This window comes from bacterium (assembly GCA_035945995.1).
In the GTDB taxonomy this organism is placed as follows: Bacteria; Sysuimicrobiota; Sysuimicrobiia; order Sysuimicrobiales; family Segetimicrobiaceae; genus DASSJF01.
Genome location: DASYZR010000044.1, coordinates 1 through 115343, shown reverse-complemented (window position 1 = coordinate 115343; position 115343 = coordinate 1). Strand labels below are relative to the sequence as shown.

The 115343-nt window shown below is 69.8% G+C and carries 102 protein-coding genes (1 of these 102 running past the window's edge); 68 read left to right on the top strand and 34 right to left on the bottom strand.

From position 1 onward, the window contains the following. Positions 1 to 698 carry the end of a thiamine pyrophosphate-binding protein gene (locus VGZ23_04145; protein HEV2356788.1) on the top strand. Its footprint begins 1018 nt before the window's first position, so only the last 698 of its 1716 coding nucleotides appear in the window; its start codon lies off the left edge, out of view; it ends in the stop codon at positions 696 to 698. Positions 699 to 869: 171 nt separating this feature from the next. Beyond that, on the top strand, positions 870 to 2456 hold the full coding sequence (locus tag VGZ23_04140; protein ID HEV2356787.1) for a hypothetical protein: 1587 nt from the start codon (positions 870 to 872) through the stop codon (positions 2454 to 2456). A gap of 50 nt (positions 2457 to 2506) precedes the next feature. Here VGZ23_04140 and VGZ23_04135 read toward each other — a convergent pair whose 3' ends face one another. The 4 genes from VGZ23_04135 to VGZ23_04120 all read right to left on the bottom strand — a co-directional run bounded on the left by VGZ23_04135 (position 2507) and on the right by VGZ23_04120 (position 4244). Beyond that, complete coding sequence (locus VGZ23_04135) at positions 2507 to 3088, bottom strand: DsrE/DsrF/DrsH-like family protein (protein HEV2356786.1); 582 nt, start codon at positions 3086 to 3088, stop codon at positions 2507 to 2509. Positions 3089 to 3101: 13 nt separating this feature from the next. Continuing rightward, entirely contained in the window at positions 3102 to 3353 is a 252-nt protein-coding gene (locus VGZ23_04130) for a sulfurtransferase TusA family protein (protein ID HEV2356785.1), read from the bottom strand. Next, positions 3350 to 3655 (bottom strand): hypothetical protein, encoded by a 306-nt coding sequence (locus VGZ23_04125; protein ID HEV2356784.1) that lies wholly within the window; start codon positions 3653 to 3655, stop codon positions 3350 to 3352. The genes VGZ23_04130 and VGZ23_04125 overlap by 4 nt, the downstream gene beginning before the upstream one ends. Before the next feature lie 115 nt (positions 3656 to 3770). Further along, the gene (locus VGZ23_04120) at positions 3771 to 4244 is read right to left on the bottom strand and encodes a hypothetical protein (GenBank protein HEV2356783.1); all 474 of its coding nucleotides are present in this window, start codon (positions 4242 to 4244) and stop codon (positions 3771 to 3773) included. A gap of 143 nt (positions 4245 to 4387) precedes the next feature. Here VGZ23_04120 and VGZ23_04115 point away from each other — a divergent pair, with 143 nt between their 5' ends. The 3 genes from VGZ23_04115 to VGZ23_04105 are packed head-to-tail and all read left to right on the top strand — an operon-like array spanning position 4388 to position 7230. Then, on the top strand, positions 4388 to 5998 hold the full coding sequence (locus VGZ23_04115) for a molybdopterin-dependent oxidoreductase (protein HEV2356782.1): 1611 nt from the start codon (positions 4388 to 4390) through the stop codon (positions 5996 to 5998). A gap of 21 nt (positions 5999 to 6019) precedes the next feature. Then, positions 6020 to 6613 (top strand): DNA-3-methyladenine glycosylase I, encoded by a 594-nt coding sequence (locus tag VGZ23_04110; protein HEV2356781.1) that lies wholly within the window; start codon positions 6020 to 6022, stop codon positions 6611 to 6613. Continuing rightward, on the top strand, positions 6610 to 7230 hold the full coding sequence (locus tag VGZ23_04105; protein HEV2356780.1) for a DUF1684 domain-containing protein: 621 nt from the start codon (positions 6610 to 6612) through the stop codon (positions 7228 to 7230). The genes VGZ23_04110 and VGZ23_04105 overlap by 4 nt, the downstream gene beginning before the upstream one ends. Here VGZ23_04105 and VGZ23_04100 read toward each other — a convergent pair. Then, positions 7227 to 8201, bottom strand: a complete 975-nt coding sequence (locus VGZ23_04100) for an LLM class flavin-dependent oxidoreductase (protein HEV2356779.1) — start codon at positions 8199 to 8201, stop codon at positions 7227 to 7229. The two genes, VGZ23_04105 and VGZ23_04100, sit on opposite strands and share 4 nt — an antisense overlap. A gap of 68 nt (positions 8202 to 8269) precedes the next feature. Beyond that, positions 8270 to 9070: a VOC family protein gene (locus tag VGZ23_04095; GenBank protein HEV2356778.1), complete on the bottom strand. Its 801-nt coding sequence runs from the start codon at positions 9068 to 9070 to the stop codon at positions 8270 to 8272. 189 nt (positions 9071 to 9259) lie between these two features. On the opposite strand from VGZ23_04095, the gene VGZ23_04090 reads away from it, so the two are divergent. After that, positions 9260 to 10252, top strand: coding sequence for a sensor domain-containing diguanylate cyclase (locus VGZ23_04090; protein HEV2356777.1), 993 nt, complete (start codon positions 9260 to 9262; stop codon positions 10250 to 10252). A 174-nt stretch (positions 10253 to 10426) separates the two neighbouring features. After that, positions 10427 to 11299, top strand: a complete 873-nt coding sequence (locus tag VGZ23_04085; GenBank protein HEV2356776.1) for a PfkB family carbohydrate kinase — start codon at positions 10427 to 10429, stop codon at positions 11297 to 11299. Here VGZ23_04085 and VGZ23_04080 read toward each other — a convergent pair. After that, complete coding sequence (locus tag VGZ23_04080; protein ID HEV2356775.1) at positions 11296 to 12504, bottom strand: aminotransferase class V-fold PLP-dependent enzyme; 1209 nt, start codon at positions 12502 to 12504, stop codon at positions 11296 to 11298. The genes VGZ23_04085 and VGZ23_04080 overlap by 4 nt on opposite strands. Positions 12505 to 12694: 190 nt before the next feature. Between VGZ23_04080 and VGZ23_04075 the strand changes: the two genes are divergently transcribed. From VGZ23_04075 to VGZ23_04030, 10 genes are all read left to right on the top strand, one after another. Beyond that, positions 12695 to 13642, top strand: coding sequence for a peptidyl-alpha-hydroxyglycine alpha-amidating lyase family protein (locus tag VGZ23_04075; protein HEV2356774.1), 948 nt, complete (start codon positions 12695 to 12697; stop codon positions 13640 to 13642). A 356-nt stretch (positions 13643 to 13998) separates the two neighbouring features. Next, positions 13999 to 15612 (top strand): ABC transporter substrate-binding protein, encoded by a 1614-nt coding sequence (locus VGZ23_04070; protein ID HEV2356773.1) that lies wholly within the window; start codon positions 13999 to 14001, stop codon positions 15610 to 15612. Positions 15613 to 15627: 15 nt separating this feature from the next. Beyond that, positions 15628 to 16569: an ABC transporter permease gene (locus VGZ23_04065; GenBank protein ID HEV2356772.1), complete on the top strand. Its 942-nt coding sequence runs from the start codon at positions 15628 to 15630 to the stop codon at positions 16567 to 16569. Between the two features lie 95 nt (positions 16570 to 16664). After that, positions 16665 to 17477 carry an ABC transporter permease gene (locus tag VGZ23_04060; protein HEV2356771.1) on the top strand — a complete coding sequence of 271 codons (813 nt, stop codon included), beginning with the start codon at positions 16665 to 16667 and terminating at the stop codon, positions 17475 to 17477. A 38-nt stretch (positions 17478 to 17515) separates the two neighbouring features. Continuing rightward, complete coding sequence (locus VGZ23_04055; protein ID HEV2356770.1) at positions 17516 to 18712, top strand: amidohydrolase family protein; 1197 nt, start codon at positions 17516 to 17518, stop codon at positions 18710 to 18712. A 95-nt stretch (positions 18713 to 18807) separates the two neighbouring features. After that, the gene (locus VGZ23_04050; GenBank protein HEV2356769.1) at positions 18808 to 20418 is read left to right on the top strand and encodes an ABC transporter substrate-binding protein; all 1611 of its coding nucleotides are present in this window, start codon (positions 18808 to 18810) and stop codon (positions 20416 to 20418) included. A 39-nt stretch (positions 20419 to 20457) separates the two neighbouring features. Beyond that, entirely contained in the window at positions 20458 to 21405 is a 948-nt protein-coding gene (locus VGZ23_04045) for an ABC transporter permease (GenBank protein ID HEV2356768.1), read from the top strand. Between the two features lie 16 nt (positions 21406 to 21421). Next, positions 21422 to 22306: an ABC transporter permease gene (locus tag VGZ23_04040; protein HEV2356767.1), complete on the top strand. Its 885-nt coding sequence runs from the start codon at positions 21422 to 21424 to the stop codon at positions 22304 to 22306. Between the two features lie 52 nt (positions 22307 to 22358). Then, positions 22359 to 23216 carry a creatininase family protein gene (locus VGZ23_04035; GenBank protein ID HEV2356766.1) on the top strand — a complete coding sequence of 286 codons (858 nt, stop codon included), beginning with the start codon at positions 22359 to 22361 and terminating at the stop codon, positions 23214 to 23216. A gap of 54 nt (positions 23217 to 23270) precedes the next feature. Next, positions 23271 to 24026: a nucleotidyltransferase domain-containing protein gene (locus VGZ23_04030; GenBank protein HEV2356765.1), complete on the top strand. Its 756-nt coding sequence runs from the start codon at positions 23271 to 23273 to the stop codon at positions 24024 to 24026. Positions 24027 to 24251: 225 nt separating this feature from the next. Here VGZ23_04030 and VGZ23_04025 read toward each other — a convergent pair whose 3' ends face one another. Together VGZ23_04025 and VGZ23_04020 are read right to left on the bottom strand one after the other, a co-directional pair. Beyond that, positions 24252 to 25139 carry a creatininase family protein gene (locus tag VGZ23_04025; GenBank protein HEV2356764.1) on the bottom strand — a complete coding sequence of 296 codons (888 nt, stop codon included), beginning with the start codon at positions 25137 to 25139 and terminating at the stop codon, positions 24252 to 24254. A gap of 21 nt (positions 25140 to 25160) precedes the next feature. After that, entirely contained in the window at positions 25161 to 25991 is an 831-nt protein-coding gene (locus VGZ23_04020; GenBank protein ID HEV2356763.1) for an alpha/beta hydrolase, read from the bottom strand. 267 nt (positions 25992 to 26258) lie between these two features. Here VGZ23_04020 and hemE point away from each other — a divergent pair, with 267 nt between their 5' ends. The 3 genes from hemE to hemG are packed head-to-tail and all read left to right on the top strand — an operon-like array spanning position 26259 to position 29717. Further along, the gene (gene hemE / locus VGZ23_04015) at positions 26259 to 27296 is read left to right on the top strand and encodes a uroporphyrinogen decarboxylase (GenBank protein HEV2356762.1); all 1038 of its coding nucleotides are present in this window, start codon (positions 26259 to 26261) and stop codon (positions 27294 to 27296) included. Further along, entirely contained in the window at positions 27293 to 28222 is a 930-nt protein-coding gene (hemH, locus tag VGZ23_04010; protein HEV2356761.1) for a ferrochelatase, read from the top strand. Before hemE ends, hemH begins: the two co-directional genes overlap by 4 nt. 7 nt (positions 28223 to 28229) lie before the next feature. Beyond that, a complete protein-coding gene (gene hemG / locus VGZ23_04005; GenBank protein HEV2356760.1) occupies positions 28230 to 29717 on the top strand; it encodes a protoporphyrinogen oxidase in 1488 nt (495 codons plus the stop codon). A gap of 77 nt (positions 29718 to 29794) precedes the next feature. Here the strand turns inward: hemG and VGZ23_04000 are convergent, their stop codons facing one another. The 5 genes from VGZ23_04000 to VGZ23_03980 form a co-directional block, all read right to left on the bottom strand. Beyond that, the gene (locus tag VGZ23_04000; protein HEV2356759.1) at positions 29795 to 30910 is read right to left on the bottom strand and encodes an aryl-sulfate sulfotransferase; all 1116 of its coding nucleotides are present in this window, start codon (positions 30908 to 30910) and stop codon (positions 29795 to 29797) included. A 27-nt stretch (positions 30911 to 30937) separates the two neighbouring features. Then, positions 30938 to 32020: a cupin domain-containing protein gene (locus VGZ23_03995; GenBank protein HEV2356758.1), complete on the bottom strand. Its 1083-nt coding sequence runs from the start codon at positions 32018 to 32020 to the stop codon at positions 30938 to 30940. A gap of 411 nt (positions 32021 to 32431) precedes the next feature. Next, positions 32432 to 33262: an ABC transporter permease gene (locus VGZ23_03990; GenBank protein HEV2356757.1), complete on the bottom strand. Its 831-nt coding sequence runs from the start codon at positions 33260 to 33262 to the stop codon at positions 32432 to 32434. 73 nt (positions 33263 to 33335) lie between these two features. Continuing rightward, complete coding sequence (locus VGZ23_03985; GenBank protein HEV2356756.1) at positions 33336 to 34340, bottom strand: ABC transporter permease; 1005 nt, start codon at positions 34338 to 34340, stop codon at positions 33336 to 33338. A 60-nt stretch (positions 34341 to 34400) separates the two neighbouring features. After that, positions 34401 to 35972, bottom strand: coding sequence for an ABC transporter substrate-binding protein (locus VGZ23_03980; protein HEV2356755.1), 1572 nt, complete (start codon positions 35970 to 35972; stop codon positions 34401 to 34403). A 501-nt stretch (positions 35973 to 36473) separates the two neighbouring features. On the opposite strand from VGZ23_03980, the gene thrS reads away from it, so the two are divergent. Then, the gene (gene thrS, locus VGZ23_03975) at positions 36474 to 38411 is read left to right on the top strand and encodes a threonine--tRNA ligase (protein ID HEV2356754.1); all 1938 of its coding nucleotides are present in this window, start codon (positions 36474 to 36476) and stop codon (positions 38409 to 38411) included. 11 nt (positions 38412 to 38422) lie between these two features. On the opposite strand, the gene VGZ23_03970 is transcribed toward thrS, so the two are convergent. Beyond that, complete coding sequence (locus VGZ23_03970) at positions 38423 to 39070, bottom strand: YceI family protein (protein ID HEV2356753.1); 648 nt, start codon at positions 39068 to 39070, stop codon at positions 38423 to 38425. An 83-nt stretch (positions 39071 to 39153) separates the two neighbouring features. Between VGZ23_03970 and holA the strand changes: the two genes are divergently transcribed. Then, the gene (gene holA / locus VGZ23_03965) at positions 39154 to 40134 is read left to right on the top strand and encodes a DNA polymerase III subunit delta (protein ID HEV2356752.1); all 981 of its coding nucleotides are present in this window, start codon (positions 39154 to 39156) and stop codon (positions 40132 to 40134) included. A 42-nt stretch (positions 40135 to 40176) separates the two neighbouring features. Here holA and rpsT read toward each other — a convergent pair whose 3' ends face one another. After that, positions 40177 to 40446, bottom strand: a complete 270-nt coding sequence (rpsT, locus tag VGZ23_03960; protein ID HEV2356751.1) for a 30S ribosomal protein S20 — start codon at positions 40444 to 40446, stop codon at positions 40177 to 40179. A gap of 115 nt (positions 40447 to 40561) precedes the next feature. Between rpsT and murJ the strand changes: the two genes are divergently transcribed. The 3 genes from murJ (at position 40562) to dnaJ (ending at position 44483) form a co-directional block, all read left to right on the top strand. Further along, positions 40562 to 42196: a murein biosynthesis integral membrane protein MurJ gene (gene murJ, locus VGZ23_03955; GenBank protein ID HEV2356750.1), complete on the top strand. Its 1635-nt coding sequence runs from the start codon at positions 40562 to 40564 to the stop codon at positions 42194 to 42196. 121 nt (positions 42197 to 42317) lie between these two features. After that, positions 42318 to 43340, top strand: coding sequence for a heat-inducible transcriptional repressor HrcA (hrcA, locus tag VGZ23_03950; GenBank protein ID HEV2356749.1), 1023 nt, complete (start codon positions 42318 to 42320; stop codon positions 43338 to 43340). Positions 43341 to 43349: 9 nt separating this feature from the next. Beyond that, positions 43350 to 44483, top strand: a complete 1134-nt coding sequence (gene dnaJ / locus VGZ23_03945) for a molecular chaperone DnaJ (protein ID HEV2356748.1) — start codon at positions 43350 to 43352, stop codon at positions 44481 to 44483. A 264-nt stretch (positions 44484 to 44747) separates the two neighbouring features. Here dnaJ and VGZ23_03940 read toward each other — a convergent pair whose 3' ends face one another. Both VGZ23_03940 and VGZ23_03935 read right to left on the bottom strand, forming a co-directional pair. After that, complete coding sequence (locus VGZ23_03940) at positions 44748 to 45236, bottom strand: hypothetical protein (GenBank protein ID HEV2356747.1); 489 nt, start codon at positions 45234 to 45236, stop codon at positions 44748 to 44750. Positions 45237 to 45403: 167 nt separating this feature from the next. Then, positions 45404 to 45679, bottom strand: a complete 276-nt coding sequence (locus tag VGZ23_03935; GenBank protein HEV2356746.1) for a hypothetical protein — start codon at positions 45677 to 45679, stop codon at positions 45404 to 45406. A gap of 311 nt (positions 45680 to 45990) precedes the next feature. On the opposite strand from VGZ23_03935, the gene carA reads away from it, so the two are divergent. The 18 genes from carA to VGZ23_03845 all read left to right on the top strand — a co-directional run bounded on the left by carA (position 45991) and on the right by VGZ23_03845 (position 66807). Next, a complete protein-coding gene (carA, locus tag VGZ23_03930; protein HEV2356745.1) occupies positions 45991 to 47079 on the top strand; it encodes a glutamine-hydrolyzing carbamoyl-phosphate synthase small subunit in 1089 nt (362 codons plus the stop codon). Next, positions 47079 to 50276, top strand: coding sequence for a carbamoyl-phosphate synthase large subunit (gene carB / locus VGZ23_03925; protein ID HEV2356744.1), 3198 nt, complete (start codon positions 47079 to 47081; stop codon positions 50274 to 50276). The genes carA and carB overlap by 1 nt, the downstream gene beginning before the upstream one ends. Positions 50277 to 50453: 177 nt before the next feature. Further along, complete coding sequence (locus VGZ23_03920; protein ID HEV2356743.1) at positions 50454 to 51716, top strand: LacI family DNA-binding transcriptional regulator; 1263 nt, start codon at positions 50454 to 50456, stop codon at positions 51714 to 51716. After that, positions 51697 to 52941, top strand: a complete 1245-nt coding sequence (locus tag VGZ23_03915; GenBank protein ID HEV2356742.1) for an ABC transporter substrate-binding protein — start codon at positions 51697 to 51699, stop codon at positions 52939 to 52941. Before VGZ23_03920 ends, VGZ23_03915 begins: the two co-directional genes overlap by 20 nt. Before the next feature lie 11 nt (positions 52942 to 52952). After that, positions 52953 to 53822, top strand: a complete 870-nt coding sequence (locus tag VGZ23_03910) for a branched-chain amino acid ABC transporter permease (GenBank protein ID HEV2356741.1) — start codon at positions 52953 to 52955, stop codon at positions 53820 to 53822. A gap of 74 nt (positions 53823 to 53896) precedes the next feature. Next, entirely contained in the window at positions 53897 to 54853 is a 957-nt protein-coding gene (locus VGZ23_03905) for a branched-chain amino acid ABC transporter permease (GenBank protein ID HEV2356740.1), read from the top strand. Beyond that, complete coding sequence (locus VGZ23_03900; GenBank protein ID HEV2356739.1) at positions 54846 to 55574, top strand: ABC transporter ATP-binding protein; 729 nt, start codon at positions 54846 to 54848, stop codon at positions 55572 to 55574. Before VGZ23_03905 ends, VGZ23_03900 begins: the two co-directional genes overlap by 8 nt. 33 nt (positions 55575 to 55607) lie before the next feature. After that, positions 55608 to 56327, top strand: a complete 720-nt coding sequence (locus VGZ23_03895) for an ABC transporter ATP-binding protein (GenBank protein ID HEV2356738.1) — start codon at positions 55608 to 55610, stop codon at positions 56325 to 56327. Between the two features lie 96 nt (positions 56328 to 56423). Continuing rightward, a complete protein-coding gene (gene argC, locus VGZ23_03890) occupies positions 56424 to 57470 on the top strand; it encodes an N-acetyl-gamma-glutamyl-phosphate reductase (protein HEV2356737.1) in 1047 nt (348 codons plus the stop codon). A gap of 32 nt (positions 57471 to 57502) precedes the next feature. Continuing rightward, positions 57503 to 58720, top strand: coding sequence for a bifunctional glutamate N-acetyltransferase/amino-acid acetyltransferase ArgJ (argJ, locus tag VGZ23_03885; GenBank protein HEV2356736.1), 1218 nt, complete (start codon positions 57503 to 57505; stop codon positions 58718 to 58720). 7 nt (positions 58721 to 58727) lie between these two features. Further along, the gene (gene argB, locus VGZ23_03880) at positions 58728 to 59645 is read left to right on the top strand and encodes an acetylglutamate kinase (protein HEV2356735.1); all 918 of its coding nucleotides are present in this window, start codon (positions 58728 to 58730) and stop codon (positions 59643 to 59645) included. Positions 59646 to 59681: 36 nt separating this feature from the next. Beyond that, complete coding sequence (locus VGZ23_03875; protein HEV2356734.1) at positions 59682 to 60902, top strand: acetylornithine transaminase; 1221 nt, start codon at positions 59682 to 59684, stop codon at positions 60900 to 60902. A gap of 31 nt (positions 60903 to 60933) precedes the next feature. After that, positions 60934 to 62202: an argininosuccinate synthase gene (locus tag VGZ23_03870; protein HEV2356733.1), complete on the top strand. Its 1269-nt coding sequence runs from the start codon at positions 60934 to 60936 to the stop codon at positions 62200 to 62202. Positions 62203 to 62218: 16 nt separating this feature from the next. After that, positions 62219 to 63718 (top strand): argininosuccinate lyase, encoded by a 1500-nt coding sequence (gene argH / locus VGZ23_03865; protein ID HEV2356732.1) that lies wholly within the window; start codon positions 62219 to 62221, stop codon positions 63716 to 63718. After that, positions 63715 to 64254 (top strand): arginine repressor, encoded by a 540-nt coding sequence (gene argR, locus VGZ23_03860; protein HEV2356731.1) that lies wholly within the window; start codon positions 63715 to 63717, stop codon positions 64252 to 64254. Before argH ends, argR begins: the two co-directional genes overlap by 4 nt. A gap of 54 nt (positions 64255 to 64308) precedes the next feature. Further along, on the top strand, positions 64309 to 64818 hold the full coding sequence (gene ybeY, locus VGZ23_03855) for an rRNA maturation RNase YbeY (protein ID HEV2356730.1): 510 nt from the start codon (positions 64309 to 64311) through the stop codon (positions 64816 to 64818). Beyond that, entirely contained in the window at positions 64818 to 65345 is a 528-nt protein-coding gene (locus VGZ23_03850; GenBank protein HEV2356729.1) for a diacylglycerol kinase family protein, read from the top strand. Before ybeY ends, VGZ23_03850 begins: the two co-directional genes overlap by 1 nt. A 139-nt stretch (positions 65346 to 65484) precedes the next feature. Then, positions 65485 to 66807 (top strand): hemolysin family protein, encoded by a 1323-nt coding sequence (locus VGZ23_03845; GenBank protein ID HEV2356728.1) that lies wholly within the window; start codon positions 65485 to 65487, stop codon positions 66805 to 66807. A gap of 22 nt (positions 66808 to 66829) precedes the next feature. On the opposite strand, the gene VGZ23_03840 is transcribed toward VGZ23_03845, so the two are convergent. Continuing rightward, the gene (locus VGZ23_03840; GenBank protein HEV2356727.1) at positions 66830 to 67966 is read right to left on the bottom strand and encodes an SIS domain-containing protein; all 1137 of its coding nucleotides are present in this window, start codon (positions 67964 to 67966) and stop codon (positions 66830 to 66832) included. Here VGZ23_03840 and VGZ23_03835 point away from each other — a divergent pair. The 8 genes from VGZ23_03835 to VGZ23_03800 all read left to right on the top strand — a co-directional run bounded on the left by VGZ23_03835 (position 67965) and on the right by VGZ23_03800 (position 80030). Further along, positions 67965 to 68414, top strand: a complete 450-nt coding sequence (locus VGZ23_03835) for a cytidine deaminase (protein ID HEV2356726.1) — start codon at positions 67965 to 67967, stop codon at positions 68412 to 68414. The genes VGZ23_03840 and VGZ23_03835 overlap by 2 nt on opposite strands. Next, complete coding sequence (recO, locus tag VGZ23_03830) at positions 68401 to 69210, top strand: DNA repair protein RecO (protein ID HEV2356725.1); 810 nt, start codon at positions 68401 to 68403, stop codon at positions 69208 to 69210. The genes VGZ23_03835 and recO overlap by 14 nt, the downstream gene beginning before the upstream one ends. Before the next feature lie 153 nt (positions 69211 to 69363). Further along, positions 69364 to 69606, top strand: a complete 243-nt coding sequence (locus VGZ23_03825; GenBank protein HEV2356724.1) for a hypothetical protein — start codon at positions 69364 to 69366, stop codon at positions 69604 to 69606. Positions 69607 to 69615: 9 nt separating this feature from the next. Continuing rightward, positions 69616 to 70500, top strand: a complete 885-nt coding sequence (locus VGZ23_03820) for a glycine--tRNA ligase subunit alpha (protein HEV2356723.1) — start codon at positions 69616 to 69618, stop codon at positions 70498 to 70500. Next, positions 70490 to 72679 (top strand): glycine--tRNA ligase subunit beta, encoded by a 2190-nt coding sequence (gene glyS / locus VGZ23_03815; GenBank protein ID HEV2356722.1) that lies wholly within the window; start codon positions 70490 to 70492, stop codon positions 72677 to 72679. Before VGZ23_03820 ends, glyS begins: the two co-directional genes overlap by 11 nt. A 132-nt stretch (positions 72680 to 72811) precedes the next feature. Then, complete coding sequence (ppdK, locus tag VGZ23_03810; GenBank protein ID HEV2356721.1) at positions 72812 to 75496, top strand: pyruvate, phosphate dikinase; 2685 nt, start codon at positions 72812 to 72814, stop codon at positions 75494 to 75496. Positions 75497 to 75621: 125 nt separating this feature from the next. Beyond that, positions 75622 to 76692, top strand: a complete 1071-nt coding sequence (locus tag VGZ23_03805; protein HEV2356720.1) for a deoxyguanosinetriphosphate triphosphohydrolase — start codon at positions 75622 to 75624, stop codon at positions 76690 to 76692. Positions 76693 to 77201: 509 nt separating this feature from the next. Further along, positions 77202 to 80030 carry a tetratricopeptide repeat protein gene (locus tag VGZ23_03800; protein HEV2356719.1) on the top strand — a complete coding sequence of 943 codons (2829 nt, stop codon included), beginning with the start codon at positions 77202 to 77204 and terminating at the stop codon, positions 80028 to 80030. Positions 80031 to 80045: 15 nt separating this feature from the next. Here VGZ23_03800 and VGZ23_03795 read toward each other — a convergent pair whose 3' ends face one another. After that, positions 80046 to 83279 carry an adenylate/guanylate cyclase domain-containing protein gene (locus tag VGZ23_03795; protein ID HEV2356718.1) on the bottom strand — a complete coding sequence of 1078 codons (3234 nt, stop codon included), beginning with the start codon at positions 83277 to 83279 and terminating at the stop codon, positions 80046 to 80048. A gap of 166 nt (positions 83280 to 83445) precedes the next feature. Here VGZ23_03795 and VGZ23_03790 point away from each other — a divergent pair, with 166 nt between their 5' ends. After that, positions 83446 to 83856: a cyclic nucleotide-binding domain-containing protein gene (locus tag VGZ23_03790; GenBank protein ID HEV2356717.1), complete on the top strand. Its 411-nt coding sequence runs from the start codon at positions 83446 to 83448 to the stop codon at positions 83854 to 83856. A 34-nt stretch (positions 83857 to 83890) separates the two neighbouring features. On the opposite strand, the gene VGZ23_03785 is transcribed toward VGZ23_03790, so the two are convergent. From VGZ23_03785 to VGZ23_03755, 7 genes are all read right to left on the bottom strand, one after another. Continuing rightward, positions 83891 to 84322 (bottom strand): cyclic nucleotide-binding domain-containing protein, encoded by a 432-nt coding sequence (locus VGZ23_03785; GenBank protein HEV2356716.1) that lies wholly within the window; start codon positions 84320 to 84322, stop codon positions 83891 to 83893. Positions 84323 to 84547: 225 nt separating this feature from the next. Further along, positions 84548 to 84898: a cytochrome C oxidase subunit IV family protein gene (locus VGZ23_03780; protein ID HEV2356715.1), complete on the bottom strand. Its 351-nt coding sequence runs from the start codon at positions 84896 to 84898 to the stop codon at positions 84548 to 84550. A gap of 37 nt (positions 84899 to 84935) precedes the next feature. Beyond that, entirely contained in the window at positions 84936 to 85559 is a 624-nt protein-coding gene (locus VGZ23_03775) for a cytochrome c oxidase subunit 3 (GenBank protein ID HEV2356714.1), read from the bottom strand. Positions 85560 to 85580: 21 nt separating this feature from the next. Beyond that, entirely contained in the window at positions 85581 to 86228 is a 648-nt protein-coding gene (locus tag VGZ23_03770; GenBank protein HEV2356713.1) for a cytochrome c oxidase subunit 3, read from the bottom strand. 9 nt (positions 86229 to 86237) lie between these two features. After that, positions 86238 to 88004, bottom strand: a complete 1767-nt coding sequence (locus tag VGZ23_03765) for a cbb3-type cytochrome c oxidase subunit I (protein ID HEV2356712.1) — start codon at positions 88002 to 88004, stop codon at positions 86238 to 86240. 67 nt (positions 88005 to 88071) lie between these two features. Further along, positions 88072 to 88905 (bottom strand): cytochrome c oxidase subunit II, encoded by an 834-nt coding sequence (locus tag VGZ23_03760; GenBank protein HEV2356711.1) that lies wholly within the window; start codon positions 88903 to 88905, stop codon positions 88072 to 88074. A gap of 109 nt (positions 88906 to 89014) precedes the next feature. Further along, a complete protein-coding gene (locus VGZ23_03755; protein ID HEV2356710.1) occupies positions 89015 to 89524 on the bottom strand; it encodes a sulfocyanin-like copper-binding protein in 510 nt (169 codons plus the stop codon). Between the two features lie 359 nt (positions 89525 to 89883). Here VGZ23_03755 and VGZ23_03750 point away from each other — a divergent pair, with 359 nt between their 5' ends. The 6 genes from VGZ23_03750 to rpoD all read left to right on the top strand — a co-directional run bounded on the left by VGZ23_03750 (position 89884) and on the right by rpoD (position 98149). Further along, positions 89884 to 91137, top strand: a complete 1254-nt coding sequence (locus tag VGZ23_03750; GenBank protein ID HEV2356709.1) for a branched-chain amino acid ABC transporter substrate-binding protein — start codon at positions 89884 to 89886, stop codon at positions 91135 to 91137. Between the two features lie 91 nt (positions 91138 to 91228). Continuing rightward, positions 91229 to 92158, top strand: a complete 930-nt coding sequence (locus VGZ23_03745) for a branched-chain amino acid ABC transporter permease (GenBank protein HEV2356708.1) — start codon at positions 91229 to 91231, stop codon at positions 92156 to 92158. 9 nt (positions 92159 to 92167) lie between these two features. Beyond that, positions 92168 to 94246: a branched-chain amino acid ABC transporter ATP-binding protein/permease gene (locus VGZ23_03740; GenBank protein HEV2356707.1), complete on the top strand. Its 2079-nt coding sequence runs from the start codon at positions 92168 to 92170 to the stop codon at positions 94244 to 94246. Further along, positions 94200 to 94949, top strand: coding sequence for an ABC transporter ATP-binding protein (locus VGZ23_03735; protein ID HEV2356706.1), 750 nt, complete (start codon positions 94200 to 94202; stop codon positions 94947 to 94949). Before VGZ23_03740 ends, VGZ23_03735 begins: the two co-directional genes overlap by 47 nt. Positions 94950 to 95184: 235 nt before the next feature. Beyond that, the gene (gene dnaG / locus VGZ23_03730) at positions 95185 to 97005 is read left to right on the top strand and encodes a DNA primase (GenBank protein HEV2356705.1); all 1821 of its coding nucleotides are present in this window, start codon (positions 95185 to 95187) and stop codon (positions 97003 to 97005) included. A gap of 55 nt (positions 97006 to 97060) precedes the next feature. After that, entirely contained in the window at positions 97061 to 98149 is a 1089-nt protein-coding gene (gene rpoD, locus VGZ23_03725; GenBank protein HEV2356704.1) for an RNA polymerase sigma factor RpoD, read from the top strand. A 39-nt stretch (positions 98150 to 98188) separates the two neighbouring features. On the opposite strand, the gene VGZ23_03720 is transcribed toward rpoD, so the two are convergent. Continuing rightward, complete coding sequence (locus VGZ23_03720) at positions 98189 to 98314, bottom strand: hypothetical protein (GenBank protein HEV2356703.1); 126 nt, start codon at positions 98312 to 98314, stop codon at positions 98189 to 98191. A gap of 63 nt (positions 98315 to 98377) precedes the next feature. Further along, positions 98378 to 98959, bottom strand: coding sequence for a DUF5666 domain-containing protein (locus tag VGZ23_03715; protein ID HEV2356702.1), 582 nt, complete (start codon positions 98957 to 98959; stop codon positions 98378 to 98380). A gap of 212 nt (positions 98960 to 99171) precedes the next feature. Here VGZ23_03715 and VGZ23_03710 point away from each other — a divergent pair, with 212 nt between their 5' ends. Then, the gene (locus VGZ23_03710) at positions 99172 to 100248 is read left to right on the top strand and encodes an Ldh family oxidoreductase (protein HEV2356701.1); all 1077 of its coding nucleotides are present in this window, start codon (positions 99172 to 99174) and stop codon (positions 100246 to 100248) included. Between the two features lie 20 nt (positions 100249 to 100268). Here the strand turns inward: VGZ23_03710 and VGZ23_03705 are convergent, their stop codons facing one another. Then, entirely contained in the window at positions 100269 to 102140 is a 1872-nt protein-coding gene (locus VGZ23_03705) for a S9 family peptidase (GenBank protein HEV2356700.1), read from the bottom strand. A gap of 51 nt (positions 102141 to 102191) precedes the next feature. Between VGZ23_03705 and VGZ23_03700 the strand changes: the two genes are divergently transcribed. The 3 genes from VGZ23_03700 to VGZ23_03690 all read left to right on the top strand — a co-directional run bounded on the left by VGZ23_03700 (position 102192) and on the right by VGZ23_03690 (position 106032). Next, positions 102192 to 103454, top strand: coding sequence for an MFS transporter (locus VGZ23_03700; protein HEV2356699.1), 1263 nt, complete (start codon positions 102192 to 102194; stop codon positions 103452 to 103454). A 76-nt stretch (positions 103455 to 103530) separates the two neighbouring features. Then, entirely contained in the window at positions 103531 to 104787 is a 1257-nt protein-coding gene (gene ahcY, locus VGZ23_03695) for an adenosylhomocysteinase (protein HEV2356698.1), read from the top strand. Positions 104788 to 104868: 81 nt separating this feature from the next. Beyond that, positions 104869 to 106032 carry a pyridoxal phosphate-dependent aminotransferase gene (locus tag VGZ23_03690; GenBank protein ID HEV2356697.1) on the top strand — a complete coding sequence of 388 codons (1164 nt, stop codon included), beginning with the start codon at positions 104869 to 104871 and terminating at the stop codon, positions 106030 to 106032. 3 nt (positions 106033 to 106035) lie between these two features. Here VGZ23_03690 and VGZ23_03685 read toward each other — a convergent pair whose 3' ends face one another. The 3 genes from VGZ23_03685 to VGZ23_03675 all read right to left on the bottom strand — a co-directional run bounded on the left by VGZ23_03685 (position 106036) and on the right by VGZ23_03675 (position 107552). Beyond that, entirely contained in the window at positions 106036 to 106374 is a 339-nt protein-coding gene (locus VGZ23_03685; protein HEV2356696.1) for a gamma-glutamylcyclotransferase family protein, read from the bottom strand. Then, complete coding sequence (locus VGZ23_03680) at positions 106371 to 107018, bottom strand: helix-turn-helix transcriptional regulator (protein ID HEV2356695.1); 648 nt, start codon at positions 107016 to 107018, stop codon at positions 106371 to 106373. The genes VGZ23_03685 and VGZ23_03680 overlap by 4 nt, the downstream gene beginning before the upstream one ends. Positions 107019 to 107090: 72 nt before the next feature. Continuing rightward, positions 107091 to 107552 carry a helix-turn-helix domain-containing protein gene (locus tag VGZ23_03675; protein ID HEV2356694.1) on the bottom strand — a complete coding sequence of 154 codons (462 nt, stop codon included), beginning with the start codon at positions 107550 to 107552 and terminating at the stop codon, positions 107091 to 107093. Here VGZ23_03675 and VGZ23_03670 point away from each other — a divergent pair. Beyond that, on the top strand, positions 107551 to 108555 hold the full coding sequence (locus VGZ23_03670; protein HEV2356693.1) for a proline racemase family protein: 1005 nt from the start codon (positions 107551 to 107553) through the stop codon (positions 108553 to 108555). The genes VGZ23_03675 and VGZ23_03670 overlap by 2 nt on opposite strands. Before the next feature lie 21 nt (positions 108556 to 108576). Here VGZ23_03670 and VGZ23_03665 read toward each other — a convergent pair whose 3' ends face one another. After that, positions 108577 to 109200: a hypothetical protein gene (locus tag VGZ23_03665; protein HEV2356692.1), complete on the bottom strand. Its 624-nt coding sequence runs from the start codon at positions 109198 to 109200 to the stop codon at positions 108577 to 108579. Between the two features lie 54 nt (positions 109201 to 109254). Here VGZ23_03665 and VGZ23_03660 point away from each other — a divergent pair, with 54 nt between their 5' ends. The 5 genes from VGZ23_03660 to VGZ23_03640 form a co-directional block, all read left to right on the top strand. Then, complete coding sequence (locus VGZ23_03660; protein ID HEV2356691.1) at positions 109255 to 110043, top strand: transporter substrate-binding domain-containing protein; 789 nt, start codon at positions 109255 to 109257, stop codon at positions 110041 to 110043. A gap of 87 nt (positions 110044 to 110130) precedes the next feature. Continuing rightward, on the top strand, positions 110131 to 110790 hold the full coding sequence (locus tag VGZ23_03655; protein ID HEV2356690.1) for a hypothetical protein: 660 nt from the start codon (positions 110131 to 110133) through the stop codon (positions 110788 to 110790). A 31-nt stretch (positions 110791 to 110821) separates the two neighbouring features. Further along, positions 110822 to 111637, top strand: a complete 816-nt coding sequence (locus VGZ23_03650; GenBank protein HEV2356689.1) for a polysaccharide deacetylase family protein — start codon at positions 110822 to 110824, stop codon at positions 111635 to 111637. A 138-nt stretch (positions 111638 to 111775) separates the two neighbouring features. Continuing rightward, the gene (secA, locus tag VGZ23_03645) at positions 111776 to 114487 is read left to right on the top strand and encodes a preprotein translocase subunit SecA (GenBank protein ID HEV2356688.1); all 2712 of its coding nucleotides are present in this window, start codon (positions 111776 to 111778) and stop codon (positions 114485 to 114487) included. Continuing rightward, the coding region (locus VGZ23_03640) for a hypothetical protein (GenBank protein HEV2356687.1) at positions 114378 to 115343 on the top strand (966 nt) is incomplete at its 3' end. The genes secA and VGZ23_03640, both read left to right, overlap by 110 nt.

Here is a 115343-nt window from a genome sequence, read left to right as displayed (position 1 = left end):
TTGCCGACGCGGCATGGGCGCTTACGGAGCTGCTCCGGCGCATCCCGCGGCACAATCGCACGCGTCCGTCCCGCCGGGACGAGTGTCTTGCGGTAAAGCGGAGAGTGGGCGAGGTGCTCGGCGTGCTCGGGCCGCAGGCGGCATTCGGACAGGCCATCCGAGACGCGCTGCCTGACGACGGCATCGTCGTGAGTGGGGTCACCCAACTCGGGTACTGGATCCAATTTGGCGCGTTTCCCGTCTACCGGCCGCGGACGCTGCTCACGCCTGGGTACCAGGGGACGCTCGGCTACGAATACGGCACGGCGCTCGGCGCGCAGGTCGGCGCGCCGGCGCAGCGCGCCGTCGCCGTCGTCGGCGACGGAGGGTTCATGTACCAGGTCCAGGAGCTGGCTACGGCGGTCCTCCACCACATCAACGCGATCGCCATCGTCTTCAACGACCGCGCGTACGGGAACGTGCGCCGCATGCAGCAGCGCCTGTACGGCGGCCGGGTGATTGCGTCGGAGCTGCACAACCCGGACTTCATGAAACTGGCCGAGGCCTTCGGCGTCAACGGACTGCGCGCCGAAGGACCTGAAGGACTCCGCGCCCAGTTGTCGGCGGCGCTCCTCGAAGATGCGCCGGCCCTGATCGAAGTTCCGGTCGGGGAGATGCCGGACCCGTGGCCCGTGATCAGACGCGGCTACCTGCCCTAGCGTTCCGGCGCGAGGGCCCCACGGATTGCGCCCACGCAAGCGGCGCGCCGTTTCGGTCGACGGGCCCTCGGGGCATACAACCGTGTGATCCCCCTGCGGAAACCTGGAGGCGTTGGATTGCATGGCTGTGTCGACGGGACGGCTCATCGACGAGTTGCTGCGGGGTATCGCGTGATGCGGCGCGCCGTGTCCCCGGCGTTGGCCCTGCTGGCGTCGTTTCTTGCGGCGGCGATTCCGCCCTCCCCACCGGCGTTTCCCGGCGAGGAAGGCGGGATCCTGACGTTCCACGGCGATCTCGGGCGAACGGGATGGAACAGCGCCGAGCGCGCTCTGACGCCGTCGACTGCGCCCTTCGTCCATAGAGTGTGGACGGCCGGGGTCGAAGGGGAGATTTACGCGGAGCCGCTCGTGGTTCCCGGCCTGGCCATGTTTGGCCGCGTGCGCACGGTCGTGTATGTCGTGACCGAGCGGAACCGCGTCTATGCGCTCGACGCGGTGGACGGCAAGATCCTGTGGGGGCCGATCTCGCTCGGGCAACCGGTGCCGCGCGCCAGCCTGCCGTGCGGAAACATCGACCCCGTGGGCATTACGAGCACGCCGGTCATCGATCGGGGCGCCGGCACGGTCTACGTTGTCGGTCTCACCACCCCCGATGGAGGACGCAGCAAGGCGTACACGATCGCGGCGCTCGACGTGAAGAGCGGCACGATGCGGCCCGGGTGGCCCGCGGAGGTCGCGCCTCGGGCCGTCTCCGGCCGCCGGTTCGACCCGGGCGTCCAGCAGCAACGGGGCGCACTGACGCTCTTCCACGGCGTGGTGTATGTGCCTTTTGGAGGCTACCGGGGCGACTGCGGAGACTACCACGGGTGGGTCGTCGCCGTCCCCCTTGCCAGCCCTACGACGCAGGACGGGTACGTGACGCCCAGCCCGCGGATGGCCGGGATCTGGGCGACCGGCGGCCTCGCCGCGGATGCGAACGGCAACCTGTATGCGGCGACCGGGAACAGCGAATCGCGCGGCCGGGTGGACCTGGGCAACAGCGTGATCCGTCTCTTCACGTCGCCCCTTCGGTTCTCGGGCGCGCCGCGTGACTACTTCACGCCAAGCAACCACGTGGCCTTGAACGAAGGCGACACCGACCTGGGATCGACGGCGCCGCTTGTCCTGCCGGGCGAGGCCGGCGCGTCTACGCCGCACCTCTTGTTCATCGCCGGCAAGCAGGGCGTGGGGTATCTGATCAATCGCGATAACCTGGGTGGGCAGAGTCGCGGCAACGGCGTGGCCGGCGAGGGTGTGTATAGCCGCTGCCTGTTCGGGTCCTGCGGGTACGGAGGAGCCGAGGTAGCCTCCGCCACCGCGTACTGGGACGGCGGGAGCGCCGGACGCCTGATCTTCGTCCCGGGGCGTGGCCGTCAACCCGGACCGTGCCGCGGCACGGGAGGCATCGCCGCGCTGCGCCTCGGCACCGCGCCGGGCTCGCGCACCGCGACCTTCGCCATCGCCTGGTGCGGTCCGTCGATGAGCGACCCGGGAGCGCCGGCCGTGTCGGGAGCCGGCCCGGACGGCGGCCTCGTGTGGATTGTGGATCACGGCGCCGGCGTGCTCTACGCGCTCCGTGCCCGCACCGGGGCCGCGGTGTACGTCTCGCGCGGCGCTGACGCGCTGCGCGAAACTCACCGGTTCATCACGCCGGCGGTGTGGGACGGCCGCGTGTACGTCGGCGCGGGCCACGACGTCGTGGCGTACGGACTCCAATAGCAAACCGCGAACCGGCCGCCGAGCGAGCGGCCGCCGCCGCCGCGTGGGGGTCAGATGAACAGGCTCGTCCGCGCCTTCAGCGAGTCGGCTAGGAAGGTGGCCACGCCGCCGTATTCGAGGCCACCCACCAGTTCGGATTCGGAAATCCCCATCACGTCGCGCGACATCTCGCAGGCGATCATGCGCACGCCCATCTCCCGCGCGAGGGAAAACAGGTCCTCCAGCGAGTTCACGTTCCTGGCCTTCATCATGGCCCGCAGCATTATCGCGCCGGCGCCGAAATAGTTCATCTTCGAGACCGGGAGGCTCCGGCTGGAGCCGGGCGCCATGACCGCCATCATCTTTTGGAAGAGCGTCTTTCCCGACAACTCGGTCCGCTTCTTGATGACGCTCAGGCCCCAAAACGTAAAGAACATGCTGACCTGCTGGCCCACGGCCGCGGCGCCCGTGGCGATGACAAACGCCGCCAGGACCCGGTCCAGGTCGCCCGAGAAAACGACGATCGCGACCCGGTCCTCTGCCGCCCGTTCCTCGAGGGCCCCGAGCCGGTGCTCGAGATCCCGCAGTTTCGCGTCAAGCGCCCCCTCGAGCGGCGGGGCCAAGTCCACTCTGGTATCGACGACGCCGTCCAATGGATTCGCCTCCTCAGGCCGTTCGCTTGACATAGTGGACGTACACTGTTGCACCGTCCACAGACTCCGTCTCCTGCGCGACCAACTCCATGCTCTTCGCGATCTTCGCCCAGGCCTGGAAATCGGCCACTGACCCGCGATCCGTCGCCACGACCTTGAGCACGCGGCCCGGGTCGAGCGTCGCGATTTCCTTGCGGGCATTCACGAGCGGCATCGGGCAGGTGAGGCCGCGTACGTCCAACATTTTGTCGAAGGGCTGGCTCATGGTGATCGTCCCACGGTAGAAGACTCGTACGCCTGCGCGAGTGCACAGACATTCCTGCCCGGCTCGAGCGCCCACGCGTCGTCCTCGCCGGGCCGGAACAGGCCGATGTTGACCCGCTTGATGTCCATGTACTCCGGAATGAACTCGGGCAGACTCGCGAAGAGGTAGCGCACGAACCCATCCTCGCTTTCGCGCTGAAGGACGCCGAGGCTCTCGTTGCGCCGCTTGAGATCATCGAGGGAGGCGGCGACGACGCCGGTCTCGCCGGCTTCCTCAAGGCCGGCGGTGTGCCCCGGCAGCACGGTCATGTCTCCCGGGAGGCTGAGGAGCTTCCGGAGCGAGCGGGCGTGCAGGCGGGCCCACGTCTCCGCCTTGCCGCCGAGGTCCGGCCGCGCGATGGAGCGGACGAAGATGCTGTCACCGTGAACATGTACCGGTCGCCGAGCCGGAGGGCAACGAGGCCGAGCGTATGGCCGGGGATATGCATGGCCTCGAGCGCGCGGCTTCCCACGGGGAGGATCTGGCGGTCGCGGATCGGCTCATATGAGATCGTAGCCGGAAGCAGATCGATCGGGTGGACGGCGTCGTAGGGATGGAGATAGTAGGTCGCGCCCGTCGCAGCCGCGAGGGACGGACCTCGGAGGTGTCACCCGTGGCGCACACGCTGAGGATCGGCACATCGCGGGGGAGCCACTCCGCGAGGTGTTGCTCCACGTAGGCGACGACGGAGTCGACCATGTTTTCCTTGCCGCCCATCTCGAGCATCTCAAAGTACGGAACGTTGATGGCCACCACGACACCGCGGCCCGCGAGCCCGAACCGTTCGCCATCGTCGCGGTTGCGCACGTCGAGAACGCCGAACGGCATGCCGCGCTCAAGGCGGTCGAGCACGTCCGCGGCGCTCCAACCGATCTGACGCCCTCCATCGCGGCGCACCCCCCGATGGGTTGCCGCCGTCAGAACTACGCTTATCTTGATCTTAGCATCTCCACCCGGTGTCCGGCGAGACGACTTTCCGGTGTACATAGCCAGTGATGCGATGGGAACCTGGACGTCACGCGGCCGGGTTCGGGAGCGGCGTCGCAGCCGGAGCCCTCGCGACGCTTGCGCTGGTTGCCTATCGGCTGGCATCCGGCACTCCGATGCCGCAAGAAGCGCTGGCCGAGCGGATGGTCCGGCTGCTCCCGTATCCGGTGTACGCGCTGCTCCTCGCGGAGCTCCAACACCTCGCGAAACCGGTCGCCTTCGGGGTGGCGGTTGCGGCCGGCCTCGCCGGTTTCGGCCTCGGGGGCGCGGCGTACGCGCGCGCAACGCGGGCCGGGCGTCGATCCCGCCTGACTCTCGGACTCGCCGCCGCCGCGGTCACGTGGGCGTTTCTTACCTGTGTCTTTCTGCCGGTCATCCAGGGAGGGATTCTGGGCGAGCCCCTCACCACGGTCGTTTCCGCGCCGGCACTTCCCCTTGCGATCGGAAGTTTGGTGTACGGACTGCTCCTGGCAGCGTTCTGCCGGCCCGCGCAACCCCGAATGCGGACAGGCCGGCCGAGCTCCGTTCCCTCATCTCTCACGCCCCGCGCGCCACGGGCCGGCGACTCCCCTGCGAGCGTTGGAGCGATCGCCCGCCGCGATCTCTTACGCCGGTCCGCGCTGATTCTGTTCGTGGCTGCCGCCACCTCCCGTCTCGGCGCCTGGGCAGACGCGGCCGGCTCCACGATCGCCGCCGGGATGTCGGGAGCGGCCGCCGCGGCTTCGGGAGCGTTTCGCTTGATCTGGGGGATGCCCGCCGAAGTCACCTCGACCGCGCGGTTCTATCAGGTGTCCAAGAATTATCCCTTCGACCCCGCCGTGGACGTCGCGGCGTGGTCGCTCGGGGTCACCGGTCTTGTCGTTCATCCTCGAAGGTTCTCCTACGCGGAGTTCGTGAGGGCCGCGCCCCCGGTGGAGCGCTACCAGACACTGGAGTGCATCAGCAACGAGGTCGGGGGCGACTTGATCGGCAACGCCCGGTGGCGAGGATTGAGAGTCCGGGACATCCTCGGGTTGGCCGGGGTCCGGCCCGAGGCGGCGACGATCATCTGGCGCAGCGCCGACGGCTACTCCGAGTCGGTGCCGCTGGCCGTGGCGATGGACCCCGGGTCGCTCCTCGCCTATGAGATGAACGGCAGACCGCTTCCCCAGGAACACGGTGCGCCCGTGCGGGTCCTCCTCCTCAACAAATACGGGACGAAGCAGCCCAAGTGGCTGACCGGCATTCAGGTGGCGGATGCCGACGCCATTGGGCGCTGGGAACGCCTGCGGCTGCATCACCCGGCGGTCGTCAAGACGCAAAGCGCTTTCCGCGCCGAGATGAAAGCCGGCACCGTCGTGCTGCTCGGAGGCTGGGCGTTTGCCGGCAGCCGCGGGATCTCCGGCGTGGACGTGAGCGCGGACGGCGGGAGGACGTGGTTCTCGGCCGTGGTCAAAGAGGCGTTGGGCGAGAACTGCTGGCAGTTCTGGTCGGCGGAGTGGACGCCGCCGGCGCCCGGCGAGTACGCGTTGAAGGTGCGGGCGGTCGACGGTGCCGGAACGGTGCAGCCCGGACGGTGGCGCCGAATGCCGGACGGCGCGGAGGGGTATCACGAGGTTCGGATTCACGTGGCCGGGTAGACGTCGTATACTGCAGTCACGGTGGCCACGAGGATCCCGGTAACACGCTGCGGGTGGGCGCTGGGTGACCCGCTGCTGACAGCCTACCACGACACCGAGTGGGGCACTCCGCTGCACGACGACCGCGCCCTGTTCGAGCTGCTGGTGCTGGAGGGCGCGCAGGCCGGCCTGAGCTGGCTGACCGTGCTCCGGAAGCGCGAGGCCTATCGGGCGGCGTTCCGAGCGTTCGATGCCGAGGCGGTCGCGCGATTCGACGCCCCGCGGCGCCGGCGGCTTCTCCAGAACCCGGGGCTGATCAGGAACCGGTTCAAAATCGACTCGGCCGTCATGAATGCGCGCGCCGTGCTCGCCGCCCGGGATGCGTTTGGAAGCTTCGACGCGTACGTCTGGCGGTTTGTCGGCGGCGAGCCGATCCGCCGGGTGCGGCGGGTGCCGAGCGACGTGCCGGCCGAGACGCCGGAGTCCCGCGCGATGAGCCGGGACATGAGATCACGCGGGTTCACGTTCGTGGGTCCCACCATCTGCTACGCGTTCATGCAGGCGGCCGGGCTCGTCGACGATCACCTGGTCAGGTGCTTCCGGCACCGGGCGGGCAGGGTGCGGGCGGCGAGGTGACCGACGCGGCTGAGCGGCTCCAGCTCCTGGACTGGAAACGGCAGCTCTCGGAGCTCTACGGGAAGATCCGGACAGCCAACGACCCATCCGCGGCCTGGACGGCCTGGCGCACCACCCGGGACACGCTGTTCCTGAATCATCCCCAGTCGCCGCTTCCGGCGGGCGATCGTGGTCTGCCTCGGAGGCCTTCATACTACCCGTATGACTCCGATGCGCGCGCCCTCGCGGACATCGTCGGCGTCGATGAAATGCCGTACGAGATCGTGGCGAACGACGGCACGACCAGCCGGTTTACGCATTTTGCCGCGGCGCGATTCACGCTGTTCGGGCAGTCATGTGAGCTGGGCCTGTTCTGGTTGGAGGGATACGGCGGCGGGTTGTTTCTGCCGTTTCGCGACGGCACGAGCGGAGCTGAGACGTACGGCGGCGGCCGCTACCTCCTGGACACGGTCAAAGGCGCGGATCTCGGCATCGACGGCGGCCGGCTGGTCCTGGACTTCAATTTCGCGTACAATCCGTCGTGCGCGTACGATCCGCGGTGGACCTGCCCGCTGGCGCCGCCGGGCAACCGGCTGCCGATGGCGCTGCGCGCCGGCGAGCGGACCGCCCCGGCTTAGTGGGCGCCCTCGACGTGCGGCAGGACCTCCTCGATGACGCGGCGGAGCTGTCCCATCTGATCCCAGCCGGTGCACCGCAGCCCGACCGTGTGAATGCCCATCCGGGCGTAGACGTTGAGGTGCTCGATGCACTGCGCCGGTGATCCCGCGGCGGTCCAGCTGGCGACCCGCTGCGGAGGAAAGTCCACCATGTAGTACGCGTCCAGGAATCGTTTCGACTCGGCCAGCGCGGCTTCCCGATCCTCGTTCACGTGGATGTTGTGATAGAGACTCGTCTCAAGCTCGTCGGGATTCCGCCCCAGCTCGCGCGCCTTCCCGCGGACATCCTCGAGCCGCCACTGCACGTCCTCGGGATCCGACAGCGACGTCTGCCATCCGTCGGCATGACGGGCGACGCGGCGGTGCGTCCGCTCGATCCGTTCGCGCGGCCCCGACGCGTTGTTCGCGATCCAGATCGGCGGCCGCGGTTTGGCCGCGGGTTTGGGCTCGATGGTGATCCCCTGCAGGCGGTAATGTTTGCCCTCGAAGCTGACCTCGTCTTCCGTCCACAGCCGCTTGAGGATCGTGATCCACTCCACGAGCCGTTCGACCCGCGCCTTATTGTCGAGGCCGTAGTGCGCGGCCTCCACGGCGCCGCCAGCCTGGGGGACGATCCCGGTGCAGGCGATCAGGAGGGTGCGGCCGCCCGCGAGCAGATCGAGGCTCGCCCACTGATAGGCCAGCAGCACCGGATCGCGAAGCGGGAAACTGGCCATGCAGGCGGGCGCGATCCGGACCCGCGTGGTGCGCGCGGCGATTCCGGCCATGAGGGTGATCGACTCCATCCGCGGCTTCCCGAGCAGACTGTCGCCGACCCACACGTCCTGGAACAGGCCCGAGCGCTCGGCCGTCTCGCTCATCCGGAGCATCTGCTCGGGTGTAGTCACGCCGAACAACACCCCGCGGTTCGGTAGCGTCAGCGCGAACCTCATGTGGCTGCTTCCCCCGTTCGGCTCACGGCGTACCCTGTGGTAACCTGGTCGTAGCGCGCGCGGGCCGCCTATGAGATGGTGAGCACGCCGTCCGGCGCGTCCAGTTCCACCGCCAGCACGCCGCTTGTGGCGGCCCGGTCCACGACCACGCTCGGGTCGTCGCCGAGGAGCGCACGAAACCGCGCCGAGGCGGCCGCGGGATCCGGATCGCCGAGGCGAACCGTCCGGATGCCCCGCGCCCGCGACGGATGATCGACCGCTGCCCGGGCGGGATGCTGTTCCGGCGGCACCTGCCATTCGATGACAAACGGCAGCACGCTCGCCTCGCCGGGCGGGACCAGGAGTTGCGTGCGCCACCGGATCGTGACGCCGTCCGGGCGTTCCCGGGCGCCGGCGACGGGCGGGGCGAGGTCCAGCCCGGCCCCGCGGAGGTGGTCGCGCAGCGCATCGAGATTCTCGGTGCGCACCGCCCACGTCGCGAAGGTCCGGCCCTCTTCGATCGCGCGGGTAATCCGCCGGGTGGTGGGCGACCGTTGGGCCTCCTCGGGATCGACGACCGCGATGAACTCAAGGTACGCGGACCCCAGCGGCACGATCATGTTGGCCGTGCCGACGCCGGGGTGGCGTCCGCCCGGCAGCGCCCGCAGACCGTACACCGTCGCAAACCGCCGGGCGGCATCGGCGAGGTCGCGGATCGCGACTAGGACGTGATCCGTGGACACGCGCGGACGGTGATCGGCCATGACGAAGCCGCGTTCTCGCCGCGCCGGCACCAGTCCTGCGCGACCGGCGGGAATCGGCAGTGCGATCGCGGGCACGCCTTCTTGCGGGCTGTAGAAGCCGGTTCCGGTCGCCCAATGATACCGCATGTCTACCGCATCCGCCGGCGGGGCATGAATAGCGGCGGGTCTTGAATCCCTACGTCATCGCCAGGTGCGCGAGCCTGCCGCCGCGTGGATGCGGCCGGCCGTCGTCGGGGGGCGAGCGTGCCACCACGGGTCCCTACTTCGCGAACTCAATGGAGGGCCGTCCGCGGGCGCCGGGCAGAGTCCGAGCGGTTGCTGGCGTTCCTCGCGGGGCTGGCCACCGACCTTGCCGCCGTGCTCGAACTGCCAGTGCTCCTCCGGCACATAATTCGGGCGCTGCACGAGGCGCTCGGCTTCGAGTCCTGCGCCGTCTCGCTGCTGGAGCAGCGCGACGGCGGGGACGTACTGGTCGTGAAGACCGCATCCGGCCTGCGCGCGGAGGCGTTGGGTATGGTGTTTCCGCGCGGGCAGGGGCTCATGTGGGAGGTCATGGACACGCAGGCCCCGGTGTTGGTCCGGGACCTCCACGCCGACCCGCGCCTCGTCCGAAGAGACCACGGCGTGCGGTCCGGGATCTATGCCCCGCTGGTGGCGCGCAATCGCTCGATCGGCGTGTTGAGCGCCTACAAGGCCACCCCGAATGCGTTCGCCGGACCCGACCTGCACCTGCTGACGGTAGTGGCCCGCTACACCGCGAGCTCGGTCGAACTCAGCCATCTGCACGATTCGCTGCGGGTCCTCGCCGATACGGACTGCCTCACCGGCATTGCGAACCGGCGGATCTTCCTGGAGCGGCTTCAGCACGAAATCACGCGGGCCGAGCGCTTGTCGCAACCGCTGAGCATCGCGCTCCTCGACCTCGACGGATTCAAGAGCATCAACGACACCTACGGGCACGGCGCCGGAGACGCGTTTCTCGTAGCCGTGGCGCGGACCCTCAGCCGCGGTGTGCGAAGGACCGATCTTGCCGCGCGCTACGGCGGGGACGAGTTCGCGCTCCTCCTGCCGCAGACGGAACAACGCGGCGTCAGCGCGGTGGCCAACGGATTCTTGGGCGTCACGATCCCGGACGCCGGATACAATGGCCAGAGCGTCGATCTGCGATTTTCCTGGGGCGGCGCGACCTGGCCGAAGGATGGTCAGACCGCGGATCAGTTGCTGCAGATGGCCGACACCCGGCTCTACCGCATGAAAGAACAGCACGGCCGGCTCGCCGACGCGCCCGCGTCGCTGCCGGGCGCGTAACCACTCCCCGGGCCTTGCGGGCAGGAGCGGCCGGTTCGGCCGCTCCTCCCCCGCAGCCGCCGGGCGCCGCGCATCCGGGCAAAGGAGCACGCCGGGCCGCGGCGTACCCAGTGTCCATCATGCGCATCGATGTCGCCGTGCCCATCCGTGCCGGGGCGGCGTAGTCGAAAAAGGATGGCGCACGTCGTAGTCTGCGGTACGGCGGTGCTGGACCACCGGGTCTGGGTGACGCACTGGCCGCCGGCCCGTGGACGCACGCCCGCCACCGCGTACGTCGAAGACTTGGGCGGCCCCGGCGCCGTGGCCGCCGTCGCCGTGGCCCGGCTCGGCGGCTCGGCGTGTCTTGTCGGCCCGCGGGGCGCCGACGCGGCCGGTGAGCGCGTGGCCGCCTTCTTGCGGGCCCACGGCGTCGCGATCGAATTTCTGCGACCGTTTGCCGGCGCGCGCACGCCCGTGTCGGCCATCGTCATCGTCCCCGGGGGCGAGCGGTTCATCTTTCCGTACGCGGGGGAAGGACTGCCGGACGATCCGGGGTGGGCCCCCCTCGCCGCGCTCCATGGGGCGGACGCCGTGCTGGTGGACAGCCATTTCCCGCGTGCGGGCCGTGCCCTGGCCGCCGCGGCGCACGCCCGGGGGCTTCCCGTCGTGCTGGACCTCGATTCCGATACCGAGGCCGCATGGTCGCTCGCCGGGGCGGCCACGCACGCGATCGCCGACGAGGAGCTGGCCGCGCGCGCCGGCGGCGTGGACGCCGTGCTTGCCCGCCTCGCCGCCCACGGCATCTGGGGCGCTGTGACGCTCGGACCCGCAGGCGTTCGCCATCGCGGCGGACACGTCCCGGGATTCCCGGTTTCCGTCCATGACAGCACCGGCGCGGGGGACGTGTTTCACGGGGCGTTTGCGCTTGCGCTGGCGGAACGGCGGGCCCCGGACGGGGCGCTCGTGTTTGCCTCCGCGGCGGCGGCCCTCCGGTGCGAAACCGGCCGGGTGCCCGAGCGGCGTGCGGTCGAGGAATTCCTGGCGGCGGCGTCCCGCCGCGGTGACTAGACGGAGGGCGGCCGTGCCCCGGCCGCTGCGGTCACGGCGGCATACTGCTCCGCAAAGAACCGCTCGCAGGCGGTGATGCCCGCGCCGAGCGGCACCGTAATGCCGGCCATCGTGCAGGCCAGCTCGACACCGGCGAGGGTGGCAAGGACTTCGAGCTCGTTGAGCGCGCCAAGATGGCCGATGCGGAAGATTTTGCCCTTCAGCCGGCCGAGGCCGACGCCGAGGGAGAGGTTGAGCCGCGCCGTGGCGGCGCGGACCACCGCGTCGGAATCCGCGCCGTCGGGGACGACGACCGCCGTCAGGCTCTGCGAGTACCATTCCCGGCGCGTGCAGAGGTTTTCGAGTCCCCAGGCGGCGACGGCGCGCCGCACCCCGTCGGCTAGCCGGCGGTGGCGCGCCAGGACGTTGGGCAGCCCTTCTTCCAAGAGCATCCGCACCGCTTCGCGAAGCCCGTACAGGGTGAGCGTGGCCGGGGTGTAGGGGAAGTAGCCGCGCCGCATCTCCCGGATCACCGGCCGCCAATCGAAGAAGTAGCGGGGCATCGTGGCCCGTTCCGCGGCCTCGAGGGCGCGCGGACCGGCGCAGAGGACCGCCATCCCGGGCGGCAGCATGAGCCCCTTCTGCGAGCCCGTCAGCGCGACGTCGATCTTCCACGCATCGAACTGCGAGTCGATGCTCCCGAGCGCGCTCACCTGGTCGACCATCAGCAGCGCCGGATGCCGGGTCGCGTCGATGGCCGCGCGGATCGCGGCGAGGTCGGAGGTGACGCCGGTCGACGTTTCGTTGTGCACCACGAGCAGCGCGCGGTACCTGTGTGCGGTGTCGCCCGCGAGGCGGTCATGCACCTGCTCTGGCGGCACGCCGTCGCCCCACGGCACGTCCACCGCGTCCACGGCCAGGCCGAGCCCACGCGCGCACTCCGCGTAGAGGTGGCTGAAGTGGCCGTTCACAAACGCCAGCACGTGATCGCCGGGGCTGAGCGTGTTCACGAGGGACGCCTCCCACGCTCCCGTGCCGGACCCCGGGTAGAGCACGATCTCGCCGCGGGTCGTGCCGAAGACCTGCTTGAGCCCGGCGACCGCTTCTGCCACGATCGCCGGCAACTCCGGACCGCGGTGGTCGATGACCGCGCGGTCCATCGCGCGCAGCACCCGCTCGGGCACGTTCGTGGGACCCGGGATCTGCAAAAAGTGCCGGCCGGCCATTGTGCGGTTCGGTTCGCAGGCGGTCCGGGCTTCCCCTGCGCCGAGGGGAAACCCGAGGTCGGCCAGCGAAAACGTCGGCCACCGTGGAACAGCAGATCCGCTTCTGCCGGGCCGCCGACGGCATCCGCATCGCCTGTGCGATGCTCGGCAGCGGTCTGCCCGCCGTCGAGGACTGAGCACGGAGGTCATGATGCGCGTTGGAGCGGGTGAATACACTTACGAGGTCCAGGACAACTGGGGCACGTTGCCCGACGGCTGGTCGTATCTCGAGGTCTCGGGCGTGGCGGTCGACCGGCGGGACCGCCTTTACGTCTTCAACCGCGGCAAGCATCCGGTGATCGTGCTCGACCGCGACGGCGTCTTCCTCGGTTCGTGGGGCGAAGGCATGTTCACGCGACCGCACGCCGCGACCATGGCGCCGGACGATACGCTCTGGCTCGTCGACGACGGCGACCATACGGTCAGGCACTGCACGCTCGACGGCAGGGTGTTGCTGACGATCGGCACGCCCAACCAGCCGGCCACGAAGTGGAGCGGCGAGCCGTTCAACCGCCCGACGCACGTCGCGATCGCCGCCGACGGCTCGCTCTACATCAGCGACGGCTACGGCAATACCCGCGTCCACCGGTTCACCGCCGACGGACGGCACCTCGGATCGTGGGGCGAGCCCGGCACCGATCCGGGTCAGTTCAACCTGCCGCACAACGTGGGCGTGGACCGCCACGGCCGGGTCTACGTCGCGGACCGCGAGAACTTTCGGGTCCAAATATTCGAGCCGGACGGCCGCTTCATCACCCAGTGGAACAACTTGTATCGTCCCTGCGGCCTCTGCGTCGACCGCCGGGGCGACGGGGACCTCGTCTACGTGGGCGAGTTGTGCTCGAGCGTCTCGGTGAGCGAGGGAATCCGCAACCTCGGCGCCCGCGTGCAGATGTTCACCACCGGCGGAGAGCGCGTGGCCCGGATCGGGGCGCCGCTGCCCGGCAGCGGGCCGGGCGAGTTCGTCGCGCCCCACGGGGTGGCCGTGGATTCGCGGGGGGATTTCTACGTCGGGGAAGTGTCCTGGACGATCCGCGGCCGGCAGCTGACGCCCCCGCGCGAGTTGCGCAGCCTGCAAAAATTCGTGCGGGTCCGGTAGCCCGCGCCCTTACCCGGCGCGACGCTGCTCGGCCGCCGCGCCCCCGGCGGAGCCCGCCCTCCGCATCCGCCGTTCCACGAGCAGGAATTCGCGGAGCAGCACTTCCCATTCTTCGAACGCCACGCCGGTATCGCGGATGGTGTGCTCGACGTCTTCGAGGGCGGGGCCAGGGGTTGACCAAGCGTCCGAGCCACCGCAACCCGAGCCCGATAAGTACCTGCATTATTGCCATGTTTTTCCCCTCGCCGGCACAGGGGGAGCGGCAGGGGTCATGGAATGAACTCGAACCGGCCCGAGGGGCGGCCGGGGGACACGCCGGTCCCGCCACGAGCGGGATCGCGCGGGGGAGGCGGGCGGTGGCGGATCCAACGGGCAGAAACACGGCGACGAGGCTCACGCGGCGCGGATTGCTGGCGGGGGCGGCGGTGGCCGGGGCGGGCCTGGCCGCGGGGTTGGACCGGGGTGCGCCGGGGTGGCTCGGCGAGGGGATCGCGGCGGCGGCGCCCCGCCGAGGCGGGACGCTCCGCATCGCGGAGATCGGCGAGCCGCTGACGCTCGACACGGTTGCGACGACCGGGGACCTCACGTCCACCATCACGCTCCCGGTCTTCGAGGAGCTGTTCATCTTCGACGCCGGCTGGCGGATCCAGCCGCTGCTCGCGTCGTCGTACACCGTGAGCAAAGACGCCCTCACGTACAGCTTCACGCTCCGCAAGAACGTGCCGTTCCACAACGGTCGCGACATGACGGCCGCGGACGTCGTCGCCTCGCTGAACCGCTGGGGCCGGGTGAGCCCGCGCGGGCCGTCCGTCTACCAGCACGTCGACAGCGTGCAGGCGTCCGGGACGGACACGGTCGTGATGAAGCTGAAGCGGCCCTACGCGCCGCTGCTGGCGTTTTTGGCGCTGCCGAACGGCGCCGCCGCGATCATGCCGCGCGAAATCGCGGACGCCGCCGGCACGAGTCCGGTCAAGCAGTTTGTCGGCACCGGCCCGTACCGCTTCGTGGAGTGGGCGCCGGACCGCTACGTCAAACTCGCGCGCTTCGATCACTACGCCGCGCGCAGCGAGCCGGCGAGCGGCTACGCCGGCAGGCGCGAGGCGCTGGCGGACGAGGTCATGTACTTCCCGGTCTCACAGGTCGCGACGCGGATTGCCGGCGTACAGAGCGGCGACTACGACGTCGCCGACGGGATTAACCAGGACGCCTATGCGTCACTCAAGAAGGACCCGCGCGTCGTGCCGGAGATCATCCGGCCCGGGTCGTTCCTGACGTTCTTCTTCAACAAGAAGCAGGGCCTCATGGCGAACGAAAAACTGCGCGAGGCCGTGCTGGTCGCGCTCGACATGCAGCCGATCATGGCCGCGACATTCGGCAACCCGGACCTGTACTCGCTCTACCCCAGCATCTACCCGAAGGGCACCCCATGGTACACGACGGCGGGCGCCGACTGGTATAACGTGCACGACGTCGCGCGGGCGAAGGCCCTGATGAAGGAGGCCGGCTACTCCGGCCAGCCGATCCGGTGGCTTACAACCCAACAGTACGATTACATGTTCAAGAGCACGGTGGTCGCCACGTCCCAGCTGCAGCACGCCGGATTCACGGTCGACATGCAGGTGCTGGAGTGGGCCGGTGTTTTGGACCACCGCAACAAACCGGCAGATTACGATCTCTTCACGACCTCGCACGGGTTCGTGCCGGATCCGGCGCTGATCACGGTGTTCAGCTCCGCCTACCCGGGGTGGTGGGACACGACGACCAAGAACCGGCTGCTCGATGAGTTCACCGGCGAAGCCGATCCGGGCGCGCGGGTGAAAACCTGGGCGAAGCTCCAGCAGCTCATGTACAAGGAGGCGGCGATCGTGCGGCCCGGCGAGTTCTACACCCTGCTGCTCCGGAGCAAGGCGCTCGAGACATTCCGGGCTTCGTACTGGATCGTGCCGTGGAACGTCTCCGCCGTGAAGTAGCCACCCGCTGACCCGGTGCTGGTCTACCTCGCCGGCCGGCTCGCGGCGCTCCTGCCGGTGCTGCTGGTCGTCGCCGTCGTCGTGTTCATGCTGATCCACGTGACGCCGGGCGACCCGGCGCGCGTGCTGCTGGGACAGGATGCGACCGGGGAGCAGGTGGCGGCCCTCCGGCACGACCTTGGCCTCGACCGGCCCCTGCCGATGCAGTTTGTGCTATGGCTTGGCCGGGCGGTGCGCGGCGACCTCGGGCTGTCGTTCTTTCTGCACCTGCCGGTCACGACCGACATTGCCGAGCACGCCGGGCCGACGACGATGCTGTCGCTGCTCGGCCTCGGCGTGGCGCTCGCGATCGGCATTCCGATCGGGATCGTGTCGGCGGTGTTCCGCAACTCATGGCTCGACCAGGCGAGCCTGGCGTTGGCGATGCTCGGGGCCGCCGTGCCGAGCTTCTGGCTTGGGCTGTCGCTCATCGTGCTCTTCGCCGTGGATCTCGGCTGGCTGCCCTCGTCCGGCTATCGTTCTCCCGTCGCGGGGCTCGGCGCGAGTCTGCACTACCTGATTCTGCCCGCGCTCGCGCTCGGGCTCCCGAATTCCTCCCTCATCATCCGCTTCACGCGCAGCAGCCTCCTCGATGTGCTCGGCAATGACTATATCCGGACCGCGAGCGCGAAGGGGTTGCCGCGGCCCCGCGTGGTCTTCCGGCATGCGCTGCGAAACGCGCTGGTCCCCATCCTCACCGTCGTCGGCCTGACCTTTGCCGCGCTCATGGGCGGCGCCGTGGTCACCGAGACGGTCTTCAGCCTGCCGGGGATCGGCCAGCTCGTCGTCTCGTCGGTCCTCCGGCGCGATTACCCGGTGATCCAGGGCGTCATTCTGCTCGTCGCGACGATCTACGTCGTCGTCAACCTGGCCGTCGACGTGCTGTACTTCGTCGTCGATCCACGGGTGCGGTATTGAAGGCGGCCGGCCAGGTGACCACCCGGCCCGATGCGGGCGCTGCGGCAGTCTCCGCCACCGGCGGCCGGCGGGGCGCATCCGCGCTGCTCTGGCGAATGGTCCGGCGCCGGCGGATCGTGGCGGCGGGCTTGGTCCTGCTGCTCGCCATCCTCGCCGCCGCGCTCTTGGCGCCGCAGCTCGCGCCGTACGATCCGCTCGCGCTTGACGTTCCCTCGCGCCTCACCGCCCCGGGCCCGGCTCATCCGTTCGGCACCGACGAGTTCGGCCGCGACATTCTCAGCCGGACGCTGTACGGCGCCCGGCTGTCGCTGGCCGTCGGCGTCCTCGTCACCGTGCTCGCCACCACCGCCGGGATCACCGTGGGGCTGATCGCCGGCACGAATCCTCGGGCCGACCGTCTGCTGATGCGGATCATGGACGGCCTGATGGCGTTTCCCGACATCCTGCTGGCGATCGCGCTCATGGCCTCGCTCGGCCCCAGCGCCAGGAATGTAGTGATCGCGCTGGGGTTTGTGTACACGCCCCGGATCGCGCGGGTCGTCCGCGCCTCGGTGCTGGTCGTCGCCTCCCAGGAGTACGTCGAGGCGGCCCGCGCGATGGGCGCGCGGATCGCGCGGATCCTGGTCCGTCACGTACTCGTCAACACCGCGTCGCCCATCATCGTGCAGGCGACGTTCATCACAGCCTACGCGATGCTGGGCGAGGCGGCGCTGAGCTTCCTCGGGGTCGGCATTCCGCCGCAGATTCCGACCTGGGGCGGCATCATCAGCGAGGGCCAGGTGTATCTGCGGCAGGCCTGGTGGATCAGTATCTTTCCGGGGGCCGCGATCGTGCTGAGTGTCTTGAGCCTGAATTTGCTCGGCGACGGGCTGCGCGATTATCTCGATCCGCGCCTGAGGTATTCGTAGCGCGGCGCGTCCGGCCGATGGGTTGAGGGGGAGTGCGTGTGGGATCGGTGCTGTTGCGAAACGGCCGGGCGATGCATCTCGACGGTTTGCGGCACGGTGCGGCGATCGATCTCGGGATCGGCGCCGACGGCCGCGTCGCGTCGGCGTCGCCCCCCGCGGCGCGGCCGGCCCCGCGTGATGCCGTCCCATTGGCGGCGGATTTCGAGCGCGTCATCGACCTGGCAGGCGCCTGGATCTCGCCGGCATGGATCGACCTGCACGTGCACTGCTACTGGGGGGCGACGTGGCTCTCGATCCGCCCGGAGCTCGTGGGTCCCGCCACCGGCGTCGGTCTCGCCGTGGACTGCGGCAGCGCGGGGGAGGCCAACTTCCAGGGGTTTCGGGAGTTCATCGTCGAGCGGTCGGACTTCCCGATCCTCGCGCACCTCAACATCAGCACGATCGGGCTCGTCGCGGCGAACCGCGTGTGCGAGCTGCCCGGGCCCGACGTCCTGGATCCGGAGCGGACCGCCGCGTGCGTCGAAGCCAACCGGGACCTCATCAAGGGCGTCAAGGTCCGCGCCAGCAAGACCGTGCTCGGCCATTGGGGGATGACGCCCGTGCACGTGGCCAAGGCGACCGCCCGCGCGCTCGGCTTGCCGCTCGTCGTCCACATCGGCGACGCGCCGCCGACGCTGGATGAGCTGCTCGACCTGCTGGAGCCCGGCGACATGATCACCCACTGCTTCACCGGCAGGATCACGAACGCGCTCGACCGGCAGCCCGGTCATCTGCGGCGCGTGCGCGCCCGTCTCGACGAGGGCCTCTGGATCGACGTCGGCCACGGCCAGGGCAGTTTCTCGTACCGCACGGCCAGGCACGCGATCGCCGCCGGGGTCTTGCCGTCCACGATCAGCACCGACCTGCACAACGGGAACATCGCCGGCCCCGTGTGGGACATGCCGACGACAATGAGCAAGATGCTCGCCGTCGGCATGACGGTGGAAGACGCCGTCGAGCGCTCGAGCGCGGCCCCGGCGCGATTCCTGCGGCTCGAGGGATGGGGCCGCGCCGCGGCCGGGGCGCCGGCCCGGTTCACCGTCTTCGACGTGGCCGGCGGCGAGGAGCGGCTGCCGGATTCCTACGGGGCCGTCGCGACGATACGGCGGCTCTTTGAGCCGCGGTACACGGTGCTCGGGGCAGAGGTGAGACCGGCCGGCCGGCGCACCGAGAGCGGAACCGCCGCCAGCGCCTAGCCACAGGGGGACCGGCGGCTCTCATAGAAACAACCGTGACCGGCCGGCGCCGCGAGGCGCCGGCCGGAGCGCCACAACGCCAAGGGGGATGGCACATGGCACGGGTTGGATTTGACGGCAGGGTGACGCGGCGTGAGCTGATCGCGGGCGGGCTCGCGGCCGGCGGCGGACTCGCGGGCTGGGGTCTTCTGTCCGGGCCCGAGCGGACGATCGCGCTCGCGGCCGCGGGGGCGCCGAAGCCCGGCGGAACGTTGGTCGCGGCCCAGGAAGTGGATCCCGTCAGCCTCGATCCGCACACCAATTCGAACTTCTCGTCCCTCCAAGGGTACGAGCACGTGTATGAGAGCCTGACGATGTACGACGAGCGGACGAACGTCGTCCCATCTCTTGCGCAAAAGTGGGAGATTACGAACGGCGGAAAGACCTACGTCTTCCACCTTCGGCCCAACGTGAAGTTTCACAACGGCCAGCCCTTGACGGCCGAGGACGTTAAGTACAGCGTGGAGCGCATTCTGAACCCGAAGACGGCGTCGCCGTGGCGGGACTGGCTCGTGTCGATCAAAGAGGTCACCGCCGTCGATCCGATGACCGTGCGCATGAACCTCGACGCGCCGTACCCCGATCTGCTCGGCGCCTTCGCGGCGATGCGGGCGTCCGGGATCATCCCCAAGGGGCTCGCGGAGAAGGAGAATCTCAAGATCAAGGCGGTGGGGACGGGACCGTTCAAGCTCGCCGAGTACGTCCCTCAAGATCACCTGACGTATGTCCGCAACCCCGACTATTGGGACAAGCCGCTGCCGTACCTCAACGGGATGACCTTCAAGATCCTGACCGAGGAGAACGCCCGGCTCGCGGCCCTGCGCGCCGGGCAGGTTCAGTACGCGACGCTCTCGGCGCAGGGGGTGGCCCAGCTCGAACACGCGCCCGGCCTGAGCGTCATGAAGGCGCCCAACGCCTGGGCGGCCCTCCACTACCTCAACGTGAGCCAAGGGCCCCTGCGGGACGCCCGCGTCCGCCGCGCGATGCGGATGGCGGTGGATACCAACGAAGTGATCCAGAAGTCGGTGTACGGCGCGGGCGTGCCGTCCGGCCCCGTGCCGACCGGCTACGGCGACTGGGCGCTCGATCCCAAGTCGCTCCCGTTCCTCCGGCCCGACATCGAGGGCGCGAAGAAGCTGCTCGCGGAGGCCGGCTACCCCAACGGCGGATTCAAAATCGAGATCAAGTGCTCGCCGCAGTACCCTGAGTTCGTCGCCGACACTCTCGTGATCCAGCAGTCGCTGCGCCGGCTCAACATCGACGCGAGCGTCGTCCAGATGGAGTGGGGGTCGTTCGTGCAGGCGCACGCGCAGGAGATCAAGACGGGCGGCAAGGAAGGCGGAGAGATCTTCGCTTCGGCCAACACGTTCCGGCCGGGTCCCGACGGGTATATCTATCCGTATTTCTTCTCCAAGGCGTCGATCAACGACGGCGGCTACAGCAACCCCAAGCTGGACCCGCTGATGGTGGAGGCCCGCTCGATCTCGAATCACGACGCGCGGCGGAGCCTGTACGTCGAGATTCAGCGGATGCTACTCGAGGACTCGCCGAACTGGTGGTGGTACGCGAAGTTCAACATCGAGGCGCTGTCATCGAAGGTCGGCGGCTACACGCAGTCGTTTACGGGCCGCCGCATCTTCCTCAAGAAGGCCTGGATCGCCGGCTGACGCCGCGGCGTCCGCCCCCCCAAGGGTACGCCCGGCACCATGCGCTACCTCATTCGGCGCGGGCTCTGGACGATCGCCGCGCTCCTCGGCGTGTCGGTCGTGATCTTTCTGCTGGTCCGGCTGCTTCCCGGCACGATCGTAGACATCCTGGCGGGGGCCGAGGGCCAGCTCAGCCCCGACCAGCAGGCGGCGGTGATGCACCAGTTCGGGCTGGACCGCCCCCTCCCGGTGCAGTACGTGTTGTGGCTCGGCAGCATGCTGCGGGGCGACTTCGGCTGGTCGTTCCGGTCCGGGCAGCCCGTCGCGGCGCTGCTCGTCTCCCGGCTGCCGATCACGATCGAGCTGGCGTTCCTCTCGGTCGTCGGCGTGACGCTCGTCGGGATCCCCCTCGGGATCCTGGCGAGCGTGTCGCCGAGCACCCGGGTGAAGACCCTCGTCCAGATCGTCGGGCTGCTCGGGCTCTCGGTGCCGAACTTCTGGATCGCGATCCTCCTCATCATCGGCGCATCGTACCTCTTCCACTGGTTGCCGGCGCTGATCTACGTGCCGCCGTGGGCGCAGCCCTGGGTCAATCTGCAGCAGATGTTCCTCCCGGTGCTGTCGCTCGCCCTCGGTCTCGCCGCGGTCGTCGTCCGCATGACGCGGTCGTCGATGCTCGAGGTGCTCGGCCAGGAGTACGTGACGGTCGCGCGGGCGAAGGGCGTACCGGCCTTGGGCGTGCTGCTGCGGCACGCGTTCCGTAACGCCCTCATCCCGATCGTCACAGTGTTGGGGCTGCAGATGGGGTATCTGCTCGGCGGCGTCGTGATCACCGAGCAGATCTTCGGGCTGCCGGGGCTCGGCTGGACGCTGCTCAACGGCGTCTACCAGCGGGACTACCCGATCGTGCAGGGAACGGTGATGCTGTTTGCCGCGACGTTCGTGCTGGTCAATCTGGCCGTGGATCTGACGTATACCTCGCTCGATCCGAGAATCCGGTACGAATGAGTCCCGTCCGGCAGCGATGAGCGAGGTACCGGTGATCGCCCCGGGGGTCGGGCGCGCCGGCGTGCGGCGCCGGGACCGGCTGTCGCGCCGGATCCGCCGCACCCCGCCCGCGGTCATCGGCGCCGTGCTCGTCGCCGGCGTCGTGGTCGTCGCGGCCGCGGCGCCGCTGCTCGCGCCGCACGACCCGGTCGCGCAGATCGCCACACCCCTCCTGCAGCCCGGCGGGTCGTTCCTCGGCGGCACGGATCAGCTCGGGCGCGACGAGATGAGCCGCATCATCTTCGGGGCGCGGGTGTCGCTGTACGTCGGCGTGCTCTCGGTCGCCGTCGCGCTCGCGCTCGGCGGCACGTCGGGCGTCCTCGCCGGCTTCTACGGCGGATGGATCGACAACGTGACGATGCGCGTGATGGACGTCCTGTTCTCCCTACCGGCGCTGATCCTGGCGATCGCGATCACGGCCGTGCTCGGGCCGAGCCTGACGAACGTGATGCTGGCGATCGGCATCGTCTACGCGCCGACGTTCGCCCGGATCGCGCGCGGTCCGACGCTCGCCGTCGTTCGCCTGCCGTACGTCGAGGCCGCCCGGGCGATCGGGGCGTCCACACCGGCGATCCTGCTGCGGCACATCGTGCCGAACGTGTCCGCGCCGCTTCTGGTGCAGACGACCGTCTCGCTGTCCACGGCCATCCTGACCGAGGCCGCGCTCAGCTTCTTGGGGCTCGGGACGCAACCGCCGACGCCGTCGTGGGGCCTGATGCTGAGCGACGCCCGCCAGTACATGCTGATCGACCCGTGGATCGCCGTGCTGCCGGGGCTCGCGATCGCCGTGACCGTGCTGGGCTTCAACCTGTTCGGAGACGGCCTCCGAGACATCCTGGATCCGCGTATCCGCACGATCTGACGCCGGCCGGACACGAACGTCCCGTGCGGCCGCACGGGCAGGAGGAGTGGGCATGCCGAAGGTGCCGTATCTCTACGAGCACATGACGTGGGAGGAGGTCAACGATGCCGTGCGCGCCGACAGGGTGGCGCTCATCCCTGTGGGCACGATCGAGGACCACGGGCCGCACCTGCCGGTGGACACGGATGTCGTCATCGCGTCCGCGTTCTGCGAGCGGGCGGCGCAGCTCGCCCCGGACGAGATTGCGCTGTTGCCGTGCATCCGGGTCGGCTACAGCCCGCACCACATGGACTTCCCGGGCACGCTCACGATCCGCTGGAACACGTTCGTCGAATACCTCGCCGACATCACGCGCAGCCTGGCGCATCACGGGTTCACAAAGATGCTGATGGTGAACGGGCACGGCAGCAACCGCCCGCTCGTCGAAATGGCGGCCCGGATCACCGTGGTCGAGCGGCCGGACGTCCACTGCGCCTATACGTCGTGGTGGGATCTCGCGGACGTGCGCGCCGCCTTCAACGCCGTGCGGGAATCGCGGGTGACGTCGCACGCCTGCGAGATCGAAACCTCCGTGTACCTGGCCGTCGACCCGTCGCGGGTCCGGATGGACCGCGCCGCGGCCGACACCACGTACCGGCAGTCGCCGCATTTCTGGGGTGATCTCGCCGGGCGCAGGCCCGACCCGGCGTTCAAGAATCCGCTGTGGATGACCGAATACTGGAGCGCGGACTCGACCAACGGGATCAAGGGGGATCCGACGCGCGCGACCGCGGAGAAGGGCGAGGCGGCGCTCGCCGCCGGCGCCGCCGAGCTCGTCGAGATCATCCGCGAGTTCCGTGCCCGGCCGATCAAGCCCCGGGTGCCGCACCAGGTCCGGCCGGCGCAGCCGCTCGGGATCGCCAAAACGTAGGGCGGCTCCACGCGCCCTGGTGTGCCGCCGCCTCGCGGCTTACGTGACCGGCTGATGTTTACGATCGAGGAGCGCGATGGTATCCGTGACCGGATCCTCGCGATCGCGCACGCGGATCCGCGTATCGTCGCAGGCGCGATGATCGGGTCCCTGACGCAGGGGCTCGGTGATCGCTGGTCGGACCTGGATCTCGGCTTCGGCGTCGGGGACGGCGCAACTCCGGCCGAGGTGCTCGCCGACTGGACGCCGCGACTCGAACGCGAGTGCCAGGCGGTGCATCTCTTCGACCTCGCCTCCGGCGCGGCGATCTATCGCGTGTTCTTGTTTCCCGGCGCCCTGCAGGTCGATCTGTCGTTCGCGCCGGCGGCCGGATTCGGCGCCCGCGGCCCGAAGTTCAGGCTGCTCTTCGGCGCCGCGGTCGAGCACCCCCGCGCGGAGCCGCCGTCCGCACCGCACCTGTTCGGCTTAGGCGTGCACCACGCGGTGCGCGCCCGGTTCTGCGTGGAGCGCGGCCGGCTGTGGCAGGCGCAGCATTGGATCAGCGAGTTGCGCGAGATTGGTCTCACCCTGGCCTGCCGCCGGCGGGAACTCGAGACGGCGCAGGGAAGGGGTTACGACGAGCTCCCCTCCGAGGCCTTGAAGCCGTTCGAAGAGACCTTGGTGCGCGCACTAGATCGGGCCGAACTCCTGCGGGCGCTCCGTGACGCGATCGACGGGCTGTTGCGGGAAGCCGGCGAAGCCCGGGCGCTGGCGGTAAAGGTCGAAGGTCAATTGCGAGAGCTGACCTCGCGTGACTTCCGGCACAGATAGGCTCGGCATTTGTCCTGCAGGCCGGCGATGCGCGCGTGAGCGAGACCCGCGCGGTTAGCGACGCAGGGACGGGGAGTCCTCGTCGAGACGCCGCACGAACGGTTCGAGTGGAGTATCCTGGGTCAGCCGCACAAGCCGGTCATCGGCCGTTCACCACCTGACATTTCCTCGGCGACCGCCGGCCGGATGTACAAACCGTCGCAAACCGGGCAGCGAAAGTGCTCCTCACCACCCGAAGGGCAGCGCGAACGTCGGGGGCGTCGCGTGGTGGTCGCGGCGCTCGGGCCGGGGCCGGGTCCGGAACCAGCGCACCATCTCGACGAGGTGCGTCACCGTATGCTCGAAGACGTGACGGCCCTTCTCCGGCGTCGCCCGCGCCGCCTCGCCGATGACGCCGCTGTCCGTGTACGTCGAGGTCCACTCCACGATCGCGGCCGGCGAGGACGCGGTCAGGTCCACCGTGTGCCAGCGTTCGGCCCCCGGCAGCGCCATGAACGCCGCCAACTCGCTCCGGATCTCCCCGGCCCGCACGCCGTCCGGATCGATCTGCTGGTACAGGGAGGTCTCGAGCTCGCAGGCGTGCGCGCAGCCGCCGGGCAGCACCGACTCGCGCCACTCCCGGTTCCACCGGTCCGCGACGAGCTGCCACCAGGAGAGCGTCAGGCACAACGCGTCGGTTTGGAGGATCGTCTGCCGCCCGACCTCTTCCACCAACGGGTGGTTCGAGCCGTGCCCGTTCAGAACAACGATGCGCTTGAAGCCGTGGTAGGCGACCGAGCGCGTGATGTCGAGCAGAAACTTGACGAACGTGCTCGGCTCGATATTGATCGTCCCGGGAAAGTCCATCACGTGATGACAGTAGCCGTAGGCGACGGGCGGCAGGACCAGCATGTCGGCGGGCGAGCGCCGGGCGGCTTCGTAGACGACCGCCGCGCTCAGCTTCGCGTCGACATCCAGCGGCAGGTGATGGCCGTGCTGCTCGGTCGAGCCGACGGGGAGGATCACCACCTTGTTCATCCCCACGGCTTCGTTGATCTCCGGCCACGTGAGGGCCTCGTACCGGTACTCCTGTTCAACCGATCTGCGGCTGCTCGACGTCCGTGCGGTCGCCACCAGCGTCCTCCTTCTCGCTCATCATGATGCGGCCAGCACGCGGCGGGTGAGGAACGCCCGGACGCTCTCCATGAACGCCGGCGTCTCCTCGGCCTGCGGCGAGTGGCCGCTGTGCTCGAAGATATGCAGCTCCGCGCCGGAGATCCGAAGGGCCAGCTCCTCGGATTCCGGAATCGGGCAGATCCAGTCGTGCCGGCCGACGCCCACCCACGTCGGGACGCGGATCCGCGAGAGGCCGTCCCGGACGTCGTAGCGATCGTAGTCGCGGATCAGCGCGCGCCGCGTCACGGGATCGAAGTCGCGGCCGGCGAGGGAGAGGGGAGCGCGGCGCGTGTCATGGTAGTACATCGGCTGGATCGTCTCGAAGGCCCGCCGGAACTCCGCGGGATCGGTGATCGAGCCGTCCCAGAGGCGGCGGTATGCCTCACGCATGGCCGGAGTGCCTTCGCGTTCCATATTGGCCGTTGCACGCGGCATGAACGCCTTGCTCGGCGCGGTCCCGACGAGGACGAGCGCCTGCAGCGCGTCCGGGTACGTCGTCGCATAGAGCAGCGAGATAAAGCCGCCGGCGGACGTGCCGAGAAGGATCGGCCGCTCGAAGCCGAGCGCCCGGCACAGCCCGCGCAGGTCCTGCGCCAGCCGATCCTGCGTGTAGGTCTCCTCCGGGGCCTTGGACGACCGGCCGTGCCCGCGATGGTCGTAGGCGACCAGGTGGACGAGATCGGCGAGCGGCGCGTACAGGGCGAGGCGGCCGGGATGCCCCACACCCGGGCCGCCGTGCACCAGCACGCAGGCCGGCCCTTCGCCTGTGGTTTCGTAGAAGAGGTCGACATCTCCGACGCGTACGTTCATGCCGATCTCCCTTCGTCGTTCACCGCGCCCGCGGGTCGAGCGCGTCTCTCAGGCCGTCGCCGACCAGAATTGATGCCGAGCACTACGAGAAAGATCGCGGTTCCCGCAGATATGACAGCCCCGATATGACAGCCCCGATATGACAGCCCCGATTCGTCAGGATCGCGTCCTAGTTTCGCGCCCCCGCCGGGGCGGTCCTGGAGCGACGTGGTGTACCCGTGGCCGGCACAGGAGCGCGTTCGGCCAGCAGAGAAGAAATAAAATTCCGTGTCTGCGCCACCAAGCAGCGCGTTCCTCCGCGCGTGCCATCGCCTTCCCATGCCCTACACGCCCGTGTGGCTGATGCGGCAGGCCGGACGCTACCTGCCGGAGTATCGGAAGGTCCGCCGGCGGCTGAGCCTCCTGGACCTGTGCAAGACGCCGGGCGCCGCGGCCGAGGTGACCCTGCAGCCGGTCGACCGGCTCGGCGTCGACGCGGCCATCCTGTTTGCGGACATCCTGCTGCTCGCGGAACCGCTCGGCGTAGGGCTCACGTATGCGAAGGGCGAGGGGCCGGTGATCGCCAGGCCTGTCCGTACGCGCGACGACGTGCGCCGGCTGCCGGACGTCGACCCGGCGGATGCCGTGCCCTTCGTCTTCGAGACCGTCCGGCTGGTGCGCCGCGCGCTCGCCGGGCGGGTTCCGCTGATCGGCTTCGCCGGCGCGCCGTTCACCGTGGCCTCGTACCTCGTCGAGGGCGGCCCGTCCCGGGATTTTCTCGATACGAAGCGCGTGATGTACGGCGATCCGGAGACGTGGACCGCCTTGATGGAGCAACTCAGCCGGCTCACCGCACGATATCTGGCGGGTCAGATCGAGGCCGGGGCCGAGGCGGTCCAATTGTTCGACAGCTGGGTGGGGTGCCTCTCGCCGGATGCATACCGCCGCTACGTGCTGCCGTTCACGCGTCGCGTCCTCGCCGCGCTCCCCCCGCAGGTGCCGCTGATCCACTTCGGGACCGGCACCGCGGGGTTGCTCGAAGCGATGCGGGAGGCCGGCGGACAGGTCATCGGCCTCGATTGGCGCGTCGATCTCGGCGCGGCCTGGGCGCGGCTCGGCCCTGACGTCGGCGTCCAGGGGAACCTCGACCCGGCGGTGCTGCTCGCCCCGCCGGCGGAGATCGAGCGCGGCGTCCGCGGCGTCCTGGACGCGGCGGCGGGGCGGCCGGGCCATATCTTCAACCTCGGGCACGGCGTCCTGCCCGACACGCCCTGGCAGCATGTGAAGGCCATGGTGGAGATGGTCCACGAGGCGAGCCGGCGATGACCGTCCCGTACGAGGCGGTGCTGTTGATCGCGTACGGCGCGCCGGAGCGGCCCGAGGACGTCCGTCCGTATCTGAGTGGCATCCTGCGCGGCCGGCGCCTGCCTCCCGGCCGGCTCGAGGAGGTGGCACATCACTACGATGCGCTGGGAGGACGGTCTCCCTTGACGCCGTTGACGCGACGGCAGGCCGCGGCCCTCCAGCGCGCCCTGGAAGGGCGCGGGCTCCCGCTGCCGGTCTACGTCGGCATGCGCAACTGGACTCCGTATCTCCATGAGACGCTCGCCGAGATGCGCGCGGCAGGCGTGCGGCGCGCGGCCGGCATCATCATGGCGCCGCATCAAAGTTACGCGAGCTGGGAGCAGTATCACGAAAACGTGGCCGAGGCCCGCTCCCGGATCGGCGAGGGCGCGCCCGCGGTCGAATACCTCGGGCCCTGGTTCGATCGGCCGGGGTTCATCGACGCGCAGGCCGATCGGGTCTCGGTCGCCCTGCGCGCTGTGCCGGACGAGGGACGGGAGGCGGTCAGATTGGTGTTCACAGGGCACAGCATTCCGGCGGCCATGGCGGAACGGGGTCCGTATCCGGCCCAGGTCGTGGCGTCGGCGGAGCTGGTCGCCGCCCGCCTTCCGCACGCGGCGTGGCAGATGGCGTATCAAAGCCGCAGCGGCGATCCGCGCGAGCCGTGGCTCGAGCCGGACGTGAACGACGCCCTGCGGGCGCTGGCCGCGCGGCACGCGGGCGCGGTCGTCGTCGTGCCGGTGGGATTTGTCTCCGACCATGTCGAGGTGCTGTACGATCTGGACATCGAAGCCCGCAAGACGGCGACGAGCCTCGGCCTCGCCTTCTATCGGGCGGGCACGGTCATGGACCATCCGTCGTTCATCGGGATGCTCGCGGACCTTGTCGTCGAGCAGGCCATCGCTTAGCCGCGGCATGGCGACCGGCGCGCTCGGGCCGTCTTCGGAGGCGCACGGGCTTGATGCCGCCCGGCGTCCACGGATCGTGATCGTCGGGGCCGGCATCACCGGGCTCGCCGCCGCGCTCCGCATTGCCGACGCCGAGGGGATCGAGTTGGTCGTGTGCGAGGTCGAACCGCGTGCCGGCGGGGTCATGCGGACCGAACGCACCGACGAGTATCTCCTCGAGGCCGGACCGGATTCGTTCCTCACCGAGAAGCCCGACGCGCTACGGTTGTGCGAGCGGCTCGGCCTCGCCGGCCGGCTGATCGGAATCCGCGAGGGGGCGGCCCGCGCCTACGTCGTGCGTCGGGGCCGTCTTGTGCCGATTCCGGACGGCTTCCGGCTGATCGCCCCGACGCGGGTGCTGCCGTGGCTCCGATCGCCCCTCTTTTCGTGGCCGGGCAAGCTGCGCATGGCCCTGGACTACGTCCTGCCCCGGGGCCGCGCCGTCCCGGATGAGAGCGTGGCGTCCTTTGTCACGCGGCGTCTCGGGCGCGAGGCGTTCGATCGCGTGGCCGAGCCGATGATCGGCACGATCTATACGGCGGACACCGCCAGGCTCAGCCTCGCCGCGACGATGCCGCGTCTGCTCGAGCTGGAACGCCGGTACGGCAGCGTGACCCGCGGTCTCCTCCGGGCCCGGGCCGCCGGCGCGGGAAAGACCGCCGCACGCGGCCGGCCCCTCGGACTGTTCGCCGCGCCCGCGGACGGCATGCAGGCGCTTGCGGACGCGGCGGCTGCCCGTCTGCCGGCGGGCGTGCTCCGGCTCGGTACGTCCATTACAAGTGTGGCGCGCCGGCGGAGCGGCACGTACTACCTCGGGCTCGCCGAGGGAGGCGGACTCGAGGCCGACGGCGTGATCATCGCGACCGGTGCCGCGGTGGCGGCGCGGCTGCTCGCCGGCCTGGACGAGGCGCTCGCGTCGCGTCTCGGCCGAATCTCCTACGCGTCCTCGGCGAGCGTGACGCTCGCGTACCGGCGCAGCGAGATCGCGCATCCCCTCGACGGTTTCGGGTTTATCATGCCGCGCCTCGAGCGCCGGCCGATTCTCGCCGCGTCCTTCTCCAGCGTCAAGTTCGCCGGTCGGGCGCCGGCAGACCGTGTGCTCATCCGCGTGTTTCTCGGCGGCGCGCTTGCCCCCGAGATCGTCGACCTGGACGACGCGCGGCTCCTCGCGACGGTCCGCGGCGAGATGACGTCGTTGTTGGGTGTTGCGGGAACGCCGCACCTGGTGCGGGTGCTCCGCCATCGCGATGCGATGCCGCAGTATCTCGTGGGGCATCTCGAGCGGGTGGCGGAGATCGAGGCGGGCGTCGCGGCCCACCCCGGCATGGCCCTGGCCGGCGCCGCCTATCGAGGCGTCGGCGTTCCGGATTGCATCCGATCAGGGGAGATGGCGGCCGAGCGTGTACTCGCCCATATTCTGAGCGGCCGGGTGGAGCGGTCGGGCGTGCCTCGCTAGACCGGCGTTCCCCCGATGACGCTCATTCCGACCGCGGTCGGGTCGCGCCCGCCGTCCCTATTGCGACTCATCCGGCCTTACCTGGTTGCCGCTTGAGCCGTCGCGATTTCCTCCGGGCCATATCGGTAAGCGCGAAAGACGGAGTTGTGGACCGGCGCGTCGGGCTGTCCGGCCGGTCTCGCGAAGTATGGATTGACGTACTCCCAAACGACCATTCCGTCGCGGGTCACCTCGAAGAGGCGTCCGAAGTTTCCCTCGCAGATCAAAGTGTTGCCGTTTGACAGGCGCTGCGCGTTCGAAATGTAGGGACTGAAGAAATCGAACAGCCGGCGCTCCTGATACGACCACACGATCTGCTTCGTGGCAGGATCGACTTCGATGACGCGGGAGTAGGGGACCGGGTGATTGATCCGGTGCGTGCCATTGTCGAAGATCAGGAGATGGCCGTTAGGCAACGGGGCAGGCGCGTGCTGCTGGGCCAGCGTCGGCGGCCCGAGCTTCCAGATGATCTCACCGGATCCGCGGTCGACGATTGCGACCGTCGAGATGTACCGAAAGCTCACCACGATGTTTCCGTCGGGCATCTCGGCGACGGTATTGCCGTGCGTCCATTCGTGCCGGTGATCCTGGAGCGTGATGCGGTCCGTCTCGGGATCAAGATGCTCCCAACTACGCCATTCCCAGACGACGTGCCCACCCGTCGTCATCTCCACGAGGTAATCGGCGTACATCTCGCCGTGGTACTCGGTACCGCGGATTCCGCCCTGGACGCGGGCGGCGAGGTCCGGACCGATCGCGGTCATGCAAAGCAGCAGAACATTCCCGTTGCGCAGCCGCACGGCATCGTGGTGATGATCGGGATGGCGCACTTCCCAGAGAATCCGTCCGCGCCAGTCGGCTTCGAGCACGGCCCCTCCCTTCCAGGGCTGCGCGCTGATGAAACGCCGGCTCGGTTCTTCTACAATCTTGCCGTTGTACAATAACATTCCCGTGTCGGTGAGGTAGCCGTACAAGCCGGGCGGGTAGGGCAGCTCCCAGGTGTGGACCACGCGGCCGTCGAGGTCGACAAGGTAGACGGTCGTCTCGGAGGTCAGCGGGGCGAATAGCGTCAGGCCTGGGCAGGCCCGTTCAGGATCGTACGCGCGCAGGCCCACACCGGCGCGTTTTAGCTTGATCTGCTCGACCTGGGCCACGACGGCGCTTTTCCGGTGTAGGCGAAATCACGAGGCGCCGAAGCGCCCGGTGATTTCCTGCGGGGCGGGCAGCGTATCTTCGCGATACAGATGCAGCGCCTGCAACACGGGCCGATCGCTGACCGCGAAGAGATCGGCGGTCTCGTCCGCTTCGTGGTCGACCGCGGCCCACGACGGAGTCACGAACACGTCGCCCGGTCCCCAGTCGAAGCGCTCGCCGGTGATCACGGTGCAGCCGCGGCCCCGGAAGACGACCCAGATCGAACTGCCGGTCTTGCGGCGGGTGGCCGTCCGCCCCCCGGGGTGGATCCGATGCATCTCGCAGGAAAACGTGGCGAACGCGGGCGCGCCGGTCAGCGGATTCACGTACTCCAGGCTCGTCATCCGGCCGCCCCGGGCCCGGTGCATCGCCTCGAGCGCCCGGTCGGTCTCGCCCCACGGGTAGCGCAGGAGCGGGGAGTGCGCCGCAGGGGACATCGCCTCGATCTCGCGCAGCCCCACGCCCGTGAAGGTTCGCTCGGACAAATCGCGGCCGTCGACCGGCTGGACATGCGCCGGATGGGGCTCGAAGAAAATCGACTCCAGGGTGGTGACCAGGGGCAGATCGAGGCCGTCGAACCAGACCATCGGGGCGTCGCTGCCGTTGTTGTGATCGTGCCAGTTCCAGTTCGGCGTCAGGATCAGATCGCCCGGTTCCATTGAGACGGCGTCGCCGTTTACGGTCGTGGAGACGCCGGAGCCGGTCAAGACGAAACGAACGGCCGCCGGTGAGTGCCGGTGGGCTGGGGCGGATTCCCGCGGACCGAGGTACTGAATCGCGCCCCAAAGCGTGGTGCTGGTGAACGGCAGGCCCCGGAGCCCCGGGTTGGCGAACGCGAGCACGCGCCGGTCGCCGCCGCGGTCGAGGGTGATGATCTCGCCAGCCCGCTTGGCCAACGGGAGGATGTCCTCCCACTTCCAGAGCCACGGCCTCGTGGTGGGGACCGGAACGTCGGGCATCAGTTGCTTGGCGATTTTCCAGAGCGGCTGGAGATCGCGCGCGGCCAGAGCACCGCAGAACTCGTCGTACCCGACCTCAACGGTATAGGAGGGGCTGATGTCGATGGTCACGGGACACCCCCGGACGGTTTCCTGTAACCTGCGTGAATCGTATCGTGCCAACGCTTTCTCCCTCGATCTGTTCGCCGGTGACAGCATTCTTGCCGCTGACGGAGATCGCGTTTTGCCCGGTGATAACGGCTACGTCGCCGTAGAGTCTAATTTTCGCATCTTCGAATTCGACTCGCGTAACCGGCCTCGGTGACGGCGCGTAAGCGAGCCACTCATCTCGATTTTGGACTTTGCCTTCGATATCGATGTGGAGGTAGTCTGAAGCCAACAATCGGCCGAGCGCGACAACATCGCTTTTCGCCCATACTTGCGCGAATTGTCGGATCCGCTGCTCAAGCTCTCTTTCGGACCGCGCGCTACTTTCGTCTGTCACTGGAATGCGCCCCGCTCTGGCCCCACTTTACACTGCCGTTAGCCCCGTGCCGACAGCCGCGGATCGAGCGCGTCGTGCAGCCCGTCCCCGGCGAGGTTGAAGGACAGGACGACGAGCGCGATCGCGACCCCCGGTGCCAGCGCGGCCCAAAAGGCGGTGAGCAGATACTTGTAGGCGTCGGCGAGCATCGCACCCCACTCCGGTGTCGGGGGCTGCGCGCCGAGTCCGAGGAAGCCCAACCCGGCCGCATCAAGAATTGCCGTCGCGACTCCGAGCGTGCCCTGCACGACCAGCGGGGCCGCGGCGTTGGGGAGAATCGACCGCAGGAGAACCCGCCACGGCCTGGCGCCCATGGCCCGGGCCGCGGTCACGTACTCATATTCCTTGATTGCGAGCGTCGATCCTCGCGCCACGCGTGCAAAGACGGGAATGTTCACGACGCTGACCGCCAGAATCGTGTTGTTGAGACCCGGACCGCGCATCGCCACGATCCCGATCGCCAGGATGATCGACGGGAATGCCAGCATGACGTCCATCAGACGCATGATGGTGCCTTCGACCCGGCCTCCCGCGTAGCCGGCGGTGATCCCGAGCAGCGCCCCGATCAGAAGCGATCCTGAGACCGCAACGAGCCCGACTGTCATCGAAATGCGGGCTCCGAGGAGCACACGCGCGAACACGTCGCGGCCCAGTTCGTCGGTGCCGATCAAATGCTGGGCCGACGGCGGCTGGAGCCTGCCGAGAAGATCCTCCTGATCCGGGCCCTCAGGAACAATGTGTCCGGCGAAGATCGCGATCAACGCGAAGAAGATGATCATGCCGAGCCCCACCCGCGCATTGCCGTTGCGCCAAAACCGGCGGGCGGCCATCCGGAGGGCCGACCGTCCGGACGGCCGGGCCGCCGGGAGTGCGACGGCCGGCGGGGCGCCGGGCCGGGTCTGCTCAGGCGTAGCGGATGCGGGGATCAAGGAAGGCATAGAGGACGTCGACGACGAGGTTCACCAGCACGAATACCAGCGAGAACAGGAGAATGCCGGCGAGAACGACGGGGTAATCGCGGAACAAAATCGAGTCGTACATGTACCGGCCCACGCCGGGCCACGAAAAGATCGTTTCGGTCAGCGTGGCTCCGCCGAGGAGAAAGCCGACCTGGAGTCCGATCACCGTGATGACCGGGAGGAGGGCATTTCTCAGACCGTGATCCAGCACTACAGTGCGGCCGGTCAGGCCCTTCGCGTACGCGGTGCGGATGTAGTCTTGATGCAGCGCGTCCAGCATGGTCGCTCGGGTCATTCGCGCGATGATCGCGGTCGGGATCGACCCGAGCGTGATGCTCGGCAGGATGAGATGACGCAGAGCGTCCAGCGCGGCGGGCCAATTGGCGGTGAGCAGGCCGTCCAGGACGTCGATCCGCGTGATCGACACGATCGAGAAATTGACGCCGAGTTGTCCGGCGGTCGGCAGCACGTGCAGGTAGACGCTGAAGACGTACACGAGCATCAGCCCGAGCCAAAACACCGGTTGCGAGATGCCGGCGAGGGCAAGCAGCATGCCGAGCCGGTCGAACACGGAATTCGGCCGCGAGGCGGAGACGATGCCGATCGGCACGCCCACCAGCAGCGCCACCGTCATCGATCCCATCATCAGTTCAATCGTCGCCGGAAACCGCGGAATGTACTCGTCGATCACGCGGCGGTGGCTGTCGAGCGACTGGCCGAAGTTGCCGTGGAGCACGTTCCACAGGTAGATGCCGTACTGTACGGGCAGCGGTTGGTCCAGCCCAAACTCGTGCTGCACGCGCCGCACGGCCTCGGACGTCGCGTGCTCGCCGAGGTAGACCGTCGCCGGATCGCCGGGAATGAGGTGGATAATCAAGAACGCCGCCGCCGACACCCCCAGGAGGATCGGGAGGAGCGCGATCGCGCGGCGGGCGATGTACCGGGCCATGCGGCCGGACACGCGTCGGGGGGCGGGGACTCGCGGTCCCGCGCCCCCCGCGCGCGGTGGTTACCTGACCGAAACGATCTCCATGTACTCGTTGGCGTCCGGCTGGCCGATGAGGCCGTCGACGTTCTTGCGGACCAGGAGCGGTACTCTGGCGTGTCCCAGCGGCACGTCGCGGTAGTCGGCCATGACCATCGATTCCGCCTGCGCGTACAGTTTGGCTCGATCCGCCTGCTTGCTGACGACCTTCGCCTTGTTGATCAGGTCGAACACGGCCGGGTTGTTGTAGGAGAGATAGGCCTGGTTGGGATCGTACTTGGTGAAGAAGTACCCGAGCCAATCGTCCGGATCCCCGTTGTCGCCGATCCATCCGATCATGTACATGGGGAACTTGTTGCTACTGCGGCTGTCCTTCAGGTACGTCGCCCAGTCCTCCGTCATGAGGTGGGCCCGGATTCCGACCTTACTCAAGTCGCTCGCGATCGCGGTCCCGATCTCCTTGCCGTTCGGGAAGTACGGCCGGCTCACCGGAATGTACCAGAAGTCGAACGAGAATCCGTTCGGGTAGTTCGCTTCCGCGAGCAGCTGCTTCGCCTTGGCGGGGTCGTAGGGAATCGGCGCCACGTTGGCGCGGCCCCACATCGTCGGCGGCATGTGCTGGTTGGCCACCTGGCCGTAGCCGCCGTAGAGCGCGTCGACGATCGCCTTGCGGTTGATCGCCAGCGCGACAGCCTCGCGGAGCCGCTTGTCCTTGAACAAAGAATTGTTCATGTTGAAGCGGAGCCAACCGGTGTTGAAGGCCGGCCGGAACACGGCCTTCAAGTTCGGATCGCGCTGCGCGACCCGGACGTCGTCCGGATTCGGCGCTTCCATCGCGCTCACCTCGCCGGCCTTGAGTGCCAGGAAGCGCGCCGCATTGTCCTTGATCACGCGCATGATGAGCCGTTGCACCTTGGGCAGGCCTTTCCGGAAAAAGCTGGGGTTGGCGACCATGGTCACGTGATCGTCCCGCACCCACTCCACGAACTTGAAGGGCCCGGTGCCCACCGGATGCTGGCCGACGCCCGTGCCGCCGTACTTCTGGAACGAGGCCGGGCTGTTGAACTCGAAGGTGATGATGGAAAGGTTGTACAGCAGCGGGGCGTTGGGCTGCTTCAGCACCAACTGCAGAGTATAGGGGTCGACGACTTTGGCCTCTTTGTAGTAATCGGCCATGAAGCCGTCCCAGTACGAGTAATCGGCGTCCTTCGCCGCATGGTAGGGGTTCTTGGCATCTGCCTGACGGTCGAAGTTGAACTTTGCCGCCGCGGCGTTCCACGGCGTCCCGTCGTGGAACGTCACGCCCCGGCGCAGCTTGAACGTCCACACCAGGCCGTCGGGCGACACCGACCAACTGGTCGCGAGGTCCGGCTCGACCGCCGTCTGGCCCGGCTTCGCGCGGACGAGCAAATTGAAGAGCTGGGTCGTGACCTCGGACGTCTCGCCGTTGGAGCTCACCTGATTGTCGAGTGTGTCGGCGTCCCCGGACTTGCCCCAGATGAGCGTCGTGGGACCGGCGGCCCAGCTCATCACCGACCCTGGGACCACGAGCACGCCGGCGACGAGCGCGGCAACGATTGCAAGAGCGGTAGCCACACGCCTCCAGCCCGATTGCGCTGTCACCATGCAACGCCTCCCCCTGCGTGAGATAATCACTTCCAAGCCATAGTATGTTCGTGTGCTACCCCCGCCCCTCCTTGGGGACCATAGGCCACGCGCCCCGTCTTAGTGGTATAATCTCGGACAAGCGATGACGGGGCCGTAGGTCCAGGCGGCCGTAAGAGAGGCGGGGTCATGGCTGGAAGCCCCGCTCGAACGCCGGATCGAATACCACCCCGGAGCCGCGGGTGTACGCCGCGAAACCTGCGGAACGAGTTCCGACGCCGTTCTCGTCGGGTGCCGCGGGGTCCCCAAGAATTGGCATCATTGCCGCGAATTCTTGGGGTGCCGATAAGCCCGCCGGGTGCGCCCGTGAGCGCGCGCGGAGTGGTCCGCCGCACCGGAATGCCTGTCGGTGCGGCGGGAAGGTGGGTGGAACCGCGGTGCCTCCGTCCCATTGGGACGGGGGCGCTATTGTTTGTCGGGGAGGAGTACATCATGGCCGAACGGATCTCGGTTGACCAGATCACGCTGCGGCTGCCGGACGGATCGACGCGGTCGTACGCGCGCGGCACGACCCTCGCCGAGGTGGCGCGGGACGCCGGCGTCCGCGACGTGCTCGCCGCCCGTGTCGACGGCGAGGCGCGCGATCTGGCGTTTCCGCTGGAGCGTGACGCCGCGATGGAGTGGCTGACGTTCGCGGATCCCGGGGGCCGCGAGGTCTACTGGCACAGCACCTCGCATCTGCTGGCGCAGGCGGTCCGCGAGCTCTTTCCCGACGCCAAGCTCGCGATCGGGCCCCCGATCGAGGACGGGTTCTACTACGACTTCGACATCGGGCGGCCGTTTACGCCGGACGATCTCGCGCGCATCGAAGCCCGGATGCGAGAGCTGGCCGCGCGCGACGAGCGGATCGAGCGGATCGCCGTACCGCGGGACGTCGCGCGCGGTCTGTTCGGCGAGCGCGATGACATCTACAAGGCCGAGCTGCTGGAAGGCATCCCCGACGACCCGGTGAGCTTCTACCGGCAGGACGGCTTCCAGGACATGTGCCGGGGTCCGCATCTCGCCTCCACCGGCCTCATCAAAGCGGTGAAGCTGCTCAGCACGTCGGGCGCGTACTGGCGGGGCGACGAGCGGCGCCCGATGCTCCAGCGCATCTACGGGATCTCGTTTCCGACCCAGCCGGCGTTGGACGAGTACCTGGCCCGCCTGGAGGAGGCGAAGCGCCGGGACCATCGGAAATTGGGCCGAGAGCTCGCCCTCTTCGCCTCGGTGCAGGAGGTGGGACAGGGCCTGCCGCTGTGGCTGCCGCGGGGGGCCACGGTGCGCCGGCTCCTCGAGCGCTACATCATCGATCTCGAAGAGAGCCTCGGCTACCGGCACGTGCACACCCCCGACCTGGCGAACGTGGAGTTGTACAAGATCAGCGGCCACTGGGATCACTTCCGCGAGAACATGTACCCGCCGATGAAGGTCGACAGCGAAGAGCTCGTGCTGCGGCCGATGAACTGTCCGCACCACATCATGGTGTTCAAGCACGGCCAGCACAGCTACCGCGATCTGCCGGTGCGCATCGCCGAGCTCGGGACGATGTACCGCTACGAGCGGTCGGGCGTGCTGACCGGCCTCGCCCGCGTGCGGGCGATGACGCTGAACGACGCGCACATTTTCTGCCGTCCCGACCAGCTGATGGACGAATTTATCGCGGTCGTCCGGTTGATCCAGCGCGTCTACCAGGACCTCGGATTGCATCCCTTCTGGTATCGGGTCTCGCTCCGGGATCCCCGGGACCGCGAGAATTTCATGCAGGACGACGCGATGTGGGAATCGGCCGAAGGCCAGCTACGGCAGGCGATGCAGACGCTCGGCCTCGACTACGTCGAAGCGCCGGGTGAGGCGGCGTTCTACGGTCCCAAGCTGGACGTGCAGGTGCCCAACGTCATGGGCAAGGACGAGACAATCTCCACCGTGCAGATCGATTTCTACCTGCCGGAGCGGTTCGGCCTCGAGTACGCCGGCGAAGACAGCCGGCCGCACCGCCCGGTGATGATCCACCGCGGCGTGATCAGCACGCTGGAGCGCATGATGGCCTTCCTCATCGAGCAGTACGCGGGGGCCTTCCCGCTCTGGCTCGCGCCGGAGCAGGTGCGCGTGCTCCCGATCGCCGACCGGCATCTCGGCTACGCGCGCCGGGTCGCCGACGTCCTGCGGGGGAAGGGCATCCGGGCGGAGATCGATACGTCAAGCGAGCGGACGGGACACAAGATCCGTGAGGCGCAATTGATGAAGCTCCCGTATATGCTGGTGGTGGGCGATCGCGAAGAAGCGCAGACCGCGGTGGCGGTGCGCAGCCGGGCGAAGGGCGACGAGGGCCAGGTACCGCTCGCGGCCTTTGCGGAACGGGTGATGGCCGAGGCGGCGGCCCGGCAGTGAGGGATCGGGCCCTACGGCGCCCTGGCGACGATACGCAGCGTCACCGTGACCGGGTCGCGGGCGACAAAGATGAACGCGCGCGGATAGGGGATGCCGTAGTCCGCCATCCGGACGGTGGCCGTCGCGTCGGCGCGATATTCGTGCGCGAGTGCTGTGACCATGGCCGTGAAGGCCGCGTCCCGGGTGACGGCGCGGATGGTCAGCCGCCCGCGGATCGCGGCGGGGAAGGGGCGCACGCCCAACCCCGGCTGGGCCGCGGCCGTGCCGGAAAACGTGATCGCGGGATACGTGCCGGTCTGCAGGAAGGTGGCCGCCATCGCGCGGTCGCGGGCGGGGTTGTCCGTGGTGAGCGTTCGGGCGTTGACGGTCCCCGCGATCTTGGCGACGTAGCGCTCGCCGTCCGCCTCCGGCTCGACCACCACCGTGCCCGTGACCCGCGTGGTGTGCCCGGAGAACCCGCCGCGGTTGTCGGGGACCGCGAAGACCACCGACGATTCGCCGGGGACGATCGCGAAGCCGTGCACGGGCAACAGGGCCGCCGGCGCGTGCGCCGCCGGGGTCGTCCCGGGGGCCGCCGCGGCGGGGAAGACCGTTGCCGCCAGCATCGTGATCACCAGCAGGACGCGCGTCGTATTTCGGGCCGGCCGGACCTTGGTCATCGTCGCACCTCTCCCCGACGTGGTACCGCGTTTCTGTATCGCGCCGGTCACGAGGCCGTCCGCCGGCCGGGGGCGGTGGTAACGTGCCGGTGACGGATCCCGCGTCCCAGGTGTATCTGCTGCTCGGCGAGGAGGACGTGCGCGCCGACGAAGCGCTGGCCAACTTGTTGCGCGATGCCCTGCCGGAGGGCGAGCGCGCCCTCAATCTCGACGTCCTCGACGCCGGTACCATCCCGGTGGCGGACCTGATCACGCGCTGCGAGACGCTGCCGTTCTTCGGCGCGCGGCGCGTCGTGGTCCTCAACATCCGGAACCCGGAATCGTGGCGCGCGGCGGAACAGGACGTTCTCGCCGAGTACCTGAGCCAGGGGCCGCCTCCCGCTTTGCTCATCATCGTGGCGCCGAGGCTCGATCAGCGGCGGCGGCTGTTTGCGGTGCTTCAGCGGACGGCACGAATCATTCCGTGCCCGCCGCCCGACCCGCAGGAGCTGCCGGCCTGGCTCATCGCGCGCGCCCGGGACGCGGGGAAAACGATGGCGCCAGAGGCGGCCGGCCTGCTCCTCGACCTCGCCGGCGGCGGGTTGCGCGCGCTCGGCTTGGAAGTCGCCAAACTGGCCTCCTACGTCGGGGACCGGGAGACCATCACCGCGGGCGACGTCCGCGAGGTCACGAGCCACGCGGCGGCTCAGGCCACGATTTTCCAGGTCATGGACGCCGTGGGCCACCGGCGCCCCGGCGAGGCGTTCCGCCTCCTCGACGCGCTCATCGCGCTTGGCGAGCCGCCGCTACGCATTCTCTACATGCTCGAGGACCAGGTGCGCATGCTGGCGCGCGTCCAGGACCTCGTCGACCGCGGCGTGCGCAACCGCGCCGAGGTCCAGACGATGCTCGGCTCGCGGGCCTGGCGGTATCGGGACTATCAGCGGCAGGTCGGGGCGTTCGGGCGCGTCGATCTTCGGGGGCTGCTCGGCATGCTGCTGGATACGGACGCGGCAATCAAGACCGGTCAGATGCCGCCGCGAGTCGCGTTGGAGACGCTGATCGTCCGGATGAGCGGGGCGTGACCCCGTCTGCGCGGGGCGGGACCCCGCCTGCGCGGGGCGGGGCTACGCCGGAGCGGACGCCTGGGTCTGCGCGGCGGCCCACCGCGTCAGCCGGGACTTCTTTCGGGCCGCGGCGTTCGGGTGCAGGATGCCCTTACGGGCCGCGGCATCGAGCGCGCTGATCGCCGCCCCTAACGACTCCCCGGCCGGCCGCTCCGACTCGCGCGCCTGCTTGACCAGGGTCTTGACGCGGGACCGGACCGCCTGATTGCGGACGGTGCGTTTCGCGTCCTGGCGCTTCCGCTTCAGGCCCGACTTGATGCGCTTTGCCACACCGCCACCTCCAGGAATGCCGCCGCGTTCCGGCGGGCGACGCTCATTGTAGCATCCCGTCCCGCGCCGTGCCACCGCCGGGGGCGCGCGGGCCGGGTGCTATAATGGCGCCGAGATGGCGACCCGAGATTCCGCCGCGGCCGTTCCGGTAGGTCCGGCCGGAACAACCGCGGGCGCGTCGGCTCCCGGGGCGCTCGCGCGCTCGGCCGGGATCATCGCCGCCGGCACCGTGGCGAGCCGCGTGCTCGGCCTCGCGCGGGACGTGTTGATCGCCGCGATGTTCGGTGCCACCTCCGCCCGATCCGCATTCGTCATCGCCTATTCGCTTCCGTTCTTCGTCCAACGCCTCTTTCTCGGCGGGACGCTCAGCATTGTGTTCATTCCGGCGATCACGCGCGTGCTGGTGCAGGGCGACGAGGATGAGATCCGGCGCGTCGTCTCGAGTACGTTCACGCTCGTGCTGCTGATCGGCGGGGCGATGGTGGCGGTGGGGGTGGCGGCGGCGCCCCTGCTGGTCCCGGTTGCCGCGCCGGGCTATCTGCGCACGAACCCCGGCGTGCTGACCACCGCGGTGCAACTCACCCGGGTCATGTTTGTCTCGATGGCGTTCCTCGCGATGTCGGCGTTCGCCACCGGGTACTTGAACGCCCATCGGCGGTTCGGTACGCCGGCGCTCGCGCCGGTGGTGTTCAACGTCGTCATTATCGCGGCCGTGTATTGGCTGGCGCCGCGGATCGGGATTCTGGGCGTCGCGGTCAGCTTTTTCCTGGGGTGGGCGGCCCAATTCCTCGTCCAGTTGCCCGAGGCCCGAGCGGTGGGATTTCGGTGGCGGCCGTCGCTCGATTTCTCGCACGCGGCGGTCAGGGAAATGGGACGCCTCGCGGTCCCGGCGATGCTCGGGTTGGCCGTCATCGAGATCAACTCCAACGTCGGCCGGTTCTTCGCTTCGTTCCTGCATCCGCAACCGGGCGTGGACTATCTGGCCGTGCTCGACTACGCGTTCCAGCTGGTGCAGGCACCGGTCAGCATCTTTGCGCTGTCCATCGCGACGGCCCTGTTCCCGACGATGGCGCGGCACGCCGAGACGGACACCCGTGCGCTGCGCGACGCGACGTCGCTCGGGCTGCGGGGCGTGCTCTTCACGATGATGCCGGTGATGGCCTGGATCCTCGTGGCCAGCCCGCTGATCGTCCGCGTGATCTTCCAGCGCGGGGCCTTTGGATCTGCGGCGACCGCCGCCGTCGCCCTGGGCTTCGTCGGGTACGCCGTAGGCACGGTGCCGTACGCGGCGTACTACATCGTCACGCGCACGTTCTACGCGCTCCACGATATGCGCACGCCGGTCCGGGTGGGCCTGTATATGGTCGCCTTGAACGCCCTCGGCGACTACGTCCTCATGCGCTGGCTGGGCCATCTGGGGATCGCACTGGCAACGTCGCTCGTCGCGTTCGCCAACGTCGGCATCCTGTTGTGGATCCTGCGCCGGCGCCTGGGCCGGCTGGACGGGCGCGCACTCGCCCATACGGCGACCCGAACGGGAGCCGCAGCCCTCGCGTTGGCGGGGGTGATGGTACTCACGCTGCACCTCGCGCCGCGCGTGGTGTCCACCGCGCACCTCGGCGGAGCGCTCGCGGTCCTGCTGGCCGCGACCGCCGCCGGCGCGGTCGTCTACCTGGGCGTTTGCCGCGCCCTGGGCGTCCGGGAGCTGCGGCTGCTCCAGATCGGCCGACGCAGGATGGCGGCGGACTGACCGCGCCCCCCCGCGCGGCTTGACACGGTTCTCGGGCCGGTGTAGGCTCGTCTCGGATGTTTAGCACTCTCGCCTTGTGAGTGCTAATGACGTCGGGAGTTGAGGCGGCGGAGGTCCGGCGGTGGAACCCATCGAGGGCCGGCGGCGCGAGATCTTGCGGATCGTCATCGACGATTACATCGCCACGGCCGAACCCATCGGCAGCGAGGCGGTGCGGGAACGCCACGGCCTGAACGTCAGTTCGGCGACCGTGCGCAACGAGATGGCCGCCCTCGAAGAGATGGGATACTTGAACCAGCCGCACACGTCGGCGGGCCGCGTGCCGACGGACCGCGGGTATCGGGTCTACGTGGACTCGCTGGTGACGGAAGAGCCGCTGGCCTCCGTCGAGCAGGCGCGCCTCCGGCGGGTGTTGCTGGCCCACGACGAGCCCCAGCGGACGATCGCGCGGGTCGCCCACGCGCTGGCCACCGGCACCGAATACGCGTCGGTCGTCGAGGGGCCGCACCTGCAGGAGCAGGTGGTCCGCCACCTGCACCTCATTCCGCTGACGCCGCGCCGGGCGCTCATCGTCGTCGTCACGGACACGGGCGTCTTCGAGGGCCGCATGGTCGAACTCACGGACGCGACGTCACCGGAGGACTGCGACCGGCTCTCGCAGGAGATCAGCCGGCGGGTGGCCGGGTGGCGGCTCGGCGAGCTGACGGTGCGGGCGCTGGACGAGGTGATCGGCGAGGCGGCGCTCTACCGGCAGGTCGTGTCGGAGGTAGGGCGTCTCGTCCGTGAGCAGATCGCGGCCTCGGCGGCCCGGATTCATACGGAGGGACAGACCAACATCTTGAAGCAGCCGGAGTTTCGCGATGCGCGGCGCGCCGAGCCGGTGCTCTCGGCGCTGCAGCGGCACGATGTGGTGGCGGAACTGCTGCACGACGGCGGCCCGGCGCCGGTCAGGATCACGATCGGCGCCGAGCACCGCCGTGAGGAAATCCGGGACTGCAGCGTCGTCGCCGCGACCTACTACGTCGGCGGCCGGCCGGCCGGGGAGCTCGCGATCGTGGGGCCCACCCGGATGCGGTACGGCCGGACGATCTCGCTCGTCCGGTTTCTCGCCGACACGCTGGGCGAAGCGCTCGACCGCCTCTAACCCGCTCCGATGCCTCGGACCGACTACTATCACGTGCTCGGGGTGCCTCGGGGCGCCTCCCAGGACGAGATCAAGCGCGCGTTTCGCCAGCTGGCCCGCGAGCATCATCCCGACGTGAGTCGAGATCCGGCCGCCGCGGACCGGTTCAAGAACATCAACGAAGCCTACCAGGTCCTCGGGGATCCCGAGCGGCGGGCGCGGTACGATCGCGGCGACGTTGTCGCGGCCGGGCGTCCCGACGGACGCGGCGGCCCCTTCGGCGCCGGCCCGTTCGAGGATCTTTTCGACGCTTTCTTCGGGCAGATGGGGGCGGGCGCGCGGCCGGGGGAGCCGGGCCCCGAGCGCGGCAGCGATCTTCGCGTCGCCCTGGAGATCACGCTGGAGGACGCGGCCCGCGGCGGGGAGCGGACGATCGGCCTGGTCCGCGAGGAGACCTGCGCCGTCTGCTTCGGCACCGGCGCCGAGAAGGGCAGCGCTCCCGAAACGTGCTCCACCTGCCGCGGCGCCGGCCAGGTCCGGTACAGTCGCGAGACACCGTTCGGCTCGTTCCAGCAGATCACCACGTGCCCTCAGTGCGGCGGCGCCGGCAAGGTCATCCGCAAGCCGTGCCGCGAGTGCCGCGGCCGCGGCCGCCTCGAAGCGAAGCGGGAGATCACGGTCGCGATCCCCGCCGGCGTCGAGGACGGCACCCGCCTGCGCCTCTCCGGCGAGGGCGAGGCCGGCATGCGCGGCGGGCAGCGCGGCGACTTGTACGTCGATCTGCGGCTCGCCCGCCATCCGGTCTTCACACTCGAGGGGCGCAACCTGCACTGCCGGGCGACGATCTCCATGACTCAGGCCGCGCTCGGCGCGGACATCGAAGTACCGACGCTCGACGGACCCGCCCCGCTCCGCGTCCCGGCCGGCGCCCAGCCCGGTGCCACCCTCGTGCTGACCGGCAAGGGCATGCCGCGCGCGCGGGGCGGCGGCCGGGGAGATCTCATCGTGCACCTCGGCGTCGCCATTCCGACGCGCCTCACGGCCGAGCAGGCCGCCGCGCTGGCCGAGTTCGGCCGTCTGCTCGGCGAGGCGCCGCCGGCCCGCCGGCCGTCCGCGGGCCGGAAGAAAACCCTCTTCGGCAAACTTCGCGTCCAGGACTCGTGACCGGGCGCCCCGCCGGCCGGCGGCGCGAGCCATGACGCCGGCGGCTCCGGTCCGAGGGCCGCGCGCCTGGATCGAGGTCCGCGTGACGGTGTCGGCGGAAGCCGCCGAGGCGGTCGCGGAAATCCTCCGGGATTGTCGTAGCGGCGGATTGGTCGAGGAGCGGCCGGCCCGTGACCGGGTGCGCCTTCGCTGCTACCTGCCGCCGTCGCGCCTCGTGCGGACGACGTTGCAGTTGGTACGCGCGCGCATTCGCGGGCTCCGGCGCTACGGGCTCGATCCCCGGCCGATCTCCGTCGCGTCGCGGCGCGTCGCCGCCCAGCGATGGGCGACCGCGTGGCGCGCGCACGCCGCGCCGGTCCGCATCGGCCGGTTGCTCGTCCGGCCCTCGTGGCTGCGCGCGGCGCCTCGCGCCGGCGAGGTCGCCGTCGCGATCGATCCGGGCATGGCGTTCGGCACGGGCACCCACCCGAGCACGCGCCTCGCGCTGCGCGGCCTCGACGCGGCCCTCGGCGCGCGGCCCCGCGCGGTGGTGTTCGACGTCGGCACGGGCTCCGGCGTTCTGGCGATCGCCGCCGCGGCGTTGGGGGCCCGGCGCGTCTGGGCCGTCGACAGCGATCCCGTCGCGGTCGCCGTGGCGCGGGCGAACGTCCGCCTGAACGGATGCGCCGCGCGGGTCGCGGTCGCGCGGGGGACGGGCCTCGGCCGGGCGCCCGGCCGCGCGGACGTGATCGTCGCCAACATCGTGGCCGACACGATCGTAGACCTCCTGCCGGACGCGGCCGCGCGGATGGCGCGGCACGGTGTGATGATCGGCTCCGGCATCGTCGCCGGCCGCGTCCGCCGCGTCCTCGCGGCGGCGCGCGGCGCGGGACTGCGGCAGACGGCGGTACTCCGGACGGGCGAGTGGAGGGCGGTCGTGCTCAGTGCGGCCAGACTTGGCTCGCGACCGTCAGGAGCACGAAGAAGCCGACGAGGAGGACCGCGGTCATCGCGAACGCCCGGTACGGCCGGCCCGCCGGGTCCGTCGCGTGCCGCGCGCGGTAGCCGGCGCGCAGCACGACGAGTCCGACGAGCGCCGCCGCGACGAGCACCGCGGTCAGGCCCCACACGCTTGCGACGACCGACAGGGCGAGCGCGCTCAGGCCGAGTCCGAGGAGCACCAGCGTCCGAACGACCGCGTACCCGGCGACGGTCACCGGCGAAGCGGCCCGCCGCCGGTGCCCGGGGATAGCCATAGGCGGCCAGGTTCTCTGCCCGGCTTGCAATTCCTTGTCTCCGCGATACAATAGAGCGGGTGCGGACCATTAACGATCTCCGGGAGGGATCGATGGTGCGCCGGGTAACCGTGCGCCGATCGGGGAGCCTCTTTGGGGCTCCCCTTTTTGTGTGTGCCTTGGCCCGTCCCAGGGAAATTGCATCTTTATGCATGACATAGTATAATCATGCGCGACTAAGAGCCTGTGCCGGGGGGTGCGCCGCCCTCGCGGAGCAGGCCGGGAGGATGCGGATGCGGGCACGACTCGCGCTCGAGGACGGCACGGTGCTCACGGGCCGCGCCATCGGCGCCCGGGGGTGGGCCGGCGGCGAAGTCGTCTTCACGACGGCGATGACGGGGTACGAAGAAGTGTTGTCCGACCCGTCCTACAACGGCCAGATCGTGACGATGGCGTACCCCTTGATCGGCAATTACGGCGTGAGCGGTGAGGCGTGGGAGTCGTTCCGCCCGCACGTCGAGGGCTTCGTTGTCGGCGAGGCCGCGGATCTGCCGCACCACTGGCAGGCCGAGAGCACGCTCGCCGCCACGCTCGCCCGCTGGGAGATTCCGGGGATCGCCGGTGTCGACACGCGGTTCTTGGTCCGCCACCTGCGCTCGCAGGGTCTCAAACGCGGCCTCGTCTCCACCGAAGAGGACGTGCCCGATGCGGACCTCGTCGCGCGGGCGCGGGCCCTGCCGGACATCAGCACGCTCGATCTGGTGGGAGAGGTGTCGACCCCCTCGGTCCGTCATCTGCCCGGGCCCGGGCCGCGGCTCGCCCTGCTGGACTGCGGGGTGAAGGCCGGGATCATCGACGGCTTGAGAAAGCGCGGGTGCGACGTGTGGGTCCTCCCGCACCGGACCACGGCCGAGGAGGTGCTCGATCTCTCGCCGGCCGGCCTCGTGCTCTCGCCGGGCCCCGGCGATCCCCAGACGCTGCCCCACGAGGTCGAGCAGGTACGGCGCCTGTGGGGACGCCTGCCGATGTTCGGCATCTGCCTCGGCCATCAGATCATCGGCCGGGCCGCGGGCGCCGATACATTCAAACTGCCCTACGGACACCGCGGCAGCAACCATCCCGTGAAGGATCTCGTGACCGGCCGCGTGTGCGTCACCACGCAGAACCACGGGTACGCGGTCGACGACGCGTCGGTCGGCGGGACGGAACTGGCCGTCACCCACCGCAACCTGAACGACGGGACGGTGGAGGGCCTCCGCCATCCGCGCCTGCCCATCATGACCGTCCAGTATCATCCCGAAGGCCGGCCCGGTCCGCTCGATTCGGCCTATCTGTTCGATGCCTGGATGGAGATGCTCGAATCCGCCGCCGTGATGCCCTGATGCCCGGCGGCATCCGTAAGGTCCTCGTCGTCGGCTCCGGCCCGATCACGATCGGGCAGGCCGCCGAGTTCGACTACTCCGGAAGCCAGGCGTGCCGGGCGCTCTCGGAGGAAGGCGTCGAGGTCATCCTGATCAACAGCAACCCGGCGACGATCATGACCGACGTGGAGACGGCCGACCGGGTCTACATCGAGCCGCTCACGGTCGAGTTTGTCGCGCGGGTCATCGAGCGGGAGCGCCCGCAGGGCCTGCTGGCCACGTTGGGCGGCCAGACCGGCCTCAATCTCGCGGTGGCGCTCGCCGAGGGCGGCGTGCTCGACGAGTACGGCGTGCGGCTCCTCGGGACGCCGCTTGAGGCGATTCGCCAGGCCGAGGACCGCGAGCTGTTCAAGGAGGCGATGCAGCGGTTCGGCGAGCCGGTGCCGGAGAGCGTCGTCGCCCACACCGTGGAGGAGGCGCGCGCGTTCGCCGCCCAGATCGGCTACCCCGTGGTGATCCGGCCGGCGTATACCCTCGGGGGCACCGGCGGCGGGATCGCGTCCGACGCGCGCATGCTGGAGGAGATCGCGGCGCGCGGCCTCGCCGTGAGCCGCATCCATCAGGTGCTCGTCGAACGGTCGGTCGCCGGGTGGAAGGAAATCGAGTACGAGGTGATGCGCGACCGGCTGGACACCTGCATCACCGTCTGCAACATGGAAAACCTCGATCCGATGGGCGTGCACACCGGGGACAGCATCGTGATCGCGCCGAGCCAGACCCTGAGCGATCGCGAGTACCAGATGCTGCGCAGCGCCAGCCTGCGCATCATCCGCGGCCTGGGCATCGAGGGCGGCTGCAACATCCAGTTCGCGCTCGATCCGGCGAGCGCGCGGTACTACGTCATCGAAGTCAACCCGCGGGTCAGCCGCTCGAGCGCCCTGGCCAGCAAGGCGACCGGCTACCCGATCGCCCGCGTCGCGGCGAAGATCGCGCTCGGGCGCACCCTCGACGAGATCCGCAACGCCGTGACCGGGCAGACCTACGCCTGCTTCGAGCCGGCGCTCGACTACGCCGTGGTGAAGATTCCGCGCTGGCCGTTCGACAAGTTCCCGTACGTGGACCGCCGGCTCGGCACGCAGATGCAGTCGACCGGCGAGGCGATGGCCATCGGCCGCACGGTGGAAGAGGCGCTCCTCAAGGCCCTGCGGTCGCTCGACCAGGGGATCGACGGGCTGGTGTACGAGCCGGCCGCGGGCTGGACGCGCGAGGCGCTGCGGCAGCGGATCGCGGAGCCCTGCGACGAGCGGGTGTTCGCGATCGCCGAGGCGCTGCGCCGCGGCATGCTGCCGCAGGAGATCGCCGATCTGTCGCGTATCGACCTGTTCTTCGTCAACAAGATCGCCAACGTCGTGGCGATGCTGGAGGGCCTGCGCGCCCGCCGCGATCCCGAGACGCTGCGGGCGGCGAAGCGGCTCGGCCTGTCCGACCCGTCGATCGCGCGGGTATGGGAGACGACGCCGGACGCCGTCCGCCGGACGCGCCTCGCGGCCGGTATCCGGCCGGTGTACAAGGTCGTGGACACCTGCGCCGGCGAGTTTCCGGCCGTGACGCCGTACTTCTATTCGACGTACGCGTTCGAAGACGAAGTCCCCGCGAGCTCGCGGCGCCGGATCGTCGTGCTGGGGTCCGGGCCGATCCGCATCGGCCAGGGCATCGAGTTCGATTATTCGAGCGTGCACGCCGTCCGTGCGCTCCGCGACGAGGGCCTCGACGCCGTGCTGATCAACAACAACCCCGAGACGGTCAGCACGGATTTCGACGTGGCCAGCCGTCTGTACGTCGAGCCGCTCACCGTGGAGGACGTCCTCCATGTGATCGAGCGCGAGCAGGCCGACGCGGTGATCGTCCAGGTGGGCGGCCAGACGGGCCTCAATCTCGCCGGTGCCCTCGCCGCGCACGGCGTGCGCGTGCTCGGCACGCCGGTGGACTCGCTCGACGCCTCCGAGGACCGCGGCAGGTTCGACGCGCTGCTCCGGCGGCTCGGGATCGCGCATCCGGCCGGCGGCGCGGTGCGGTCGCTCGACGAGGGCCTGGCGGCCGCGGCGCGGCTCGGGTTCCCACTGCTCGTGCGGCCGTCCTACGTGCTCGGGGGCCGCGGCATGGAGATCGTGATGACGCGGGAGGAGCTCACGCACTATCTCGCGTCGGCGTTCGCCGCGGATCGGGACCACCCGGTGCTCACCGACGTGTATGTCGAAGGCACCGAAGTGGAAGTGGACGCGATCAGCGACGGGGACGCCGTGTTTCTCCCCGGCGTGATGGAGCACATCGAGCGGGCCGGCGTGCATTCCGGCGACAGCATCGCCGTGTTCCCGGCCCAGCACCTCACCCCCGAGGAGACGGAGCAGCTCGTCGCGGCGACGGTGGCGATCGCCCGGGCGCTCGACGTCCGGGGCTTCCTCAACATTCAGTTCGTGGTGAAGGACGGCCGGGTCTACGTCCTCGAGGCGAACCTCCGGAGCAGCCGGACGATCCCGTTCGTGAGCAAGGCGTCCGGCGCGCCGCTCGTCCGGCTCGCCGTTCACGTGATGCTCGGTCATCGTCTCGCCGATCTCGGCTACCCGGGTGTGACCCGGCTGCCGGCCCCGTCGCGCGTCTCCGTCAAGGCGCCGGTGTTCAGCAGCGAGAAGATGGCGCAACTCGACGTGCTCTTGGGTCCGGAGATGACCTCCACCGGCGAGGTGATGGGGCAGAACAGCAGCCTGCCGGGGGCCCTGTATCGCGCCCTCGTCGGGGCCGGCATCGAGATGTCGGAGCAGCGGGCGCTCCTGGCCAGCGTTGCCGACCGGGACAAGGCCGACGCGGTCGGCCTGGTCCGGCGGTTCGCCGACCTCGGCTTCACCGTCTACGCCACCGACGACACCGCGAAGTACCTCGCCGAGCACGGGGTGCACGCGATTCACGTGAGCAAGAACGGCGACTCCGAGACCGCGCTGCGGCTGGTGCACGAGCGCGCGGTCAGCCTGGTGCTCAACACGCCCACGCGCGGGCGGACGCCCGGGCGGGCCGGATTCGCGCTCCGCCGCGCGGCGTTCGAGCGGCACCTGCCGTGCTTCACCTCGCTCGACACGGCGGCGGCCTTCCTCGACGTCCTCACCGCGATCCGGGCCGGGGAGATCCCGGCCCCGCACGCGGCGATGGAGGTCTCGCCCCTCTAGACCGGCCCCCCGGCCCCCCCAATTCCTTGACAATGCGCCCGAGACCGGTGTAACCTTCTACCAAGTAAAACGATACACCAGTTCCGCAGCTCCGGCCTCACGCTGCGCAACTCGCTGCTACGATCCGGCCCCACGGACGGGACACGACCGGGGCCAGGCCGGCAGGAGGGGACGGGTCTGGCCGAGTCCACGACGATCCGAGACGTCGCCCGGCTTGCCCGAGTGTCCGTGAGCACCGTCTCCAACGTGCTGAATGGTCGCTCCGGGCGCATGCGGCCCGCGACGCGCCGCCGGGTGGACCGTGCCATCGCGCGTCTCCGTTACCGTCCCAACCGGGCCGCCCGCCAGCTCCGCACCGGCCACGCCCGGACGATCGCGCTCGTCGTTCCCTCGGTGGCCAACCCGTTTTGGGGGAGCTTCGCCGTGTACGTGGAAAGCGCGGCGAGGGCCCACGGCTACCAGGTCGTGCTCTGCAACACGGACCGGGATCGGGCCCGCGAGCGTGCCTACGTCGCGGGACTGTGGCGTGACGGCATCAGGGACGTCATTCTCGGCTCCTCCCTCCCGTCCCTCGATCACATCGCCGACCTCATGGCCCGGGGTCTCACCGTCGTCGCCCTCGGACTCCCATCCCACGGGGACGCCGTCGTCCCCGCGGCCAGCATCAGCGTGGACAACCGCCACGGGAGCCTGCTCGCGACCCGGCATCTCCTCGGGCAGGGACATCGCCGCATCGCCTTCATCTCCGACCTCGCCCGGTTTACAAGCCGCGTCGAACGGTACCGGGGGTACCGTGACGCGTTGGTCCACGCCGGCCTTGCGATGGACCCGGCGCTCGTGTGGCGGCGAGGCGCCGACACCATGTCCCGCGACGCGGAGGGCGCCGAGGTCGGCCAGATAGGCATCCGGCATCTGCTTAAGGCCCCGAGTCCTCCCACCGCCGTCGTCGCCGCGAATGACCTCTGCGCGTTTGGCGTCCTGGCCGCGGCGAGGGAACTCGGGCTCATCGTCCCCCGGGACCTCTCGGTTGTGGGGTTCGACGACATCGACCTCGCCCGGCTCGCCAATCCCCCGCTGACGACGGTCCGCCAACCCGCGGACGAATTGGCTCGGATCGCGGTGGACGAGGTCCTGCGGGCCGCGGCGCAACGTCCGGCGCAGGAGCCCGCGACGCTGGTGGTGCGGCCGCGCCTCATGGTGCGGGCGTCGACGGCGCCTCCGCGCGCCTCGTCCGCGCGGCGGGGAGCGTTCACCGCGGCGCTGCGAACGGCGCGCCGGTCGCGCGCGGGTGACGCGAGGCTGCTCGCCGGCAGGGTGGGGGAGGAGGTGGTCGGAGTCCGGCGGCGCAGTGCAAGGATGCTCGTGCACGAGAGTGGAGCCAACGTCGCGCGCCTACGCGCGACCCGAAGGAGGGGAGACGATGGACAAGCCCAGGGGTAGGAGTTCGCACAGGCAGTACACCCGCAGAGGCTTTCTCACCACGGTCGCGCGCGGCACCGTCGCCGCCGGCGCGGTCTCCGGATTCGGCGCCGCGGTCCTGAGGTCGGAGGCCGCGCCCGCCGACGTCAACATCGGGGGGCTCTATCCGGTAACCGGTGGTCTCGGGCAAATCGGGCAGGGCTGTGTCAACGCCGCCAAGCTCGCGGTCCAGATGGTGAACGGCCGGGGCGGCATTCGGGCGCTCGGCGGCGCCAAATTGAACCTCATCCTCTCCGATGTGCAGAGCGACACCACGGTCACCCGCACGGAGACGGAGCGGTTGATTACCCAGCACAAGCTCTCTGCGATCCACGGGTGCTACGCGAGCGCGTTGACCCTGATTGCCAGCGAAGTGGCCGAGCGGGCGAAGGTGCCGCTCATCACCGGCTCGAGCTCCGACCAACTCAACCAGGGCGGCCGCAGGTACACGTTCACGCCATTTTCCCGAGCCTCCCAGTTCGCGAAAGCACAGCTGCAGATGAGCCGGCTGATCAGCGACAAGCCGAAGGTGGCGGTGGTGTTCGAGAACACGGCGTTCGGGACGTCGACCTCCAAGGGCCTCCAGGATCAGGCGGCCGGCGAAGGCGTCGACATCGTCATGTTCGAACCGTATTCCGCGGGCTTCACCGACGCCAGCCCGCTCGTCAACAAGGTCAAGGCTTCCGGCGCCACCACGCTGTTCGCCGTGTCCTACCTCAACGACCTGATTCTGATCGTCCGCACGATGAAGCAGATGGGCGTCGGCATCCCGATCAACGGCGGCTCGGGAGGGTTTGTCCAGCCCGAGTTCTACAAGGGCGTGGGCAAGGACGCGGAGGGACTGCTCGGGGTGGCGCACTGGAACCACGACATCAACGCCGACGCGAGAACCGTGAACACGGCCTATCAGAAGCAGTACGGGGAGTTCATCTTCGAGTACGCCGGCGGGCTGGTTGCCCAAACGTTCATGCTCGCCGACGCGTTGGAACGGGCGGCGTCGACCGACCCGCGCAAGGTCCGGGACGCGCTGGCCGCCCTCGACGTTTCGAAGGGGTACGCCGCGATGGCGCCGGGCGGGAAGGTCAAGTTCGACCCGGCCACCGGCAAGAACGTCTACGGCCATCCGGTGGGCGTCCAGTGGCAGAAAGGCGACCTGGTGACGGTGTTCCCGAAGGACGAGGCTCGGGCGTCGCTGATGAAACCTTAGCCGCCCGGCGCATGACGGCGGTCGTCGCTCAGGCCCTGGTGAACGGCCTGCTCATCGGCGGCATTTACGCGCTCGTGAGCATCGGGGTCACGCTGATCTTCGGCGTGGTGAAGATCGTCAACTTCGCCCACGGCGAGTTCGTGATGATCGGCATGTACATCAGCTACTGGCTCGCCGTCCGCTTCGCCGTGGACCCCCTCGCGTCGCTGCTCGTGTCCATGCCGGTGCTGTTCGTCGCCGGCGTGCTGCTGCAGCGAACGCTGATCCGGCGCGTGCTCGGCCTCGGCGACATGCCCCAGATCTTCCTGACGTTTGCGCTCTCGCTGCTGCTCATGAACCTGGCGCTCCTGTTGTTCACGGCCGACTACCGGACGGTGCACACGAGCTACACGGAGTCGGCCATCCGCATCGGGCCGCTGTACGTCGGGGTGGCGCGGCTCACGGCGTTCGTGCTCGCGATGCTGCTCAGTGCGGCGCTGGAGGTGTTCCTGCGCGCCACCGACCTCGGCAAAGCGATGCGGGCGGCGGCGCAGAACCGGGACGTGGCGATGCTGATGGGCGTCAACCCCGATCAGGTCTTCGGCGTCGCCGTGGGGCTCGCGCTCGCGCTCGCCGGCGCCGCCGGCTCGCTCCTGTTGCCGTTCTATGCCGTCTACCCGACGGTCGGCCAGGTGTTTGTGCTCATGGCGTTCGTGGCCGTCGTCCTCGGGACGCTGGGCAACGTGACGGGCGCCCTCATCGCGGGCCTGATGATGGGGATGGCCGAGTCGCTGGGCATCCAGTTCATCGGGGCGGACTCCGGGCTGATCGTGGTATTCGCCGTCCTGCTGTTGACGCTGACGGTCAGGCCGAGCGGACTGTTCGGGGGGCGGATCCGATAGAACGCGGGCGGCGTTCTTGGCGCGTCATCGGACTCGCGGCGGCGGCGCTGAGTCTCATCCTGCTGCCGCGAATCGTGGCCGATCCCTTCGCCATCGACATCTTCATCAGAGTGCTGCTCTTCGCGTTCATCGGGGTGGCGTGGAACCTGCTGGGGGGGTACGCCAAACAGCTGTCCCTGGGCCACGCCGCGTATTTCGGCCTCGGCGCCTACACCTCGACGATCGTGCTCATTCGCTTCGGCGTATCGCCGTGGATCGGCATCGCCGCCGGCGGCGTCGTGGCGATGCTCGCCAGTCTGCCGATCGGAGCGCTGTGCTTTCGCCTGCGCGGGCCCTACTTTGCCATCGCCACGATCGGGACGGCGCAGACCTTGATGCTCCTGTTTCTGAAGTTCCGCAACTTCGCGTGGGGCGCGGAAGGCACCACGATCCCGAACCAGGGCAACTCGCCGTGGATGATGCAGTTCGATGCCAAGGCGGCATACTATTACATCGCCCTCGGCCTGCTGGCACTCGGGCTCGCCGTCACCTACTGGATCGAGCGCTCTTGGATGGGATACTACCTGGTCGCGGTCGGCGAGGACCAGGACGCGGCCGAAGCCGTGGGCGTCAACGTCCCGCGGATCAAGCGGGACATCTACCTGATCAGCGCGTTCCTCACCGGGCTCGCCGGGACGTTCTACGTCCAGTACATCTACTTTATCGATCCCAACACGGCCTTCAGCTTCAACGTGTCCGTGGAGGCGGCGCTCGTGTCGATCGTCGGCGGGATCGGCACGTTGTGGGGTCCCGTTATCGGCACGGCGCTGCTCGAGCCGACCTCCGCGCTGATGCAGAGCTGGCTCGGCGGCGCGCGCGGCGGCGTGCAGCTGACCCTCTACGCGGTCATCCTGATGGCCGTCATCCTGTGGCGGCCGACGGGCCTGCTCGGAGTGCTGACGGATGTCTACGATCGGGTGGTCCGAACCGTCACGAACGCCGCGCCGGGCGGGGCGGCCGGCGAGCGAAAGGGCGCGCCGCTCAATGGGTGAGTCCCTGGTCGTTCGCGGTCTCAGCAAGCGATTCGGCGGGCTGCGGGCTGTTCAGGACCTGTCCTTTTCGGTGCCGGAAGGGCACACGGTGGCCCTGATCGGACCCAACGGGGCGGGCAAGACCACCAGTTTCAACCTGATCACCGGGTATTATCGTCCTGATGCGGGCTCGATCCTGGCGTTCGGCCGGGAACTCGCCGGCCTGCGCCCGTACGACGTGTGTGCGCACGGGGTGGCCCGCACCTTCCAGGTGGTTCGGCCCTTCGGCAAAATGACGGTGCTGGCAAACGTGATGACCGGGGCGTTCCTGCGCCACAAGAGGGTGCACGTCGCGCGCCGGCGGGCCCGCGATGCCATCGACTTCGTGGGGTTGTCGGCCAAGGAGGGGGTCCTGGCGTGCGATCTCACCGCCATCGACCAGCGGCGGCTCGAGCTGGCCCGGGCGCTCGTGACCGAACCGCGCCTGCTGCTGCTCGACGAGGTCATGGCCGGGCTGAACCCGACGGAGATCGATCAGGCCGTCGCGCTCGTGGAGCAACTGTCCCGGCGCGGTCTGACCATTGTGATCGTGGAGCACGTGATGCGCGCCATCATGGCCGTGGCGCGGCACATCGTGGTGCTGGACCACGGACGGAAGATCGCGGAGGGAGGTCCGGCCGACATCGCGCGGGACCCCGAGGTCATCCGGGCCTACCTGGGGAGCAGCTACGTGCATGTGTGAGCCCGATAGTGCGGCCGCTCCCGGAGGCCGGCGGTGCTAGCGCTCGCCGGCGTGAGCGCGGCCTACGGGGCCGTCACCGCCGTGACCGACGTGAACATCACCGTCGGCGAGGGAGAGGCCGTCGGCCTGCTGGGCGCCAACGGGGCCGGCAAGAGCACCACGCTGCGCGCGATCTCCGGGTTGCTGCGTCTTCGCACCGGGACAATCACGTTTGACGGCACGAACATCGCAGACCTGCCTCCGTACCGGGTCGCCGAGCTGGGGATCGCCCACGTGCCCGAAGGCCGCCAGGTGTTCCCCGAGATGACCGTGCAGGAGAACTTGGAGATCGGCGCCTACATCCCGCGGGCCAGGCGTGCGCGCCGTCGGACCCTGGACCAGGTCTTCGGCATCTTTCCGGTGCTGGCCGAGCGCCGGCGGCAGGTGGCCGGCACGATGAGCGGGGGCGAACAGCAGATGCTGGCCGTCGGCCGCGGGCTCATGCTGCAGCCGCGGCTCCTTATGCTCGACGAGCCGTCGCTGGGGCTCGCGCCGGTCGTGACCGATGCCGCCTTCGACGCGATCCAGAAGATCCATGCCATGGGCATGGCGATGCTCCTGGTCGAACAGAACGCGGCCCGCGCGCTGACCCTGGTGCAGCGCGCCTACGTGTTCGAGAGCGGCCGGGTGGTGATGCACGGCACCGCCGTCGAGCTGGCCAACAACACGCAGGTGCGGACGGCCTACCTCGGCATCGACGCGGCGCCCCGCTAGTCCGTCCGATCCGTCCGGCGTTCCCTGGATTCGGGCTTGCAACTTTATTCATAAGTCTGTATGATTATGCTATCGTTTGAAGGATCGGGGGCGCGGATGGCGGTCCGGGTCAGTGTGATCGGAGCATCGGGCTACGGCGGGGCGGAGGCGGTGCGCCTGCTCGCCACCCATCCCGACGTCCGTCTGACGCACCTGACGGCCGAGACCCACAAGGGCCGGCCCTTCTCCGACCTCTACCCCAACCTGCGCGGCTTCGTGGATCTCGTCACCGAGGAGGCGAACGCGGCCGCGATCGCGCCCGACTCGGACGTGGTGATCGTGTCGCTTCCGAGCGGGAAGGCCATGGCGCAGGTGCCGGAGCTGCTCGAGCGCGGTGTGCGGGTGATCGACGTGGCCGCCGACTTCCGCCTGCGCGACCCCGCCGAGTATCCGGTATGGTACAAATTCGAGCACCGGGCTCCCCGGTATCTGGCCGAGGCGGTATACGGGCTGACCGAGCTGCACCGCGGCGAGATTCCGGCGGCGCGCCTCGTCGCCGACCCGGGATGCTACCCGGCGGCGGCGCTGCTCGCGCTGGCGCCGTTTCTCAAGCCGGGCCTGATCGCCCGGGACGGCATCGTGATCAACGCGGTCTCCGGCGTCTCGGGCGCCGGCCGGGGCGGAGCCGCGGGCGGCTACGGGTACTCGGAGACGAACGAGGATCTGCGCCCGTACTCGGTGGCCACGCACAATCACACCGCGGAGATCGAACAGGAGCTCTCGACCCAGGCGGGCGGCCCGGTTGCCGTGACCTTCGTTCCGCACCTCGCCCCGATGACCCGCGGAATTCTCGTGACCGCGTACGCGCGGCTCGCGCGTCCGGTGGATGGGGCCGCGGTCCAGGCGCGGCTGCGCGACGCCTACGCGGGTGAGCCGTTCGTGCGGGTGCTGCCGGACGGCGCCCTGCCCCAGACCAAGGCGACCCTCGGCAGCAACTTCTGCGATGTCGCGGTGCGCGTCGACGCCCGCACCGACACGCTCGTGGCGATGGCCGCGATCGACAACCTGGGGAAGGGCGCGGCCGGCCAGGCGGTCCAGAACCTGAACGTCATGTGCGGACTGCCGGAGGATACGGGGCTCCGGACGCCCGGCGTGTACCCGTAGCGGATCGCGGCGGGGGAAGGGGAGGAGGCGGCATGGCGGAGGGGGTGTCGCGGTTGATCCAGGGCGGCGTGACGTCCGCGCAGGGCTTCGTCGCGGCCGGCGTGCACTGCGGGATCAAGCCGCAGAAGAAGGACCTCGCGCTCGTGTTCTCCCGCGTCCCGGCCGGGGCGGCCGGCGTCTTCACGTCCAACAAGGTCAAGGCGGCGCCGGTCCTCCTCGACATCGAGCGCATCCGGACGGGGCGCGGCCAGGCCGTGGTGCTCAACAGCGGCAACGCCAACGCCTGCACCGGAGAGCAGGGGATGCGGGACGCCCGGGAGATGGGGCTCCTCACGGCCCAGGGGCTCGGCATCGCCGAGGACCTGGCGTACGTGTGCAGCACGGGCGTGATCGGCCGGCCGCTTCCGATGGACGCGGTGCGCCACGGCATCCCGGAGGCCGTGCGCCTGCTCGGCCCGGACGGCGCCGCCGCCGCGGAGGCGATCATGACGACCGACACGGTGCCGAAGACGGCGGCGGTCCAGGTGCCCATCCACGGGCAGGTGGTGACCGTGGGCGGCATGACGAAGGGCGCCGCGATGATCCACCCGCAGATGGCCACGACGCTCACCGTGCTGACCACCGACGCCGCGGTGGCGCTCCCGCTGCTCCACGCGGCGCTGCGCCGGGCCGCCGACGTCTCGTATAATCGGATCACGATCGACGGGGACCAGAGCACGAACGATACGATCCTCATGCTGGCCAACGGCGAGGCCGGGGCGCCCGAGATCACCGAACCCGGCGAGGCGCTCGATGCCTTCGAGGCGGCGCTCGCGGCGTGCGCCACGAACCTCGCGCGCATGATCCCGCGGGACGCCGAGGGCGGAACCAAGTTGATCGAGGTCACGGTCCGCGGCGCGCAGAGCGAGGACGATGCGTACCGGGCGGCGCGGGCGGTCGCGCTCTCACCGCTCGTCAAGACCGCGATCTACGGCCGGTCGCCGAACTGGGGCCGGATCTTCGTCGCGGTGGGCGCCTCCGGCGCGGAGGTCCAGCCGGAGCGGATGTCGGTGCGCATCGGCCCGGTGCTCGTCGCCGACCGCGGCGGCCCGGCGGGCGAACCGGAAGGTCTGGAGGAACTCGTCCGCTACATGGCCGGCGACACCGTCGCGGTCGTGGTCGATCTCGGGCTCGGCAAGGCCGAGGCGACGATGTGGACGAGCGACCTGACCGAAGAGTATGTGAAAGAGAACGCCCACTACCTGACGTGAGGACGCGATGAGCCGGATCCCGGCGGCGGCAACGGGCGAGACCGACCTCGCGGGCAGCGTGATCGCCCAGGGGCTCCGGTACGTCAATGCCTGGAAGGGCAGGACGGTCGTCGTGAAGTTCGGCGGGAGCGTCCTCGACGTCGCCCCCCATCGGGGGCAGGACGGCCGGGCCACCCTGGCCGGCGATCTCGTGCTGCTCAAGGGCGCCGGCATCGATCCGGTGCTGGTCCACGGCGGGGGGCCGGAGATTACGCGCATGCTCGAGCGGCTCGGCAAGCCGTCCACGTTTGTGCAGGGGCTCCGCGTGACCGACGCCGAGACGATGGACGTCGTGGAGATGGTGCTGGCCGGCCGGGCCAACAAGTCGTTGGTCTCGGCTGTCACGCAGGCCGGCGGGCGCGCGGTCGGGCTCAGCGGGAAAGACGGGCGCATGCTGCTCGCGAGGAAGTACCGGGCCGAGGTCGACCTGGGCCAGGTCGGCGAAGTGGAGGCGGTCGACCCGGGACTCGTGCGCGCGCTGAGCCGCGACGGGTACATTCCGATCATCGCCTCGATCGGCATCGGCGAGGACGGGGCGAGCTACAATCTGAACGCCGACACCGCGGCCGGGGCGCTGGCGGTCGCGGTCGGCGCGAGCAAGTTCATCCTGCTGACCGACGTCGACGGGGTGTATCGGGACCCCGGCTTCGCGGGGCGGGGCGGCGGCGACGCGCGCACGCCGGTGTCGGAACTGCGCGCGGCCGACGCCGAGGCCATGATCCGCGACGGCACGATCAGCCGCGGGATGATTCCGAAGGTCGCGGCGTGCCTCGACGCGATCCGCGGGGGCGTGCCGAGCGCGCACATCATCAACGGAACCGTCCCGAACGCCCTGCTGGTGGAACTGTTCACCGAGCGCGGGATCGGGACGATGCTCACGCCGTAGGCGCAGGGACCGGACGCGGTTTTCCAGGAGGGGCAGATGACGACGCGCGAGATCGTGGAGTTGAGCGGCCGGGTTCTGGCGCCGAACTACCGGCGGGCGCCCGTGGCGTTTCGGGAGGGCCGCGGGATGCGGCTCTGGGACCTGGAGGGCAAGGAGTACCTGGACTTCGTCGCCGGGATCGCCGTCGACGTGCTCGGGCACGCGCATCCGCGCCAGGTGGCGGCGATCCAGCAGCAGGCGGCCCGGCTCGTGCACGTCTCCAACCTCTTCCAGATCCCGGAGCAGGCGCGGCTCGCGGAGCGCCTGGTGGCGGTGACCGGCATCGCGAACGGCCGGGTGTTCTTCTGCAACAGCGGCGCGGAGGCCGCGGAGACCGCGATCAAGCTGGCCCGCAAGGCCGGCCGGGCGCGCCGGGGGGCCGACGTCTACGAGATCATCGTGGCGAGCCACAGCTTCCACGGCCGGACGATGGGCGCGCTCGCGGCGACGATGAATCCGAAGTATCATGAGGGATTCGAGCCGATGCTGCCCGGCTTCGTGGAGGTGCCGTTCAACGACCTCGGGGCCGTGGCGCGGGCGGTGGGGCCCAAGACGGCCGCCGTGCTGATAGAACCGGTGCAGGGCGAGGGCGGCATCCATCCGGCGAGCGATGCGTTTCTCGGCGGGCTCCGCCGGCTGTGCGATGAGCGCGGCCTGTTGCTGGTGCTCGACGAGATCCAGACCGGATTCGGGCGGACGGGGCGGTGGTTCGCCTACCAGCACGCCGGGGTGACCCCCGATGTCCTGGCGCTGGCGAAGGGCCTCGGCGGCGGAGTCCCGATCGGCGCGGTCGTGGCGCGCGATGAGGTCATGCAGGTCCTGCAGCCGGGCACGCACGGCACGACGTTCGGCGGCAATCCGCTGGTCTGCGCCGCCGCGCTCGCCGTGATCGACACGATCGAGGCGGAGCGGTTGGTGGAGAACGCCCGGGAGACCGGCGCGTATCTGATGGGCCGGCTCAGCGAACTGGCCGCGCGCACGCCGGCCGTCACCGAGGTCCGGGGCCGCGGGCTCATGGTCGCGGCCGAGGTGACGCTGCCGTCCGAGAAGGTCGTCGCGGCGTGCCTGGCCCGCGGCCTGCTGGTGAACAACGTCCGGCCGACCTCCGTGCGCTTCGTGCCGCCGCTGATCGCCACGCGCGCGGACGTCGATCGCGCGATCGAGCTGTTCGAGGCCGCGCTCAAGGACGTGACGGCGCAGGCTCCGGCGCCGGCGTAGGCCGGCGACACGCGCCGTGAAGGAGAGTTACATGGGACAGCCACGGAACATCGCGCTCGCCTACAGCGGAGGGCTCGACACCTCCGTCATCATCCCCTGGCTCAAGGAGCGGCATCCCGGCGCGCGGGTGGTCGCGGTGGTCGCGGATGTCGGCCAGGGCGACGACTTCGATCAGGTCAGAGACAAGGCGCGCCGGAGCGGCGCCGACGCGGTCCACGTCGTGGACGTGCGGCGGATCTTCGTCACGGACTACATCATGCCGGCGCTGCGGGCCGGTGCCGTCTACGAGGGCCGGTATCTGCTCGGGACGTCGCTCGCGCGGCCGCTGATCGCGCGCGTGCAGGTCGAGGTCGCCCGGGCCGAAGGGTGCGACGCGCTCGCCCACGGGTGCACGGGCAAGGGCAACGATCAGGTTCGGTTCGAGCTGGCGTATCAGGCGCTGGCTCCGCAGCTTAGCGTGATCGCCCCCTGGCGCGAGTGGACGCTCGGGTCCCGCGAAGAGGAGATCGACTACGCGCGGGCCCACGGGGTCCCGGTGCCGGTCACCCGCGAGAAGCCGTACAGCATGGACCAAAACCTCTGGCACCTGAGCTTCGAGAGCGGCGTGCTGGAGGATCCCTGGACCGAGCCGCCGGCCGAGATGTTCCGGCTGACGGTGGACCCGGCGAAGGCCCCCGAGGCGCCGGAGTACGTCGAGATCGGGTTCGAGCGCGGGACGCCGGTGGCCGTCGACGGCCGCCGGCTCGATCCCGTGGATCTCGTGGCCGCGCTCAACCGCCGCGCGGGCGCGCACGGGGTCGGGCGGGTCGACCTCGTGGAGAACCGCCTGGTGGGCATGAAGAGCCGGGGGGTGTACGAGACGCCCGGGGGGACCGTGCTCATGGAGGCGCATCACCATCTCGAGACGATCACACTCGACCGGGAGACGCAACACTTCAAGGCGCTCGTGGCGCCGCGGTACGCCGAGCTCGTCTACTACGGGCTGTGGTACTCGCCGCTGCGGCGCGCCCTCGACGCGTTTGTATCGTCGACCCAGGAGACGGTCTCGGGCAGCGCGCGCGTGAAACTCTACAAGGGCACGTGCACGGTGGTGGGCCGCCGGGCCGACCGGTCGTTGTACAGCCACGCGCTGGCGACCTTCGGGCGGGGCGCCGGCTACGACCAGAAGGACGCGGAGGGGTTTATCCGGCTCTTCGGCCTGCCCACCAAGGTCTTCGCCGGCACGAATCCGGAGAGTACGCAGGACCCGTCGCCGATTCCGCTCCCCTCCGGCGACGTCGCGGCCGGGGGACGGCGCTGACCCGGAGACGCGCGTCATGAACGAACGGCCGCGTGGACGGCCCCCCGAGGAGCCGGCGACCGCCCGGATGTGGGGCGGCCGGTTCCGGGGCACCATCGATCCAACGGTCGCCGCATTTACGACCTCCCTGCCGTTCGACCGCCGGCTGTACCGCGCCGACATCCTCGGCAGCATCGCCCACGCGAACATGCTGGGACGGTGCCGGATCATCGAGACCGACGAAGCCGACCAGCTCGTCCGCGGCCTGGGTGAGCTGCTCCAGGAGATCGACGCCGGCATGCTCGCGATCCAGGGCGCGGAAGACATTCATTCGTTTGTCGAGGTCCAGCTCCGCACGCGCCTCGGCGATGTCGCGGGGCGCCTGCATACGGCCCGGTCGCGCAACGATCAGGTCGCGACCGATCTGCGCGTGTATCTCAAGGGCGAGATCGTCACGCTCGTGGGACGGACTGTCGCGCTGCAGCAGGTCCTGCTCGCACTCGCCGAGTCGCACCCGTCGGTGATCATTCCCGGCTACACCCACCTGCAGCGGGCCCAGCCGGTGCTTCTCGCCCACCACCTCCTGGCGTATGTGTGGATGCTGCAGCGCGACGCGGAGCGCTTTCGGGAGGTGTTCGCGCGGACCGACGTCCTGCCGCTGGGCGCGGCGGCGCTCGCCGGCACCTCGTACCCGATCGACCGGCAGATCGTCGCCTCGCTGCTCGGATTCTCGCGGGTCGCGGAGAACAGTCTCGATGCGACGGCGGACAGGGACTTCGCCGTCGAGTTCATCGCGGCCGGGTCGCTCCTCATGTCGCACCTGTCGCGGCTCGCGACCGAGATCGTCCTGTGGGCGACCTCGGAATTCGGGTTCGTCGAACTGCTCGACACGATCAGCAGCGGCAGCAGCATCATGCCGCAGAAGAAGAACCCCGACGCCGCGGAGCTGGTGCGCGGGAAGGCCGCCCGCGTCCTCGGCGACCTCACCGCGATCCTGGCGATGCTGCGCGGGCTCCCGCTCGCCTACAACAGCGATCTGCAGGAGGACAAGGACGCCGTCTTCGACACCGTCGATACCGTCCAGGCGAGCCTGCAGGTCATGGGGATCCTCCTCCACGGCATCCGCTTCGAGGAGGCGCGCATCGCCGCGCACCTGCGCGGCGGGTTCATGGGGGCGACGGAGCTCGCGGACTACCTGGCGCGGAAGGGCGTGCCGTTTCGCGAGGCGCACGAGCTCGTCGGCCGCATCGTCCTCTACGCGCAGGAGCATGGGCGCGAACTCTGGGAGCTTTCGCCGGACGAGTACCGGGAGTTCAGTCCGCTGCTCGCCTCCGACGTGCCCGATCTCACCACGCCGGCCGGCGCGGTCGCGACGAAGCGCTCCGAGGGCGGGACCGCGCCCGAGCGCGTGACCGAGCAGATGCAGGCCGCCCGAGGTGCGGTCACACGCACGCTGTCGTGGCTGGCCGGGCTGCCCGCCGTGCCCGCCGAGCGGGCCACCGTGGCGCCGCCGCACGGCGGCGGAAAGTCCGCGTGACGATGGCGGTGGATACCCCCCGCGTCGCGTCCCCGCCGAAGCGGGCCGCCGCACCCGGCCGGCGGGAGGCCACGCGTGCCGAGCGCGAGCGCCGGATTCGCGACATTCTCGGCCGCCACGCGATCGAGACCCAGGACGATCTGGTCGAGCGGCTGCGGCAGGAAGGCCTCGCCGTCACGCAGGCGACAGTGTCGCGCGACATCAAGCGCATCGGCCTCGTCAAAGTTCCGCTGTCCGGCGGGCGCTCCCAGTACGTCGCCCCGGAGCGGCCGTCGCCCGCCGACGTCCTGCGGCGATTGCACCACGCGGTGACGGAGTACGTGCTGTCCGTCGACGCCGGGGACGACCTCGTGGTGGTGCACACCCTCACCGGCCGCGCCAACGCCGTCGCGGCGGCCATCGACGAAATGCAGTGGCCCGACGTCGTTGGAACCGTGGCCGGCGATGACACGATTCTTATCGTGCCACGCCGCCGGCCGGTGCGGGGCCGGGTGCTCGCGATGCTGCGCCGCGTGATGGAGGGCGAGGCGCCGTAGGCCAGCGCAGGGGTCGTGTCCGGGCGGACCGAATGACATCGGGCGGGTCCGTTTATGGACGTCATCGTCACGAATCTGCAGCACCTTGCCGTGGACGCGAAGTTCATCCGCGCCGTGGTCCTCCAGGCTCTTCGGCTGCACGGGTACCGCACGCCGCCCGACGTCGGCGTCGCCCTCGTGGATGACGGCTACATCCGCATGCTGAATCGTGAGTACCGGGGCGGCGACCACGCCACCGATGTGCTTGCCTTTCCGCTGGATGCGGACGACGGCCGGGCCGGGGAGAACGATGTGAACGAGCCGGTGCTCGGCGACATCGTGATCTCCGTGCAACGCGCGCGAGAACAGGCGCGGCAGTTCAAACATCCGCTGCGCCGGGAAGTCGCGCTGCTGGCGATTCACGGGCTGCTGCATCTCCTGGGCTACGACGACGAGACCGAGGCGGCCGCCTCGGCGATGTGGGCCCGGCAGAAGGAGCTCCTCGAGACGATCCTCGATACCGGGCTGCCTCCCGCGGGTGTTCCGCCGCACCCGCCGCGCCGGGGCGGGCGGGACAGACGGTAGTGCGGCCGGCCTCCCGCATTCGCGGGACGGCGGCGCCTCCGGATCCGGGAGGGGCGCGCCGCGCGCGATCCTTCCGCGCCGCGGTCGCGTGCGCCCTGCACGGCGTGCGGGTGGGCGTCCGCCGGCAGCCGAATCTCCGCGCCCACATCGCGATCGCCGGGCTGGTCCTACTCGGCGGGGCGGCGGCGCGGCTCTCCGGCCTAGAGCTCGCGGTGCTGGCCGGGGCGATCGGCCTGGTGCTGTCCGCGGAACTGCTCAACACCTCGATCGAGCTGCTGACCGATCTGGTGTCTCCCGGCGACGATCCGCGCGCCGGCGCCGTCAAGGACGTGTCGGCCGGGGCGGTGCTCGTCGCCTCCGGAAGTGCCGTGGCGCTGGGGGTGTTCGTCGCGCTGCCCCACGTCTGGCCGGCGGCCCCGATCGCGGGACGCGCCGCCGCCGCGCTCGGGACCGCGTGCCTGATCGTGTTCGCGATCGCCGCGCGCGAAAGTCCCACCGCAGGGGACGGCGGCGGGTCCGAGCCCTGAGCCGCCGCGCCGCGGACCTGCCGGCACAAATGGTATAATGACGGGCGTTGGATATAATAATCGTATTGATGACTCGCCCTGTGCGCACCGGCCCGCATCCCCGCGCACATACCGGCGCCGCGGCTGAAGGGTAGGGATCGTGGGCCTTCGTTTTGCCGCCCTCGGCGTACTGATCCTCTGCGGCGCGTTCTTCGGCGCCGCGGAAACCGCGCTTTTTGCCGCGAACCGCATGGCCCTGCGCCGGCTGCGCGACGCCGGCGACCGCCGTGCGCGCGTGGCCCACCGGTTGTTGGAAGATCCCGGGAACCTCCTCACGACGCTGCTCGCCGGCAACACCATCGCCAACGTCGGCTCGTCCGTCGTGGCGACGTCCATCGCCCTCAGCCTCCTCGGCCGCCGGACCGGGGAGCTCGTGGCCTTCGTGGGCGCGACGGTCCTCGTTCTGATCCTCGGTGAGATCGCACCGAAGACGCTCGCGGTGAGGTACGCGGACCGGTTTGCCCTGCGCGTGGCGGGACCCGTGCGGACGGTGAGCCTCGTGCTGACGCCGCTGGTCCGGCTGCTCTCCCTCGCCGGGACGGCGATCGCGCGCCCCTTCGGCGGGGCGATCACGCCGCGCGCCCCCCTCGTGACGGAGGATCAGCTGCGCTTCCTCGTCCAGGTCGGGGAAGAGGAGGGCGTGATCGAGGAAGAAGAGCGCGAGATGATCCACTCGATCTTCGAGTTCGGGGACACGCTCGTGCGGGAGGTCATGCGGCCGCGCGTCGACATCGTCGCGGTGCCGGCGAGGGCGACCATCAACGAGGCCCTCGGTCTCGTGATGGAGTACGGCCACTCGCGGATCCCGGTGTACGAAGGGAACATCGATCACGTCATCGGCATCGTCTACGTCCGCGATCTCCTCCCGGCGCTCCGGCAGGGCCGGCTCGACCAGCCGGTCCGCGAAGTCCTGCGGCCGGCGTTCTTCGTGCCGGAAGCCAAGAAGGTGGACGAGCTGTTCCGGGAGCTGCAGCGGCGGAAGGTCTCGATGGCGATCGTCGTCGACGAGTACGGCGGCACCGCCGGGCTCGTCACGATGGAGGACCTGCTCGAGGAGATCGTCGGCGAGATTCAGGACGAGTACGATCTCGAGGAGAAGCCGATACAGCTGATCGACGACCGCACGGCCGTCGTAAACGGCCGGACGCCGATCGACGAAGTAAACGAGATTCTCGGGCTGCAGTTGCCGGTCGAGGAAGTGGACACGATCGCCGGTCTGGTGTACGCGTTGGCCGGGCGCGTGCCCGTCCAGGGTGAGACCGTGTCGGTGCCCGGCGCCGAACTGCGGGTGGAGCGGGCGCTCGGCCAGCGCATCACCAAGGTCCGGATCACGCGGTCGACGCCGCCGGCGCCGCCCCCCACAGGGGGCAGGCCGGCGGAGGAAGCGACGATGCCGACCCGGGGCTCCGCCGCGGGCGCCTGAGACCTGCGCCGCCCTCCCCGCTTTAGAGCGTCACGCGCCGGTACGCCCTCGCAAACCGCGGGTCTTCGAGGCGAAAACTGTCCGGGTTGGTCCCGCGGGCGACGGCGAGGTGATACGCGAACAGCTGCACCGGGACCACGCACGTGAGCGCCGTGAACGGTTCCGGGACGGGCGGGACGCTCCAGCGCGCGGTCGGCCCGTCCGGCATTGTGGCGGTCCCGTCGTCGACGACGATCCAGGGGGCGCCGATCTCCTGGATCGCCCCGGCCACGTCCGCCACGCGGCGCTGCGCCGGACCGGCGGGCGCGATAAGGACGAACAGGTCGTCGGGCTCGCTCGACTGGAACGGTCCGTGCAGGATCGCTTCCGCGCTCATGCCCTCGGCGGTGAGGTAGGACGTCTCCTTGATCTTGAGCGCGCCTTCCGCGGCGGCGACGGCCCCGGGCCCGCCGCCGATGAGCCAGATCCGCCGGCTCGAGGCAAGCGCGCGGCCCCGCGCCGCGATGTCAGGTTCGAGATCGAGCGCGCCCCTCAGGGCGGCGGGCAGGCCGGTTTCGAGCACGGCCGGGTCGAGCGCCGCACGCCCGAGCCGCGCGCGCCCGACCCCGGCGGCCAGCACGCCGAGCGCGGCGACGGCCCCGGCGTAACTGACCGTGTGCGCGGACGAGCGTTCCTGGGCCACGGTGTGGAGCACGAGGCCGGCGTCCGCGCGGTCACCCCCGTCCGTCTGGGGTTCACCGGTGATGAGCACGGTGGTGCAGCCGGCCTCGCGTGCCCGCGCAAGCGCGTCGCGCGTGTACCGTTTCGTGCCGCGATGCGTGATCGTCACGACGGCATCGCGGGGGCTGAGCCGCGGCCCGTACAGCGCGAAATCAAAGGCGTGCACGGCCTGCACGGGAAGATCGCCGCCGTACGTGCGTACGAGGTGCTCGCCGGCGAGCGCGGCATGGTAGGAGGTGCCGATGCCGACGAGGTAGAGGCGGTCGCAGCGGGCGAGCCGCGGCACGAAGGCGTCGGCGGCGGGCGCCGTGCGCGCCGCCACCGCCGCGAAGGCGTCCGGCTGCTGCCGTATTGCATCGTACATATGGTACGGATGCTGGGTGCGGGGATTGGCCGCCGCAGCCGCGAAACCTGAGTCGACCTTGCGAGGGGTCTGCATGCCGTCGTCTCCGATCCGACAGGGTTCGACCTCGAAGATATCACGCGGGCGCGCGGAGTACAGCCGGCTCGTCCGGACCGCCCGCGCCGCGCGGCGGCGCGCCTACGCGCCCTATTCACGGTTCCCCGTCGGGGCGGCGGTGCTGGCCCGGGACGGCTCGATGTACGCCGGGGCGAACGTCGAAAATGCCTCCTACGGTCTGACGCAGTGCGCGGAACGGGTGGCGCTGCAGACCGCCGTCGCCGCCGGTCACCGGAGCCTGCGCGCCGTTGCGATCGCGGGGCCGGCCGGCCTGACGCCGTGCGGCGCGTGCCGTCAGGTCATGGCGGAGTTCGGGGTCGTCACGGTGATCCTCGCCCCTCCGAGCGGCCCGCCGGAGGTCGTCCGCCTCGCCGATCTGCTCCCGCGGCCGTTTGGAGGGGCTCGGTACGATCGTGCCGGTCTATAAGGCCGACGCGAACGTCCTGCGCCATCAGCCTGTCGGGGAAGCCGACCGGATCCTGACGCTCTTCACGCGCGAGTACGGCAAGTTGCGGGTGTCGGCCCGCGGCGTCCGCAAGACGACGAGCCGGCTCGGCGGCCGGGTCCAACCGTATACCCACGGCCGGTTTCTGCTCGCCCGCGGCCGGACGCTGGACGTCGTGGCCCAGGCGGAGTCCGTGCGGGCGTTCCCGGGGCTCCAGCAGGATCTGCTGCGCAGCGCGTACGCCGCCTACGTCGCGGAGCTGGTGGACCGGTTCCTGCCGGAGCGCGATCGCCATCCGGACGTGTTCGACACCGTCCTCGACGCGCTCGCCGTGATCGAGGAGGCCACGGAGGACGAGGCCGAGGTGTACGCCCTGTGGTTTTCGCTGCATCTCGCGGACAGCCTCGGGTATCGCCCGGAGATGGCGCAATGTGTCGCGTGCGGCCGCGCCCTGCCGGCCGGGGATCCGGCGGGCCGTAGCGCCGCCACGTGGGCGTTCAGCCCGGCCGCGGGCGGTGCCCTATGTCCGTCGTGTGCCGCGGACGTCGCCGGGGCGGTCCGCGTGGCGCCGGGGATCTTGGCGACGGGCGGCTACCTGCTCCGCGTCTCCGCGGACCGGGCCCGCAGGCTGCGGGTGCCAGACCGTCAGCGCCGGGACCTCGCTCGGCTCGTGCAGCAGCATCTCGAGTACCACCTCGACGGACGGCTCCGCGCCCCGGCGGTGATCGCGCGGCTCAGGCAGGCGGTCGCACCCCGTGCCGCCGCACCACGCGCATAGCGCGCTCGTTCTCTGTGCATTGGGATATCGGCCTCACCGTCGCGACACTCCTGGCCATTGCGGCCGGCGTGCGGTGCTGGCGACGATCGGGCTCCTGCCGCCGTAGGAAGCGACGGTGGGGCATGATAAGATAGACCCACGGAGGTGATCCCTTTGGAAATCGATCTCGAGCGGGCGAAGCGCGCGCTGATCCATTTTGGCTCGGCGTTGGAAGAGGCCCAGCAGGTCGTGCGCAACACTCGGCCCGGAATCGTGCGGGTTCACACCGACGACAAGGTGTTCGAACTGCCGCTGACGTGGGCCGCGGTCGGCCTCGCGGCGTTCGCGGTCGCCAGCGTGCTGACGCAGCTGCCGTTGCGGAGGGAACGCGAAGAAGAACCGCTCGGCATCGGATAGCGTCGGATAGTGACCTTTCAGGACCTCCTCATCGGCCTGGAGCGATTCTGGGCGGCGCAGGGTTGCGTGATCGCGCAGCCCTACGACGTCGAAGTCGGGGCCGGCACGATGCATCCCGCCACATTCTTGCGCGCCCTCGGGCCGGAGCCCTGGCGGGCCGCCTACGTCCAACCCAGCCGCCGGCCGGCCGATGCCCGCTACGGGGAGAATCCGAACCGCCTCTACCAGCACTATCAGTACCAGGTGATCCTGAAGCCCTCGCCGGACGACGTGCAGGACGTCTACATCCGGAGTCTCGAGACCGTCGGCGTTCGTCCCCGCGACCACGACCTCCGGTTCCTCGAAGACAACTGGGAATGGCCGACGGGCGGCGCCTGGGGCGTCGGCTGGCAGGTCTTCCTCGACGGGCAAGAGATCAGTCAGTTCACCTACTTTCAGCAGGTCGGGGGCCTTGATCTGCCGCTCGTCGCGGCGGAGCTGACCTACGGAACGGAGCGGATCGCCCAGTTCATCCAGCGAAAGGCGAGTGTTTTCGACCTCGAATGGGCGCCCGGTATCACCTACGGGGAGATCCGGCGGCAGGAGGAAGTGGAGCAGTCGGCCCACGCGTTCGCCTCGGCCGACGTCGCGACGCTCCGCGCCCTGTTCGACGCCTACGATCGGGAAGGGCAGCGGCTGCTCGAGGCCGGCCTCGTGCTGCCGGCCTACGAGCAGCTCTTGAAGTGCTCACACGCCTTCAACCTGTTGGACGCGCGTGGCGCCGTGGGCGTCGCCGATCGCGCGAGCCTGCTCGGGCGCTGCCGGGTCATCGCGCGGGGGTGCGCGGAGCGGTACCTCGCGCAGCGCGAGTCGATGGGGTGGCCGCTTTTGCACGAGGAGACGCATGCCGGTTGACCGTGCGGAGTCCGCGCGGCCGCGGCGCCCGGGGCACGCCCGCCTCGTATTCGAGATCGGGACCGAGGAACTGCCGCCGGCAGCCGCCTGGGACGGGGCCCGCCAGCTGCGCGAGATCGCTCCGCCCGCGCTGGCGGAAGCCAGAATCGAATCCGGCCAGGTCGCCGTCTATTCGACCCCGCGCCGCCTCGTCCTGACCGTGGAGGACGTGGCGCTCCGCCAGCGCGACAACGTTCGCGAGGTGCGCGGTCCCGCGGTGCGGGCCGCCTTTGCCGCCGACGGAGGTCCGACCGCCGCCGCGGAGGGATTCGCGAGGGCGCAGGGTGTCGACGTGGCCGCGCTCGAGCGGCGGACGACCCCGCAGGGAGAGTACGTGTACGCGGTGCGGCGTGAGGCGGGCAGCCAGACGGTCGCCGCGCTCGCCGGGCTGCTGCCGGCACTCGCCGGCCGGCTGACCTTTCCCCGGGCGATGCGGTGGGGCGCGGGGACGGTGCGGTTCTCGCGGCCGGTGCGGTGGCTCCTCGCACTGCTCGGAGACGACGTCGTCCCGTGCGCGTTCGCCGGCGTCGCCGCCGGGCGCGAGACGGCCAGCCACCGCACCCTGCACCCCGGCCGTGTCTCCGTGCCGTCGGCGGAACACTATGAGACCGTCGTGCGGACGGCGCGGGTGCTGCTCGATCCGGATGAGCGGCGGCGCCGCATCATCGCCGGCCTGCGGCGGGCCGCCCGGAGCGCGGGCGGCCGCCCGATCCTCGATCCCGGGCTGCTCGAGGAGACCGTGCAGCTCGTCGAGTGGCCGACGGCGTTTGCGGGCCGCTTCAACGCCGGCTTCGAAGTCCTCCCCCGCGTGATCCTGATCACGGTGATGCAGCACCATCAAAAGTACTTTGCCGTGGAGAACGCCGAGGGCGCGCTCCTGCCGGCGTTTGTCGCGGTCCGCAACGGGGGGACGCGGGGGCTCGACGGCGTGCGCGAAGGCAACGAATGGGTGCTGCGCGCCCGCCTCGCCGACGCCCGATTCTTTTTTGAGGCGGACCGCGCGCAAACGCTCGAGGCCCGTGTGCCGGGTCTCGAGGACGTGATGTTTCTCGAGCCGCTCGGCACCATGGCCGCGAAGACGGGACGACTTCGCACGCTCGCCGGACGCCTTTCCGCGGCCCTTCGGGACGACGCGGAGGTCGCGGCGGCGTTGGACCGCGCCGCGCTGCTCGCCAAGGCGGATCTTCTGACGCGCGTCGTGCGCGAACTGCCGGAGCTGCAAGGCGCCGTGGGCACGCTCTACGCGCGCCTCGACGGCGAGCCGGACGCGGTCGCGGACGCGATCGAAGAGCAGTATCTGCCGCGCGGCGGCGTCCTGCCCCGCACGGCCGTCGGCGCGCGCCTCGCGCTGCTGGACCACGTCGACACGCTCGCCGGGGCCCTGTCCGCCGGCCTGGTGCCGAGCGGCTCACAGGATCCCTACGGGCTGCGCCGTGCCGCCGGTGCGATCGTCACGATCCTGCTCGACCGGCAGTGGCCGAGCACCCTCTCCGAGTTGGCGGGCTACGCGCTCGACGCCTACGGCGTCGACGCCGCCGCGATCCGCGCCCGCGTGCTCGACGCCGTGCTGGACCTCGCGCGCCAGCGGCTGCGCGCCGCGCTCATCGAGGAGGGCATCAGCTACGACACGGTCGACGCGGCCCTCGCCGCCGGGCTGGACGCGCCGCCGGATGCCGCGGCCCGGGCCCGCGCGCTGTGGACCTTTCGGCGCGCCCCGGAGTTTCCCGCCACCTACACCGCGTTTGATCGCGCCGCCCGGATCGTGCCGCCGGGGTTCGAGGCCGAGATCCGGGAAGATCTGATCGCGGCGGCGGCCGAACAGGACCTGCTGGACGCGGTCCGCGCCGCGTCGGTCTCGGGCGCCGCCCTCGACGGGCGGGAGCCGCCGCCGCGGGCGGTGGCGGGCGATCTGACCGCGCAGTACGAGCGGCGGCTGCGCCGTCTCGCGGCGCTCGCCGGCCCGGTCGACCGGTTCTTCACCGACGTGCTGGTCATGGCCGAGGACGAGGCGATCCGGCGCAACCGCCTGAGCCTGCTCGCCGGGGTGGTGCGCCTGGTGCGGCCGATCGCCGATCTGTCGCGCCTCGTCGTTGCCGAGACGCGTCCGGAAGGAAAGCCGGCGCGTGTCTCCCAAGCATGAAGTGTCTGGCGTCTCCCAGGCTGTACAAGTCCGCCACGTGAGGTGACATCGCTCATGGCCATTCGTCTCGGGACCAAGCCCCGGCGCGCGCCCGGCCGCCGGGATGGAGCCGGCAATGCTTCCCGCGCGGGGATGAAACCCATCTGGCTCTTCGAAGAGGGCAACGCCTCGATGCGCGACCTGCTGGGCGGCAAGGGCGCCGGCCTGGCGGAGATGAGCCGGGTGGGCCTGCCCGTGCCGCCCGGATTCACGATCACCACGGCCGTGTGCAACGCGTACCTCGCGAACAAGAAGACGTTTCCGGCGGGGTTGATGGCGGACGTGCGGCGCGCCCTGGCGATCGTGGAGCGCAAGATGGGCAAGCGGTTCGGGGATCCCAAGAACCCGCTGCTCGTCTCGGTCCGCTCGGGCGCCAAGTTCTCGATGCCCGGCATGATGGACACGGTCCTGAACCTCGGCCTCAATCCGGAGACCGTGCGCGGCCTCGCCGCGCTCACGGACAACGAGCGTTTCGCCGCGGACGCGTACCGGCGGTTCGTGCAGATGTTCGGCAAGATCGTCCTCGGCGTCCCCGGCGACAAGTTCGAGCACCTCCTCGAGGGGCTCAAGCAGCGGGTCGGGGCCCACCTCGACACCGATCTCACCGCCGTGGACCTCCGCGAGCTGGCGGCCGCGTTCATGGAGCTCATCAAACGGGAGACGGGGGTGACGTTTCCCACGGACCCCGGGCAACAGCTCGAGATGTCCATCCGCGCGGTCTTCGATTCGTGGATGGGCCGGCGCGCGGTCGACTACCGCAACTTCAACAAGATTCCGCACGACCTCGGGACGGCCGTCAACGTCCAGGCGATGGTCTTCGGCAACATGGGGCAGGACAGCGCGACGGGCGTCGCGTTTACCCGCAACCCGGCGACCGGCGAGAAGGGGTTGTACGGCGAGTACCTGCCGAACGCCCAGGGCGAAGACGTGGTCGCCGGCATCCGCACGCCGCATCCGATCAGCCAGCTGCAGACCGAGATGCCCGGGGTCTACAAGCAGTTCCTCAAGGTGGCGCAGATGCTGGAGCGCCACTACAAAGACATCCAGGATCTCGAGTTCACCGTCGAGCGCGGCCGGCTGTGGATGCTTCAGACCCGCAACGGCAAGCGGACCGCGCAGGCCGCGGTCAAGGCCGCCGTCGACATGGTGCGCGAGCGTCTGATCGGGAAGGACGAAGCGCTGCTCCGCGTGGAGCCGGAGCAGATCTACCAGCTGCTGCTGCCGCGATTCGATCCGGACGACAAGACGGCCGCGGAGCGCGAAGGGAAGCTGCTGGCCCGGGGCCTCAACGCCTCGCCGGGCGCGGCGACCGGCATCGCGGTCTTCGATCCCGACACGGCGGTCGAGTTGGCGGCCACCGGGCAGGCCGTAATTCTCGTTCGTCCCGAGACGAATCCCGACGACGTGCACGGGATGCTCGTCGCGCGCGGCATTCTGACCGCCCGCGGGGGCGCCACGAGCCATGCCGCGGTCGTGGCGAGGGGGCTCGGCAAGCCGTGCGTCGCGGGCGCGGAGGCGATCCGCGTCGATCCGGACGCGCGGCAGTTCAGCGTGGACGGCACCGTGATCCGGCAGGGCGAGTTCGTGTCGATCGACGGGACGACCGGCGAGGTCTTCGGCCGCGCCATCCGCACGATCGACCCCGACCTCGCCGGCGACGCCGATTTGCAAACGCTGCTCGGCTGGGCCGATCGGACGCGCCGCCTCGGCGTGTGGGCCAACGCGGATTACCCGCGGGACGCGGAGCGGGCCCGCGCGTTCGGCGCCGAGGGCATCGGGCTGTGCCGGACGGAGCACATGTTCTTCGAAGAAGAGCGCCTGCCGATCGTGCGCCGGATGATCCTCGCCGAGACCGACGCGGAGCGCCAGCGTGCGCTCGACGAGCTGCTGCCGGTGCAGCGGCAGGACTTCATCGGCATCCTCCGCGCGATGACGGGGCAGACCGTCGTCATCCGTCTGATCGACCCGCCGCTGCACGAGTTTCTGCCCCGCTACGACGAGCTGCTGGCCGAGGTGGTCGAGCTGCGCGTCCGCGGGAACGATCCGGCGGGCCTCGCCGAGAAGGAGCACCTCCTGCGCGCCGTCCAGGGCATGCGCGAGCAGAATCCGATGCTCGGGCTGCGCGGGATTCGCCTCGGCCTGCTCTTCCCGGGGATCATCGACATGCAGGTGCGGGCGATTCTCGAGGCGGCGTGCGCCCTCGCCAAGGACCGCGTCAAAACCCACGCCGAGATCATGATCCCGCTGGTCGGGCACGTGAACGAGCTGCGGGTCGTCGAGGAGCGGCTGCGGCCGCTGGCCCGGCAGGTGATGCGGGAGCAGGGCGTCCGCGTCGCCTACAAGTTCGGGACGATGATCGAAATACCCCGCGCCTGCGTCGTGGCCGGGGAGATCGCCAAAATCGCCGAGTTCTTCTCGTTCGGCAGCAACGACCTGACCCAGTTGATTTTCGGCTTCAGCCGGGACGACGCGGAGGGCAAGTTCCTGCTCGAGTACGTCAAGCGCAAGATCTTGCCGGAGAACCCGTTTCAAGTTCTCGACGTCGACGGCGTGGGCGTGCTGATCGACATGGCGGTGCGGGAGGCGCGCAAGGTCCGTCCCGATCTCGAGCTCGGCATCTGCGGCGAGCACGGCGGCGACCCGGCGAGCATCGACTTCTGCCACAAGGTGGGGCTGACCTACGTCAGTTGCTCGCCGTTCCGAGTGCCGACGGCGCGTCTCGCCGCGGCGCAGGCCGCGCTGCGGGAGCGGCGGACCCGCGCCGAGCGCGACAAGTAAGACGGCAGGTGAGACCGCGGGCGGCCGGTGCCGGCCGCTCGTGAGGCCGGTCTCGCACCACCGGCCTGCGAGTAGAGGGAGACAGACGGCGGGAACGGGGCGGAGCGGATGCGGCGAGACCGGTCGTGAACCCCCGCGAGACCACGGAGACGTGGGAGAAGCGGCTTCTCGCGCCGTACGCCGCCCGGAGCGCCGCGTCGCGCGGACGCGCCCGCCCGGAGGACCGCGATCCGATCCGCACCGAGTTCCAGCGCGACCGCGACCGGATCGTACACTCGAAGGCCTTCCGCCGGCTGATGCACAAGACGCAGGTCTTCATCGCGCCGGAGGGCGACCATTACCGGACGCGGCTCACCCACACCCTGGAGGTCGCCCAGATCGCCCGGACGATCGCCCGGGCGGTGCGGATTAACGAAGATCTCACCGAGGCCATCGTCCTGGCCCACGATCTCGGCCACCCCCCGTTCGGGCATGCCGGCGAAGAGGTCCTCGACCGGCTGATGGCATCCCACGGGGGCTTTCGCCACGACGTGCAGAGCCTGCGCGTCGTGGAGGTGCTCGAGCGCCGCCGGCGGCGGGACGGGGTGATCGAGCAGGGCCTCAATCTGACGTGGGAAGTCCGCGACGGGATCGGCGGTCATTCCAAGGGCCCGCAGGACCTGGAGACGCTGCCGCCGATCGACGACGTCCCGGCCGACGCGCTGCCCCATACGGTCGAGGGCCAGCTGGCCCGCGTCGCCGACCGGATCGCGTACGTGCACCACGACACCGACGACGCGATCCGCGCCGGATTGATCGATGAGCGGGACGTTCCGTTTTCCGTGCGCGCGGTCCTCGGGGAGACCCGGGGGCAGTGGGTCGACTCGACGGTCCGGGATATCGTGGCGCGGTCGACCGACCAGCCGCGGATCCAGATGAGCGAGCCGGTCCGCGGGGCCCTCAACGAGCTCAAAGATTTTCTCTTCGAGCGCGTCTATCGCGGGTCGACGGCGAAGGCCGACGTCGCCAAGGCCCAGCGGCTGCTGCGCGAACTGTTCGAGTATTTCGTCGAACACCCGGAGGAAATGGGCGAGTCCCCCGAGTCGGGCCGGACGAGCGTGCAGCGCGCGGTGTGCGACTTCCTCGCCGGGATGACGGACCGGTTCGCGATCCGGACCCACGAGCGGCTGTTCGTGCCCCGCGCCTGGGCGGGGTGACGTGACGGAGTCCCTGCAGCGTCGGCTCGAGCAAGTGCGTCACGCGATGTCGGTCTTGGAGACGCAGCGCGCCACGCTCGGCGCCGCCGTCGTCGATCCCGCGCTCGCAGCGCTCCGCCAACAGCTTGCCGCGCTCGAGACGGAGGTCCCGGCCCAATCCGGGCCGTTCGAAGAACGCCGCGTCATCACGATCCTCTTTACCGATATCGTCGGCTCGACCGCGCTCGCGCACAACCTCGACCCCGAAGAATGGCGGCAGACGGTTGCGAAATTGCACTCCGCCATCGGGACGATCATCCGGGGCCATCACGGCATGGTGGCCCAGTATCTCGGCGACGGTCTCCTTGCCCTCTTCGGCGCCGAGGCCTCCGGCGAGCGTGATCCGGAGCATGCGATTCTCGCAGCGCTCGAGGCGCAAAGCGCAATCGCGGCGTGGAATGGGGCGCCTCCCATTCAGATTCGAGTGGGAATCCACACCGGTCTCGTCGTGGTCGGCGAGTTGGGCTCGGATGCGAAAAGAGAGTTTCACCGCGACGGGCGATGCGATGAACGTGGCGGCGCGCCTGCAGTCCGCCGCGCCTCCCGGCGGGATTCTCATTTCCCACGACACCTACCAGCATGTGCGCGGGGTGTTTTCCGTCACGCCGCAGCCGCCGCTCGTGGTGAAAGGCGCGCCGGAGCCGATCCAGACCTATCTCGTACGCCGTGCCAAGTCGAGGCCGTTCCGCACTCTCGCCCGGGGCGTGGCGGGCGTCCAAACGCGGACCATCGGCCGCGACCGGGAACTGCGGGCCCTCCAGGCCGCCTACCTGGACGCCGTCGAGAACCGGCGATTCGTGTGGGCGCAGCTTGTGGGAGACGCCGGAATCGGGAAGAGTCGCCTGCTCGACGATGTGCGCGAGTGGGTGGAGCTGCGACCGGAGGTCGTGCGCCTGTTCAGGGCCCGCGCCTATGCCGACGATCCGCGGCAGCCGTTTTCGCTGGTCCGCCGCATGTGGTTCGATCGGTTCCAGATCGCCGAAGATGCGCCGATTCCCCAGGCCGAGGCCAAATGGGTGCAACGCTTCCAGGAGCTAAGCAAGACCGACGCGGTCGAACCCGCACACGCGCTCGGTCTGTTGGTCGGCCTGCCGTTTGCCGAGAGTCCGCATATCGGGGCGATGCGCGGCGATCCGGTCCAGGTCAAGGGACGCGGCCTTGTGGTGAGCCGCGAGGTTTTGAAGATGATCCGGCGGGAACAGCCCGTTGAGTTTCTGCTCGAGGATCTGCAATGGGCGGATGCGTCGTCCTGGGAGTATCTCGTGCAGGTATTGCTCGCGGACGCGCCGTCCGACGAGGGGGCGCACGGAACCTTTGTGCTGGCCGCGGCGCGGCCGGAATGGACGCCGCCGGAAGAACTCCTTCGCCATCCCCGGTATGTGTCGACGGATCTTCAGCCGCTGTCCGACGAGGCTACGCGGGAGCTTGTGTCCGAGTTGCTGCGCGCCGTCGAGCACGTTCCCGAAGACGTTGTGCGCCTGATCGTGGAGCGGTGCGAGGGCGTGCCCTACTTCGTGGAAGAGGTGGTGAACTGGTTCCTGGACCGCGGCATCATCGATCGGACGCGCGATCCGTCGGGCTTTGTCTCCGCGCGCCTCAGGGAAACCCCGCTGCCGGCCACGCTGCAGCACCTGTTGTTCACGCGTCTCAGCGTCCTGAACGACGCGGAACGGGCTGCGCTGCAGCGGGGCGCGATTTTCGGCCGCAACTTCTGGGCCGGAGGACTGGAGGCCCTCGGGGTGCGCCGGCCCGATGCGCTCCTCGCGCCGCTGCAGCCGCGCGGCTTCGTGGAGGCGCAACCGGAATCGTCCTTTGAAGGCGACACGGAATGGAGCTTCCATCACATGCTGCTGCGCGACGTGACGTATGAGAGCGTGCTGAAGCGTGAGCGCGCCAAGTTGCACAAGGCCGCCGCCGCATGGCTGGAAGAGCAGGCGCGGAGGGCCGGCCGGCTCGACGAGTTCGCGGGACTGCTGGGCGAGCACGCGGAGCGCGCGGGTGACATGACGGCAGCGGCCGACCGGTATCTACAGGCAGGCGGCCGCGCCAAGGCACGCGGCGCCACCGTGGAGGCGAGGAAATTCCTGGATCGCGCGCTGGATCTGCTGCCGCCGGTCGACCGCGAGCGCCGCTGGCTGGTGCTGCTCGCGCGCGAAGAGGTCTTGGGGATTCTCGGTGAGCCGGATGCTTGGCGTGTCGACGTGGCGGAGCTGCTGGAACTCGCCGAGAGTCTGGACGACGATGCCCGGCGGGCGGAAGTCTATCACCGCCAGGCCGAGTATGCGCGCAAGACCGGTGACCATCGAGCGGGGTTGCGGGCGGCGGATGAGGCTATCGCCGCCGCGCGGCGCGCAGGTAATCCGTCAATTGAGGTACGGGCTCTGTCATTGAAGGTGCCGTCGCAAACGCGCCTCGGCGAGCTCAACGCCGCGGGGCAGACGGCGGAGGAGGCGCTCCGCCGCGCGCATGACCTGGGTGATGAGACGACTCTCGCACTCACCCTTTCGAACGTGGCTATCTACTATACCGAGTCCGGGGACGTTGCGCAGGCGCTGGTCTTGCACCGCCAGGAAGTGGAGATCTGGCATCGTCTGGGCAACCGCGCCCAGGAAGCCCGCGGCCTGGTCAACACCGGCGTGAACTACTGGCAACTGGGATTGTACAAGTTGGCTCGGACGACGCTGGAGCAGGCACTGGAGTTGGCCGGCGGGGTTGGCGCCCGCCGTTCGAGAGCGTACGCTCTCCAGAATCTCGGGTACGCGTGCTTTCGATTGCATGATGGGAGAACCGCGCGCCGCGTCCTCGAGCAATCGCTCGGTGAGATGGTGGCGGTGAACGACGCGTACGGTCGGGCGGGGGCGGTCACCTATCTCGGGTTCGTCCTCGAGCAATCCGGCGACGCGGCTGGCGCGGCGCGGCGGTTCGCGGAGGCGATAGGGATCTTTACCGATCTCGGCGGGCGTGCCGCCGTCGTTGAAGTTTCGGCCGGCCTGGCTCGCTGCGCCTTGGCCCAGGCTCACCTGGACGAAGCGCGGCAATATGCCGCGGACATCTGGGACTATCTCGAGGCGCACGGGACCAGGGGGATGTATTTTCCGGTGTGGGTGTACCAAAGTTGCGCGGAGGTCTTCGATGCCCTCAACGAACCGGACCGGGCCCGGAAAGCCGCCGAGGCCGGCCATCGCGAACTGATGGCTCGTGCCGCGGAGATCAGTGACCCTGATTGGCGCAGGGCGTTCCTGGAGAATGTGGCGGAGAACCGCGCGATCGTCGAGATGTGGGAGGAGCTCACCCCCTAGGGAAGCCGAGGTGGTCTACGCCCGCGAATGCTCGATCCGCTCCAGGTGCTCCAGATCTCCCAATTCGGTCAGGACCCGCATGCCGGCGGCGAGGCCGGCCTCGTCGCCCGTAAGGCGCGCCCGCTCACAGCGTGCCCGCGCCGCGTAGGGCGTCGCCCCCATCCGTTCGAAGAGGTCGAGGGCCGCGGCCAGTTCCTCCGCCTCTTGAAGGGCGATTCCGAGCGCCCGGCGCGCCTGCCCTTCAAGCGCCCGGTAGCCGTGCGCGGCGGCAAACTTGGCGATAGGCCTCAGGACTTCGGCGGCCGGAGGCTGGCGCCTGTCCGAGGCAAACGAGAGCCCCCGTTCGAGATACTCGAGACCCATGTGTTGAAAGTCGAATCGACCCACCATCTGCGTCTTCACCACGTCGAGATCGCCGGACACGAACCCGTCGATGCGTCGCCATACGGTGGCGGAGGTGAAGTCACGGAGGATCGCGGCCAGGGCGTCCCGGTACCGATCGATAAGCTGATCGCTTTTGCGGGCCCGCGCGACGTCCAACGCGGCGACGAAGCCGCGGAGCGCGTACCCGGCGGAGGGACGGCCGGTTTCAATCCACAACTGGTAGGCGCGGTCCCCCGCGGCAAGGGCGTCGTCCCACAGGCCGCGCAGCGTCAGCGCGTAGGTCCGCCAGACGACGAGGTGGAGCGCCCATGCCGGCACCTGCCCCGGCTGGAGCAGCGCAAGCCCTGAGGCGGAGATGCGTATGACCTCGTCGAGATCGCCGAGCAGAGACGAGGACCAGGCGACCATGGAATGAGCGTCGATCCGCTCGAGAGGGCTGAGACGCTCTTGCAGCGCCAGGCGCTGGCGGGCGTACTCACGAGCGCGGGTCCAGTCCCCCCGCTGTTGTGCGCATCCCGAGAGTGCATCGAGCGCCGCGCTTCGAAGATCCGCATCGTCGAGCCGTTCTGCAATCTCAAGGCCTCGACGCCCGCTCATCTCCGACTCCGTGATGTCGTCGGGCGTGACATTGCCGAGCCGCCAGAAGGCGTGGAAGCCCCGTGCGATCAGGAAGCGCGCGACCGCTCGGTCGTCCTGCGCCGCCCGGAGTAGGGCGTCCCCCTCCGCGAACAGCCGGGCCATCTCGTCGTCCGGCGGCCGGTTGGCGATAGACCCCTGCGAGCGCATGTATTGGGTGAGCAGCCTCGCGAGCACGCGGAGTTCCCGGTCGGGGGGAGCACCTTGCTCCCGGCAGAGTCGAAGGGCTGTCATGTACGCGGTTGCGCTGTTCCAGCCGAGTTCCTCGGTGCCCAGTCGCTCGTACAGTTCGGGAAGATCGGCGGGGTCGGCGAACTCGATCGCGTTCCGCAGGTGCCGGGCGGCTTCCACCGTGGCTGCGCCCGCGGCCGCGATGGCGGCCGCGCGGGCCAGCCAGTGGGCGGCTTTCTGCCGGGTCCGTCCGACGGCGGCCGACTCCACGCCATGACCGCGCGCGAGAGAGGCCGCCTCCCGGTAATGGTAGGCGATGAGCTCCGCGAGAGCGTCCTCCCGGCTTCGGGCGCGCGCCTCGAGCCAGGCAGCCGCGGCGCCGTGGAGGCCCGCGCGCTCGGACCGAGGCAGCGTCTGGTAGGCGACCTCCCGGATCAGGATGTGGCGGAAGGTCACATCGTCCGCGCCGCCGTGGCGCACGAGATCTTTGGCAAGCAGCGCGTCGATCAACCGGTCGATGTCCGCAGTCAACTCGGGGCCGAGCGCGGCGACGCCGTCCGACCGGAAGGCCCGGCCGAAGACGGCCCCTAGCTGTAGGGTCCGGCGCTCGTCGGGTGGCAGCAAGTCGAGCCGTGCCAGCACCGTCGCCTGGACGGTGTCCGGCAGCGTCGCGAGCGCCAGGTCGACGGCGGCGCCGTCGCCAGAGGGTCCAACCCGGTCGATCAGCGACCGGACGAGCTCCCCGGCGTAGAACGGGTTACCCTCGGCACGGGTGACGATTCTCGCGACGACCTCGGGGGAAGGCGCCGGCAGCAGATACTGGACGAGCCGTCCGACCTCCGTATCGCGCAAGGGCTCGAGGGCGAGCGAGACGTAGTTGCGCCGCCCGCCGCCCCACGCGGGCCGCCGCTCGAGCAGCTCAGGCCGCGTGAGAGCGATCATCATGACGGCGGCTTCCCCCCGCGGTTGCATGACAAACTCGACGAGGTCGAGGAGGCTGTCACTCGACCAGTGCAGGTCCTCGAAGACGAGCACAAGCGGCGCCCGTCGCGATGCAACCTCAACAGTAGTGCGCCACGCGGCCAGTAGGGCGGCGCGGTCGGCGATCTCGGAATCCCCAAAACCGACCGTGGCCGCGAGTAGGTCGCCGGTGCGGTCTGGCTGCGCGCTCCCATGGGCGCGGAGCCAGACGCGGACTGCCTCTCGGATGGCCCCGGGCTCTCCCTCTTCTTCGACGCCGACTAGACGACAGAGGACGGCGCGTAGAGGCCAGTAGGTGAGACGCTGACCGTAGGGCAGACACTGGGCGATGGCTACCGCGGCGCCGGGGGCGACGCGGGGGAGGCGCTCGAGGAACTCTTCCAGCAGCCGGGTTTTCCCGGTGCCCGCCGGGGCGATGAGGCTTACGAGGAAGGGCCGCCGTTCCCCAAATGCCCGGCGAGCGATGAGTTCGAGCTGCGAGAGATCATCGGCCCGGCCGATGAGCGGCGTTTGTGCCGCCACCGCCGCGCTCGATCGATCGAGCAAGAGCGCGGCCCGGATCGGGGCGCGCTTTCCCTTGGCCTCGACGGCGATCCAGGGGCCGAGCGCAAACAAGACCCCGGCCGCATGCGCCGTCCGCTCGCCGCACAGGATGGTCCACGGCTCCGCGGCTTGCTGCAGCCTGGCGGCGACGTTGACTGCGTCGCCGGTGACGAGGAAATCGCCGGCGGACCGGTCGCGTGAGGCGACGACCTCGCCGGTGTTCACGCCGATACGGATGGGAATCTGCTCTCCGAGGTCGGGATCGGCGCGGACGCGGTCGCGGAGCTCGAGCGCCGCGGAGAGCGCCCTGCGCGCGTCGTCTCCGTGGGCGCGGGGCAAACCGAACACGGCCATCACAGCGTCGCCGATGAACTTCTCCAGGCTACCGCCGTGGGCCGCGACGACCTCCTTGGCGATGGCATAGTAGTGTCCCAGCAGTGCGCGGGTGTCCTCGGGATCCATCGACTCGCCCAGCGCCGTCGAGCCGGTCACGTCGGCGAATAGGACTGTCACGATCCGTCGTTCCTCACTCACACCGGCGGTGTTCGTCGTAGCCTGCGGCTACCACCTTCCGGCGGATTCCCGCCACCGCGAAGACAAACGCCATGCGAGGAGGAATCCTCACGCGCGTCAGCAAACACCCGGACCTGCTGTCAGGTAACGCCTCGACCGTCGGATCCGAACGCAAGGGAGGAGCATCGTGGCCGGCCACGCGGAGCAACTCAAGAAGGTCCCGTTGTTCGAGGGAGTCTCGGACGCCGACCTGCGGCGTATCGCCGACAGCGCGAAGGAGCGGCGGTTCGACGCCGGTACTACGATTGTGTCGGTCGGGGAGCCGGGCCACGGGTTCTACCTGATCATCGATGGACGGGCCGAGGTCAAACGAGGGGACCGCACGATCGCCACCCTCGGTCCGGGCGAATATTTTGGTGAACTGGCCCTGATCCGCGAAACGCCCCGCACCGCGACGGTCGTGGCGAAGGATCCGACGACGTGCCTGGCCCTGACGCGGTGGGACTTCAAGGGGATCGTGGTCTCGAATCCGAGCATCGCGATCCGCCTCTTGGAGACCGTGGCCAATCGTCTTCAGGACGACGACGGTACCCGCTAGCAGGCCCGCGGGCCGAGTGGCCCGCCGACGCTCCTTAGGCCAGGGGTGATCTTTCCGCGTCCCTCAGACGCCGGGCGAGTGCACGCGTGATCTTGCGGACAATCGGCAGATAGTCGTCCATCAGTTGCCAGAACTCCCGGTATCCAACCGCCAGGAGCCGCATCGCCGTGGCTGCCCGCACGTCGGCCGACCGGGGTTCGCCGTCGATGAGACTCATCTCGCCGAACGCGTCGCCCGGGCCCAAATGGATGGTGCGGCCTTGTTTGGTCGTCACCCGCGCCCGCCCGTCCACGATGATGAACAGCTCGCGACCGGCCTCACCCGCCGCCGCGATCTGTTGTCCGGCCGGGACGTCGACCTCCTTCGCCAGCCGGGACACCTGCTCCAGGTCCTTTTGGGAGAGCCCCGCGAACAACGGAAGTTTTTCCAACACCGCGACCTTGGATGAGGCCCGCCGCAACGTCATGCGCGCATCCCCCCTCGGTTCCGGCTGTACATTCATTGCGCCGGCGGCCATTCCTCTCACGCGCGGCAGACGAGAGGGAGGAGCCCGGCCCCCCTAAGTGGGGCCGATGCTACGTGCCGCTGGTCCCCGGCCCCGAGGACGGCGGTCCGCCCGACGGCGTCCTCACCGCGGCCTCCCCCTCGACGATGACGAACATCTCGCCGCCGGTCACACGGTGCGATTCTGTCAACGCACCCCCAGCCGCTGGGCGGCGTCCGGGGCGATCATGAAGAACATCAGGACGGCGAGCAGCAGCGGGGACACGGCGATACCCACCATGGCCACCCGCTCGAACTTGAGGTTCATGTAGTAGGCGCCGATCAGGAGGGCCTTGATCGAGGCGGAGATGAGCAACACGGTGACCCGGACGGCGGCCGGCAGGCTGAAGACGAGCACGGTGCTCGCCTCGATGGCCGTCAGGACGAGGAGGAGGATGAAGGCCATCACATAGCTCCGCGTCACCCCTTCGGGAAGCGGCACGGCGTGCACGCCTGCGGCGTCGTCCGGCGCCCCATGGCCCGCGTGCGGATCGCTCATCGGTCGGCCTCCTATCAAAACGTGTTGGTCAATACGCTTATAACAAATAGATTGACGGCCAGATGAAGACCCAGACGAGGTCGACGAATCCCCAGTAGAGTCCCGCGATCTCCAGGCCGTCTTCGGAGGACCCGCCCTTGGCGATTTTCACCGCCATCGCCCAGAGGTAGATGACGCCGCCCAGGACGTGCAGGCCGTGCAGGCCCGTAATGGTAAAGAAGGTGAAGCTGAACGAAGCCACGCCCCAGGGGTTGCCGGCGAGCCCGGCGCCGTCGGCGATGAGGTGCGACCACTCGAAGGCCTGGAGGCCGACGAAGACCGCGCCCGCGATCACGGTCGCCGTGAGGAACCGCACCGCCGGAGGACGCTGCCGGCGGCGCATCATGAAGACCGACAGGGCCATCGTGGTGCTGCTGAAGATCAGGATGGCGGTCATGCCGGCGACGAGCCGGATGTTGAAGATCTCCGCCCGATGGGGCCAGGCCGGCGCGCTGAAGCGGGCCGCCCAGAGCGCGACGAGGAGGCCCGCGAACGTCATCGCGTCCGAGGCCAGAAACAGCCACATCATCAGCTTGCCCCAGCTGACGTCCCACGGCGACCGTCCGCCGCCCCAGCGCGCCGCCAGGGCGCCCGGTTCCTTCCGGGTCTCAGTTGCCGCCATCCCCGCCTCCCGCTGCCGCCGTCACGCGATAAAGAGCAGGGCGAAGAGATAGAGCCACAGCAGGTCCATGAAGTGCCAGTAGAGCGCGAAGACGTTCACCCCCGCGTACGAGGCCACGCCGTACCGGCCGGCGTACGCCTTCCACAAGATGATCCCGAGTGCTCCCAGTCCCCCGAGCAGGTGCGCGCCGTGGGCACCGGTCAACATGTAGAAGAAGGCGCTGTGCGGATTGCTCGAGATGTAGGCGCCCTGCGCCGCGAGCGAGCGCCACGCGATGAGCTGGCCGGCGAGAAAGGCGCCGCCAAGCCCGGCCGTGACCGAGAGCCCGCGCTGCAGACCCCGGATATCGCCGGCCGCGATCCGGCGGCGCGCCCACTCGAGCGTGCCGCTGCTGGCGAGGAGGATCGCCGTCGTCAGCCAGAGGATCGGCGGCATGCCGATAGTCCCCCATCCGGGCTCCTGCCGCCGCGCGAGATAGGCCGTCGTGAAGGCGATAAAGAGCATGGCCACGGCGGCCAGGGCGGCGGCCACGCCGATCACCGCGGTGCTGACCGCGGGCCCGGCGGCAGCCGGCTCCGCGCCGCGGCCGGCCGGGCCGAGGCCCCGGCGAACGCCGGCCGTTCCGCGTCCGGCCGATGCCGGGCGCGTCCTCAGGGCCTGCGTCGTCATCGCGTCCACCTACTCCCCGCCGCCGTCCCCCGCAGGGGACGCGCCGCCCGCCGGCACCGGGTCCGCCTGCCACATCGGGCTGTAGTCCGCCGGCGCGTCCGGCACCGAGTAATCATACGGCCAGCGGTAGACGACCGGCAGGGACGGCCCCCAGTTGCCGTGCGGCGGCGGCGACGGCGCCGCCCATTCGAGCGAGTTGGCGTGCCACGGATTCTGCTCCGCGACCGGCCCATGGAGCAGGCTCTTGAAGAAGTTGTAGATGAAGACGACCTGCGCCGCCCCCAGCATGAACGCGCTCAGGGAGATGAAGATGTCGATCGGCCCCGCGCGGTCGAGGAACGGGTAGGCCGCGGTGCTGTAGAGCCGGCGGCTGTTCCCCATGAACCCGAGGAAGTGCATCGGGAAGAACGTCATGTAGATGCCGAGGAACGTGAACACGAAGTGGATTTTGCCGAGCCGCTCGTCCATCATCCGGCCGAACAGCTTGGGAAACCAATAGTAGGTGCCGGCGAAGATCGAGAACAGCGCGGCCGCGGCCATGACGAAATGGAAGTGCGCGATCACGAAGTACGTGTCGTGCAGGTAGATGTCGACCGGCGCGGTCGCGAGGAAGATCCCGCTGAGGCCGCCGGTGACGAACAGCGACACGAACGCGATCGCAAACAGCATCGCGGACGTGAAGTGCAGCCGGCCTTGCCACAGCGTCGTGCACCAGTTGAACGTCTTGATCGCGGACGGTACCGCGATCGCGATCGTCGATCCGATGAAGGCCGCGCCGAGCAGCGGCGACATGCCGCTCACGAACATGTGGTGGCCCCACACGAGAAAGCTCAGAAATCCGATCGCCGAGAGCGACAGCACCATCGCCTTGTAGCCGAAGATCGGCTTGCGCGAGAAGGTCGAGATGACGTCGGAGACGATGCCCATCGGCGTGAGGATCAGGATGTAGACCTCCGGATGGCCGAAGAACCAGAACAGGTGCTGCCACAACAGCGCGTCCCCGTTCTTGCCGCCGAGCACCTGTCCCGCGACCAGCAGGTTCGGCGGGACGAAGAAGCTCGTGCCGGCCGTGCGGTCGAGGATGAGCATCACGATGGCCGCGGTCAGCACCGGAAACGACAAGAGCGCCAGGATCGCGGTGATGAAGATGCCCCACAGCGTGAGCGGGATCCGGCCCATCGACAACCCGCGCGCCCGCATGTTGATGATCGTGGTCAGGAAGTTGAGCGAGCCGAACAACGACGAGAACAGCACGAACAGAATCGAGATGGCCCACAGCGTCTGGCCGAGCCCGGACCCCGGCGAGAACTTGGAGACCGCCGACAGCGGCGCGTACGACGTCCAGCCGTCGCCGGCGGGGCCGCCGGGGACGAAAAAGGACGAGAGCAGCACGAGCACGCCGGGCACCAGCGTCCAGAACGACACCATGTTGAGAAACGGGAAGGCCATGTCCCGGGCGCCGATCATGAGCGGGATCAGGAAGTTGCCGAACGCTCCGGTCAGAATGGACGTCAGGAAGAAGAAAATCATGATGGTGCCGTGCATCGTCGCCGCGGCCAGGTACTGGCCGGGATCCAGGGTGCCCTGCTCGGGCCACCCGAGATGCCGCCGCATCAGCATCGCGAGCGCGCCGCCGATGAGCGCCATGAACAGCGTCGTGAAGTAGTATTGCTTGCCGATCATCTTGTGGTCGAGGCTGAAGATGTAATGGCGGACGAAGCTCTCGGCGTGGGCCTCGTGGGCGGCAGCCCCTTCGTGCACCGCAAGCGCATCCATCAGGCGCGACTCCTTGACATCAAGTTGATTCGCTGCGTTGGACCCCGGCGCAGAGCGCGGGACGGCACTAGTGTGTGCCCTGTGTCGCCAGCCAGGCGTCGAACGCGGCCTGGGTGGGTTCCACCACGATGTTACCACGCATCGTATAGTGGCCGACGCCGCAGAGCTGCGCGCACGCGATCTGGAACGTGCCGGTGCGGTCCGGCGTAAACCACACCGACTCCGTCCGGCCGGGCACCGCGTCCTGCTTCACGCGGAAGTTCGGCAGGAAGAAGCTGTGGATCACGTCGAGGGAATGGATGACGACGCGCACCGGGCGATTGTTCACCACGTGCAGGTCGTTCGTGAGGACGAGGTTCGTCTTGCTGTCCGCGTCGCCCGGATCGAGGCCGAGCGGGTTCCCGGCGCTGATGAACTTCGGATCCGTGCGCGCCAGCTTGCCGTCCGGGCCCGGGTACCGGACGTACCAGAGGAACTGCCGGGCCGTCACTTCCACCACCTGCGCGTTGGCGGGCGGGGCGCTGTACACGTGCGCCCAGACGATCTCCGCGAAGATGGCCAGGACGATGAGCCCCGCCGCGGGGACGAGCGTCCACGTGAGCTCCGCGCCGAGGTGCTCGTGCCAGTGCGCGGCGGGCCGGCGGCCGTGCGCCGCGTACCGGATCAGCGCGATCGCGACGAAGAGGTGCACGGCGATGAACGCAATGCCGGTGGCGACGAGAATGGCGTCGAACATCTCGTCGGCGAAGAGGCCCTGTCGCGACGCGAGCGGCTGCAGCCACCAGATGTGCGCCGCGACGATGAACGAGACGACGCCCGCGGCGAGGATGAACAGAATCAACGCACCCATCCACCGCCCCGCGGACCGCTCGTCGCGCGGCACGGTTACCCCTGGTTCCATCTGCGACGATCCTCCGGGGAACTCATCGACTCGTACGTGCCACGGGTCGGAGCGCTTCGGCCCGGGCGGTGCGCTTCCCTACCTGGGACGATCCGCGCAAGCGCGCCGTTCACTTGACGGCGAGACTGGGTTTGGCGCCCTGCGTCACGTTGAACGTGCCGTACATACCGAGCAGCGCGTGTCCGGGATACCCGCAGACGAAGAGGTAGTGCCCGGCCTTGGACGCGGTGAACCGGACGTCGTCGGTCTTGCCCGGCGGGGTGCCCTGCGTCGGATTCGGCGTCTCGGCACCCTTAAACGCGGGCTGCGGTTCCGCCTGCGCCGGGAGGACCGGGGCCTGGGCGGTGCCCTTGAGGGCGATCACCTGCAAACTGTGCGGCAGGGCGGCCTTCTTGTCGGTCGTGAACTTGATGTGGACGGCCGTCCCCGGCGCCACGGTGATCGTGAGCCGGCCCTTGGCCGTGCCGTTGTAGTTTTGGCCGCCGTTGGCGGCCGTCTGATTGGCCACGATCGTAAACGTCGCCTCGGCGGCGGCGTGCACCCGAGGGAGGGCCACCGCGGCGAGCAGCGTGGCGAGGGCGGCGAACGGCAGAATACGGACAAGCGTACGACGGTTCATTCCTACCTCCCAATGACCCAACAGACGAGGCGTCGGACGCAGGGCCGCCCCGGGTTGTCACGGGGATCCGGCCGAAAGCGGTAGACTCATCGCCGCGGGGACGGTATGGTGTTGCGCGACCTCCATTATAGTAAGAAGCGGCGGGGGAGACGTCAAACGTACGTTCGCGGAAAGGCACGATCCAAGTATGGCGTGGGGGCGTGATCCAATTGTGATCCCCAAATGAACAAACGGCGCATATTTTGCGTGCTTTCACGGAGGAGAAGTCGCGCGGATGGCGGAATCATGCGAAACTCGGCCGACAGCCGTCGCCGCATCGGGGCGGCGGAACCGGCGGCCGAATAGGGGAGGGGGCATTTATGGTAGGTACGTGGCGTCATCGTGTGCTCGGGTTGGTTGTTGCGGCCGTCCTGGTCGTGACCACGGCCATGCTCGGCGGCCTGCCGCGCACGCAGGCCCAGGCCAAGACACTCTATGTCGGCATCACCCTGCCGTTGACCGGCGCGGACGCGGAGGACGCGGAGCTGATCAAGGACGGGGCGATGATCGCGATCGACGACGCGAACTCGAAGGGCGGCGTCGCCGGCTACAAGATCGAAGCGATCGTGCTCGACTCGGGCACCGCCACCGCCGGCCAATATGATCCGGCGCAGGCGGCGACCAACACCCGCAAGCTCGTCGCCAACGTGGGCGTCGTGGCCAACATCGGGCCCCAGATGAGCGGCGAAGGCAAGGCGATGTCCGCGATCCTGAGCCAAGCCGACCTCGCGACGATCACGCCGAGTTCGACAAACCCGGACATCACGGACCCGAAGTTCGCGTCTCAGTACCGGCCGAAGGGCAAGGCGGTCTACTTCCGGACCGTGACCACGGACGCGTACCAGGGGCCGAACATGGCCAACTACTACGCCGAGACCCTCCACGTGAAGACCGTGTACGTGCTCGACGATTCGGGCGCCTACGGCGTGGGCATCGCCGACTCATTCCAGAAGCAGGCGGCGGCGAAGGGCATCAAAGTGATCGGCCGCGACCAGCTGAACCCCAAGGAAGCCGACTACACGACCGTGCTGACCAAGATCAAGGGCATGAATCCCGACGCCATCTACTACGGCGGCGTCGACCAGGCCGGCGCGAAGCTGGCGAAGCAGGCCTACGACGTCGTCCCCAAGATGCTCAAGGGCGGCGGTGACGGGATGTACAGCGGGGCGCTCCTGAAGGGCGCCGGATTCCCGGCGGTGCAGGGTTGGTATGCGACAATCGCCGGCCCGCACCTCACCGAAAACCCCGCGGCGCAGCCGTGGGTCAAGAAGTTCGCGGCGAAGTACGGGAAGCAGCCGAGTGACTACTCGATCACGGCGTACGATGCCGCGCTCGTCGTTCTCGACGCGATCAAGCGCGTGGCCGCGACCGGCAAGACCCCCGACCGGAGCAACGTTCGCGACGCGATTCAGGCGACGAACCTGAAGACGCTGCAGGGCACGATCTCGTTCGACCAGAACGGCGACATCAACAGCCGCGTGGTCAGCGTGTTCCAGATCCTGCGCAATGCGAAATTCCCGGACGATGACATCCTGCATCAGTTCAAGTACATCGGGGTCGCGCCGCAGACCTAGCGCGCGAAGCGAGCGCCAACACGTGACGGGAGCGGGCCGCCCGGGTGGCCCGCTCCCCACGTTGCGGCCTCCCGCGGGGGGAGCGTAGCGGATGACGTACCACGACGTGCTGGTGCAACAAGTCATCAACGGGCTCAGTCTCGGCGCAATGTACTCGCTGCTCGCCCTCGGCTTCACGATGGTCTACGGCATCATCGAACTCATCAACTTCGCCCACTTCAACATCTTCATGATCGGATCGTTCATCGCCGCGATCGCGCTGCACGCCGTGGGGGTGGACGGGCAGTCCCGGGTCCTCTACGGGGTGCCGCTCATCGCGGCGCTCGCGCTGGCGTTCGCGTCGACGATGCTGTTCTGTGGGGGCCTCGGCGTGGTGATCGAGCGCGTTGGGCTGCGGCCGATGCGGCACGCGAAGGGCACCGCCGCGATGATCACCACGATCGGCATCTCCTACATCCTCTTCAACGTCGTGCTGCTCAGGACTGGCGCCTCGACGCTCAACTACCCCAATCCGGTGCCCGCCCTCGGCTGGGACATCGGCGGAGCGGTCGTGCGGCTGCGGGAAATCCTGCTTTGGAGCGTCGCGCTGATCCTGATGGGGGGCCTGCACGTCTTCGTGCGCCGCACCAAGATCGGAAAGGCCATGCGGGCGACGGCCCAGGATGCGGAAGCCGCGCGGATGATGGGGATCGACGTCGATCGGGTGGTCATGCTGACGTTCTTCATCGGCTCGGCGCTGGCCGGTGCGGCCGGGCTGATCTTCGGCCTGTACTACAATTTCACGAGCTTTATCATCGGCTACACGGCCGGCCTCCGGGCGTTCACCGCGGCGGTGCTCGGCGGCATCGGCAATGTCGTGGGTGCGATGATCGGCGGCCTCGTGATCGGACTCATCGAAGCGCTCGGGGGCCAGTTGCTGGCGGTGCGCTGGACCGACGTGATCATCTTCTCGATCCTGATCCTCGTGCTGGTGCTCCGCCCCACCGGGCTCCTCGGGATTTCGACGCCGTCGAAGTCGTGAGGCGGCCACGTGGCTGAACTCTCGCCCACGCCGGCCCTCGAGAGCGAGCAGGTGGTCCCGCCGCCGGCCCGGCCGGCGACGTGGCGCGCCTTCGCGGCGCCGTTTGTGCGGCCGTTCGGGCGGATTCCCGTGGCGACGCGGACGCGCCTCGCAGCACTCCTGTTCTTTGCCGCGGCCCTCCTGTTCCCGGTGGTGCACTCGAACGGCGGCGACGTGGACGCCGCGGCGAACGCCCTCTCGTTCGCGGCGCTCGCGCTCGGCCTCAACATCGTCGTCGGCTTCGCCGGCCTGCTCGATCTGGGGTACGCGGCGTTTTTCGCGATCGGCGCGTACAGCTACGGCATCCTAGCTTCGGGGCAGGTGCACCCGTTGTGGACGCCGGCGTGGCAGCCGCTCGAGTGGCTGGGGCTCGTGAGCCGGTTCCATTTCACCGGCGTGCCGGACGTCGTGCAGTTCCAGTTCTCGTTCTGGCTGATGCTGCCGGGCGCGGCGATCGTGGCCGCGTTTTTCGGCATCCTGTTCGGCGCCCCGACGCTGCGGCTGAAGGGCGACTACCTCGCGATCGTCACCCTGGGGTTCGGTGAGATCGTCCCGATTGTTGTGCGCAACGCGCAGGGTCTCACGAACGGGGCCATGGGCCTGAACGGAGTGCTCGCGCCGACGGCGTTCCGGTACAATTTCAGCGTCAACGCGACCCCGTACTACTACGTCGGGGTCGCGATCATCGCCCTGCTGATTTTTGTGAGTTACCGGCTCAAGGACTCCCGCATCGGCCGCGCCTGGATGGCCATCCGGGAGGACGAGATCGCGGCCGGCGCGATGGGCGTGAACCGGACGCGGCTCAAGTTGCTGGCCTTTGCGATCGGCGCGGGGTTCGGCGGGATGACCGGCACCCTGTACATCGCCAAGCTCCAGACGGCGACCCCGGATATGTTCATGTTCCCGGTCTCCGTGATGATCCTCGTGATGATCGTGCTCGGCGGCATGGGCAGCGTGCCCGGCGTGGTCGTGGGCGCGCTGCTGCTCCAGTTGCTGCAATCGTGGTTCCTCCAGGACCTCACGCAGTGGCTTCATGCGCTGGGCCGGTTGACCGGAATCGTGTTCCTCCAGCAGATCGAACTGGCCCAAACGATCGAGCTGATCTTCGGGATCATCCTCGTGCTGATGATGCTGTACCGGCGGCAGGGATTGATCCCCGCGTCCCGGGCCACCGCGGCGCTCTCGATGGAAGAGCAGGCCGCCTCACCGACGCGCGGCGGCATCGGCGTGTCGCTGAGCCGCCTCGCGCAGGCCGACCTGCCGACGGGCACGCCGCTCCTCGAGACGCGCGGGCTCACCAAGCGATTCGGCGGTATTACCGCGGTCCGCACCGTCGACCTCGTCATCCCGCAGCACTCGGTCGTCGGCCTCATCGGCCCGAACGGCTCCGGGAAGACGACGCTCTTCAACCTCGTGACCGGGCTCGACGCGCCCGACGCCGGCCGCATCTTGTTGAAGGGCCGGGACATCACCCGGCTGCCGGCGCACGCGATCGTCGAGCGGGGCATCGCGCGGACATTTCAGGCGCTGCGGCTCTTCCCCGATATGACCGTGCTCGACAACGTCCTGGTCGGGATGCACGTGCGGACGCGGGCGAACGCCGTCGGCGCGGTGTTGCGGCCGCCCGCGGTCCGCGCGGAGGAGCGCGACGCTCTGGAGTGGGTGATGGAGGTGCTGCGGATCTTTGGCAACCGGCTCGTGCCGCGCGCGAACCATCTCGCCAGCAGCCTCTCCTACGCCAACCGGCGCCGGCTCGAGATCGCGCGCGCCATCGCCTCCCGGCCCGCGCTGCTGCTGTTGGACGAACCCACGGCCGGCATGAACCCCGCCGAGACGCTGGAGCTGGCCGACCAGATCCGCAGCCTCAAGGATATGGGGCTGACGGTGCTGCTCATCGAGCACAAGTTGAACGTCGTCAACACCATCGCCGACAAGGTCGCCGTGCTGGACTACGGCGAGAAGATCGCCGAAGGCACCGCGGAGGAGGTCCACCGGAACGAGGATGTCATCCGCGCCTATCTCGGACGGACGGCGGCTGCTCGAGTTTAAGGACGTCGACACCTACTACGGCGAGCTGCACGTCCTCAAGGGCGTGAATTACGAAATCGGCGCCGGGGAGATCGTGTGCCTGCTCGGCGGAAACGCGTCGGGCAAGTCCACGACGATGAAGACCGTGCTCGGCCTCGTCCGGCCGGCGCGCGGCACGGTGTTGTACCGTGGGGAGTCGATCGGGAGGATGTCGACCGCCGAGCGCGTCCGGCGCGGCATCGCACCCGTGCCCGAGGCCCGGCGGCTCTTTCCGCGGATGACGGTCTACGAAAATCTCGAGATGGGAGCGTTCACCCGCACGGATTCCTCCGGCATCGCGGAGGACCTCGAACGCGTGTACGCGCTCTTCCCCCGGGTGAAAGAGCGCCGCACCCAGCTGGCCGGGACGCTCTCGGGCGGCGAGCAGCAGATGGTGGCGATCGGCCGCGCGTTGATGGCCCGGCCGCAGCTGCTGTGCATGGACGAGCCGTCGATGGGCCTGTCGCCCGCGTTCGTGGAGCAGGTTTTCGACATCATCCAGACGATCAACCGGCAGGGGACGTCGATCTTCGTAGTCGAGCAGAACGCCAACATGGCGCTCAGCATCGCCCACCGCGGCTACGTGCTGCAGACCGGCCGCGTGGTGCTCTCGGGGACCGCGAAGAGCCTGCGCGAAAACGAAATGATCCGGCAGGCCTACCTCGGCGAGATCACGACGGCATAGACGGACCCCCGGGTTCCCACACGCGCGCCTCAAGGCGAAGCCGTTCGAGTTCGGCGGCGCCGCCGGCCAGCAGGTACTCGCCGTCCGTCCCGCTCATGCCGCTCTTTTATCGTCCGGCGGGGGGCCCTCCATGAGAGGACCCGCGCTCCGGCGCGGAGAATTATAGGGGAAACTGAAAGGACGGGGCGGGCCTTATCTGTTTTCACGATAGGGCCTTTTTCGCGGGTGCGCGGGCATGGCCGGACGGTCGAGAGAGGCTACAGACGAGATCCGCCGGCGCATCGGGATTCTCGACGTCGTCTCGGCGCACGTCACCCTGAAGCGATCCGGACGCCGGTACACGGGCCTTTGCCCATTTCACTCGGAAAAGACGCCGTCGTTCACCGTTAACCCGGAGCTGGGCTTTTTCTACTGTTTCGGGTGCCACGCCGGCGGCGACGTGTTCGACTTCGTCATGCGCCTCGAGGGCGTGCCGTTCCCCGTCGCGCTGACGGAGCTTGCCGGCCGGGCCGGCGTGCCCCTCCCGCAGACGCCGGAGGATGAGCGTCTCGGCGGAGAGCGCGAGCGGCTGCTCCGGGTGGTCGCGGAGGCTGCGGCGTTCTTTCGTTCGCAGCTCGCCGGCCCGGACGGCCTCACCGCACGGCGGTATCTCGCGGACCGCGGCGTCGACGCGGCGGCGGCGGAGACGTTCCGGCTCGGATACGCCCCCGCCGGGTGGGACGGTCTCCTTCGCGCGCTGAGGGGGCGCGGGTTTGACGCGGCCGCGGCCGAGCAGGCCGGACTGGCGGTGGCCCGCTCGGGAGCAGGCGGGACAGGCCACTACGACGCGCTGCGGCACCGGCTGATTTTTCCGATCCACGACCTGCAGGGGCGGCCGGTGGCGTTCGGCGGCCGCGCGCTCGACGAGGCGACGCCGAAGTACCTGAACACGCGGGAGACGGCGCTGTTTGTGAAGGGCCGCACCCTGTATGCGCTGGATGCGGCCCGCGCCGCGATCCGGGCAGCCGGCGAGGCCGTGGTCGTCGAAGGGTACATGGACGCGCTGACCTGCCACCAATTCGGCATCACGAACGCGGTGGCATCGCTCGGCACGGCGCTCACCCAGGATCAGGCGCTCCTCCTCAAGCGGTTCGCCGCCCGGGCGGTGCTGGTCTACGACGCGGATGCCTCGGGCATGGACGCCGCGGAGCGGGGGCTCGGCATCTTCGAGCAGGTCGAACTGCCGGTGCGGGTGGCCGTGCTGCCGGGCCGGGCCGACCCGGACGAGTTGCTCCGGGCACGAGGCGCCGAGGCTTTCCGACGGACGCTGGCGGAGGCGCAGTCGGTGTTCGACTACCGGTTTGCCATGGCCGCCTCACGGCACGACGGCAGCACGGTCGAAGGAAAGGTGGGAATTGTTGACGAAGTGAGTCAGTTAATCATTATAGCACCGAATCCGGTCCGACAGTCGGAGTATGTCCGGCAGCTGGCGGAGCGCTTGGCCGTTCGCGAAGACGCCGTCAGAGGACAAATCCGCCGTCTGGCGAAGGGCCGGGAGGAATCCCGCACGCCCGCCGCGGCGGGGCAGGCGGGACGGGCGGTCCTTGGCTCTCAGGCGCCTCCGGAGGCGGAAGGGCGGGTTGGAGCGGAAACCCTCCTGCTCCATCTTCTTGTGGCGGACGCCTCGGTGAGGGTGGGAATCCGCGGCTTGCTCGACGCGCGCACATTCCGCGAACCGGCTCGTCACGCACTGGCAGAGGCGCTCCTGGACCCGGAGGCGGAGGGCATCGACCCGGGCCGGCTTCGCGAGCGGCTGCGGGACGAGGCCGCCATTTCGCTGCTGAGCCGGTTCCTGATCGAGGAGCCGCCGGTACGCGGGGATGCGCGGCGCATCGCGGAAGGGTGCGTGCGGACGCTCCGCCTGGCCGACCTTGAAGAGCGGATCGACCGGCTCGTCGAGGCACACGCCGAGGCGGTGCGCGGCCGGGACGACGGCCGCCGCGACAGGCTGGCCGTGGAACTACTCGAAGCAGGCAGGGAAAAGGAACGGATCAGGGAGTTGAAGGTCAGTGTCTAAACCGCGTCGCGCACATGTGACCGCCGAATCGGAAGCCGCGTCGACGAAGCGCCGGCTGGAGGCCGAACGGGCCCTCGCCACGCTTCCGGCCGAACTGCGCCAACTCGTCGAGCAGGGACGGCGCCGAGGGTACGTCACCTACGAAGAGATCCAGGAAGCCGTGCCGCAGGTCGAGCACACGCTCGACGAGTACGACCGCATCTACGGGATGCTCGGCGATCTCGACATCAAGGTCGTCGACGACCCCAAGGAGGCGGAAAAGAAAGAGGAAGAGGAAGAGGCGGAACCGGTCGAGCTCGAGCCGCTCGAAGGGGTCAGCATCGACGACCCCGTCCGGATGTACCTCAAGGAAATCGGCAAGGTGGCGCTGCTGTCCTCCGCCGACGAGGTCAAGCTGGCCAAGCGGATGGAGCGCGGCGACGAGGACGCCAAGCGGCGCCTGATCGAGGCGAACCTGCGCCTCGTCGTCAGCATCGCGAAGAAGTACGTCGGCCGCGGGATGCTGTTCCTGGATCTCATCCAGGAGGGCAACCTCGGCCTGATCCGCGCCGTGGAGAAATTCGACTGGCGCAAGGGCTACAAGTTCAGCACGTACGCGACGTGGTGGATCCGGCAGGCGATCACGCGGGCGCTCGCGGACCAGGCGCGCACGATCCGCATCCCGGTCCACATGGTCGAGACCATCAACAAGCTGATCCGGATCTCCCGGCAGCTCTTGCAGGAGCTCGGCCGCGAGCCGACCCCGGAAGAGATCGGTCAGGTCATGAAAATGCCGACCGAGCGCGTCCGGGAGATCATCAAGATCGCGCAGGAGCCGATCTCGCTCGAGACGCCGATCGGCGAGGAGGAGGACAGTCATCTCGGCGACTTCATCGAGGATCAAGATGCGCTGGCCCCGGCCGAGGCGGCGTCGTTCACGATGCTCAAGGAGCAGCTGGAGGGCGTGCTGGACACGCTGACGCCCCGCGAGCGGAAGGTGCTCAAGCTGCGCTTCGGCCTCGACGACGGGCGCCCGCGGACGCTCGAGGAAGTGGGCCGCGAGTTCGGCGTCACCCGGGAGCGAATCCGGCAGATCGAGGCGAAGGCGCTCCGGAAACTGCGGCATCCGAGCCGGAGCAAGCGGCTCAAAGACTTCATCGAGTGACCTGCCTGTCCCGGCAGGCAGGCGCCCGGCCCAGACCGCTCAGTACTCCCGCACGGTTACCGCCGGCCGGCCAAGATCGCGAGCATTGACGCCGTCGATCTTCGCATCGATTTTGCGGTCGAGGTCGCCCAGACGGACCTCAATCGCGCCGAGGCGCTTGTCCACCTGCTCGTAGACTCCTTCGAGGTGGGCAATCCGCACTTCGAGAACCCGTAGCTTTCCGTGAATCTACTCGATCGAAATCGACGACGCCGCCACGCGGCCGTCCGGACCGGCGGTCCCGCGCACGGTCACCTGCTGGCCGGCTTTGAGATCGGCGATCGTGGCCGGCTCGACGCGGTGGATCGGCGTATTGGGCGGGACGATGATCCTCGCCGTCTTGCCCTGGTAGGTCATGGTGATGGTGCGGCCGGACGCGGAGGTCACCACGCTCGTCACGTCGGCGTTCGTCATGACGTCACCGGACGCCATCGGAAACTGGCCGCTGCGTGCCACGGCGCGGAACGCGTCCAGGATGTTGATCGACACCGCGGTCAGCCTGCCGTCGGCCGTCCTGTTCGCCGCCACGCCGAGGAAGCTGCCGGTCTTGACGTCGGCCAACGTCGCCGGAACCCGCCGCGTGACACGCGTCTCGTCGGTGATCGCGACGGCGGTCGTGCCCGTCGTGGTCGTCACGTCGGCCGCAGTGGCGGTGATCGAGGCGAGCGTCCCCTGCACGGTCGTCGTCGGGGCGCCGGCCGCGAGCGCGGCGCCGGCGGCCAGCGCGACCGCGAGAACGGCCGCGCTGGGGCCGAGCCGATGTAATGTCATGTCCGTTCCTCCTGTGTGCGCGCGTCGCCGGAGTGTGATCTCACTTTTGGGAACACGCGCCCTGCTTCCTTCCCGCGGATCACAAATGTTACGAGCGTTTTACGCGCCGCAGGACCTCGCACCACCGCGAGCCGAAGATGGCGAGGTCCCGTCTGCGGTCACACGCCGCTTCGTGCGCGGGCGCTCGACGACACGGAAGGAGTGATCACCCCTTGGCCGGCCGCCGCTTCCAATCAGACGCCCTCACCGCCCTTGGGGCGAGGATCTTCGCCGCGCTGGGTGCGCCGGACGATATCGCGCAGCTCGTCGCGGCGTCGCTGATCGATGCCAATCTGACCGGCCACGACTCGCACGGTGCCTTACGGATTCCGCAGTACGCGCAGCGGATTCGCGACGGCTTGGTCCGGCCCGCGGCCAGGCCGCGCGTCATCGGCGGCCGGCGGGCGACCGGTACTGTCAGCGGGGAGTGGGGGTTTGGGCAGCTCGCCGGCCGGCTGGCCACGGACGAAGCGGTGCGCCGGGCGCGGGAGTTCGGCGTGGGGGCCGTCGGCGCGGTCCGGTGCAATCACCTCGGCCGGATGGGCGAGTACATGGAACGTGCCTCCGAACAGGGATATGTCGCGCTGGTATGGGTCGGCGGTTTGGGCCAGCGCGCCGCCGTGCCCCACGGCGGCATCCGCCCGACGCTGGGCACGAACCCGATCGCCGTCGGGTTCCCCGTCGAGGGCGATCATCCGGTCGTGGTCGATTTTGCGACGACCGCCGTGGCCGCAGGCAAGCTCATGGTGGCCCGGGCGGCCCACAAGCCGCTGCCGCCGGGGTCCATCGTGGATCGCGACGGACGGCCGTCGATCGATGTCGAGGACTACTACGCCGGCGGCGCGCTGCTGCCGGCCGCGGCCCACAAAGGGTTCGGCCTCTCGGTCGCCGCGGAGTTGCTCGGTCAGGCGCTCACGGGGGCGGACGCGACGCGGGACGCGCCCGGGGGCGAGCCGGTGCACAACAACTCCGGTGCTCTGTTTCTCGCGATCGATCCCGCGGCGATGCGGCCGGCGGAGGACGCGAAGACGCAGGCGCGCCGGATCGTGGACCGCATCCGCGCAGTCCCGCCGGCGCCCGGGATCGACCGGGTGCGCACGCCGGGCCAGCCGGAGGCGGAAGCTCGGCGCGAGCGGTCGGCGGCCGGGATCGAGGTGCCCGAGGACACGTGGCGCGCGATCGCCGAGTGTGCACGCGCCGCGGGCATTGCGGACGAGGATCTACCGTCCCCGATCGCCACGCCAGCGTAGCGACCCGAGGCGCCGCGCCGTCATGCCGTCTCCTTACCCGGCTGGAGGTGCCGGCGGAGGAACTCCGCCGTCCGGCGGTGGGCGTCGAGTTCGTTCTCCCGGCGCCGGAAGCCGTGGCCCTCGTCGGCATAGATCCGAAGATCGGCGTCGCCGCCGGCCGCCCGTACCGCGCGCACGATCTGCTCCGCTTCCTCCGCCGGGCAGCGCACGTCGTTCGCGCCCGCCAGCACCAGGAGCGGTACCTGGATGCGGTCGGCAAAGAAGATCGGCGAGCGGTCCCGCCACAGGTCCGCCTGCTCGACCGGATCGCCCATCCTCGCCCGATCGGAATCCCGCAGCGTCTGATCCTCGTGCTCGTATTCGGTGAACCAGTTCGCAAACGGCACGATCGCGACGCCGGCGGCCCAGCGCTCGGGATACTTGGCGAGCGCCATCAAGGTGAGGTAGCCGCCGTAGGAGCCGCCCATGACGGCGATGCGCCGCGGGTCCACGTAGCCGGAGGCCGCCAGCACGTCCGCGGCGGCGGTAACGTCGCGCAGGTCCCCGCCGCCCATATCCAGCATGTTGGCTTCTTCGAAGGCGCGGCCGAAGCCGGTGGATCCACGGTAGTTCGGCGCGATGACCGCGAAGCCGTGCGACACGAGGTACTGCACGAGCGGCGTCCAGCCGTTCATGTGTTGAGCGGCCGGCCCGCCGTGCGGGTACACGATTCCCGGCGCCGATCGATCGGGCCGCGCACCGGGCGGCAGGTTCACAAACGCCGCAATCGGCGTCCCGTCGAACGACGGGTACGTCACGAGACTCGGGCGGACGAAGTCCTCGTCGTCGAGGCCGCCCACCAGTGACCGGCTGAGCCGCACGAGCGTCCCGTCGGCGCAGCCGTAGACCCACAGTTCGAACGGGGAGGCGGCCGTGCTGTGGAGCAGGGCGATCGAGCGCCCGTCGGGTGAGAAAATCGCCTCCGCCACGACGCCGGCCGGCAGAGGGATCGTCCGGGCCTCGCCGTCCGGCGCTCGGAGGACGGCTATGTGGGTCCCCCCCTCGTTCCGCGCGCAGACATACCGATCGTCCACCGGTGAGGTGTCGAGCAGCTCGACGTCCCAGTCGCCCTGATCGAGCCACGTGAGGACCGCGGTGTCGACGTCGAGGCGGGCCACGCCGTAGGTGCCCGGCGGCGTAGCGTTGGACGACACGAGGAGCGCGTGGCCGTCGTGGGTCCACCCGAGCGCCTGGTGATCGGCCGCGGGGTCGATGGCGAGCAGCGTCCGCTCTTCGCCGGCGGCGAGGTCGAGGACGCCCACGCCGCCGTGGGCGTAATCCCAGGTGCGGGTGAGGGCGAGCCGGCGTCCGTCCGGACTCCACCGCACGGTCGTACACTGGCCGCGCTCGTGGCCGGCGAGGCGTTCGACGGTCGCGGCGGCGATATCGAGCCGAAATACGTCGTATTGGCCCGGGCCCGCCCGCTCGGCGGCGAAGGTCAGCGACCGTCCATCGGGCGACCACCGCACGCTGCGGTAGCCGACGCCCGCCGTCGTAGTCAAGGCCCGCGGCCGGCCCCGCGGGAGCGGCTGGAGGATCAGGTTCGGCTTCTCGTTGCCGGCCCGATCTTGCGAGAAGAGGAGCCACCGGCCGTCCGGGGACGGACGGCCGAGCGCCGTGCGCTCGTCGGACACGGTCAACTGGACCGGCCACCCGCCGTCCCGCGGCACCTGCCAGATGTTGAATCGTCCGGTGACGTTGGTTTCGAAGAAGAGATGCCGGCCGTCGGCGGACCACTCGACCGCGCTGATCCGGCGTGCGAAAAACAACGTCTCAAGATCGAGGGGCCCGGACCGGGGCGGCGGGACCGTCGGCGGTCCGCCGGGCAGCCGGACGGCGGGAGTCGGGATCACAGGGCCGACTTCTTGCCCGGCGGCGCAATTTTCCTGGTACCGTAGGGAGGCATGCCGCCGATCCAGGCACCACCGTCTGCACCAGGAGTGGCGACCGGCCGCTGGGCCGCGCTCGGCCTGATCGCGGCGGCGCAGATCGGCGCGATGAGCACGTGGTTCAGCGCGGCGGCCGTCGCGCCGTCGCTCGCGAGGGACTGGGCCCTCTCGCCGTCGCAACTCGCGCTGCTCACCGTCGGCGTTCAGGTCGGATTCGTGGCCGGCGCGCTCGGACTGGCGGTGAGCGGGCTCGGCGATGTGCTGTCGGCGCGGACCGTCTTCGTCGCGGCCGCAACCGGCGCGGCGGTCGTGAACGGACTGCTGCCCGCAGCCGCGGGCCGGCTCGTCCCGGCCGTGTGTCTGCGCGTGGCCCTGGGGGCGCTCCTCGCCGGCGTGTACCCGACGGGGATGAAGCTCATGACGGGTTGGTTTCGCGAGGGCCGCGGCCTCGCAATCGGGACCCTCGTTGGGGCCTTGACGCTGGGATCGGCGCTGCCGCACCTGATCGCCGCCGGAGGAACGGCGGTCCTGCACTGGCAGGCGGTCATCGCGGCGACGAGCGGGGGCGCGGTCCTCTCCGCCGTCATCGTCGCGTTCTTCGTGCGGCTGGGACCGTTCGACGCGCCCGCCGCCGCGCTCGATCTGCAGTGGGCGTTTCGGGCGCTGCGCGATCCGGCGCTGCGGCTGGCCAACCTGGGCTACTTCGGCCACATGTGGGAGTTGTACGCGATGTGGACGTGGATCCCGGTGTTCCTGCTGGCCAGCTTTCAGGCCTCGGGATATGCGGGTGCGCCGGGGGACGTCCGCCGCGCGGCGAGCCTCGCGGCGTTCGCCGTGATCGGCTTCGGCGCCGGCGGCTGCATCGCCGGCGGGTTGGTGGCGGACCGCGTCGGCCGTACCGTCACGACCGCCGGCGCGATGGCGCTGAGCGGCGCCGCCGGGCTCGCCGCCGGGTTGCTGTTCGGTCGGGCGCCGGCCGTGGTCGTGGCTGTGGCGGTGGCGTGGGGGATCACGGTGATCGCCGATTCGGCCCAGTTCTCCGCCGCGATCAGCGAACTCGCCGATCCCCGCCGGGTCGGCAGCGCGCTGGCGCTGCAGACGTCGCTCGGATTCCTCTTGACCGCGGTCAGCATCCAGGTGCTCCCGTTCGTGCTCCGCGCCGGCGGATGGCGGCTCGCCTTCGCCGTGCTGAGCGTCGGGCCCGCCCTCGGCAGCCTCGCAATGATGCGGTTGCGCGCGCGGCCGGAAGCCGCGCGGCTCGCGGGCGGACGGCGCTGACGCCGGGGCGACCGGGGTATCGAGGTCCCGTTGTCGAAGTCGTGGCAGGCGCCGTTCCAGGCGCCGGAGGTGACCGGTGAACGTCGATATCAATGATCCCGGCCTGGCCCGCGCGGGCTGGGACCGCATCGCGTGGGCCGACGGGGAGATGCCGGTCCTCCGCGCCATCCGGGACCGGTTTGCGCGCGAGCGTCCGCTGGCCGGCGTGCGGATCGCGGCCTGCCTGCACGTCACCACCGAGACGGCGAACCTGATGCGCACGCTGCACGACGGCGGGGCGCAGGTGGCGCTGTGCGCCAGCAACCCGCTTTCGACCCAGGACGACGTCGCCGCGGCGCTCGTGGCCGAGTGGCATCTCCCCGTGTTCGCGCGGCGCGGAGAGGACCGCGATACCTACTACCGGCACATCAACCAGGCGCTGGATACGCGGCCGCACCTGACCATGGACGACGGGGCGGATCTCGTGTCTACGATCCACAACGCGCGCTCCGAGCTGCTCGGTGACGTTCGAGGCGGCAGTGAAGAGACGACGACCGGTGTCATCCGGCTGCGCAGCATGGCGACGGCCGGCGTCCTCAAGTACCCGATCGTCGCGGTGAACGACGCGCTGACGAAGCATCTCTTCGACAACCGGTACGGCACCGGTCAGTCGACCCTCGACGGGCTGCTGCGGGCGACGAACCTGCTCCTCGCCGGCCGGACGATCGCGGTCGCCGGGTACGGCAACTGCGGCCGCGGCCTCGCGCTCCGGGCGCGGGGCATGGGCGCGCAGGTCGTGGTGACCGAAGTCGACCCGGTGCGCGCCCTCGAGGCGCACATGGACGGACACCGGGTGCTGCCGATGCTCCAGGCGGTGCAGATCGCCGACGTTGTCATCACGGTGACCGGCAATACCTCGATCGTCCGCCGCGAGCACTTCGAGGCGATGAAGGACCGCGCCATCGTCGCGAACTCGGGGCATTTCGACGTCGAGCTCGACCTCGCCGCGCTCGCGGATCTCGCGGACTCCCGGCGGCCGGTCCGCCCGAACGTGGAAGAATTCCGGCTCGCGGACGGCCGCCGGATCTACGTGCTGGCCGAGGGCCGCCTCCTCAACCTGGCCGCGGCGGAAGGCCATCCTGCGGCCGTGATGGACATGAGTTTCGCCAACCAGGCGCTGGTGACGGAATATTTGGCCCGGCGGGGGGGGACGCTCGCCCCGGCCGTCTACGGCGTGCCGGACGAGATCGACCGGCAGGTCGCGACGCTCAAACTCGCCGCCTCGGGGGTGGCGATCGACACGCTGACGGCCGAACAGGCGCGGTATCTGGCCGGCTGGCAGGAGGGCACGTAGATGGGTCCCGACGGCGCCGCACCGGAGCGCGCGTCCCAGGCACCGCAGGAGACGGGGTCCGCGGCGCGATTCGCCGACCGCATGGCGCGGCTCGGCACCGAGACGGCGTTCGAAGTGCTCGCGCGGGCCCGCGCGCTCGAGGCCGCGGGACGGTCGGTCATTCATCTCGAGATCGGCGAGCCGGATTTCGATACGCCGGAGCACATCAAGGAGGCGGCGATCCGGGCGCTGCGCGACGGGTACACGCACTACACGCCCGCCGCGGGCCTCCTCGAAGCCCGCGAAGCCATCGCGGACGACGCCGCGCGCTCCCGGGGCATTCCCGTCCATCCGGATCAGGTCGTCATCACGCCGGGCGCCAAGCCGATCATGTTTTTCGCGATGCTGGCCCTGCTGAACCCCGGGGACGAGGTGATCTATCCGGATCCGGGATTTCCGATCTACGAGTCGGTCGCGCGGTTCCTGGAGGCGCGGCCGGTGCCGTGGGTGCTCCGCGAGGACCGCGAATTCCGCGCGGATCCCGAGGACCTGCGCGCGCTCGTGACGCCGCGGACGCGCCTCATTATCCTCAACTCGCCGCACAACCCGACGGCCGGGGTGCTCTCCAGCGCCGATTTCGAGGCGGTCGCCGCGATCGTCCGCGGCCGCCCGATCACCGTGCTCTCGGACGAGATCTACCGCCGCATTCTCTATGGAGAGCGGTTCGCGAGCTTCGCGTCGCTGCCGGGGATGGCCGAGCAGACCATCATCCTCGACGGGTTCAGCAAGACGTACGCGATGACCGGTTGGCGCATCGGCTACGGCATCGCGACTCCCGCCGTGGCGGCGCGCCTGGCGCAGTTGATGGTCAACTCCAACTCCTGCACGGCCGCGTTCACGCAGATGGCCGCGATCGCGGCCCTGCGCGGGCCCCAGGACTGTGTCGATCGGATGGTGGCGGAATTCCGGCGGCGCCGGGACGTGATCGTGGCGGGGCTGCGGGCGCTGCCGGGCGTGCGGTGTCTCGTGCCCGCGGGCGCGTTCTACGCGTTCCCGAACGTGCGGGCGATCGATCCCGACGCCGGGGCGCTGGCGGCGGCGCTGCTGAACGAGGCCGGCGTCGCCGTGCTGGCCGGGACGGCCTTCGGCGCGCACGGCCAGGGGTATCTGCGGCTGAGTTACGCCGCGTCGGTCGAGGCGATTACCGAAGCGCTGACGCGGATCCGGGTCGCGCTGGAGCGGTACCGGTCGGGCGCCCGGGTCTGATCCTTACGGCGCCGCCGGCGTCGCCCGTGGTGCGGGGACGTACGTGTAGGCGTCCACCGTCCGTCCGTCGCTGGTCTGCACCCGTACGATGACCCGCCGGTACTCGCGGCCTTCGTAGGCGTCGAGCGCGGCGAGCGCCTCCTGATCGACGGGGTCGAGCAGCCGGCCGTCCACGCTGGCACCGGCCAGCGGGTGCACGACCGGGTACCCGATCGAGGCGTCCAGCGTCCGGCAATACCCTTCCAGCACCGCGGGCTTCCACGGCAGAGGCCGTCCGAGCAGACGCTGCACCAGCGCGTCGTCCTGCAGCGTGCCATACACGAAGATGCCGGAGGGGGTCATGCGCGCGCGCGCCGGTACAGCCAGTCGCGAAGCGCGCCGAGCGCCGCGTCCCACCCGAGGCGGAACGCCTCCTGCGCGGCCTCGCGGGTCTCATCGGGAGCGCGGGACGGTAGTCCGCCGTCGCCCCGCCGCCCCGCCGCCGCGAGCCGGGCCTGCGCCGTGGCGGCGGCCTCTTCGAATCGCAGGTGGTCGAGCGCCACGCGCAGTTCTTCCGGTGCGATGCCGCGGCCGACTTCGACCGGCAGGTGCTCGAGCCGGTGCAGCAGCTCGAGGTGCCGCTGGCCGGTCTTGGCCTCCGCCGCTTCGAACGTCTCGCGGAGGCGATCGAGCGGATCCTTGACCGGCCGGTCGCGGTAGCCCTCGATGAAGAAGGCCGGCGGCTGGTTCACCGCCTGGCAGAGACGAAGAAACGTCTCGAACTTCGGGAGCGCTTTGCCGCGCTCCCAGTCGCCGACCGCGACCCCGCTGCGCAGGCCGAGGGCGTGCGCGAGCTGCGTCTGGCTCAGCCCCGCATCGCGCCGCGCGTCGTGGACGCGCCGGCCGAACGTCCGGCGGAGCTCGGCGGCGGCTCGTTTTTCCATGGCCCCATTATAACCAAAGAACCCAACCGCGGTCGCGTCGTCACCCCCGGCACGCTCGCTCAAGGGCGTCGCATCCTTCGCTCGCGCCGCAGGCCCAGAGGCGCGCCCATCGAGCTCGCGGCTTGCGGTCGCGGGTCAGAACAGCCGCTGCTGCAGCCGCGGACGCTCTGCGCGGCGCACCGCGTCGCGCGCCGCCTCGAACGTCATGCCCTGATCCGTCATGAGCCGGTGCACCAGTTTGCCGTCGTGTCCCGGCAGGAAGCGGGCGCCGGCGGCCGCGACGCGGTCACCGCACCCGCACAGGCAGAGTCCGCCGCGGCCGTTCAGCGCACCGCGCGCGGAGGGCGCACGACGGCGCCGGATCCACCGGCGCAGATCGTCCTCGGCCACGCGCCAGACCCGGCCGACGCGCAGCGCGGGCAGCTCCCCGCGCCGCAAGAGGCGCAGCACCACCGCGGGCGACACGCGCAACTCCGCGGCGACCTCCTGCGGGGTGAGAAATCGGGCCGGCATCGTGCGGTGTTTGTTGGCCTCCGGGACCCGGTCTCCTCCTCGCCGCGCGAGGAGGTCGTGTGCGTGACGCGAATGAGCGGGCATGTCGTACCGCCGCATCATCCAGACGGTGGACTGCCACGTCGGCGGGGAGCCACTGCGCATCGTCACCGGCGGGCTGCCGCCGCTGCCCGGCGAGACGATCCTCGCGCGGCGGCGCTATCTGCGCGACCATCTCGACCACGTCCGGCGATTTCTCATGTGGGAGCCGCGAGGCCACGCGGACATGTACGGCTGCGTGATGACGCCGCCGGTCTCCGCGGACGCGTTCTGCGGCGTGCTGTTCATGCACAACGAAGGCTACAGCACGATGTGCGGTCATGGGATCATCGGGCTGGTCACGGCGCTGGCGGCGACCGGGCTGCTCCCCCCGGCCGGCCCGGAGGTCTCGATCGCGCTCGATACGCCCGCCGGCCTCGTGCGGGCACGCGCGGCGATCGAGGAGGGCCGCGTCCGGGCGGTGACGGTGCGCAACGTGCCGAGCTTCGTGCTGGACCGGCGGACCGTGGCGGTCGACGGGCTCGGACGCGTCGCCGTGACCGTGGCGTACGGCGGGGCGTTCTACGCGCTGGTCGACGGGCCCGCCGCCGGCCTCGGTGACGAGCCGGGGGCCCTCGGCCGCCTGGTGGACGCCGCCGCGGCGATCAAGGCCGCGGTGCTGCGCGGCGCGGCCATCGTCCACCCGCTGGAGCCCGAGATCCAGGGACTCTACGGCGTCGTGACGGGATGGCCGCCCCGGCGCGCGGATGTCGATCAGACCAGTCTGACGGTGTTTGCCGACCGCGAGGTCGACCGCTCGCCGTGCGGCACCTGCACGTCCGCCGTCATGGCGGCGCGGTGGGCCGACGGGCGCCTGTCCGTCGGCGCGCCGTTCGTGAACGAAAGCCTGGTCGGCACCCGGTTCTCGGGGCGGCTCGTGGAGGACGCGCGCGTCGGCCCGCATCGTGCCGTGATCCCGGAAGTCACGGGGTCGGCCTCGATTACGGGCTTTCACACCTTCGTGCTCGAGCCCGACGATCCGCTGCCGGACGGCTTTTTGCTGCGGTAGGGCGCGGGCCGCGTGTCCGGCCTAGGGCGCGCCGGTCTCGCGCTGGTACGCGGACACGAGACGTGGGTTGGCGTTCGCGTGGGCGATGGCCTCGGCTCGAGCCGCGGGCGCCAGCGCGGCGGCTCCCTGTGTCACGGCGGTGAGGTAGTCGGCGTGGCTCGCGAAGCTCGTATCGGCCAATCCCCTGCTGGTGATCGCCGTCGTTCCGAAGTCTTTCGCGAGACCCACGATGTGAAACTGGAGGCGCGCGCCGAGATACGTGCCGAGGAACAGCAGCGTAATCTGCCGGCCGTCCGTGGTCATGAGAATGAGGCCGTGCTCGACGGCGCCGGCCGCGGTCTGGAGCGAGAATTCGCCTCCGCCCGCCCCCGCGCTCGCGCCGGGCCGGTAGGTGAACGCGCTCTTTTCGACCGGAAGGCCCCCGAGGGTGCCGCGGAGCAGCCCGGTATAGATCGCGCGGCGCTCGTAGCTTGCCGACAGCTCGAATCCCGTCAACACCGGCGGGATCTCGAACGCGTAGTATAGAGGATAGACAGGTGCCGCGCCCGCCCCGCCCGCCGCGATCAGGCAGAGCACCGCGGCCGCCAGGACCCGGCCGGTCCAACGCCGCGTCCGATCCTTGATCGGGGCCCGGAACGTGTGCATGAATATTCGAAATTCGCGTTGCCGCGTCCGCTCCCCTGTTGCATAATCAGCGGTGTGACCCTTGCCTGGGCGCGCGCCGCCGTCGCCGGACTCGCGCTGCTCGCCGTCGCGGCCTGCAGCCCGCGCACCGCCGAGCAGGCGCCGCCGCTGCCCTCGGTGCCGCATCCCGCCGCGGCGGGCCCCGCCGTCGCGGCCGTGCGGCGTGCGGGACGGCTTCGCGTGGCCGCCGATCTCTCCGTGCCGCCGATGGCGTTCCGGGACAGTTCGGGCCCGCGCGGCTTCGACGTCGATCTCGTCGGGCTGGTCGCCCAGGCACTCGGAGTGCGCGCGGAGATCACCGATACGCCGATCGGCGTACTGCGGGACAAGTTTCCGGCGGACGCGGACCTCGCCGTCGGCGGGTTGCCCACGGGCACGGTGCCGGGAGCGGCCTCGGCGCCGTACGCGGTCGCCTCGCCGACTATCGTCTGGGGTTCGCGCACCCGCGGTCACGATCTCGCGGCCCTGCGGGGCCGCCCGACCGCGGCGCCCGCCGGAAGCGCCGGTGAGCGCATCGCGCGGGACGCCGGCGTCACGTTGGTGTCCACGTATCTTCCCGAGCAGAGTCTCGCCGCCGTCGCGTCCGGCCGTGTCGACGCGGCGATCACCGATGGACCCGAGGGACTCGGGTTCGTGGCGGGCCGAACCGGACTGCGCGCCACCTCGACCGGCGTCCCGGCGACGCCGCTGGTCCTGGTCGTGCGCCCCGGCGCCGAGGATCTCGCGGACTACGTCTCGGCGGTGATTCAGGCGCTGCGGGCGGGCGGCGGGCTCGACCAACTCCGGCGGCGGTGGTCTCTGTAGAACGTCCGAAGGAGCGGCGGGGCCGCAGGGCGTAGAGAAGGGCAGATCGCAGCGACGGGCGGTGTACGTCCGGAGAGGCGGGTCCGCGTGGCGGGACAGGTGCGGGGGGAGACGCTCGCTCAGCGCGCCGAGGGCGTGATCCGTAAGGTGCGCGGCGTATCCGCCGTCCGGGTCGACTTGGCGCAGGGCGGCGTCATCGACCGCGTGCACGTCCTCGGCACGGCGGAACGAAGCCCGCGGGTCCTCGCCGGCGACGTGGTGGCGGCCCTGGCCGCGGAGCTGTCCGTGGAGATCGACCCGAGCCAGGTCCGGGTGGCGATGCGCCGTCCGGACGGGCAGAACGGCGGGCCGGCGCCGCAGCGGTCGCGGCTCAAGTTCGTCGGGATGACCGTGGCGACGCTGCGCTCGAGCGCCGAAGTGAAGGTACAGCTCGAGTATGAGGGGAGCGTCGTCGAAGGCGTGGCCGCCGGCCCGAACGCGGGCGGGCACCGCCTGCAGCTGATCGGGGCCGCGACCCTGCGGGCGGTGGAGGCCCACCTGGGCGCGCAGGGACTGTTCCTGCTGGAAACCGCGACCGTCGCGCCGCTGGGCGCGCGGCAGATCGCAATGGCGCTCGTCGCGTGGCTGGGTCCGGAGGAGGACGTCCTCACCGGGTCGTCGCTCGTCCGCGACGATCCACGGGATGCCGTCGTCCGCGCCGTCCTCGACGCCGTCAACCGGCCCGTCGCCTGGCTGAGCGCGCGCTGAGGTTCCGGCGGGGTAGAATTCCCTTCAGCTGATGTGGCGCCGTCAAACCGCCGCCAACCGCGCGCATCTCGTGCTGCTCGCCGCCGCTCTCGCGATGGCGACGGTGGGGGCTGCGCCGGCCATCTGGGACGCCCCGGCGGCGTGGGCCGGTGCGGCCGCCGGGGGACGATGGCGCGTCCCGGTCCTGATGTACCACATGGTCGACACCGACGCGCCGTCGCATGATCTGCTGACGCTGCACCTGACCGTGATGGCTCCCGCGTTCGAAGATCAGATCAAGCTGCTGCGCCACGCCGGATATCGACCGCTCAGCCTCGACGACGTGTGGGCGGCGGCGGGTGGACGCACCCCGCCCGCCCGCGGCGTGGTGCTCACGTTCGACGACGGGTACGAGGACAACTACCGCGTCGCGTTCCCGATCTTGAAGAAGTACGGCTGGACCGGGACGTTCTTCGTCGTCACCTCGACCATCGGCACGCGCGGTCACATGACCCCGGCACAGCTCGCGGAGATGGCGCGGGCCGGCATGGCGATCGAATCCCACGGGCAGCACCACATCGACTTCTCGCAGTTGTCGCTCGGCGCCGCGCGCACGGAACTGAGCCGGAGCAAGCAGATCATCGCCGGCTGGAGCGGCCGGCCGGTGGCGTTTTTCGCCTACCCGGCCGGGCGGTTCACGCCCGCGCTCGAGGGGCTTCTCGGAGATCTCGGGTATCACGGGGCCGTGACCGAGATTCCCGGGTTTGTGACGCCCGCAAGCCGCCCGTTTGCCCTCGAACGCGTGCGGGTCGACCACGACGACAGCCTGGCCTCGTTCGCCCGCAAGCTCGACATCCCGCTGCCGTAAGATGAGCAGCGGCGGGCGGGACTCACTCGCCTGCCGCCGTCGTTTGGCACGACGGCCGAGTTGCGCTCCGGCTTATAATAGTAGGCAGGCCCGTGCGTCCGCGCCTCAGCCGGCCCGGCCGGGCCAGAGGAGCCAGGCATGCTGAAGCTGTTTCAAAACCTGCTGGGTGATCAGAGCGAGCGGATCGTCAGGCGCCTCCGCGAAACGCTGGTTCCCCAGGTCAACGCGCTCGAGGACGATTTCGCCGGTCTCGATGCTGCGCGCCTCCGCGAGAAAATGGACGAGCTGCGCGAGCGGGCCAGGGGCGGAGAATCCCTCGAGGACCTGATGCCCGAGACGTTTGCCCTCGTGCGCGAGGCGGCCAAGCGGACGCTCGGCCAGCGGCACCACGACGTGCAGCTGATCGGCGGCGCCGTGTTGTTCAGCGGCAAGATCGCGGAGATGAAGACCGGCGAGGGCAAGACGCTCGTCGCCACGCTACCGCTGGTCCTGAACGCGCTGGAAGGCCGCGGCGGCCATCTCGTCACGCCGAACGACTACCTGTCGCGCATCGGCGCCGGCTGGATGGGCCCCATCTACCATCTGCTCGGACTGCAGGTCGGCGTGATCACCCATGAGTTCGGCGGGCTGTATGACCCGACGTTCACGGATCCGGCCCACGCCGACGAGCGGCTCCGGCACTTCCGTCCGGTGCCGCGCCGCGACGCGTATCGCGCGGACGTCACCTACGGGACCAACAACGAGTTCGGGTTCGACTACCTGCGCGACAACATGGTGCTGCGCCCCGACGACCTGGTCCAGCGGGAGCTCCACTACGCGATCGTCGACGAGGTGGACTTCATCCTGATCGACGAAGCCCGCACGCCCCTCATCATTTCCGGGCAGGTCGAGCAGTCCGTCGAGGCCTATTACCACTTCGCCAAACTGATCCCGCGGCTCGTCCCGGACCGCGACTACCACGTCGACGAGAAGCTCAAGGCCGCCACGCTGACGGAAGAGGGAACCGGGGCGGTGGAGCGGATGCTCGGGATCGACAACCTGACCGACCCGCAGCACATCGAGCTGATGCACCATGCGCAGCAGGCGTTGCGCGCCCATACGCTCTATCACAAGGACGTCGAGTACGTCGTCAAGGACGGCCAGGTGATCATCGTCGACGAGTTCACTGGCCGGCTGATGTTCGGCCGCCGGTACAGCGACGGGCTGCACCAGGCGATCGAGGCGAAGGAAGGCGTCAAGATCGAGAAGGAGAGTCAGACCCTCGCGACGATCACCTTTCAGAACTACTTTCGGATGTACGACCGGCTGGCCGGGATGACCGGCACGGCCAAGACGGAAGAGGCCGAGCTGACCCAGATCTACAACCTGCCCGTCGTCGCCATCCCCACGCACCGGCCGATGATCCGCGAGGACCAGCCCGACCTGGTGTACAAGCACGAGAAGGCGAAGTTCGCCGCGGTCGCCGACGAAATCGCCGAGTGGCATACGAAGGGCCGCCCGGTGCTCGTCGGGACACGCTCCATCGAGAAGAGCGAATCCCTGTCGGCCCTCCTGCGCCGGCGCGGCATCCCCCACCAGGTGTTGAACGCAAAGTATCACGAGAAGGAAGCCGAGATCATTTCCCAGGCGGGGCGGGCGGGCGCGGTGACGATCGCGACGAACATGGCGGGCCGCGGCGTCGACATCATCCTCGGCGGCAACCCGCCCGACGAGACCGACGGGGAGAAGGTGCGCGCGCACGGCGGGTTGCACATCGTGGGCACGGAGCGGCACGAGGCCCGGCGCATCGACAACCAGCTGCGCGGCCGGGCCGGGCGGCAGGGCGATGCCGGCTCGTCCCGCTTCTACGTCGCCCTCGACGACGAGCTGATGCGGCTCTTCGCCGGCGAGCGGATCGCCGGCATCATGGAACGCCTCGGTATCGAGGACGACGTGCCGATCGAGCACGGGCTCGTGACGAGGCAGATCGAGAACGCGCAGAAGAAGGTCGAGTCGTACCACTTCGACGTCCGCAAGCACGTGCTCGAATACGACGACGTGATGAACGTGCAGCGGAGGGTCATCTACGCCGAGCGCCGTAAAGTGCTGCTCGACGAGACGCTCCGCGACAACATCCTCGACTTCATCGAGCGGCTCGTGGGCGGCCTCGCCGACGCGGTCTGTTCCACGGAGATCCGGCCGGACGAGTGGGATCTCCCCGGCCTGCTCGATGACCTGCGGACGGCGATTCCCCTGCCGGCCGGGGTGACGCCGGAGTCGCTGCGGGGATTGTCGGCCGGCGAAGTCCGCGACCGGCTCGCGCGCGAGGCCCTGGCCGCCTACGAGGCCAAGGAGCAGTCGATCGGGGCGGAGACGATGCGGGAGTTGGAGCGGCTCATCCTGCTCCAGACGATGGACCGCAAGTGGATCGACCACCTCTATGCGATGGACGCCCTGCGGGAAGGCATCGGCCTGCGCGCATACGCACAGGTGAGCCCGCTCATCGAGTATCAGAAAGAGGGCTTCGCGCTGTTCGAGCAGATGAAGGACGAGATACAGGAGGAGACGATCAAGTTCCTCTACCTCGTCGAGGTGCGGCCCGCCGCGGTGCCCGTGCTCGCGACCGCCGGGCGGCGGGGCTACCGCGTGACCGCCGAATCGGGCGGATCGGCCACCGCGACCGCGGATCCCGCGACGGGGGCGGGCCGGCGCGGCCGGCCGGGCACGTCGCGCCCCGGGCAGGTGGCGGGTGACGGGCAGCGTGCCGGAGCGGTCGCCGCGCCGATCCGGGTGCCAAAGGTCGGCCGCAACGACCCCTGTCCCTGCGGCAGCGGGAAGAAGTACAAGAAGTGTCACGGGCTCGGTGAATGAGTCCGGCGACACGCCCGGAGCGCCGCCTACCCGCCGTTTCGCGAGCCCGCTAGCGGTCCGTAGGATTTCGGAAAGGGTCACGGCCCTCGCCGCGCGAGTCGGGAGCGCATGCGCCGCCGCCGTCGCGATCTCCGCGGCGGCGTTTGTGCTCGCCTTTCCCCCATACGATCTCGGGATCCTCGCCTGGGGCGCCCTCGTACCCCTCGTCGGCGCCGTCTGGGACCGCCCGCCGCGGCGGGCGTTCTGGATCGGCTACGCCTGGGGGCTGCTCGCCTTCGGCGGGGTGCTGTGGTGGCTCACGTGGTTCGGTGCCGTCGTCTGGTTGCTGGCCGCCGCGCTCCTGGCCCTGGCGCCGGCGATTGCCTTGAGCGCCGCGGCGTGGGCCGGCGGCGGCCATCGCGTTCGGACGGCGCTGTGGATTCCGGTGACCTGGACCGCCGTCGAGTTTCTGCGCGGGCGGGGGTCGCTCGGCATTCCATGGGCGCTGCTCGGGGAGACGCAGCACGCGGCCCTCGTCATTAGCCAGATCGCGTCGCTCGGCGGCGTCTACGGCCTGACGCTGCTGGTGGCGCTCGTCAACGCGGTCGGGTGGCTCGTGCTCGCACGGTCGGCGGGCGTCCTGCCCGTCGCCGTGACGGCGGCGGCGGTCGCCGCCGCCGGAGCCTACGGCAGCGCGGCCCTCGCCGTCCCGATTCCGGCGACCGCCGCCGTCGGCCTCGTCCAGCCAGCCTACCCGGTCCGGACGACGTGGAATCCCGCCCAGGCCGCGCGCGATCTGGCGGCGCTCGAGGCGCTAACGCATACGGCGGCCGCCCTGGCCCGCGGCCGGCCTGCCCCCGCCCGGGAGGCCGCGGCC

Excerpts from the sequence above, each read along its gene's own strand:
- VGZ23_04130 (HEV2356785.1), bottom strand. The coding sequence starts at position 3,353 with ATGAGCCAGCCCTTCGACAAAATGTTGGACGTACGCGGCCTCACCTGC.
- VGZ23_04115 (HEV2356782.1), top strand. The coding sequence starts at position 4,388 with ATGCGATGGGAACCTGGACGTCACGCGGCCGGGTTCGGGAGCGGCGTC.
- VGZ23_04100 (HEV2356779.1), bottom strand. The coding sequence starts at position 8,201 with ATGAGGTTCGCGCTGACGCTACCGAACCGCGGGGTGTTGTTCGGCGTG.
- VGZ23_04095 (HEV2356778.1), bottom strand. The coding sequence starts at position 9,070 with ATGCGGTATCATTGGGCGACCGGAACCGGCTTCTACAGCCCGCAAGAA.
- VGZ23_04085 (HEV2356776.1), top strand. The coding sequence starts at position 10,427 with ATGGCGCACGTCGTAGTCTGCGGTACGGCGGTGCTGGACCACCGGGTC.
- VGZ23_04080 (HEV2356775.1), bottom strand. The coding sequence starts at position 12,504 with ATGGCCGGCCGGCACTTTTTGCAGATCCCGGGTCCCACGAACGTGCCC.
- VGZ23_04075 (HEV2356774.1), top strand. The coding sequence starts at position 12,695 with ATGCGCGTTGGAGCGGGTGAATACACTTACGAGGTCCAGGACAACTGG.
- VGZ23_04060 (HEV2356771.1), top strand. The coding sequence starts at position 16,665 with ATGGTCCGGCGCCGGCGGATCGTGGCGGCGGGCTTGGTCCTGCTGCTC.
- VGZ23_04050 (HEV2356769.1), top strand. The coding sequence starts at position 18,808 with ATGGCACGGGTTGGATTTGACGGCAGGGTGACGCGGCGTGAGCTGATC.
- VGZ23_04045 (HEV2356768.1), top strand. The coding sequence starts at position 20,458 with ATGCGCTACCTCATTCGGCGCGGGCTCTGGACGATCGCCGCGCTCCTC.
- VGZ23_04040 (HEV2356767.1), top strand. The coding sequence starts at position 21,422 with ATGAGCGAGGTACCGGTGATCGCCCCGGGGGTCGGGCGCGCCGGCGTG.
- VGZ23_04035 (HEV2356766.1), top strand. The coding sequence starts at position 22,359 with ATGCCGAAGGTGCCGTATCTCTACGAGCACATGACGTGGGAGGAGGTC.
- VGZ23_04030 (HEV2356765.1), top strand. The coding sequence starts at position 23,271 with ATGTTTACGATCGAGGAGCGCGATGGTATCCGTGACCGGATCCTCGCG.
- VGZ23_04020 (HEV2356763.1), bottom strand. The coding sequence starts at position 25,991 with ATGAACGTACGCGTCGGAGATGTCGACCTCTTCTACGAAACCACAGGC.
- hemH (HEV2356761.1), top strand. The coding sequence starts at position 27,293 with ATGACCGTCCCGTACGAGGCGGTGCTGTTGATCGCGTACGGCGCGCCG.
- hemG (HEV2356760.1), top strand. The coding sequence starts at position 28,230 with ATGGCGACCGGCGCGCTCGGGCCGTCTTCGGAGGCGCACGGGCTTGAT.
- VGZ23_03990 (HEV2356757.1), bottom strand. The coding sequence starts at position 33,262 with ATGGCCGCCCGCCGGTTTTGGCGCAACGGCAATGCGCGGGTGGGGCTC.
- VGZ23_03985 (HEV2356756.1), bottom strand. The coding sequence starts at position 34,340 with ATGGCCCGGTACATCGCCCGCCGCGCGATCGCGCTCCTCCCGATCCTC.
- thrS (HEV2356754.1), top strand. The coding sequence starts at position 36,474 with ATGGCCGAACGGATCTCGGTTGACCAGATCACGCTGCGGCTGCCGGAC.
- VGZ23_03970 (HEV2356753.1), bottom strand. The coding sequence starts at position 39,070 with ATGACCAAGGTCCGGCCGGCCCGAAATACGACGCGCGTCCTGCTGGTG.
- murJ (HEV2356750.1), top strand. The coding sequence starts at position 40,562 with ATGGCGACCCGAGATTCCGCCGCGGCCGTTCCGGTAGGTCCGGCCGGA.
- dnaJ (HEV2356748.1), top strand. The coding sequence starts at position 43,350 with ATGCCTCGGACCGACTACTATCACGTGCTCGGGGTGCCTCGGGGCGCC.
- carA (HEV2356745.1), top strand. The coding sequence starts at position 45,991 with ATGCGGGCACGACTCGCGCTCGAGGACGGCACGGTGCTCACGGGCCGC.
- carB (HEV2356744.1), top strand. The coding sequence starts at position 47,079 with ATGCCCGGCGGCATCCGTAAGGTCCTCGTCGTCGGCTCCGGCCCGATC.
- VGZ23_03915 (HEV2356742.1), top strand. The coding sequence starts at position 51,697 with ATGGACAAGCCCAGGGGTAGGAGTTCGCACAGGCAGTACACCCGCAGA.
- VGZ23_03910 (HEV2356741.1), top strand. The coding sequence starts at position 52,953 with ATGACGGCGGTCGTCGCTCAGGCCCTGGTGAACGGCCTGCTCATCGGC.
- VGZ23_03900 (HEV2356739.1), top strand. The coding sequence starts at position 54,846 with ATGGGTGAGTCCCTGGTCGTTCGCGGTCTCAGCAAGCGATTCGGCGGG.
- argC (HEV2356737.1), top strand. The coding sequence starts at position 56,424 with ATGGCGGTCCGGGTCAGTGTGATCGGAGCATCGGGCTACGGCGGGGCG.
- argJ (HEV2356736.1), top strand. The coding sequence starts at position 57,503 with ATGGCGGAGGGGGTGTCGCGGTTGATCCAGGGCGGCGTGACGTCCGCG.
- argB (HEV2356735.1), top strand. The coding sequence starts at position 58,728 with ATGAGCCGGATCCCGGCGGCGGCAACGGGCGAGACCGACCTCGCGGGC.
- VGZ23_03875 (HEV2356734.1), top strand. The coding sequence starts at position 59,682 with ATGACGACGCGCGAGATCGTGGAGTTGAGCGGCCGGGTTCTGGCGCCG.
- VGZ23_03870 (HEV2356733.1), top strand. The coding sequence starts at position 60,934 with ATGGGACAGCCACGGAACATCGCGCTCGCCTACAGCGGAGGGCTCGAC.
- argH (HEV2356732.1), top strand. The coding sequence starts at position 62,219 with ATGAACGAACGGCCGCGTGGACGGCCCCCCGAGGAGCCGGCGACCGCC.
- ybeY (HEV2356730.1), top strand. The coding sequence starts at position 64,309 with ATGGACGTCATCGTCACGAATCTGCAGCACCTTGCCGTGGACGCGAAG.
- VGZ23_03835 (HEV2356726.1), top strand. The coding sequence starts at position 67,965 with ATGCCGTCGTCTCCGATCCGACAGGGTTCGACCTCGAAGATATCACGC.
- VGZ23_03840 (HEV2356727.1), bottom strand. The coding sequence starts at position 67,966 with ATGCAGACCCCTCGCAAGGTCGACTCAGGTTTCGCGGCTGCGGCGGCC.
- glyS (HEV2356722.1), top strand. The coding sequence starts at position 70,490 with ATGCCGGTTGACCGTGCGGAGTCCGCGCGGCCGCGGCGCCCGGGGCAC.
- ppdK (HEV2356721.1), top strand. The coding sequence starts at position 72,812 with ATGAAACCCATCTGGCTCTTCGAAGAGGGCAACGCCTCGATGCGCGAC.
- VGZ23_03800 (HEV2356719.1), top strand. The coding sequence starts at position 77,202 with ATGCGAAAAGAGAGTTTCACCGCGACGGGCGATGCGATGAACGTGGCG.
- VGZ23_03785 (HEV2356716.1), bottom strand. The coding sequence starts at position 84,322 with ATGACGTTGCGGCGGGCCTCATCCAAGGTCGCGGTGTTGGAAAAACTT.
- VGZ23_03780 (HEV2356715.1), bottom strand. The coding sequence starts at position 84,898 with ATGAGCGATCCGCACGCGGGCCATGGGGCGCCGGACGACGCCGCAGGC.
- VGZ23_03775 (HEV2356714.1), bottom strand. The coding sequence starts at position 85,559 with ATGGCGGCAACTGAGACCCGGAAGGAACCGGGCGCCCTGGCGGCGCGC.
- VGZ23_03770 (HEV2356713.1), bottom strand. The coding sequence starts at position 86,228 with ATGACGACGCAGGCCCTGAGGACGCGCCCGGCATCGGCCGGACGCGGA.
- VGZ23_03765 (HEV2356712.1), bottom strand. The coding sequence starts at position 88,004 with ATGGATGCGCTTGCGGTGCACGAAGGGGCTGCCGCCCACGAGGCCCAC.
- VGZ23_03760 (HEV2356711.1), bottom strand. The coding sequence starts at position 88,905 with ATGGAACCAGGGGTAACCGTGCCGCGCGACGAGCGGTCCGCGGGGCGG.
- VGZ23_03755 (HEV2356710.1), bottom strand. The coding sequence starts at position 89,524 with ATGAACCGTCGTACGCTTGTCCGTATTCTGCCGTTCGCCGCCCTCGCC.
- VGZ23_03750 (HEV2356709.1), top strand. The coding sequence starts at position 89,884 with ATGGTAGGTACGTGGCGTCATCGTGTGCTCGGGTTGGTTGTTGCGGCC.
- VGZ23_03745 (HEV2356708.1), top strand. The coding sequence starts at position 91,229 with ATGACGTACCACGACGTGCTGGTGCAACAAGTCATCAACGGGCTCAGT.
- VGZ23_03735 (HEV2356706.1), top strand. The coding sequence starts at position 94,200 with ATGTCATCCGCGCCTATCTCGGACGGACGGCGGCTGCTCGAGTTTAAG.
- dnaG (HEV2356705.1), top strand. The coding sequence starts at position 95,185 with ATGGCCGGACGGTCGAGAGAGGCTACAGACGAGATCCGCCGGCGCATC.
- VGZ23_03715 (HEV2356702.1), bottom strand. The coding sequence starts at position 98,959 with ATGACATTACATCGGCTCGGCCCCAGCGCGGCCGTTCTCGCGGTCGCG.
- VGZ23_03700 (HEV2356699.1), top strand. The coding sequence starts at position 102,192 with ATGCCGCCGATCCAGGCACCACCGTCTGCACCAGGAGTGGCGACCGGC.
- VGZ23_03690 (HEV2356697.1), top strand. The coding sequence starts at position 104,869 with ATGGCGCGGCTCGGCACCGAGACGGCGTTCGAAGTGCTCGCGCGGGCC.
- VGZ23_03685 (HEV2356696.1), bottom strand. The coding sequence starts at position 106,374 with ATGACCCCCTCCGGCATCTTCGTGTATGGCACGCTGCAGGACGACGCG.
- VGZ23_03670 (HEV2356693.1), top strand. The coding sequence starts at position 107,551 with ATGTCGTACCGCCGCATCATCCAGACGGTGGACTGCCACGTCGGCGGG.
- VGZ23_03675 (HEV2356694.1), bottom strand. The coding sequence starts at position 107,552 with ATGCCCGCTCATTCGCGTCACGCACACGACCTCCTCGCGCGGCGAGGA.
- VGZ23_03665 (HEV2356692.1), bottom strand. The coding sequence starts at position 109,200 with ATGCACACGTTCCGGGCCCCGATCAAGGATCGGACGCGGCGTTGGACC.
- VGZ23_03650 (HEV2356689.1), top strand. The coding sequence starts at position 110,822 with ATGTGGCGCCGTCAAACCGCCGCCAACCGCGCGCATCTCGTGCTGCTC.
- secA (HEV2356688.1), top strand. The coding sequence starts at position 111,776 with ATGCTGAAGCTGTTTCAAAACCTGCTGGGTGATCAGAGCGAGCGGATC.